The sequence below is a fragment of the Streptomyces sp. NBC_00490 genome, assembly GCF_036013645.1.
Classification (GTDB): Bacteria; Actinomycetota; Actinomycetes; order Streptomycetales; family Streptomycetaceae; genus Streptomyces; species Streptomyces canus_F.
On the sequence record NZ_CP107869.1, the window covers coordinates 3,636,510 to 3,750,213 of the forward strand.

At 70.7% G+C, this 113,704-nt stretch carries 102 protein-coding genes, 3 tRNA genes and 2 pseudogenes (2 of these 107 only partly in view); 64 read left to right on the top strand and 43 right to left on the bottom strand.

Annotated features, from left to right (window positions below; all coding sequences use genetic code 11):
• A protein-coding gene (locus OG381_RS16465; RefSeq protein ID WP_443062032.1) for an MFS transporter crosses the window boundary here: on the bottom strand, positions 1-626 show its 5' portion. The gene continues 862 nt to the left of window position 1, outside the view; only the first 626 of its 1,488 coding nucleotides appear in the window; its start codon is at positions 624-626; the stop codon falls past the left edge of the window.
• Between the two features lie 198 nt (positions 627-824).
• Here OG381_RS16465 and OG381_RS16470 point away from each other — a divergent pair, with 198 nt between their 5' ends.
• From OG381_RS16470 to OG381_RS16480, 3 genes are all read left to right on the top strand, one after another.
• Entirely contained in the window at positions 825-1,451 is a 627-nt protein-coding gene (locus OG381_RS16470) for a TetR/AcrR family transcriptional regulator (RefSeq protein ID WP_327716857.1), read from the top strand.
• Positions 1,452-1,533: 82 nt separating this feature from the next.
• On the top strand, positions 1,534-2,745 hold the full coding sequence (locus tag OG381_RS16475; RefSeq protein WP_327716858.1) for an alpha/beta hydrolase family protein: 1,212 nt from the start codon (positions 1,534-1,536) through the stop codon (positions 2,743-2,745).
• Positions 2,746-2,811: 66 nt separating this feature from the next.
• Positions 2,812-3,675: a DUF4429 domain-containing protein gene (locus tag OG381_RS16480; protein ID WP_266899661.1), complete on the top strand. Its 864-nt coding sequence runs from the start codon at positions 2,812-2,814 to the stop codon at positions 3,673-3,675.
• 11 nt (positions 3,676-3,686) lie between these two features.
• On the opposite strand, the gene OG381_RS16485 is transcribed toward OG381_RS16480, so the two are convergent.
• The 3 genes from OG381_RS16485 to OG381_RS16495 all read right to left on the bottom strand — a co-directional run bounded on the left by OG381_RS16485 (position 3,687) and on the right by OG381_RS16495 (position 6,397).
• Positions 3,687-4,703, bottom strand: a complete 1,017-nt coding sequence (locus OG381_RS16485) for an aldo/keto reductase (protein WP_327716859.1) — start codon at positions 4,701-4,703, stop codon at positions 3,687-3,689.
• Positions 4,700-5,170, bottom strand: coding sequence for a MerR family transcriptional regulator (locus OG381_RS16490; protein ID WP_307031443.1), 471 nt, complete (start codon positions 5,168-5,170; stop codon positions 4,700-4,702). The genes OG381_RS16485 and OG381_RS16490 overlap by 4 nt, the downstream gene beginning before the upstream one ends.
• 93 nt (positions 5,171-5,263) lie before the next feature.
• A complete protein-coding gene (locus OG381_RS16495; RefSeq protein ID WP_327714086.1) occupies positions 5,264-6,397 on the bottom strand; it encodes an IS630 family transposase in 1,134 nt (377 codons plus the stop codon).
• A gap of 97 nt (positions 6,398-6,494) precedes the next feature.
• Here OG381_RS16495 and OG381_RS16500 point away from each other — a divergent pair, with 97 nt between their 5' ends.
• Positions 6,495-6,965 carry a GNAT family N-acetyltransferase gene (locus tag OG381_RS16500; protein ID WP_327716860.1) on the top strand — a complete coding sequence of 157 codons (471 nt, stop codon included), beginning with the start codon at positions 6,495-6,497 and terminating at the stop codon, positions 6,963-6,965.
• A 19-nt stretch (positions 6,966-6,984) separates the two neighbouring features.
• A complete protein-coding gene (locus tag OG381_RS16505; protein WP_327716861.1) occupies positions 6,985-7,806 on the top strand; it encodes a serine hydrolase domain-containing protein in 822 nt (273 codons plus the stop codon).
• A 302-nt stretch (positions 7,807-8,108) separates the two neighbouring features.
• Here OG381_RS16505 and OG381_RS16510 read toward each other — a convergent pair whose 3' ends face one another.
• Entirely contained in the window at positions 8,109-8,756 is a 648-nt protein-coding gene (locus tag OG381_RS16510) for a pirin family protein (protein ID WP_327722473.1), read from the bottom strand.
• A 73-nt stretch (positions 8,757-8,829) separates the two neighbouring features.
• On the opposite strand from OG381_RS16510, the gene OG381_RS16515 reads away from it, so the two are divergent.
• The 5 genes from OG381_RS16515 to fabF all read left to right on the top strand — a co-directional run bounded on the left by OG381_RS16515 (position 8,830) and on the right by fabF (position 13,729).
• Entirely contained in the window at positions 8,830-10,035 is a 1,206-nt protein-coding gene (locus tag OG381_RS16515) for a PucR family transcriptional regulator (RefSeq protein WP_327716862.1), read from the top strand.
• An 89-nt stretch (positions 10,036-10,124) separates the two neighbouring features.
• Complete coding sequence (locus OG381_RS16520; RefSeq protein WP_327716863.1) at positions 10,125-11,039, top strand: ACP S-malonyltransferase; 915 nt, start codon at positions 10,125-10,127, stop codon at positions 11,037-11,039.
• Positions 11,040-11,056: 17 nt separating this feature from the next.
• Positions 11,057-12,052, top strand: coding sequence for a ketoacyl-ACP synthase III (locus OG381_RS16525; RefSeq protein ID WP_327716864.1), 996 nt, complete (start codon positions 11,057-11,059; stop codon positions 12,050-12,052).
• A gap of 79 nt (positions 12,053-12,131) precedes the next feature.
• A complete protein-coding gene (locus OG381_RS16530) occupies positions 12,132-12,380 on the top strand; it encodes an acyl carrier protein (RefSeq protein ID WP_019067091.1) in 249 nt (82 codons plus the stop codon).
• Positions 12,381-12,457: 77 nt separating this feature from the next.
• Positions 12,458-13,729 (top strand): beta-ketoacyl-ACP synthase II, encoded by a 1,272-nt coding sequence (gene fabF, locus OG381_RS16535; protein ID WP_327716865.1) that lies wholly within the window; start codon positions 12,458-12,460, stop codon positions 13,727-13,729.
• Between the two features lie 66 nt (positions 13,730-13,795).
• Here the strand turns inward: fabF and OG381_RS16540 are convergent, their stop codons facing one another.
• Positions 13,796-14,290 carry a DUF3145 domain-containing protein gene (locus OG381_RS16540; protein WP_327716866.1) on the bottom strand — a complete coding sequence of 165 codons (495 nt, stop codon included), beginning with the start codon at positions 14,288-14,290 and terminating at the stop codon, positions 13,796-13,798.
• A gap of 278 nt (positions 14,291-14,568) precedes the next feature.
• Here OG381_RS16540 and OG381_RS16545 point away from each other — a divergent pair, with 278 nt between their 5' ends.
• Both OG381_RS16545 and OG381_RS16550 read left to right on the top strand, forming a co-directional pair.
• Positions 14,569-15,471, top strand: coding sequence for an SGNH/GDSL hydrolase family protein (locus OG381_RS16545; RefSeq protein WP_327716867.1), 903 nt, complete (start codon positions 14,569-14,571; stop codon positions 15,469-15,471).
• Positions 15,472-15,486: 15 nt separating this feature from the next.
• Positions 15,487-16,458: an aldose epimerase family protein gene (locus tag OG381_RS16550; RefSeq protein ID WP_327716869.1), complete on the top strand. Its 972-nt coding sequence runs from the start codon at positions 15,487-15,489 to the stop codon at positions 16,456-16,458.
• A gap of 90 nt (positions 16,459-16,548) precedes the next feature.
• Here the strand turns inward: OG381_RS16550 and OG381_RS16555 are convergent, their stop codons facing one another.
• Complete coding sequence (locus OG381_RS16555) at positions 16,549-19,017, bottom strand: glycoside hydrolase family 3 protein (protein ID WP_327716870.1); 2,469 nt, start codon at positions 19,015-19,017, stop codon at positions 16,549-16,551.
• A gap of 102 nt (positions 19,018-19,119) precedes the next feature.
• Here OG381_RS16555 and OG381_RS16560 point away from each other — a divergent pair, with 102 nt between their 5' ends.
• Complete coding sequence (locus tag OG381_RS16560) at positions 19,120-19,719, top strand: TetR/AcrR family transcriptional regulator (protein WP_327716871.1); 600 nt, start codon at positions 19,120-19,122, stop codon at positions 19,717-19,719.
• Here the strand turns inward: OG381_RS16560 and OG381_RS16565 are convergent.
• Both OG381_RS16565 and OG381_RS16570 read right to left on the bottom strand, forming a co-directional pair.
• Entirely contained in the window at positions 19,673-20,092 is a 420-nt protein-coding gene (locus OG381_RS16565; protein ID WP_327716872.1) for a RidA family protein, read from the bottom strand. The genes OG381_RS16560 and OG381_RS16565 overlap by 47 nt on opposite strands.
• 20 nt (positions 20,093-20,112) lie before the next feature.
• Positions 20,113-20,910 (bottom strand): NAD(P)-dependent oxidoreductase, encoded by a 798-nt coding sequence (locus OG381_RS16570; protein ID WP_327716873.1) that lies wholly within the window; start codon positions 20,908-20,910, stop codon positions 20,113-20,115.
• 49 nt (positions 20,911-20,959) lie between these two features.
• Between OG381_RS16570 and OG381_RS16575 the strand changes: the two genes are divergently transcribed.
• Together OG381_RS16575 and OG381_RS16580 are read left to right on the top strand one after the other, a co-directional pair.
• Positions 20,960-21,895: a LysR family transcriptional regulator gene (locus OG381_RS16575; RefSeq protein WP_443061898.1), complete on the top strand. Its 936-nt coding sequence runs from the start codon at positions 20,960-20,962 to the stop codon at positions 21,893-21,895.
• Positions 21,896-22,071: 176 nt separating this feature from the next.
• The gene (locus OG381_RS16580; protein ID WP_327716875.1) at positions 22,072-23,310 is read left to right on the top strand and encodes a pyroglutamyl-peptidase I family protein; all 1,239 of its coding nucleotides are present in this window, start codon (positions 22,072-22,074) and stop codon (positions 23,308-23,310) included.
• Here OG381_RS16580 and OG381_RS16585 read toward each other — a convergent pair.
• The 3 genes from OG381_RS16585 to OG381_RS16595 all read right to left on the bottom strand — a co-directional run bounded on the left by OG381_RS16585 (position 23,282) and on the right by OG381_RS16595 (position 25,654).
• A complete protein-coding gene (locus OG381_RS16585) occupies positions 23,282-23,896 on the bottom strand; it encodes a LysE family translocator (protein ID WP_327716876.1) in 615 nt (204 codons plus the stop codon). The genes OG381_RS16580 and OG381_RS16585 overlap by 29 nt on opposite strands.
• Entirely contained in the window at positions 23,893-24,690 is a 798-nt protein-coding gene (locus OG381_RS16590) for an EI24 domain-containing protein (RefSeq protein WP_307031412.1), read from the bottom strand. Before OG381_RS16590 ends, OG381_RS16585 begins: the two co-directional genes overlap by 4 nt.
• Positions 24,691-24,790: 100 nt before the next feature.
• A complete protein-coding gene (locus tag OG381_RS16595; protein WP_327716877.1) occupies positions 24,791-25,654 on the bottom strand; it encodes a hypothetical protein in 864 nt (287 codons plus the stop codon).
• A gap of 202 nt (positions 25,655-25,856) precedes the next feature.
• Here OG381_RS16595 and OG381_RS16600 point away from each other — a divergent pair, with 202 nt between their 5' ends.
• Both OG381_RS16600 and OG381_RS16605 read left to right on the top strand, forming a co-directional pair.
• Entirely contained in the window at positions 25,857-28,400 is a 2,544-nt protein-coding gene (locus OG381_RS16600; RefSeq protein ID WP_327716878.1) for a M14 family zinc carboxypeptidase, read from the top strand.
• A gap of 26 nt (positions 28,401-28,426) precedes the next feature.
• Positions 28,427-29,578 (top strand): serine hydrolase domain-containing protein, encoded by a 1,152-nt coding sequence (locus tag OG381_RS16605; protein WP_327716879.1) that lies wholly within the window; start codon positions 28,427-28,429, stop codon positions 29,576-29,578.
• Between the two features lie 67 nt (positions 29,579-29,645).
• Here OG381_RS16605 and OG381_RS16610 read toward each other — a convergent pair whose 3' ends face one another.
• Positions 29,646-30,065, bottom strand: a complete 420-nt coding sequence (locus OG381_RS16610; RefSeq protein ID WP_327716880.1) for an organic hydroperoxide resistance protein — start codon at positions 30,063-30,065, stop codon at positions 29,646-29,648.
• 95 nt (positions 30,066-30,160) lie between these two features.
• Complete coding sequence (locus tag OG381_RS16615; RefSeq protein WP_327716881.1) at positions 30,161-31,159, bottom strand: NADP-dependent oxidoreductase; 999 nt, start codon at positions 31,157-31,159, stop codon at positions 30,161-30,163.
• Between the two features lie 89 nt (positions 31,160-31,248).
• Here OG381_RS16615 and OG381_RS16620 point away from each other — a divergent pair, with 89 nt between their 5' ends.
• Positions 31,249-31,686 (top strand): MarR family winged helix-turn-helix transcriptional regulator, encoded by a 438-nt coding sequence (locus OG381_RS16620; RefSeq protein ID WP_307031395.1) that lies wholly within the window; start codon positions 31,249-31,251, stop codon positions 31,684-31,686.
• 817 nt (positions 31,687-32,503) lie between these two features.
• On the opposite strand, the gene OG381_RS49650 is transcribed toward OG381_RS16620, so the two are convergent.
• The 6 genes from OG381_RS49650 to OG381_RS16655 form a co-directional block, all read right to left on the bottom strand.
• Positions 32,504-33,370: an SCO2400 family protein gene (locus OG381_RS49650; protein ID WP_443061899.1), complete on the bottom strand. Its 867-nt coding sequence runs from the start codon at positions 33,368-33,370 to the stop codon at positions 32,504-32,506.
• Positions 33,371-33,537: 167 nt separating this feature from the next.
• Positions 33,538-34,560 (bottom strand): galactofuranose ABC transporter, permease protein YjfF, encoded by a 1,023-nt coding sequence (gene yjfF, locus OG381_RS16635; RefSeq protein WP_327716884.1) that lies wholly within the window; start codon positions 34,558-34,560, stop codon positions 33,538-33,540.
• Positions 34,560-35,645 carry an ABC transporter permease gene (locus OG381_RS16640; protein WP_306981888.1) on the bottom strand — a complete coding sequence of 362 codons (1,086 nt, stop codon included), beginning with the start codon at positions 35,643-35,645 and terminating at the stop codon, positions 34,560-34,562. Before OG381_RS16640 ends, yjfF begins: the two co-directional genes overlap by 1 nt.
• The gene (locus OG381_RS16645; protein WP_327716885.1) at positions 35,642-37,180 is read right to left on the bottom strand and encodes a sugar ABC transporter ATP-binding protein; all 1,539 of its coding nucleotides are present in this window, start codon (positions 37,178-37,180) and stop codon (positions 35,642-35,644) included. The genes OG381_RS16640 and OG381_RS16645 overlap by 4 nt, the downstream gene beginning before the upstream one ends.
• Positions 37,181-38,277: 1,097 nt before the next feature.
• Positions 38,278-39,285, bottom strand: a complete 1,008-nt coding sequence (locus OG381_RS16650) for an ABC transporter substrate-binding protein (protein WP_327716886.1) — start codon at positions 39,283-39,285, stop codon at positions 38,278-38,280.
• A 143-nt stretch (positions 39,286-39,428) separates the two neighbouring features.
• A complete protein-coding gene (locus OG381_RS16655) occupies positions 39,429-40,448 on the bottom strand; it encodes a LacI family DNA-binding transcriptional regulator (RefSeq protein ID WP_327716887.1) in 1,020 nt (339 codons plus the stop codon).
• 341 nt (positions 40,449-40,789) lie between these two features.
• On the opposite strand from OG381_RS16655, the gene OG381_RS16660 reads away from it, so the two are divergent.
• The 8 genes and pseudogenes from OG381_RS16660 (at position 40,790) to OG381_RS16695 (ending at position 51,001) form a co-directional block, all read left to right on the top strand.
• The gene (locus OG381_RS16660) at positions 40,790-41,950 is read left to right on the top strand and encodes a mandelate racemase/muconate lactonizing enzyme family protein (RefSeq protein WP_327716888.1); all 1,161 of its coding nucleotides are present in this window, start codon (positions 40,790-40,792) and stop codon (positions 41,948-41,950) included.
• The gene (locus OG381_RS16665; protein ID WP_327716889.1) at positions 41,947-42,951 is read left to right on the top strand and encodes a zinc-dependent alcohol dehydrogenase; all 1,005 of its coding nucleotides are present in this window, start codon (positions 41,947-41,949) and stop codon (positions 42,949-42,951) included. The genes OG381_RS16660 and OG381_RS16665 overlap by 4 nt, the downstream gene beginning before the upstream one ends.
• A 117-nt stretch (positions 42,952-43,068) precedes the next feature.
• Positions 43,069-44,037, top strand: coding sequence for a hypothetical protein (locus tag OG381_RS16670; protein ID WP_327716890.1), 969 nt, complete (start codon positions 43,069-43,071; stop codon positions 44,035-44,037).
• Between the two features lie 142 nt (positions 44,038-44,179).
• Positions 44,180-45,286 carry a multiple monosaccharide ABC transporter substrate-binding protein gene (chvE, locus tag OG381_RS16675; RefSeq protein WP_327716891.1) on the top strand — a complete coding sequence of 369 codons (1,107 nt, stop codon included), beginning with the start codon at positions 44,180-44,182 and terminating at the stop codon, positions 45,284-45,286.
• A gap of 44 nt (positions 45,287-45,330) precedes the next feature.
• Complete coding sequence (gene mmsA / locus OG381_RS16680; protein WP_327716892.1) at positions 45,331-46,881, top strand: multiple monosaccharide ABC transporter ATP-binding protein; 1,551 nt, start codon at positions 45,331-45,333, stop codon at positions 46,879-46,881.
• Positions 46,878-48,122, top strand: a complete 1,245-nt coding sequence (gene mmsB / locus OG381_RS16685) for a multiple monosaccharide ABC transporter permease (protein WP_327716893.1) — start codon at positions 46,878-46,880, stop codon at positions 48,120-48,122. The genes mmsA and mmsB overlap by 4 nt, the downstream gene beginning before the upstream one ends.
• Before the next feature lie 60 nt (positions 48,123-48,182).
• Positions 48,183-49,235, top strand: a pseudogene (locus OG381_RS16690) (aldose epimerase family protein); the annotation flags it as partial.
• A gap of 179 nt (positions 49,236-49,414) precedes the next feature.
• Complete coding sequence (locus OG381_RS16695) at positions 49,415-51,001, top strand: pyridoxal phosphate-dependent aminotransferase (protein ID WP_327716894.1); 1,587 nt, start codon at positions 49,415-49,417, stop codon at positions 50,999-51,001.
• A 6-nt stretch (positions 51,002-51,007) separates the two neighbouring features.
• On the opposite strand, the gene OG381_RS16700 is transcribed toward OG381_RS16695, so the two are convergent.
• Positions 51,008-52,441 (bottom strand): family 43 glycosylhydrolase, encoded by a 1,434-nt coding sequence (locus tag OG381_RS16700; RefSeq protein WP_327716895.1) that lies wholly within the window; start codon positions 52,439-52,441, stop codon positions 51,008-51,010.
• Positions 52,423-53,394, bottom strand: a complete 972-nt coding sequence (locus tag OG381_RS16705) for an arabinan endo-1,5-alpha-L-arabinosidase (protein ID WP_327716896.1) — start codon at positions 53,392-53,394, stop codon at positions 52,423-52,425. The genes OG381_RS16700 and OG381_RS16705 overlap by 19 nt, the downstream gene beginning before the upstream one ends.
• 235 nt (positions 53,395-53,629) lie before the next feature.
• Here OG381_RS16705 and OG381_RS16710 point away from each other — a divergent pair, with 235 nt between their 5' ends.
• Positions 53,630-54,043, top strand: coding sequence for a hypothetical protein (locus OG381_RS16710; RefSeq protein ID WP_327716897.1), 414 nt, complete (start codon positions 53,630-53,632; stop codon positions 54,041-54,043).
• A 59-nt stretch (positions 54,044-54,102) separates the two neighbouring features.
• On the opposite strand, the gene OG381_RS16715 is transcribed toward OG381_RS16710, so the two are convergent.
• Positions 54,103-55,929 (bottom strand): DUF3500 domain-containing protein, encoded by a 1,827-nt coding sequence (locus OG381_RS16715; RefSeq protein ID WP_327716898.1) that lies wholly within the window; start codon positions 55,927-55,929, stop codon positions 54,103-54,105.
• Between the two features lie 72 nt (positions 55,930-56,001).
• Between OG381_RS16715 and OG381_RS16720 the strand changes: the two genes are divergently transcribed.
• Positions 56,002-56,769, top strand: a complete 768-nt coding sequence (locus OG381_RS16720; RefSeq protein ID WP_327716899.1) for an intradiol ring-cleavage dioxygenase — start codon at positions 56,002-56,004, stop codon at positions 56,767-56,769.
• A gap of 219 nt (positions 56,770-56,988) precedes the next feature.
• Positions 56,989-57,675: a DUF4232 domain-containing protein gene (locus OG381_RS16725; protein ID WP_327716900.1), complete on the top strand. Its 687-nt coding sequence runs from the start codon at positions 56,989-56,991 to the stop codon at positions 57,673-57,675.
• A gap of 81 nt (positions 57,676-57,756) precedes the next feature.
• On the opposite strand, the gene OG381_RS16730 is transcribed toward OG381_RS16725, so the two are convergent.
• Complete coding sequence (locus OG381_RS16730) at positions 57,757-58,407, bottom strand: DUF4360 domain-containing protein (protein WP_327716901.1); 651 nt, start codon at positions 58,405-58,407, stop codon at positions 57,757-57,759.
• Between the two features lie 245 nt (positions 58,408-58,652).
• On the opposite strand from OG381_RS16730, the gene OG381_RS16735 reads away from it, so the two are divergent.
• Positions 58,653-58,811, top strand: coding sequence for a hypothetical protein (locus tag OG381_RS16735; protein WP_327716902.1), 159 nt, complete (start codon positions 58,653-58,655; stop codon positions 58,809-58,811).
• 72 nt (positions 58,812-58,883) lie between these two features.
• Here the strand turns inward: OG381_RS16735 and OG381_RS16740 are convergent, their stop codons facing one another.
• Positions 58,884-59,342, bottom strand: coding sequence for an RrF2 family transcriptional regulator (locus OG381_RS16740; protein WP_327716903.1), 459 nt, complete (start codon positions 59,340-59,342; stop codon positions 58,884-58,886).
• Between the two features lie 93 nt (positions 59,343-59,435).
• On the opposite strand from OG381_RS16740, the gene OG381_RS16745 reads away from it, so the two are divergent.
• Together OG381_RS16745 and OG381_RS16750 are read left to right on the top strand one after the other, a co-directional pair.
• Positions 59,436-62,384, top strand: a complete 2,949-nt coding sequence (locus OG381_RS16745; protein ID WP_327716904.1) for a glycoside hydrolase family 35 protein — start codon at positions 59,436-59,438, stop codon at positions 62,382-62,384.
• A 43-nt stretch (positions 62,385-62,427) separates the two neighbouring features.
• The gene (locus OG381_RS16750; protein WP_327716905.1) at positions 62,428-63,537 is read left to right on the top strand and encodes a hypothetical protein; all 1,110 of its coding nucleotides are present in this window, start codon (positions 62,428-62,430) and stop codon (positions 63,535-63,537) included.
• Between the two features lie 4 nt (positions 63,538-63,541).
• On the opposite strand, the gene arfA is transcribed toward OG381_RS16750, so the two are convergent.
• The 5 genes from arfA to OG381_RS16775 all read right to left on the bottom strand — a co-directional run bounded on the left by arfA (position 63,542) and on the right by OG381_RS16775 (position 69,274).
• Positions 63,542-65,053 carry an arabinosylfuranosidase ArfA gene (gene arfA / locus OG381_RS16755; RefSeq protein WP_327716906.1) on the bottom strand — a complete coding sequence of 504 codons (1,512 nt, stop codon included), beginning with the start codon at positions 65,051-65,053 and terminating at the stop codon, positions 63,542-63,544.
• A 105-nt stretch (positions 65,054-65,158) separates the two neighbouring features.
• A complete protein-coding gene (locus OG381_RS16760; protein ID WP_327716907.1) occupies positions 65,159-66,130 on the bottom strand; it encodes an arabinan endo-1,5-alpha-L-arabinosidase in 972 nt (323 codons plus the stop codon).
• Positions 66,127-66,984, bottom strand: a complete 858-nt coding sequence (locus OG381_RS16765; protein WP_327716908.1) for a carbohydrate ABC transporter permease — start codon at positions 66,982-66,984, stop codon at positions 66,127-66,129. The genes OG381_RS16760 and OG381_RS16765 overlap by 4 nt, the downstream gene beginning before the upstream one ends.
• Positions 66,981-67,919 carry a carbohydrate ABC transporter permease gene (locus OG381_RS16770; protein WP_327716909.1) on the bottom strand — a complete coding sequence of 313 codons (939 nt, stop codon included), beginning with the start codon at positions 67,917-67,919 and terminating at the stop codon, positions 66,981-66,983. Before OG381_RS16770 ends, OG381_RS16765 begins: the two co-directional genes overlap by 4 nt.
• Entirely contained in the window at positions 67,916-69,274 is a 1,359-nt protein-coding gene (locus tag OG381_RS16775; RefSeq protein WP_327716910.1) for an extracellular solute-binding protein, read from the bottom strand. The genes OG381_RS16770 and OG381_RS16775 overlap by 4 nt, the downstream gene beginning before the upstream one ends.
• 235 nt (positions 69,275-69,509) lie before the next feature.
• Between OG381_RS16775 and OG381_RS16780 the strand changes: the two genes are divergently transcribed.
• The 3 genes from OG381_RS16780 to OG381_RS16790 are packed head-to-tail and all read left to right on the top strand — an operon-like array spanning position 69,510 to position 72,719.
• Entirely contained in the window at positions 69,510-70,100 is a 591-nt protein-coding gene (locus tag OG381_RS16780; RefSeq protein ID WP_327716911.1) for a toxin-antitoxin system, toxin component family protein, read from the top strand.
• Positions 70,101-70,141: 41 nt separating this feature from the next.
• A complete protein-coding gene (locus tag OG381_RS16785; protein WP_327722474.1) occupies positions 70,142-71,323 on the top strand; it encodes an MAB_1171c family putative transporter in 1,182 nt (393 codons plus the stop codon).
• Positions 71,316-72,719, top strand: coding sequence for an NAD(P)/FAD-dependent oxidoreductase (locus OG381_RS16790; protein WP_327716912.1), 1,404 nt, complete (start codon positions 71,316-71,318; stop codon positions 72,717-72,719). The genes OG381_RS16785 and OG381_RS16790 overlap by 8 nt, the downstream gene beginning before the upstream one ends.
• 63 nt (positions 72,720-72,782) lie before the next feature.
• On the opposite strand, the gene OG381_RS16795 is transcribed toward OG381_RS16790, so the two are convergent.
• Together OG381_RS16795 and OG381_RS16800 are read right to left on the bottom strand one after the other, a co-directional pair.
• A complete protein-coding gene (locus tag OG381_RS16795; RefSeq protein WP_327716913.1) occupies positions 72,783-73,640 on the bottom strand; it encodes an SMP-30/gluconolactonase/LRE family protein in 858 nt (285 codons plus the stop codon).
• Positions 73,637-74,410, bottom strand: a complete 774-nt coding sequence (locus tag OG381_RS16800; RefSeq protein WP_327716914.1) for an IclR family transcriptional regulator — start codon at positions 74,408-74,410, stop codon at positions 73,637-73,639. The genes OG381_RS16795 and OG381_RS16800 overlap by 4 nt, the downstream gene beginning before the upstream one ends.
• Positions 74,411-74,661: 251 nt before the next feature.
• On the opposite strand from OG381_RS16800, the gene OG381_RS16805 reads away from it, so the two are divergent.
• Both OG381_RS16805 and OG381_RS16810 read left to right on the top strand, forming a co-directional pair.
• Complete coding sequence (locus OG381_RS16805; RefSeq protein WP_327716915.1) at positions 74,662-76,719, top strand: TerD family protein; 2,058 nt, start codon at positions 74,662-74,664, stop codon at positions 76,717-76,719.
• A gap of 82 nt (positions 76,720-76,801) precedes the next feature.
• Positions 76,802-78,106 carry a TerD family protein gene (locus tag OG381_RS16810; protein WP_327716916.1) on the top strand — a complete coding sequence of 435 codons (1,305 nt, stop codon included), beginning with the start codon at positions 76,802-76,804 and terminating at the stop codon, positions 78,104-78,106.
• Here OG381_RS16810 and OG381_RS16815 read toward each other — a convergent pair.
• Together OG381_RS16815 and OG381_RS16820 are read right to left on the bottom strand one after the other, a co-directional pair.
• The gene (locus OG381_RS16815) at positions 78,103-79,320 is read right to left on the bottom strand and encodes a helix-turn-helix domain-containing protein (protein ID WP_327722475.1); all 1,218 of its coding nucleotides are present in this window, start codon (positions 79,318-79,320) and stop codon (positions 78,103-78,105) included. The two genes, OG381_RS16810 and OG381_RS16815, sit on opposite strands and share 4 nt — an antisense overlap.
• Positions 79,321-79,332: 12 nt before the next feature.
• Complete coding sequence (locus OG381_RS16820; RefSeq protein WP_199924585.1) at positions 79,333-79,485, bottom strand: hypothetical protein; 153 nt, start codon at positions 79,483-79,485, stop codon at positions 79,333-79,335.
• 347 nt (positions 79,486-79,832) lie between these two features.
• On the opposite strand from OG381_RS16820, the gene OG381_RS16825 reads away from it, so the two are divergent.
• The 10 genes from OG381_RS16825 (at position 79,833) to OG381_RS16870 (ending at position 91,669) form a co-directional block, all read left to right on the top strand.
• Positions 79,833-80,810 (top strand): DUF3068 domain-containing protein, encoded by a 978-nt coding sequence (locus OG381_RS16825; protein ID WP_327716917.1) that lies wholly within the window; start codon positions 79,833-79,835, stop codon positions 80,808-80,810.
• A gap of 199 nt (positions 80,811-81,009) precedes the next feature.
• Positions 81,010-82,161, top strand: a complete 1,152-nt coding sequence (locus OG381_RS16830) for a glycosyltransferase family 4 protein (RefSeq protein WP_327716918.1) — start codon at positions 81,010-81,012, stop codon at positions 82,159-82,161.
• Entirely contained in the window at positions 82,158-82,898 is a 741-nt protein-coding gene (locus OG381_RS16835; protein ID WP_327716919.1) for a class I SAM-dependent methyltransferase, read from the top strand. The genes OG381_RS16830 and OG381_RS16835 overlap by 4 nt, the downstream gene beginning before the upstream one ends.
• Positions 82,895-87,097: an alpha-(1->3)-arabinofuranosyltransferase domain-containing protein gene (locus tag OG381_RS16840; protein ID WP_327722476.1), complete on the top strand. Its 4,203-nt coding sequence runs from the start codon at positions 82,895-82,897 to the stop codon at positions 87,095-87,097. The genes OG381_RS16835 and OG381_RS16840 overlap by 4 nt, the downstream gene beginning before the upstream one ends.
• Positions 87,094-88,440 (top strand): condensation protein, encoded by a 1,347-nt coding sequence (locus OG381_RS16845; RefSeq protein ID WP_327716920.1) that lies wholly within the window; start codon positions 87,094-87,096, stop codon positions 88,438-88,440. The genes OG381_RS16840 and OG381_RS16845 overlap by 4 nt, the downstream gene beginning before the upstream one ends.
• The gene (locus tag OG381_RS16850; protein ID WP_327716921.1) at positions 88,437-89,201 is read left to right on the top strand and encodes a class I SAM-dependent methyltransferase; all 765 of its coding nucleotides are present in this window, start codon (positions 88,437-88,439) and stop codon (positions 89,199-89,201) included. The genes OG381_RS16845 and OG381_RS16850 overlap by 4 nt, the downstream gene beginning before the upstream one ends.
• Positions 89,202-89,225: 24 nt before the next feature.
• Positions 89,226-90,134 (top strand): hypothetical protein, encoded by a 909-nt coding sequence (locus OG381_RS16855; protein ID WP_327722477.1) that lies wholly within the window; start codon positions 89,226-89,228, stop codon positions 90,132-90,134.
• Entirely contained in the window at positions 90,131-90,340 is a 210-nt protein-coding gene (locus OG381_RS16860) for a Trm112 family protein (protein ID WP_327716922.1), read from the top strand. Before OG381_RS16855 ends, OG381_RS16860 begins: the two co-directional genes overlap by 4 nt.
• Positions 90,337-91,125, top strand: coding sequence for an FkbM family methyltransferase (locus tag OG381_RS16865; protein ID WP_307031300.1), 789 nt, complete (start codon positions 90,337-90,339; stop codon positions 91,123-91,125). Before OG381_RS16860 ends, OG381_RS16865 begins: the two co-directional genes overlap by 4 nt.
• Positions 91,106-91,669 carry a hypothetical protein gene (locus tag OG381_RS16870; protein ID WP_443061900.1) on the top strand — a complete coding sequence of 188 codons (564 nt, stop codon included), beginning with the start codon at positions 91,106-91,108 and terminating at the stop codon, positions 91,667-91,669. Before OG381_RS16865 ends, OG381_RS16870 begins: the two co-directional genes overlap by 20 nt.
• A gap of 5 nt (positions 91,670-91,674) precedes the next feature.
• Here OG381_RS16870 and OG381_RS16875 read toward each other — a convergent pair whose 3' ends face one another.
• A complete protein-coding gene (locus OG381_RS16875; protein WP_327716924.1) occupies positions 91,675-92,568 on the bottom strand; it encodes an ATP-grasp domain-containing protein in 894 nt (297 codons plus the stop codon).
• 134 nt (positions 92,569-92,702) lie between these two features.
• Here OG381_RS16875 and OG381_RS16880 point away from each other — a divergent pair, with 134 nt between their 5' ends.
• The 3 genes from OG381_RS16880 to OG381_RS16890 all read left to right on the top strand — a co-directional run bounded on the left by OG381_RS16880 (position 92,703) and on the right by OG381_RS16890 (position 95,837).
• A complete protein-coding gene (locus tag OG381_RS16880; protein WP_327716925.1) occupies positions 92,703-93,755 on the top strand; it encodes a MerR family transcriptional regulator in 1,053 nt (350 codons plus the stop codon).
• Between the two features lie 73 nt (positions 93,756-93,828).
• Positions 93,829-94,695 (top strand): AraC family transcriptional regulator, encoded by an 867-nt coding sequence (locus OG381_RS16885; protein WP_327716926.1) that lies wholly within the window; start codon positions 93,829-93,831, stop codon positions 94,693-94,695.
• 53 nt (positions 94,696-94,748) lie between these two features.
• Positions 94,749-95,837 (top strand): S1 RNA-binding domain-containing protein, encoded by a 1,089-nt coding sequence (locus OG381_RS16890; RefSeq protein ID WP_327716927.1) that lies wholly within the window; start codon positions 94,749-94,751, stop codon positions 95,835-95,837.
• Positions 95,838-95,852: 15 nt separating this feature from the next.
• Here the strand turns inward: OG381_RS16890 and OG381_RS16895 are convergent.
• A pseudogene (locus tag OG381_RS16895) lies at positions 95,853-95,945 on the bottom strand (GntR family transcriptional regulator); the annotation flags it as partial.
• A 560-nt stretch (positions 95,946-96,505) separates the two neighbouring features.
• Here OG381_RS16895 and OG381_RS16905 point away from each other — a divergent pair.
• The 4 genes from OG381_RS16905 (at position 96,506) to OG381_RS16920 (ending at position 102,341) form a co-directional block, all read left to right on the top strand.
• Positions 96,506-97,957 carry an acyl-CoA synthetase gene (locus OG381_RS16905; RefSeq protein ID WP_327716929.1) on the top strand — a complete coding sequence of 484 codons (1,452 nt, stop codon included), beginning with the start codon at positions 96,506-96,508 and terminating at the stop codon, positions 97,955-97,957.
• A complete protein-coding gene (locus tag OG381_RS16910) occupies positions 97,950-99,680 on the top strand; it encodes a carboxyl transferase domain-containing protein (protein WP_327716930.1) in 1,731 nt (576 codons plus the stop codon). The genes OG381_RS16905 and OG381_RS16910 overlap by 8 nt, the downstream gene beginning before the upstream one ends.
• A 169-nt stretch (positions 99,681-99,849) precedes the next feature.
• A complete protein-coding gene (locus tag OG381_RS16915; protein WP_046263702.1) occupies positions 99,850-100,893 on the top strand; it encodes a rod shape-determining protein in 1,044 nt (347 codons plus the stop codon).
• Positions 100,894-100,937: 44 nt separating this feature from the next.
• Entirely contained in the window at positions 100,938-102,341 is a 1,404-nt protein-coding gene (locus OG381_RS16920) for a sensor histidine kinase (protein WP_327716931.1), read from the top strand.
• A gap of 31 nt (positions 102,342-102,372) precedes the next feature.
• On the opposite strand, the gene OG381_RS16925 is transcribed toward OG381_RS16920, so the two are convergent.
• Both OG381_RS16925 and OG381_RS16930 read right to left on the bottom strand, forming a co-directional pair.
• On the bottom strand, positions 102,373-103,296 hold the full coding sequence (locus OG381_RS16925; RefSeq protein ID WP_327716932.1) for an anti-sigma factor RsbA family regulatory protein: 924 nt from the start codon (positions 103,294-103,296) through the stop codon (positions 102,373-102,375).
• On the bottom strand, positions 103,293-103,589 hold the full coding sequence (locus tag OG381_RS16930; RefSeq protein WP_327722478.1) for an STAS domain-containing protein: 297 nt from the start codon (positions 103,587-103,589) through the stop codon (positions 103,293-103,295). The genes OG381_RS16925 and OG381_RS16930 overlap by 4 nt, the downstream gene beginning before the upstream one ends.
• A 317-nt stretch (positions 103,590-103,906) precedes the next feature.
• Here OG381_RS16930 and OG381_RS16935 point away from each other — a divergent pair, with 317 nt between their 5' ends.
• The 3 genes from OG381_RS16935 to OG381_RS16945 all read left to right on the top strand — a co-directional run bounded on the left by OG381_RS16935 (position 103,907) and on the right by OG381_RS16945 (position 108,165).
• Positions 103,907-104,590: an ANTAR domain-containing protein gene (locus OG381_RS16935; protein ID WP_327716933.1), complete on the top strand. Its 684-nt coding sequence runs from the start codon at positions 103,907-103,909 to the stop codon at positions 104,588-104,590.
• Between the two features lie 70 nt (positions 104,591-104,660).
• Positions 104,661-105,533, top strand: coding sequence for an LLM class flavin-dependent oxidoreductase (locus OG381_RS16940; protein WP_327716934.1), 873 nt, complete (start codon positions 104,661-104,663; stop codon positions 105,531-105,533).
• Between the two features lie 238 nt (positions 105,534-105,771).
• Positions 105,772-108,165, top strand: coding sequence for a M4 family metallopeptidase (locus OG381_RS16945; RefSeq protein ID WP_327716935.1), 2,394 nt, complete (start codon positions 105,772-105,774; stop codon positions 108,163-108,165).
• Between the two features lie 56 nt (positions 108,166-108,221).
• Here OG381_RS16945 and OG381_RS16950 read toward each other — a convergent pair whose 3' ends face one another.
• A complete protein-coding gene (locus OG381_RS16950; protein ID WP_327716936.1) occupies positions 108,222-108,572 on the bottom strand; it encodes a helix-turn-helix transcriptional regulator in 351 nt (116 codons plus the stop codon).
• A 136-nt stretch (positions 108,573-108,708) separates the two neighbouring features.
• On the opposite strand from OG381_RS16950, the gene OG381_RS16955 reads away from it, so the two are divergent.
• A complete protein-coding gene (locus tag OG381_RS16955) occupies positions 108,709-109,413 on the top strand; it encodes an ANTAR domain-containing protein (protein WP_327716937.1) in 705 nt (234 codons plus the stop codon).
• A 63-nt stretch (positions 109,414-109,476) separates the two neighbouring features.
• On the opposite strand, the gene OG381_RS16960 is transcribed toward OG381_RS16955, so the two are convergent.
• A complete protein-coding gene (locus OG381_RS16960; protein WP_327716938.1) occupies positions 109,477-109,677 on the bottom strand; it encodes a hypothetical protein in 201 nt (66 codons plus the stop codon).
• A 73-nt stretch (positions 109,678-109,750) separates the two neighbouring features.
• On the opposite strand from OG381_RS16960, the gene OG381_RS16965 reads away from it, so the two are divergent.
• The 4 genes from OG381_RS16965 (at position 109,751) to OG381_RS16980 (ending at position 112,586) form a co-directional block, all read left to right on the top strand.
• Positions 109,751-109,915: a hypothetical protein gene (locus OG381_RS16965; protein ID WP_327716939.1), complete on the top strand. Its 165-nt coding sequence runs from the start codon at positions 109,751-109,753 to the stop codon at positions 109,913-109,915.
• A gap of 167 nt (positions 109,916-110,082) precedes the next feature.
• On the top strand, positions 110,083-110,988 hold the full coding sequence (locus OG381_RS16970; RefSeq protein ID WP_327716940.1) for an NADP-dependent oxidoreductase: 906 nt from the start codon (positions 110,083-110,085) through the stop codon (positions 110,986-110,988).
• 52 nt (positions 110,989-111,040) lie between these two features.
• Complete coding sequence (locus tag OG381_RS16975; protein WP_327716941.1) at positions 111,041-112,102, top strand: alkene reductase; 1,062 nt, start codon at positions 111,041-111,043, stop codon at positions 112,100-112,102.
• Between the two features lie 7 nt (positions 112,103-112,109).
• Positions 112,110-112,586 carry a MarR family winged helix-turn-helix transcriptional regulator gene (locus OG381_RS16980; RefSeq protein WP_327716942.1) on the top strand — a complete coding sequence of 159 codons (477 nt, stop codon included), beginning with the start codon at positions 112,110-112,112 and terminating at the stop codon, positions 112,584-112,586.
• A gap of 83 nt (positions 112,587-112,669) precedes the next feature.
• Here the strand turns inward: OG381_RS16980 and OG381_RS16985 are convergent.
• The 3 genes from OG381_RS16985 to OG381_RS16995 form a co-directional block, all read right to left on the bottom strand.
• A tRNA-Ile gene (locus tag OG381_RS16985) sits at positions 112,670-112,743 on the bottom strand.
• A 180-nt stretch (positions 112,744-112,923) separates the two neighbouring features.
• A tRNA-Asn gene (locus OG381_RS16990) sits at positions 112,924-112,996 on the bottom strand.
• Positions 112,997-113,002: 6 nt separating this feature from the next.
• Positions 113,003-113,075: transfer RNA gene (locus tag OG381_RS16995), tRNA-Asn, on the bottom strand.
• 134 nt (positions 113,076-113,209) lie between these two features.
• Between OG381_RS16995 and OG381_RS17000 the strand changes: the two genes are divergently transcribed.
• Both OG381_RS17000 and OG381_RS17005 read left to right on the top strand, forming a co-directional pair.
• Positions 113,210-113,515 (top strand): YtxH domain-containing protein, encoded by a 306-nt coding sequence (locus OG381_RS17000; RefSeq protein ID WP_307030964.1) that lies wholly within the window; start codon positions 113,210-113,212, stop codon positions 113,513-113,515.
• A 117-nt stretch (positions 113,516-113,632) separates the two neighbouring features.
• On the top strand, positions 113,633-113,704 hold the beginning of the coding sequence (locus OG381_RS17005) for a xylulokinase (RefSeq protein ID WP_327716943.1). The gene runs 1,368 nt beyond the window's last position; the window shows 72 of its 1,440 coding nt (coding positions 1-72); its start codon is at positions 113,633-113,635; its stop codon lies off the right edge, out of view.

Sequence of the window (113,704 nt, forward strand, 5' to 3'; positions counted from 1 at the left end):
TTTCCGTCGCCCCAGCCCCACGCCGGGGCCTTGATGAGGGCCCAGACCAGGCAGAACATCGCGGCCGACAGCAGGGCGATGCCGAGGATGTCGAAGGAGCGCGGGGCGTTCTCGGCACGGTGGTCGAGCAGGATCAGGATGCCCATGACGAGGGCGAGGACGCCGACCGGCACGTTGATGAAGAACACCGACTGCCAGTTGACGTGCTCGACGAGGACACCGCCGAGGATCGGGCCGCCCGCGGTGGAGGCGCCGATGACCATGCCCCAGATACCGATGGCCATGTTGAGCTTCTCGGCCGGGAAGGTCGCCCGCAGCAGACCGAGCGCGGCCGGCATCAGCAGGGCACCGAACACGCCCTGCAGCACCCGGAAGGTGACGACGAACGCGATGCTGTCGGACAGACCGATCGCACCGGAGGCGGCCGCGAAGCCGACCACACCTATCAGGAAGGTCTGGCGGTGGCCGAAGCGGTCACCGAGCTTGCCCGCGGTGATCAGGGAGACCGCGAGGGCGAGGAAGTAGCCGTTGGTGATCCACTGCACCTCGGCGAAGGTGGCGCCGAGGTCCTGCTGGATGGCCGGGTTGGCGATGGCCACGATGGTGCCGTCGAGGGCCACCATCATGACGCCTACGGCGACGGTGATGAGCGTGAACCAGGGGTGGCCGCGCAGCCCTGAGGCCCGCGCCCCCTCCGACGGGGCGGCCGGCCTGCCGTCCTCCGGCCCCGGCTTGTCGAGCGTGGTCTGACTAGTCATACGTCGAGGCTAATGACAGCCGCTGACAATTGACAAACCGTTTCATAAGTCGGTAACTGACACAGCATGGATACCCTGCGCCAACGCAAGAAGCAGCGCACCCGTGAGGCGCTGATTCGAGCCGCCCTCGAGTTGTTCACCACCCGGGGCTACGAGGGGACGACCGTCGACGACATCACGGACGCCGTCGAGGTCTCGCAGCGCACCTTCTTCCGCTACTTCGCCAACAAGGAGGAGGCCGCCCTCGCCGTCGTCGAGATGGCCGTCGCGCACTTCACCGAGGCGGTGCGCGAGCGGCCGCCGCACGAGGCGCCGCTGGAGGCGCTGCGCCAGGCGGTCCTGGAGGGCTGGGACTCGCTCAACGAGGTGATCGAGTCCGTCGTACCGGTGGAGCTGTATCTGCAGATGTACCGGGTGATCGAGTCGACGCCGGTGCTGCTCGCCGCCCATCTGCGGCGCTCCATGGAGGTCGAGGAGACCCTGGCGCGCGTGATCGCCGAGCGCGAGGGCCTCGACGTGACGGCCGACCCGCGGCCGCGGCTCGCGGTGGCCGTCTTCAGCGGGGTGATGCGGGTGACGGAACGGCAGTGGAGCGCGGCCGCGGACTTCAGCCTGGACGCGATGCGGACGCTCACCGTTTCGTATCTCGAACAGGTGGGTCCAGCACTGACGGAGAACTGGCGAACACACTGAGGTCATCGACACGCTCACCGAAACGTGACCTCTGTCACTCGGTTAACGCGAGACCCTCTCGTTCTCCTAGTGTGTCCTTTCAGTGACTTCCTTCGACACCTCTCCCCAACTGAACGCGTCGCGCGCACTGCTCGCGCTGGCCGTGGTGTTCGTGATGCTCGCGACCACCGGCTGGACCGCCCTGCGCAACCAGCGGACCACGACCGAGCTCCAGAGCTCGATCAGCTCCTGGGAGCACGGCCGGATAGCGGGGCACCAGCTGCCCGACCCGGACGACTCGACCTCCGCCGCGCTCTCGCGCTTCTTCGCCTCGCTGACCGCTCAGCAGCGCTCCGCCCTCGCCCGCCGCTATCCCCTCGCGGTCGGCAACATGAACGGCGCCCCCGTCGAGCTGCGCTACCGCGCCAACCGCATCGCGCTCGGCCAGGCCCGCAAGGTCGAGCTGAAACGCATGCACGACAGCCGGCTCTCGGCCGACGGGCAACGCCAGGCGGGCAACCGTATGCAGCGCTTCGAGACGCTGATGAACACCAAGCGCAAGATCCTCGCCTTCGACCCGGCGGGCTCCGGGCGGGTCGCCGAGGTCTTCGGCGATCTGGACAAGGCGCAGCGGATCTCGGTCGTCGTCCCCGGCGTCGACACCGATCTGCTCACCTTCCAGCGCACCTACCGCAAGTACTCGGCCCCGGTCGGCATGGCCAAGTCGCTGTACGCCGCGGAGAAGGCGGCGAGCCCCTCGACGCGTACGGCCGTCATCGCCTGGGCCGACTACACCGCCCCCGGCGGCCTCGGCCTCGACTCGGCGACCGCGACCCGCGCCAAGGGCGGCGCCGTCCGGCTGAACGCGCTGGTGCGCGCGCTGCCCGGCAGCACGCCCGTCTCCCTGTTCTGCCACAGCTACGGCTCGGTGGTGTGCGGTGTCGCCGCGCACACCCTGCCGGAGCGGGTGGCCGACATCGCGGTGGCCGGCAGCCCCGGGATGCGGGTCACCAACGCCGCCCAGCTGCACACCTCGGCCCAGGTGTGGGCGATGCGGGACGCCGACGACTGGATCCAGGACGTGCCGTACCTGGAGCTCGGCGGTCTGGGCCACGGTGCCGACCCGGTGTCCTCCGCGTTCGGGGCACGGGTGCTTTCGGCGGCGGACGCGAAGGGGCACAGCGGCTATTTCGAGCCGGGTACCGAGAGCCTGCTGAACTTCGCCGAGATCGGCGTCGGCGCATATCGCTCGGTGCACTGTGCCACGGACGACGAGGCCTGCCGCGCCGGTTTGTCCGGCACCGTGGCGGGCTGACGCGCGTAGAGACGCAGGAATTGCGGTCTGCGCAGGGAGGCGACGGAGGAGCTCGTGCCGCATACGATGAGCCGCATGGGTGACGTACTGGCCGGATTTCATGCCGCCTGGGAGTTCGAGTCCGACTCCGTCCTCATCCGTTACGAGCGGGGGATTCGAACACCCAAGCTCTTCCAGTCCCTGGGAGAGCGACGGATCCCCCTCTCGGCACTGTCCGGTGTGACACTCACCCCCGGCAAGCGCGGCACGGTGGTGCTGCGCGCCGAACCCCGCCCCGGCGCCGACCCGTTGATGGAGGCGGCCGCGGGACAGCTGAAGGAAGGGTGCGACCCGTACCGCCTCGTGCTGCCCGCCGAGCGGGAGGTGCTCGCCGAGTACTACGCCGACGAGTTGCGTGCCCTGCTGAAGCCGGACGACGGCGAGCCGGCCGAGCGGTTTCTCGTCCCGGCGCCCGAAGTACCGCTGTCCTTCAAGGCGTACGACGGCAAGGCGTCCTTCGACGGGAAGACCGTGCACTTCCGGTGGTTCTGGACGGGCGCGTCCTCGGCGAAGTGGAAGGCCGGCGACCAGAGTTTCCCGGTCACCGACCTCGGTGGCGTGGAGTGGCGCTCGCCCGAGGTGTTCGAGGGGCATCTGCGGCTGATCCCGCGGGACGGCGACGGGCAGCCGGTGCAGGCCGACCAGGATCCGGCCGCCGTGGTGTTCGGGCTCGGGTACGGGCCGGTGCACGAGTCGTTGCCGTTCGCCGCGGCGGTCCTGGCGGCGGTCCGGGAGCGGGGGCCCGTCGCGGCGGTGCCGGCCAGTGCGCCGAGGCGCGATCCGGCCGACATCGCCGAGCGCATTCGTCATCTCGGGGAGCTGCACCAAGCGGGGCTTGTCACGGACGAGGAGTTCTCCGTGAAGAAAGCGGAGTTGTTGGCTGAGCTCTGAGGTGCGTTGTTCTACTCACGGCCGGCAGAGGTGAACGTCATGTCCGCGTAGCGGTCGCCTGCCACCTTTGCCGCGATCGGCTCCAGCAACGCCAGCTGCTCTTCCGTGAGTTCGATCCTGGTGGCCGCTACGTTCTCTGCCACACGGCTCGCCTTCGTCGTACCCGGGATCGGAACGACTGTCAGACCATGAACGTCGGCCTGGTGCTGGACCCAGGCCAGGGCTATCTGGCCCAGGGAGGCACCGTGGGCCTCTGCCACTGTGCGGATCTGTTCCAGGAGGGCCGCGTTCGTGGCCGCGTTGTCGCCGGTGAAGCGGGGCTGGTGGCGGCGGAAGTCGTCGGCCGTCAGATCCTTGTCGGCGTCGGCGAAGGAGCCGGTCAGGAAGCCTCGGCCCAGCGGGGAGTACGGGACGAGGGCGACGCCCAGGTCGCGGGCGGCCGGGACCACGCCCGTCTCGATGTCGCGGCTGAACAGGGACCACTCCGACTGCACGGCCGCGATGGGGTGGACGGCCTGGGCCGTACGCAGCTCCGAGCCGGTGACCTCGCTCAGGCCCAGGTGCTTGACCTTGCCCTCGCGGACCAGGTCGGCCATGGTCGCGACGGTCTCCTCGATCGGCACGTTCGGATCGCGCCGGTGCATGTAGTAGAGGTCGATCGCGTCGACGTCCAGTCGCTTCAGGCTCGCCTCGACGGCCTGGCGGATGTACGGGGTGTCGTTGCGGATGACACGCCGGGTCGGCTCGTCCGGCGGGATCGACAGGGCGAACTTCGTGGCGATGACGACCTCGTCGCGGTGGGCCTTGAAGAACGGCGAGAGGAACTTCTCGTTCTCCCCCGCGCCGTAGGCGTCCGCCGTGTCGTAGAGCGTGACGCCCAGTTCCAGGGCCCGCTCCAGGGTCGCCCGGGACGCGTCCGCGTCCGTGGGGCCGTACGCGAAGCTCATGCCCATGCAGCCCAGGCCCTGCACGCCCACCTCGGGGCCGTCGGCGCCCAGTCGTGCGGTCGGGATCCTGTGGTCGGTCATCCGGCCTTCTCCGTTTCGTAGCGGTGACCGGCGTCGGCGTAGAAGCTGATCTTCCGGTCGAGCACGGCGAGCGTGTCCTGCAGTTCCGTGATCCGGGACAGGACGTCCCGGCGGGTCGACTCCAGCAGTTCGAAGCGCTCGCCGAAGGTGTGGTCGCCCTCGCGGACCAGTTCCGCGTAGCGCACCATGTCGGCGACCGGCATCCCCGTGAGCCGGAGCTTGCCGACGAAGTCGAGCCAGTCCAGGTCGCGGTTGCTGTAGCGGCGCTGGCCGGTGTGCGAGCGGTCGATGTGCGGCATCAGGCCGATGCGCTCGTACCAGCGCAGCGTGTGCGCGGTCAGCCCGGTGAAGGCGACGACCTCGCTGATCGTGTAGCTGTCCTGGCCCTGGGGGCGCCGGTGCGGGTGCGGCGGGGCGCTGCAGCTGTCGGTCCTGGTACCCGTCGTGGTGGTCTCCATCACCGTCATGACCTCAACGCTATGACCTTGGAGTGCACTCCAAGCAAGCGAATCCGGTAAGAATTCGCGGGACGCCGGCCGGGCGGGGTGGCTAGTGCCGCATCAGGCAACGTTCGCCCTGTCCACGACCTCGCGGAGTCGTTCGTCGGCGGCATGCTTGTTCCGCCAGATGATGTAGCGGCGGATCATGCTTCCCTGTTCTTTGTGGCTGGTGTGGTCGGTGCCGTCGAGTGCGAAGTAGCGCAGGGCGGTGAACTGGGCCTCGATCCGGTTGAGCCAGGAGCTGTTGGTCGGGGTGTAGGCGATCTCCACGTTGTTGGCCGCCGCCCACGTCGCGACCCGCTGGCAGCGCTTTGTCGTCAGGTGCGGTGAGTAGTTGTCGCAGATGATCGCCATGCGTATGTCCTGTGGGTGCAGGGAGCGCAGGTAGCGGCAGAACTCCAGGAACTTCGACCTGTTCTTGGTCTTCTTGATGTGCCCGTAGAGCTGGTCCTTGGCCAGGTCGTAGGCGGCGAACAGGTGGCGGACCCCGTGCGGGCGGGTGTAGGTCGCCCGGCGCCGAGGCCGGGGTTCACGGTCGGGATCCTTGTGCCGGCCGCCGCGTTCGGCCCACTGCCGTCCGGGGTGTGGCTGGAGGTTGAGCGGCCCGAACTCGTCCATGCAGAAGACGACTTCGGGCTCGCCGTCCTCGGCTATGACCTCGCCGTCGGCGATCGCGTAGAGATGCTCGACCCGGGCCTTCTTGGCCGCGTAGTCCGGGTCGCGTGAGGCCTTCCAGGTCTTCACGCGTTGAAACGAGACGCCCTCCTCGCGGAGCAGGACCCGAAGGCCCTCGTAGCTGATGTCGTCGACCACCCCCTCGGCGACCAGGAAGTCGGCCAGCTTGGCCAGGCTCCAGGTCGAGAACGGCAGGCCATGCTCGGCCGGCTTGGACTTGGCGATCTTCTTGATCTCCCGGCGCTCGGGGAGGGTGAAGGTTCTGGGCCTGCCGCCCTTGTACTTCGGATAGAGCGAGTTGAATCCGTCCGCGTTGAAGTTGTGGATCACATCCCGGACCCGGTCCTGGCTGGTGAACGTCACCTCGGCGATCTTCGCCACCGGCATGCCCTGCGCGGATAACAGCACCATCTGGGCCCGCCGCCAGGTCACCACCGAACCGGTACCCCTGCGGATGATCCGCAGCAGTCGCCTGCCCTCATCGTCATCAATCTCCCGGACCCGCACACGTTCAGCCACGTGATCATTCTGGCTGTCTGATGCCGCCCGGCGCAGCAACCCAGCGATACGTCATGACAGGGCGAACGTTGCCTGATGCGGCACTAGCGTGCGGGACATGAGTCTCGTACGACGTGCTGGAGCCGAGGACGCCCGGGAAGTGCTGCGACTTCGGCAGGTGATGATCGACTCGATGGCCGGTGCCGATCCGTCCACGCAGTGGCATGCCGGGGCGCTGCCCGTGCTGAAGGGGCGGCTGGCGGAACCGGACGGGGACTTCGCGGCGTTCGTCGTGGATCACCCCGAGCGGCCGGGGGCGTTGGCGGCACTGGCGGTCGGGACGCTGGAGTACCGGATCGGACGGGCGGACAATCCGCACGGGCGGGTCGGGTACGTCTTCAGCGTCGCGACCGACCCCGACGCCCGCCGTCGCGGTTACGCGCGGGCGTGCATGACCGAACTGCTGGTCTGGCTCCGCGAGCGGGGCGCCACCCAGGTCGATCTGAACGCCTCCGCCGACGCCGAGCCGCTCTACGCCTCCCTCGGCTTCGTCCGCAAGCCCGACCCCTCGATGCGGCTGGCACTGTGACCGGCATAGTCTCGACGGCATGTCGCTGAAGAGCCTCGCCCTGATCGAGAACTGGCCGGTTCCGACCGCCGCCGCGGCCGTCGTACGGGCGGACGGGACCCTGCTCGGTACGCACGGTCCCGTCGGGCACCGCTTCCCGCTGGCGTCGGTCACCAAGCCGCTCGCGGCGTACGCGGCGCTCGTCGCGTACGAGGAGGGCGCGATCGAGCTCGACGAGCCGGCCGGGCCCGCGGGGTCGACGGTGCGGCATCTGCTGGCGCACACGTCGGGGCTCGCGTTCGACGAGCACCGGGTCATGGCACCGGCCGGGGAGCGGCGGCTGTACTCCAACGCCGGGTTCGAGCAGTTGGGCGACCACATCGCCAAGGCGACGGACATCGCGTTCGCGGAGTATCTGCGGCAGGCGGTGCTGGAGCCGTTGGGCATGGTGTCGACCTCGCTGGAGGGGTCGCCCGCCAAGGACGGGGTCTCGACGGTCGAGGATCTGGTCCGGTTCGCCGCGGAGGTCCAGGCGCCTCGGCTGCTGGATCCCCGTACGGTCGCCGACGCGATGACCGTCCAGTACCCGGGTACCAAGGGTGTGCTGCCGGGGTACGGGCATCAGAGCCCCAACGACTGGGGGCTCGGCTTCGAGATCCGTGACTCCAAGTCCCCGCACTGGACGGGGTCTTCGTCCTCCCCCCGTACCTTCGGGCACTTCGGGCAGTCCGGTACGTTCCTGTGGATCGACCCCGTCGCGGGCGCGGCCTGCGTGGCACTGACGGACCGTGCGTTCGGTCCCTGGGCGATCGAGGCATGGCCACTGTTCACGGACGCGGTACTCACGGACCTGCGGGGCTGAGCCCGTTTCCCTCGCCCCCGCCGCCCCTACCCGTCCCATCCCTGGGGGCTGCGCCCCCAGACCCCGCTGTCGGCCCTGAACGGGCCTCGTCCTCAAACGCCGGACGGGCTGAAAAGCAAAGACACGGACCGGCGTCAGCAAATCCAGCCCCTCCGCGCTAATTCAGCCCCTCCGGCGTTTGAGGAGCGGGGGTTCAGGGGGCAGCGCCCCCTGGGGGCGGGGTTGAAGGGGCGGCATGCCCCTGGAGGATGGGAATGGGTAGGGGCGGCGGGGGCGGATCAGAGTGCCCGGGCCAGTGGGTCCTACATCTCCCAGATCAGGAGTTCCGCTGCCGTCAGAGCTGCCGTGTCCAGGGCCTCGGCGTTCGTGACGCGGGCCGCGTCGCCCGGGCGCAGGTGTTCGCCGGCCAGGTGTACTTCGCCGCGGACGACATGGACGTAGAGGTGTCGGCCGTCCGGGAGCGCCGTACGCTCGCCCGTCGCGAGGCGTCGTACGTGCAGCATCGCCGCCGCCTCCGGGACGGCGTACGGCGTCGAGTCGGCGATGCCACGGACGATCTCGTAGCACGGCTCGCCGCCGGGTTCCAGGGGGGCCAGCCACATCTGCACGAAGGTCAGCGGGGTGTCGCCGTCGTTGCGCTCCACGTGGCGGACGCCCGCGGCCGAGCTGAGGCGCTGCACGTCCCCGGGCCGCACGGTCGTCTCGTGGCCCGTCGAGTCGCGGTGGGTGAGCTCGCCCTCGACCACCCAGGTCACGATCTCGGTGTGGCTGTGCGGATGCTCGTCGAACCCGGCGCCGGGTTGGAGCCGCTCCTCGTTGCAGGCGATCACCGCGCCGAAACGGAGGTTGCCGGGGTCGTAGTGCGGACCGAAGGAGAAGGCGTGGAAGGACTCGATCCCGGTCGCCGGATCGCCCCCCGGGTAGCGCTCAGCGGCGCGCCGTACGTCCATCACGGACCCCACCGTAGCCCTCACCCGGTACCCGGCGGAGCGCACTCACGTCCGGATAAGGCAGTCTTGTCCCGTGCCCGAACCCGAAGCCAGCAACACCGAAGCCTTCGCACGTGACTCCCATCCGCACTCGGCGACCCTGAAGCGGCTGGAGAAGTCGGCCGGGTCCCTGGCGGCGCAGGCCATCGCGCGGATGGACGAGACGCTGTCGTGGTACCGGGTCATGCCCCCGGAGAACCGTTCCTGGATCGGGCTGGTCGCGCAGGCCGGTATCGCCGCGTTCACCGAGTGGTTCCGGCATCCCGACGCCCCGCAGGCGATCTCCACCGATGTGTTCGGAACCGCTCCGCGCGAGCTGACCCGGGCCATCACGCTGCGGCAGACCGTGGAGATGGTGCGCACCACCATCGAGGTCATGGAGTCCGCCATCGACGAGGTGGCCGCTCCCGGTGACGAGTCCATCCTGCGCGAGGCCCTTCTCGTCTACGCCCGCGAGATCGCCTTCGCCACCGCCCAGGTCTACGCCCAGGCCGCCGAGGCACGCGGTGCCTGGGACGCCCGGCTGGAATCGCTGGTCGTCAACGCCGTGCTCAGCGGCGAGGCCGACGAGGGGGCGGTCTCCCGGGCCGCCGCGCTCGGCTGGAACGCGCCCGAGCATGTGTGTGTCGTCCTCGGCACCGCTCCCGACGGGGACTCCGAGCTCACCGTCGAGGCCATTCGGCGGGCCGCCCGGCATGCCAAGCTCCAGGTGCTCACCGGGGTGCTCGGAGACCGGCTCGTCGTCATCGCCGGCGGCAGCGACAATCCGCTCGCCGTCGCCAAGTCGCTGATCGGGCCTTATGCGGCCGGACCCGTGGTCGCGGGGCCCGTCGTACCCGATCTGCTGGCCGCCACCCGGTCCGCGCAGGCCGCCGCGGCGGGGCTCAAAGCCGGTACTGCCTGGCAGGACGCCCCGCGCCCGGTACTGGCGGACGATCTGCTTCCGGAGCGCGCCATCGCGGGTGACCCGAGCGCGCGCGAGCAGTTGGTGGAGGAGATCTACAGACCACTGGAGGAAGCCGGTTCAGCTCTCCTGGAGACGCTCTCGGTCTATCTCGAACAGGCGAGCAGTCTCGAAGGCGCGGCCCGGATGCTCTTCGTCCATCCCAACACCGTGCGCTACCGGCTCCGACGTGTGACTGACGTCACCGGCTGGTCGCCCTCCGACGTACGTTCCGCGTTCACGCTGCGGATCGCCCTCATCCTGGGGCGTCTGGTCGACGGCGATATCCAGCTCTAGGCTTTTGTCGGGGGTCCACAAAACCCCCTCGTGTTCTTCGTCCCTGTCCCCACGGGCGGGCATGCCCGTCCACAAGAGAGAGTGTGAGAGTGCTCGTACTCGTCGCTCCCGGCCAGGGCGCCCAGACGCCCGGCTTCCTGACCCCCTGGCTCGAACTCCCCGGTGCCGCCGACCGCGTCGCCGCGTGGTCGGACGCCATCGGCCTGGACCTCGCCCACTACGGGACCCAGGCCGACGCGGACGAGATCCGTGACACCTCGGTGGCCCAGCCGCTGCTGGTCGCCGCCGGGATCCTGTCCGCCTCGGCACTCGGTGCCGTCACCCCGGGCGCCGTCGCGGGCCACAGCGTCGGTGAGTTCACCGCCGCCGCCTTCGCCGGTGTCCTCGACGACACCGCCGCGCTGACCCTCGTACGCAAGCGCGGTCTGGCCATGGCCGAGGCCGCCGCGATCACCGAGACCGGGATGTCGGCGCTGCTCGGCGGCGACCCCGAGGTGAGCGTCGCGCACCTGGAGAAGCTGGGCCTGACTCCGGCGAACGTGAACGGCGCCGGCCAGATCGTGGCCGCCGGCACCATGGAGCAGCTCGCCGCGCTGAACGAGGACAAGCCCGAGGGCGTCCGCAAGGTCGTCCCGTTGAAGGTGGCCGGCGCCTTCCACACGCACCACATGAGCCCCGCGGTCGACACGCTGGCGAAGGCCGCCGAGGCCCTTACGCCCGCCGACCCGAAGCTCCCCTACGTCTCGAACAAGGACGGGCAGACGGTCGCCACCGGCGCCGAGGTCCTCGCGCGACTGGTCGGCCAGGTCGCCAACCCGGTCCGCTGGGACCTGTGCATGGAGACCTTCAAGGAGCTCGGTGTCACGGCCCTGATCGAGGTGTGCCCCGGCGGCACCCTCACCGGTCTCGCCAAGCGCGCGCTGCCCGGCGTGAAGACGCTGGCGCTCAAGTCCCCCGCCGACCTCGACGCCGCTCGCGAGCTCATCGCAGAGCACAGCGCCTGAAAAGGAGCCAGAGAGCAATGTCGAAGATCAAGCCCAGCAAGGGCGCCCCGTACGCGCGGATCCTCGGTGTCGGTGGCTACCGGCCGACGAGGGTCGTGCCGAACGAGGTGATCCTCGAGACGATCGACTCGTCCGACGAGTGGATCCGCTCGCGCTCCGGCATCGAGACCCGGCACTGGGCGAGCGACGAGGAGACCGTCGCCGCGATGTCGATCGAGGCGTCCGGCAAGGCGATCGCCGACGCCGGGATCTCCGCCGAGCAGATCGGTGGCGTGATCGTCTCGACCGTGTCGCACTTCAAGCAGACCCCGGCCGTCGCCACCGAGATCGCCCACAAGCTCGGCACGGACAAGGCGGCCGCCTTCGACATCTCGGCCGGCTGCGCGGGCTTCGGCTACGGCCTGACCCTCGCCAAGGGCATGATCGTCGAGGGTTCGGCGGAGTACGTCCTGGTGATCGGCGTGGAGCGGCTCTCCGACCTGACCGACCTGGAGGACCGTGCCACGGCCTTCCTGTTCGGTGACGGGGCCGGCGCGGTCGTCGTGGGCCCCTCCCAGGAGCCGGCCATCGGCCCGACGGTGTGGGGCTCCGAGGGCGACAAGTCCGACACGATCAAGCAGACCGTGGCGTGGACCGAGTACGACAGCAAGGACAAGTTCCCCGCCATCACGCAGGAGGGCCAGGCGGTGTTCCGCTGGGCCGTCTTCGAGATGGCGAAGGTCGCCAAGGAGGCGCTGGACGTCGCCGGTATCACCGCGGACGAACTGGACGTCTTCATTCCGCACCAGGCCAACGAGCGGATCATCGACTCGATGGTGAAGACACTCAAGCTGCCGGAGACCGTCACGGTCGCGCGTGACGTACGCACCACCGGCAACACCTCGGCCGCCTCGATCCCGCTCGCGATGGAGCGGCTCCTGGCGACCGGCGAGGCGAAGAGCGGCGACACCGCGCTCGTCATCGGCTTCGGGGCGGGTCTCGTCTACGCCGCGACTGTCGTTACCCTCCCCTAGGCACTCCGTGCCGGATCAGCAACGATCCGGGCCGGAACGCACTGCCAACCCTCTGGACAACAACGAAGGAGCGCCTCTCATGGCCGCCACTCAGGAAGAGATCGTCGCCGGTCTCGCCGACATCGTCAACGAGATCGCCGGCATCCCGGTTGAGGACGTCCAGCTGGACAAGTCCTTCACCGACGACCTGGACGTCGACTCGCTGTCCATGGTCGAGGTCGTCGTCGCCGCCGAAGAGCGCTTCGACGTCAAGATCCCGGACGAGGACGTCAAGAACCTCAAGACGGTCGGCGACGCCACCGACTACATCCTGAAGAACCAGGGCTGATCCCCGGATCAGTCCATTGCCCCGCCACCCGGCGGTGGCGCCGCTGAATCCTCGTAATCGTTGGAGAAAGATTTCCCGTGAGCCCGACCAATCGCACCGTGGTCGTCACCGGTATCGGCGCAACCACACCGCTGGGTGGCGACGCAGCCTCTACCTGGGAGGGTCTGGTCGCCGGCAAGTCCGGCGTGAAGCCCCTGGAGCAGGAGTGGGCGGCCGACCAGGCCGTCCGTATCGCGGCGCCCGTCGCCGTGGAGCCGACCGAGGTCATCCCGCGTCCGCAGGCCCGGCGCCTGGACCGGTCGGCGCAGTTCGCGCTGGTCGCCGCCCAGGAGGCGTGGGCCGACGCGGGCTTCACCGGCAAGGCCGGTGAGGACACCGCCGTCGACGCCGACCGCCTCGGTGCGGTCATCGCCTCCGGCATCGGTGGCGTCACGACACTGCTCGACCAGTACGACGTGCTCAAGGAGAAGGGCGTCCGCCGCGTCTCCCCGCACACCGTCCCCATGCTCATGCCGAACGGCCCGTCCGCCAACGTGGGTCTCCTCGTCGGCGCCCGCGCCGGTGTGCACACCCCGGTCTCCGCGTGCGCCTCGGGCGCCGAGGCCATCGGCTACGCCATCGAGATGATCCGCACCGGCCGCGCCGACGTCGTCATCGCGGGCGGCACGGAGGCGGCGATCCACCCGCTGCCGATCGCCGCGTTCGGCAACATGATGGCGATGTCGAAGAACAACGACGACCCGCAGGGCGCCTCGCGTCCCTACGACACCGCGCGTGACGGCTTCGTGCTCGGCGAGGGCGCCGGCGTGATCGTCCTGGAGTCCGCGGAGCACGCCGCCCGGCGCGGTGCGCGCGTGTACGCCGAGGCGGTCGGCCAGGGCATCTCCGCCGACGGCCACGACATCGTGCAGCCCGAGCCGGAGGGCCGCGGTATCGCCCAGGCCTTGCAGAACCTGCTCGCCGGCTCCGACCTGAACCCGGCGGAGATCGTGCACGTCAACGCGCACGCCACCTCGACGCCGGCCGGTGACGTGGCCGAGCTGAAGGCGCTGCGCAAGGTGTTCGGCGACGAGGCCGACCACTTCGCGGTGTCCGCCACGAAGTCCATGACGGGTCACCTGCTGGGTGGCGCCGGCGGTGTGGAGTCCGTGGCGACGATCCTCGCCCTCTACAACCGTCTCGCCCCGCCGACCATCAACGTCGAGAACCTCGACCCGGAGGCGGAGGCCAACGCCGACATCGTCCGCGGTGAGGCGCGCAAGCTGCCCGTCGAGGGCCGTATCGCCGCGCTGAACGACTCGTTCGGGTTCGGCGGCCACAACGTGGTGCTGGCGTTCCGTACGGTCTGAGAGGCCTCCGTACGCAACTGAAGGGCCTCCACCGGTCGGTGGGGGCCCTTCGGCTTGTCCGGATTCCTAGACGACCTGGTGCAGCCAGCGGACCGGGGCGCCCTCTCCCGCGTATCTGAAGGGCTCCAACTCGTCGTCCCACGGCTTGCCCAGGAGCTTGGCGATCTCCGCTTCCAGGTTGGTCTCGCCGCCCTGTGAGCGGGCCAGTGCCGCTCTCAGGCGGTCCTCGGGGATCAGGATGTCGCCGTGGATGCCCGTCACCGCGTGGTAGATGCCGAGGTCGGGGGTGCAGCTGTAGCGCTCGCCCTCGGCGGTGGGGCAGGGCTCGGCCGTCACCTCGAAGCGCAACAGGTGCCAGCCGCGCAGGGCCGACGCCAGCTTCGACGCCGTGCCCGCCTCGCCCTTCCAGGAGAACTCCGAGCGCCAGGTGCCAGGGGCCGCCGGCTGCCGGATCCAGTCGAGGTTGACGCGCGTGCCGAGCACCCCGGCGACGGCCCACTCGACGTGCGGGCACAGCGCGCGCGGCGCGGAGTGCACGTACAGAACTCCACGTGTCGTCACCGGGACCTCCGGGCAGAGCGGGACCATTGTGCGAATGGGCGGAACGGTGGTGGCGGCAGCCACGTTGATGGCGAGGCTACCGTGCGGCGGCGCAAGGAGTGTGACGTACCGTCGGTCCCGGTGCCCCGAAACGCCCGCCATTCACCCAGCAGGACGCTAGTAGGGGTGTGAGCCGTTGCACGGCGACGGCTGGTGAGGGTCGGGAACTCCCGTGCGTTGGTATGGAGGGGGACGAAGTTCGCAGGGGATTGCATGTCGACCGAGGGGACCACCAGGGGATGCGCAAGCGCAGGCACCACTCGCGTGCCGTTCTCGCCGTCGTGACGGCGGCCGTCCTGGGCGCCGCCGGCTGTGACGCCGTCGGCGGCAACGAGTCGGCACCGTCCGGCACCGAGGCGCAGAGAGCGAAGCCCTCCCCCACTGCGACGACGCCCGCCTGGGACTCCAGCCCGTCCTCCCTCGCCGCCGTGGGCGACTCCATCACCCGCGGCTTCGACGCCTGTTCGCTCCTCCAGGACTGCCCGGAGGCCTCCTGGGCGACGGGCAGCCGTGCCGAGGTAGACAGTCTCGCCGTACGGCTGCTGGGGTCGGCGAAGGCGGTCTCCCACAGCTGGAACTACGCGGTCAGCGGGGCGCGGATGAGCGATCTGGCCGGGCAGATGGCGCAGGCCGCGGCGAAGAGGCCCGGGCTGGTGACGGTGATGGCGGGGGCCAATGACGCGTGCCGGGACTCCACCTCGCTGATGACGTCCGTGGCCGACTTCCGGGCACAGTTCGAGGACGCGATGAGCACCCTGCGCGACGCGGCGCCGAAGGCGCAGGTGTACGTGGCGAGCGTGCCGAACCTGAAGCGGCTGTGGTCCGAGGGGCGCGCCAACCCGATGGGCAAGCAGGTGTGGAAGCTCGGGATATGCCCGTCGATGCTGGGCGACGCGGATGCCGTGGACACGGCGGCGACCGAGCGGCGCGACACCGTGCAGGACCGGGTGGAGGCGTACAACAAGGTCCTGGAGGAGGTCTGCGCCAAGGACGAGCGGTGCCGTTTCGACGGGGGCGCGGTGTACGAGTTCCGGTTCGGCACGGAGCAGCTGAGCCATATCGACTGGTTCCACCCGAGTGTGAACGGGCAGGCCAGGCTGGCCGAGATCGCCTACCGGGAGGTCACGGCGGAGAAGGCGTGACCTAAAGTTTTGAACATGAGTGAACTCTTCGGCACACTTTCCGACGGCACCCCGGTCCACCGCTGGACGCTGGAGCGGGCCGGCGTGCGGGTCAGGGTGCTGTCGTACGGCGGGATCGTGCAGTCCGCCGAGGTCCCGGACCGGGACGGGGGCACCGGGAACGTGGTGCTGGGGTTCGCGGAGCTGGACGGATATCTCACGCACACCGGGCCCTACTTCGGTGCGCTGATCGGCCGGTACGCGAACCGGATCGCCGGCGGCCGCTTCCCGCTGGACGGTGTGACGTACGCGCTGGCGCCCAACAGCGCGCCGAACTGCCTGCACGGCGGCGGGCGCGGCTTCGACAAGCGGGTGTGGGACGTGGCGCCCGTCGAGCACGGCATCCGGCTCTCCCGGGTCAGTCCGCACGGCGAGGAGGGCTTCCCGGGCCGGCTGGAGGTCTCGGCGACGTACACGCTGGACGCGGAGGGTGCGCTGCGGATCGCGTACGAGGCGGTGACGGACGCGCCGACGGTGCTCGCCCTGACGAACCACAGCTACTTCAACCTGGCCGGCTCCGGTGACGCGTGCGGCCATGAACTGCGGATCGCCGCCTCCCGGTTCACACCGGTCGACGCGGTCGGGATCCCGACCGGGGTGCTCCAGGACGTGACCGGCGGGCGCTTCGACTTCCGGGAGAGCCGGAAGGTGGGTTCGGGGTACGACCACAACTTCGTCCTCGACAAGGGTCTGACGCGGTCGCCGGCCGAGGTCGCCGAGCTGCACGACCCCTCCACCGGGCGGGTGCTGACGGTGTCCACCACCGAGCCGGGCCTGCAGCTGTACACCGCGGACCACCTGGAGGAGCCCTTCGTGCCCTGCGAGGGTGTCGCGCTGGAGACCCAGCACTTCCCGGACTCCCCGAACCGGCCGGAGTTCCCGAGCACGGTGCTGCGGCCGGGCGAGGTGTTCCGGTCGGAGACGGTGTACGCGTTCTCCACGCGCTGAGGCCCCGCCGAGGGTTGCGGAGAACCACAAGCCCCGGCCCGGGTGTCAGGTCCCGGACCGGGGCTGCTCAGGGGGAGTCCTGCTCCCGGATCAGACGTTAATCGTGGCGGTGAGGCGACGGTCCGTGATCGAGCGGCCGATCTGGATCTCGTACGAACCCTTCACAAACGACCATGAGCCCTCCGCGCCCTCTCCCCCGGTCCATGTCTCGAAGGCGCGGCGCGGGATCTCGACGGTGACCTCCGCGCTCTCGCCGGGCGCGGCCTCGACACCGGCGAAGCCGGCCAGCAGGCGCTCGGGGCGGTCGGGGCCGGGAGCGTCGGTGGGGGCGAGGTAGACCTGGACGACCTCGCGGCCGGTGCGCCGGCCGGAGTTGCGGAGGCGGACGCGGACCGTGGTGCCCTCGACCTGGACGGACTCATACGTCCAGTCGGTGTAGCCGAGGCCGTGGCCGAAGGGGTACGAGGGGAGGCGGCCCTCCTTCGCCCAGGCGCGGTAGCCGATGAACACGTCCTCGGTGTACGGGAGTTCGCCGTCGGCGGGGATCACCCGGGTGACCGGGGCGGCCTCCAGGGAGCCCCAGGTCGTGGGCAGGCGACCGCCGGGCTCGTGGGCTCCGGTGAGGACGTCGGCCAGGGCGGCACCGCCCTCCTGGCCGGGGAACCAGCTCAGGAGGACGGCGGCGACGTCGTCGCGCCAGGGCAGTTCGACCGGGGAGCCGGAGTTGACGACGACCACGGTGTTGGGGTTGGCGGCGGCGACGGCGCGGACGAGGTCGTCCTGGCGGCCGGGCAGTTCGAGGTCCCCGCGGTCGAAGCCCTCGGACTCGACGCGGTCGGTGGTGGCGACCACGACGACGGCGGTGTCGGCGTTCCGGGCGGCCTCGACGGCCTCGGCGATCAGTTCGTCGCCGTCGCGCCGCGGCTCCTGGTGGGCGAGCGCGAAGGCGATGACCATGAACGGGATGCCCTCGGGCAGCTGGAAGACGTAGGTGAGGGAGACCTCGACCGGCTCGCCCGCGGTCAGTTCGACCTCGCCGTGCGGTACCGGGGAGCCGAAGAACGCCTCGAAGGGGTCGCTGGTGTCGGCGGGGAGCTGGAGGTCGTCGTAGTACGTCGTGCCGTCGACGGTGAGGGTGAAGGCGCCGACGCCCTTGATGCCGAAGGTGTGGGTGCCGCTCTCGCGCGGGGTGAAGGTGCCGGTCAGCTCGATGGTGTGGAGCGTGTCGTGGGTGACGCCGTCGGGGAGGTCGTTGCCCATCCACTGGATCTGGCCGTTGGGGGCGTTGCCGGTGCCGATGACGTTGCCGTCGATGTCGCGGCAGACGGCGCGCAGGGTGAAGCCCTTGTCTGCGACCGCGAGTTCGGTGTTGGGGTCGGCGCCGACGGCGTAGGTGAGGGTGCCCTCGGGGAGGGCGGCGGTGAGGCCGTCGAGCGGGGAGACGATGCGGGGCGGGAAGACGGTGGCGGAGCCGCCGCCGAGGACGCGGGCGTCGCGGGCGGCGGCGCCGATCAGCGCCACGGTGCCCTGCTTCAGCGGCAGCGCGCTGTTCCCGTCGCGTACCTCGTTACGGACCAGCACGAAGGCGCGGCGGGCGATCTCGCGGGCCAGCGCCTCGCCGTCGATCGTCTCCGGGAGCTCGGTGACGACCGGCTCGGCGTGCTCCAGGATGCCCACGCGGGCGGCGAGCCGCAGGACGTTGCGTACCGCCTCGTCGACCTTGGCCTCCTCGACCTCGCCGTCGCGGACGGCCTGGGCGAGGGCCTCGCCGTACACGGTCTGCGGGCCCGGCATGGCGACGTCGAGGCCGCCCTCGATGGCGCCCTTCGTCGAGCGGGCGGCCATCCAGTCGGAGACGTTGTAGCCGTCGAAGCCCCACTCGCCGCGCGCGATCTCGTTCACGAGGTGGTGGTGCTCGGTCATCGTCACGCCGTTGACCTGGTTGTACGCGGTCATGATGCCCCACGGGCGGGCGTTCTCGACGATGAGCTCGAAGGGCCGCAGGTAGAGCTCGCGCAGGGCGCGCTCGGAGACGACGTTGTTGACCGTGAAGCGGTCGGTCTCGGCGTCGTTGGCGACGAAGTGCTTGACGGTGGTGCCGACTCCGCCGGACTGGACGCCGTTCACATAGCCCGCGCCGATGAGTCCGGTGAGGTACGGGTCCTCGCTGTAGGCCTCGAAGTGGCGGCCGCCGAGCGGGGAGCGGTGCAGGTTGACGGTGGGGGCGAGCAGGACGTGGACGCCCTTGCGGCGGGCCTCCTGGGCGAGCAGCGCGCCGGCGCGGCGGGCGAGTTCGGGGTCCCAGGTGGCGCCGAGCGCGGTCGGGGACGGCAGCGCGATCGAGGGGTCGTCGGCGGTCCAGCGCACGCCTCGGACGCCGATCGGCCCGTCGGACATGACGAGCGACTCGAGGCCGATCTCGGGCAGGGCGGGCAGCGTCCACATGTCCTGGCCGGCCAGCAGCCGGGCCTTCGCGTCCAGGTCGAGCTTGCCGAGGGCCGCCTCGACGGCAGCCTCGCGTGCCTGGTCCGCGCGAGTGGTGGATTGGGTGCCCGCCATGGGGTCCTCCTGGTGTCGGGTCCGTGCCGTTCCCCCATCGTGCACCCGTTACCTGTAGACCGGTAGGTTTCGTTATCTGGCCGTTATATATGGCATGGGGTCATGCCGTACGGTGACCCCATGAACGCCAGGGTCAGGAGTGAGGAACGGCGCGCGGAGATCGTCCGGGCGGCCCTGGAGGTGATCGCCGAGCGCGGCTACCGCGGGGCGAGCCTGGCCGCCGTGGCGGAGCGCGTCGGGCTCACCCAGCAGGGGCTGCTGCACCACTTCCCCACCAAGGAAGCACTGCTGGTCACCGTGCTCAAGGAGCGGGACCAGTGGGACGCGGTGCCGGACACCCAGTGGCGGATCGACCTGCTCGCCTCGCTCGTCGAGTACAACGCGATGCGGCCCGGCATCATCCAGACCTTCTCGGCGCTGCTCGGCGAGAGCGTGACGGACGGGCATCCGGCGCGCGCGTACTTCACCGAGCGCTATGCGCAGGTGCGCGAGTCGATGGCGGCGGTGCTGCGTGCCGAGTACGGGGACCGGCTGCCGAACGGGCTGACGCCCGAGCGGACGGCTCCGCTGCTGGTGGCGGTCATGGACGGGCTCCAGTACCAGTGGCTCCTCGACCCCGAGTCGGTGGACATGCCGGGGGCGTTCCGGGACTTCCTCAGTCTGCTGGGCGAGAACCCCGGGACCCCTGAGAACCCGGCCTGACCGCGGCGACCACCTCCACCTCGATCTGCGCCTCCGGCCGGAACAGCTTCGGCACCTCGAAGGTCATGCTGGTGGGCGGGGTCCCGGTGAGGAACTCCCTGCGCACGGCGCCGTATTCCTGGAGCCTGTCGATGTCGGTGAGGTAGGTGCGGATGTTGATGATGTCCGCGAGGGTGCCGCCGTGGGCCTTCAGCAGGGCCTCGATCGTCTCGAAGACGCCCCGGCTCTGCTCGGCCAGGGTCTCCCCCTCGGCGATCTGTCCGGAGACGAACAACAGGGCGCTGCCGTCGGCCTGTTCGACTCGGGCGACCTGGGAGTAGTAGGGGCTCAGGGGCTGGGGCGCGGAGGCGGGGTTGTCGAGGGTGACCTTCATGGATTCCCTTGTCTGCGAGGTCAGGCGGTGCGGATGCGGGCCGCGGCCCGGGAGATGTCCTCGCCGGGTTCGGCGACCCGGCGGTAGTGCTCCGACGCGGCCTCGATGACGGGCAGTCGTGCCGTCTTCGTGGCCAGGTCGAGGTCCTTCAGCGCGAGCGTGGCGTCGAAGTGCACGCCCTCGGCGTGGGCGCGGGCGACGACTCCGGAGAGGGGGCCGTTCGCGAGGGCGGTGCGGGCCGTGTCGCCGTCCAGGCCGAGGGCGTCGGCGAGCCGCAGGGCTTCGGCGACCACCGCGATCCCGCTGATGACGGCCGAGTTGAGGACGAGCTTGAGGGCGGCGCCGGAGCCGAGGGTTCCCGTGCGGGTGACGTTGCCGAGGTGGGCGAGGAGGTGCTCGACGCCGGCCGTGTCACCGCCGGCGAGGATGCCGAGAGCGCCCGCGGCCGCCTTGTCGGTGCTGCCCATGACGGGGGCGTCGACGAGGGTGACGCCTTCGGGCAGTCGGGCCGCGAGGCGGTGTACGGCTTCCGGGCCGACGGTCGACATCTCGATCCAGTGGACGCCCGGCCGCAGGGCTGCCGCGGCGGCCCCCGCCACCCCCTCCAGCGCGTCCGGGCCGGCGAGCATGGTGATGACGACGTCGGCGTCCCGGACCGCGTCGGCCGGGGAGGCGGCGAGTCCGGCCCCCTCCGCGACGAGCGGTACGGCCTTCTCGGCGGTGCGGTTCCAGACGGTCAACGGGTGGCCCGCGGCGAGGAGTCGGCGGGCCATGGGGGCGCCCATGTGCCCCAGGCCGAGGAATGCGATGTGCTCCATGGCGCCGACGCTATGTCCGCCCCTGTGATGCGACAAGCGAATGTCTAGCATGGCTCCCATGCCGTCTCCGCATGAGCTGCCCGATCTCTCCACCGTCTGGCTGCGCGCCTTCCTGGAAGTCGCCCGCCGGGGTTCCTTCACGGGCGCCGCCCGGAGCCTCGGCTGGACCCAGTCCGCGGTGTCCCGGCAGATCTCCTCGCTGGAGTCGGCGCTGGGCGGGGGCCCGCTCTTCGACCGGCTGCCGCGGGGCGTACGGCTCACCGAGGCGGGCCGGGTGCTCGTGCCGCACGCGGAGGCCGTCGTCGAGGCGCTGCACGGGGCCGGGCGCGAGCTGGCGGCGCTGCGCGAAGTGGCGGGCGGGAGGCTGCGGTTCGGGGCGTTCGCCACGGCCGACGCGGCGCTGGTGCCGCGTGCGCTGGGTGCCTTCCGCGAGCGGCATCCGCGCGTGCGGGTCTCCCGCGAGGAGGGGTTCACCCCCGCGCTCCTGGAACGGCTCGCCGCCGGGCATCTGGACCTGGCGGTGGTGTCCACGACGGGCGGCGCGCCGCTGGAGCCGTACACCCTCCACCACCTCCTCGACGAGTCCCTGTACGTCGCCGTCCCGGCCGCGCATCCGCTGGCGGACGGCGGTCCGGTCCGCCTCGGCCGACTCGCCGACGCCGACTGGATCTCCGGCAGCGCACGCCCGGAGGGCACGCTCCTGGACGCGGCCCTGCGCCAGGGCTTCCGGCCGCGCGTCGCCCACGTCGTCGCCGAGTGGACCGCCAAGCAGGGCTACGTCGCCGCGGGCCTCGGCGTGACCCTGGTCCCGGCGCTGGCGGCGGAGTCGGTTCGGCCGGACGTCGCCCTGCTGCCGGTCCTGGACGAGAGGGCACCGGCGCGGGCGGTGTACGCGGCGACCGTGCGGGGACGGACGCCGGCGCCCGCGGTGGAGGCGTTCGTGGGGGCGCTGCGGGAGGCCGTGCGGCGCATCCCGGGTTGCTGAGCGGTGTGCCAAGTGCGGTCGTCCGCGGCGCCATCGTGGCTGGTCGACTACGGCACGGACGAACGCCGAGGAACCCTCTTCCTGAGTCACACCCCATGGCGTAGACCACTTCCGTCACGCATACTGCCGCCGTCGGCACCACCACGCTCCCCACGGCGACGGAAGGCTGAACTCCCTTGAATTCCCTACGTGTTCGAGTCGGTGTGATCGGGTTCGCCCTGATGGCCGGGCTCGCGATACCCCAGGCCGCCGAGGCGGCTCCCACCGCCACCGTCGAGGAACAGCGGCTCGACAAGGCCGTTCCGCAGGAGATTCTGCGGCGGTCCGGATTCGACTCCGTGGCACCGGAGTTCGCGCGGGAGCTCGGCTCGGCGCGCAGTTATGCGCAGGCCCGCCGGATCGTCGTACGCGAAGGATCCGCGCTGTGGAAGCGGGCCGTCGACCGGGCGCAGGGGCGGGGGCCGGCCGGGGGTGATCTGAGCCGGGACGACGACCGGCCGCTGTACTGGGCGCGGTTGGGGATGACGCGGGAGGTGCGGACCTGGGAGCCGGGGTTCGGGCTGGGCGACGGGCAACGGGCCGCGCTGCTGGACGAGTTGGAGCGGACCTCGCGGGGGCAGACCGCCATCCGGTATCCGTCCGGGAAGGGGATCAAGCGAATCCTCGTCACCGGGTTCGATCCGTTCACGCTGGACCGGGACGTCCGGATCTCCAATCCGTCCGGGGCGACCGCGCTCGCGCTCGACGGCACGGTGATCGAGACGGCGCAGGGGCCGGCACGGGTGGAGACGGCCGTGTTCCCCGTGCGCTGGCGGGACTTCGCGGAGGGGACGGTCGAGCGGACGTTGCGGCCGTATCTGCGCAAGGCCGACCTCTTCACCACGGTCAGCCAGGGGCGGGTCGGTCGGTTCGACGTCGAGCGGACCAACGGGGCCTGGCGGGGCGGGTTCCCGGACAACGAGAACATCTCCCGGACGGAGACCGTCCCCGTCACCGATCCGGCCTCGCAACCGCAGTGGACGACGACGACCCTGCCGTACAAGGACATGGTGGCGGCGAGCACCGGGCGCTTCCCCGTGTACGACAACACGAGCGTGACCGAGATCCCGGCGGGAGCGACGGAACCCGTCGTACGGGCCGACGGGCCGACGGCGGGGTCGACGGCCCGGGCCGGGGGCGGCGGGGACTATCTGTCGAACGAGATCGCCTACCGGGCCACGCTGTTGCGGGACCGGCTGGGGCTGCACGACAAGCTGCCGGGTGGGCATGTGCACACGCCCGTGCTCCAGTTCGCCACCGGCAACACCACCGAGGTCACCGACCCCGAGTTCGTGCGGAACCGGCTGGACATCATCGCCCAGGTGCGGTCGCTCGTGACCGTGGCGGTCAATGAGACGGGGCGAACGCGAGACTGACGCCGAGGCCGGCCAGGACCGAGCCGATCACCTTGTTGAGGATCTTCTGGCCGCGGAGCATCAGGGTGCGCATGCGGTCGTGCGAGAAGAAGACCGCGACGACGCCGAACCACAGCAGGTGGGCCAGCGACATGAACAGGCCGTAGCCCACCTGCTGGTGGACGGGGGTGCCGGGGCTGACGACCTGGGCGAAGGTCGAGACGACGAACAGGGTCGTCTTCGGGTTGAGGACGTTGGTGAGGAAGCCGGAGCGCAGGGCCTTCAGCGGGGTCAGGTCCGACGTGGTCTCCAGGTCGACCCGGACCTCGCTACGGGTGCGGAAGGTGCGGACGCCGATGTAGACGAGGTAGGCCGCGCCGACCAGCTTGATCACCGTGAACAGGAAGGTGGAGGAGGCGATCAGCAGGCCCACGCCGAGCATCGTGTAGGTGACGTGCACGAGGACGCCGACGGCGACGCCGAGCGCGGCGAGCAGGCCGGTGCGGCGGCCGTGGAGGTAGCTGTTGCGGACGACCATGGCGAAGTCGGCGCCGGGGGCGATGACGGCCAGGACGGTGATGACGGCGACGGCGAGTATCTCGGTCACGAGGTGATCCCCTCCGTGTCGTTGTCGTTGTCGTCGGAGTCCTCGCGGGTCTCCTCCCCGAGCAGTTCCCTGGCCATCAAAGTGGCGCCCGCGACCGCGCCCGGCATCAGGAACACCGCGACGAACGGCACCAGAAACGCCACGGCGAGGGGGGTGCCGAAGCCCCAGATCAGGGTCTTGCGGGAGCGGAACAGGGCGAGGCGGTCGCGGAGTTCGACGCCGCGGCGCTGGAGGGCCACGGCGGCGAGTTCCTCGGTGAGGAAGAAGCCGGTGACGAAGAAGCCGATCACCGGGACGACGGTCTGTCCGACGAACGGGATGAAGCCGAGGGCGAAGAGCAGGACCGCCCACAGCAGGGCACGGACCACGATCCGCAGGCTGTCGCGGCCCGAGATCCACAGCTCGCGCCACAGGGGCAGGCCGGACTCGGGGGCGGTGCCGTCCGGGGACACATCGCGGTCGACCTTCTCCGAGAGGCTCTCGTAGAAGGGCTGGCCTATCAGGAGCGTGACCGCGGTGAAGGTCAGGACCGCGAGGAGGAGGGCGAGGGCCCACAGCACGACGGTGAGGAAACCGCGGAAGAGGCCGAGCCAGGGGCTGGACCAGTCGTCGGCGAAGGGGGTGGCCCAGCCGATGAAGTCCTCGCCCCAGACCGCGAGCGAGACGAGCGCCGCCGCGTAGAGAACGAGGGTGATCAGGCCAGGGATCAGCCCGAAGCCGTACTGCTTGCCGTGCCGGGCCACCCAACGCTGGCCCTTCAGCAGATAGGTGAAGCCCACCCCAAGATCGCGCATGGGGGAACTCTATCGGGCGCCGGGGACAGGGTTCCCGGCCGTGCACGGCCCTGAATTACGCCCCCGTTCCGGTGGCTCGGCTCAGCGGGGCCCCTCCTGATCACCCCGGGACCACCGCCACCACCACCCCCCGCTCATCCGCCGGACTCACCGCCGCCTGCACCCGTACCGCCGCCGCCCGGGCCACCCGGCCCGCACGCGACGCCCCGGCCAGCAGCACCGGCTGGAGCTGCTCGAGGCCCGCCACCAGCAGCTCCTCCCCGGCGATCAGTACCGGGCGGGCCGCCTTCGTGGTCGCCGCCGCCGCTTCCGTGAGGTCGGCGAGGGGCTGGAGGGAGGCACGGACCACGCCCGCGCCCGCGGCGGCCGCACGTTCCGCCAGGGCGAGCTGGAGCGGCATCAGAGGGGCCAGCGCCGCGGTCAAAGCGTCCGCGATGCGGCGGAGTTCGGGGGAGGAGTCGCGGAGGATCTCCGCCGCCGTACGGATCACCGGGGTCAGCGCGAGCAGGGTGCCCGCCGCCAGCCCGGCCGCCGCGGGCAGCAGCGGGGACATCGCCTCCACCAGGTCGCCCAGCGCGGTCGCGAACTCCTCCACCGCCGGCTCCACCGCGTCCAGCACCGGCAGCAGGCTGTCGCCCAGCGCCGTCAGCAGGGCCTGGGCCGGTTCGCTGACCGGGTGGACGGCCAGGGGAGCGCCGCTCGTGCCGAGCCGGGTCAGGGTGTCCACGATCCGGTAGAACGCCTCCTGCGCCTGCGGCGACGCGCTCGCCTCCGCCAGCTCCGCCGTCGTCTCGCGCAAAACCCGCAGCACCTCCTGGCCGGAACCGTCCCTGGGGTCGAAGGTGTTGATCGCGATCTTCGTGATGTTCCCGGCCGTGTCCAGGAGTTGGCCGGTGATGTCGCTGGTGCTGCGGGCCATGCGCAGCACTTCTTCCCTGCTGGGGAAAGGGGGGATCGATGCCATGAGGAGCTCTCCTCGTGTTGCCGGACAAGCCGCCGTTGCCGGGTCCGTCGCCGGGTGTCCCGAGCTCAGCATGCCCCGTCCGGGCCCCCCGGGATGCGCCATCCGGGGCATCCGTGACACGAACTCCCTCTTGTTCCGGTTGAGTCGAACAGGTACATGTCGCCGTACCGATCTCAGGAAGCTCCCGGAGGAGGTACGACGCGTGCGCACCACGAGAACCGCACCCGCGAGACCCGTACTGATCGCCGCCCTCGCCCTCACCGCGGCAGGCTCACTGCTGCTCACCCCGCACACGGCCGGCGCGGAACCCGCGCCGCCCGTCACCCGGGACGGGGCCCCGCTCGACCAGCGGGCCGCACAGGCCCCCGCGAGCGCCGCCAGGAGGGCCCTCGCCGACGAACAGACGGCCGGTGGCGCGGTCCTCGGCTACCCCCGCGAGCGGCTCCTCTCCCCCGACCCGGAGAACCCCGCCGACAAGTCCATCAAGCTCGGCCTCACCCCGTACCACGCGATCGCCCCGAAGCTGAACGCCGTCCAGGCCCTCGGCGACCGCGTCAGCGTCGAGGTCGCCGGACGGTCGGCCGGCGGGCACCGGCTCTACCTCGTGACCGTCACCGCACCCGAGACGGTCCGCCAGGCCCGCGCCCAGGAGCGGATGCGCGACCTCATCGAGAACTCCCCCGCGCAGGCCGCCAAGTCGCCCGAGATCAAGGCCGGTTACAAGGCGCCCGTCTTCTTCAACAACAACATCCACGGCAACGAGTGGGAGGGCACCGACGCCTCCCTGAAGCTCATCGAGCAGCTCGCCACCGCCACGGACGCCAGGACCCGGGACCTGCTCGCCCACTCCCGGCTCTACTTCAACATCACCGCCAACCCGGACGGCCGGATCGCCGGCACCCGCGCGAACGCCAACGGCTTCGACATGAACCGGGACTTCGTCACCGCCTCGCAGCCCGAGGTGCGGGCGATGCGGCAGATCGAGATCGACAAGCAGCCCGCCGTCATGCTCGACCTGCACGGCTACGTCAACGGCACCCTCATCGAGCCCACCACTCCCCCGCACGGCGAGAACTACGAGTACGACCTCTTCCTGAAGAACACCTACGCCAACGCCCTCGGCATGGAGGCCGCCGTCAACGGCCTCGGCTACACGCCCGCGAAGGACGGGGTGCAACCCGCGCAGATCCCCTTCCGGGACCAGGAGGAGGGCTGGGACGACTGGCCGCCGATCTTCACCCCGCAGTACGCGGCCTTCCACGGCACGGTCGCCGCGCACACGGTCGAGATCCCGCTGCAGGTGAACAACGCGGCCTACGACAGCCTGCCGGTGGCGGAGCTGCGGCGCCGTTCGGCCGTCAACGTGGACGTCGCCGGGGCCGCCATCCGCGCCACGCTCGACTTCGTCCGGGCCCACCGCACCGCGCTGGTGAACGACCAGATCGAGGTGTTCCGCCGCGGGGCCACGGGCGCCGCACAGGTCCCCGTCTCCTCCGAGACGGTCCCCGGAGTCCCCGGCATCGGCCCCGAGGACGTCTACACGACCGTCTTCCCGCGCGCCTACGTCCTGCCCGGCGGCCCGAAGGCCACCGCCACCGCCCGCCTGGTCGACCACCTCCTCGCCAACGACGTCCGCGTCACCCGCGCGAGCCACGCCTTCCGGCTCGGCGGAAAGACGTACGCGAAGGGCTCGTACGTCGTCGACATGCACCAGCCCAAGCGGGGCCTCGCCAATGTGCTGCTCGCCGACGGACGGGACATCAGCGACAAGGTCTCGGTGATGTACGACATCTCGGGCTGGAGCCTGGGCCGGCTGTGGGGCGCCACGGTGGAGCCGGTGCCGACCGGGACCCTCAAGGGCCTTCCGCTGCGGTCGGTCAGCGAGGCCGCGGCCGTCGGCCATGTCGCCCCGCGCGGCACCCTGCGCCTCCGCCTGGACGACCCGCAGGCGATCGCCGCCGTCAACTCCCTTCTCCAGCAGGGTGTTCCGGTACGGCGGACAGCCGACGGCGGCAGCGCGATCGTCCCGGCGTCGGCGCGGCAGAAGGCGGCCGAACTGGCCCGGACGTACGACGTGGCCTTCGACGCGACGACCCTCACCGGCACCCAGCCCCTCCACCGCACCCGGGTCGCCGCCGCCGTGACCTCCGGTGAGCTCTTCGCGCTGCGTGAGATGAACTTCGAGGTCACCCCGGTCTCGACGGCCGTCGCCAACGCGGGCTTCGACTGGTCGTCGGCGGACGTCCTGTTCGTGTCCACGGGGCTGGAGTACGGCGGTCTCACCCCGTCCGCCCGTACGGCCCTGGACGCCTTCCTCGACGCTGGTCACGGTCTCGTCGGGCGCGGGGTCACCGGAGCCGAACTCGCCACCGCCACCGGCCTGCTGGCCGCGAAGCCGGTCGAGGGCAACGGGGACGCCAACGGTGTGGTGCGGGTGGTGAACTCGGGGCCGGTGACCGCCGGCGCTCCCGGGCACGGTTTCGTGTACGCGCCCGTCTGGTTCACGGACCTCGGCCCGCAGGTCCGCGTGGAGCAGTCGTACGCGACCGGGAACCCCCTCGTCTCCGGGCACTGGCGCCCGTCGGCGGACGGCGGTGGCGGACCCCTGGCCGCAGCCGGACAGCCCTCGGTCGTCAGCGGTCCGCAGTCGGTCCTGTTCGGCACCGAGCCCCTCTTCCGGGATCATCCGAAGGGAGAATTCCCGCAGGTCGCAGGGGCGTTGTTCCGCATGGCCGACGCCGGCTAGCGGTGTGGATCAGTCAAGGAGAGCGGATGACACAGGAGATACACGGCACCGTCGCCGACGGCTTCGAGGCGGTGCGCGAGGAGTTCGCCGCGGTCGTGGCCGGTGAACGCCCCGACTACGAGGGCCAGTTGTGCGCGTACGTCCATGGCCGCAGGGTCGTGGACCTGTGGACGGGCGACGGCAACGACGCCGACTCCCTGCACGCGGTGTTCTCGTCGACGAAGGGTGCCGCGTATCTCGTGGCCGCTCTCCTCGTCCAGGACGGCACGCTCGAACTGGACCGCAAGGTGACGTACTACTGGCCGGAGTTCGCGGCCGAGGGCAAGGGCGCGCTGACCCTGCGCGAGCTGATCACGCACCGGGCCGGGCTGGTCGGTCTGGACGCCGGGTTCAGCCGGGAGGAGCTGGCCGACGACCGGGCGATCGCCGAACGCCTCGCCGACCAGCGGCCGTTCTGGCGCCCGGGCACCGCCTTCGGCTACCACGCCTTGGTGATCGGCGCGCTCACCGGCGAGGTCGTACGCCGGGCGACGGGCCGTTCGATCCAGGAGCTGTGGGAGGAGCGGATCCGGGCCCCGTACGGCCTGGACTTCCACCTGGGCCTGCCCGCGGCCCTGGAACCGCGCTACCGCTCCGCGCAGCCGATGATCCCCACGCCCGTCCAGCAGGCCGAGATCGATGCCACCCCCACCGGCCCGCACACCCTGGCGTCGATCGCGTTCAACACCCACGTGCCGGACCCGGGTGACCTGCTGGAGTACATCAACTCCCGTACCGTGCGGGCCAAGGGCCCGGCGTCGGCGGGCGGGGTGGCGGCCGCGCGCGGGCTCGCCGGAATGTACGCGGCGGCGATCAGCGAGGTGGGCGACCGGCCACCCCTCCTCAAGCCGGACACGATCGCCGAGGTCGGCCAGATCCACTCCACCGGCTACGACCTGGTGGCCCGCCAGCACCGCTCCTTCGGCCTGGGCTTCCAGGCGATCGCCGACAGCCGTCACCCGTTCCTGGGCGCCGGCACCTTCGGGCACAGCGGCGCGGGCGGCTCCCAGGCCTTCGCCGACCCGTGGAGCGGCCTCGCCTACGGCTACACCCGGCGCCGGCTCGCCTTCCCGGGCGGGGCGGCTCCGGAGAACGACCGGCTGGTGAGGGCGGTGCACACCGCGGCGCTGGCGAGCTGACGGACGCCAACAGCGAAGGCCGCACCCCACGTCCAGGGGTGCGGCCTCCTTCATGTCGCCGATCGGATCAGACCAGCGTCACGCTGATGTTGCCGCGGGTCGCCTTGGAGTACGGGCAGACCTGGTGGGCCTTCTCAAGGAGCTCCCTGGCGGTCCCGGCGTCGACGTTCGGGATCCGGGCCGAGATCTCGACGATGATCCCGAAGCCGTCGTCGTTCTTGCCGATGCCGACCTTCGCGGTGACCGTCGAGCCGGAGATGTCGGCCTTCTCCAGACGGGCGACGACGCCGAGGGCGCCCTGGAAGCAGGCGCTGTAGCCGGCGGCGAACAGCTGCTCGGGGTTGGTGCCCTCGCCGCTGCCGCCCATCTCCTTGGGCGGGTTCACGACGACGTCGAGCCTGCCGTCCTCGGTGACCACCCGGCCGTCGCGACCGTTCTCGGCGGTGGCGACGGCGGTGTAGAGGACGTCGGTCTGCTGGATGGACATGCGGTGTCTTCCTCCTAGGTCCGCCGCGCTCGCGCCCACGATCGACGACGGGTTTCGGAAAGAAGTTACCGCATGCCGGAAACCGACAGAAGATGTCAGACCTTGACGATCATCTTCCCGGTGTTGTCGCCGCGCAGGACGCCGAGGAAGGCCTCCAGGTTGTTCTCGATGCCCTCGACGACGGTCTCGCGGTACTTCAGCGCGCCCGAGGCGACCCAGGGGCCGACCTCCTGGACGAACTGGGACTGGAGGTCGTAGTGGTCGCTGACCAGGAAGCCCTCGATGCGGCCGCGGGTCGCGATGAGCCGGGCGAGGTTCTTCGGGCCGGGGGCGGGCTCGGTGCTGTTGTAGACGGAGATCATGCCGCAGACGGCGATGCGGCCACCCTCGTTGAGGGAGCCGATCGCGGCCTCCAGGTGGTCACCGCCGACGTTGTCGAAGTAGACGTCGACACCGTCGGGAGCGGCGGCGCGCAGCTGCTCGCTCACCGGGCCGCTCTTGTAGTTGAAGGCGGCGTCGAAGCCGTACTCCTCGACGAGGAGCTTGACCTTGTCGTCGGACCCGGCCGAGCCGATGACCCGCGAGGCGCCCTTGAGCTTGGCGATCTGACCGACCTGGCTGCCGACGGCACCGGCCGCGCCGGACACGAAGACGCTGTCGCCCTCCTTGAAGACGGCGGTGCGCAGCAGGCCGGCGTAGGCGGTGAGGCCGGTCATGCCGAGGACACCGAGGTACGTCGACAGGGGCGCGGCCTCCGGGTCGACCTTCACGGCCTGCGCGGCGTCGAACGTGGCGTACTCGCGCCAGCCGCCGAAGTGCAGGACATGGTCCCCGACGGCTATGCCCTCCGCCTCGGAGGCGACGACCTCGCCGACGGCGCCGCCCTGCATCACCTTGCCGAGCTCGAAGGGGGCGACGTAGGACTTCGCGGCGCTCATACGGCCGCGCATGTACGGATCGACGGACAGGTACTTGTTCCGTACGAGCACCTGACCCTCGGCGGGCTGCCGGACCTCCGCCTCGACCAGGGCGAAGTCCTCGGGCTTGGGCCAGCCGACAGGGCGGGAGAGGAGGTGCCACTCGCGGTTGATCATGACGGAACCTTTCAGATTTACTTCAGTACCTTAAACAACCATGCTCCTGAATATTTCAGGTTGTCAAGTAATGGGGGTACGCTGGGGCCATGGCCACACCACAGAAGACCGCTCGTCCCGACGCGCTGACCCTCGAGGTCGTCGAGCTGATCGGGGACGTCGTGGCCCGTTTCTACGCGGATTTCGAGGACGCTGCGGCGGAGCATGCGCTGACCGGGGCGCAGGCTCGGCTGGTGAGTCTGCTGGCGCTGGAGCCGTTGCCGATGCGGAAGCTGGCGCACAAGCTGCGGTGTGAGCCGTCCAATGTCACCGGGATCGTGGATCGGCTGGAGTCTCGCGGGCTGGTGGAGCGGCGGCCGGATCCTGCGGATCGGCGGGTGAAGCTGGCGGCGGTGACGGAGGAGGGGCGGGCGGTGGCTCGCAGCCTTCGGGAGTCGTTGCGGTTCGCTCGGGAGCCGTTGGCGGGGTTGTCCGATGCGGAGCGGACGGTTTTCCGGGATCTGTTGCGGCGGATGCTGGGGGTTTGAGCCGGGGGGTTCCTCGCCCCCGCCGCCCCTACCCGTCCCATCCTCCAGGGGCGCTGCCCCTTCGACCCCGGTCCCTGGGGGCTCCGCCCCCAGACCCCCGTCGGCCCTGAAGGGGCCTCGTCCTCAAACGCCGGACGGGCTGAAAGACATGGGTGGGTGGGGGATCGGGACGGCAGACCGTCATCCTCAGAGGCCGGACGGGTTGAAATGCCTGGGCCAGCGTCGCGGGGCACAGACGCCTGCGGGTGGGTGGGAATCGGGACGGCAGGGCCTCGTCCTCGGACGCCGGGCGGGTTGAAAGACACGGGTGGGTGGGGGATCGGGACGGCAGATCCCCGTTCCCGGGCGCCGGGCGGGCTGAAAGACACGGGTGGATGGGGGATCGGGACGGCGAGGCCCTCGTCCTCGGGCGCCGGGCGGGTTGAAATGCCTGGGCCGGCGTCGAGAGGCGGAGCTCTCTCCGCACTCGCCCTCGGATGCCGACCGGGCCGGAAAGTGCGGGGCAGCGCCGACAGGCGCGGGACGATGGCAGACCCTCGTCCCCGGACGCCGGGCCGGCCGCCACCGTAGGGCCGTCGCCGTCTCCTGGGACCCCCGACGGGGCACCACCCGCGCCTGCGCAACGGCCAGAAGGGGACGTACCGGGGGGTGTCCGCCCGCAGCGTCGGGCGACCAACCAAGAGCACATCCCCAACCCACAGCACCGCCCGACCGAGGACGGACACCCCCCGGTGCGGCACCGACCCACAACCGGACCGGCATGCGCGACGCACGCCCCCACCGAAGCCGCCACGGGCCGCCGCAGGCATCCACCCGGCTAGGTGCACCACCACAGGAAGCGTTCGCAGGTCTGGGTCGGGGACGGGGCTGGGGTCGGGACCGATGTCGTGGGGGCCGACGTGGGGGTCGCGGAGGACGCCGGGGTCGTTGCCGCCGGGGCGGATGTGGCGAGGTTCGGGGCGGAGGCTCCCGCGGACTGGGTGCCCTTGTCGGGGTCCTCGGACTCCGAGGCCGAGGCCGAGGCCGACGGGGACTTCGAGGCGTCCGGTGATGCCGAGGGCGGCGGGACCGTTCCGTTCTCGTCCGTCCGTGGCTCGGTCGGCTTGCTCGCCTCCGCCTCGGCCGCACCCTCCGCCGACTCGCCCCCCGCCGCGGCAGGCGTCGACGACGAGCCAGGAGCGTCCATGCCGAGCTCCGCCAGACTCAGACCACCGGCGGCAAGCAGAAAGCCCGCCGCGATGAGCAACGTCCGCCGGCGCCGACGCCGATGCGCCGCCGCTTTGCGGTCACGGCGACTCGTACCACCGGCGGCATCGCCCTCGGCGTCGTCCTCGAACTCGTCGGAGTCGGAGTCGTCGTAGCCCTCGGGCTCCTCATCGACCTCGACCGCTCTGCCACCCCTGCCCCGCGCACGTCTTCGCGCCGCCCGACCACCACCCGCGGGCACATCCAGGGCCTCGGCCTCGGTCCGGTCGCCGCTCTCCGCACTCTCCGAGGCACCACCGCTCTCGGACCCGTCGCCGTACGCCTCATAGGCGTAACCATCCACCCCCGCACCCGACTGCTGCTGGGCAGCGGCATACGGCTGGGCCGCGTACGCGTGGAGTTGTTGAGCTGAGGTGCCGCAGCCCGGGCAGGCGAGGGCTCCGTTGAGGTGCCTTCGGCACGGGAGGCAGTAGTCCATGACGCGGGAAGATTAAGTTCCTGAGCGGCGACGTTCCTAGAGATTGCTGTGAAGGTTGTGTGGGGAACCGGCCGTTCCGGCGCGGCGAGTTGAGGATCTTCTGCCCTCAAGCCACCTCATCGCATCGAAAGCGACATCGCGCCGGAGCGGACCGGCTTCCCCTCCGCTCACGTTTCCTTACGGGTCGTCATGACGCGCTGGATCAGGATGAACGCACACAGCAGCACACCCGTGGCGATCTTCGTCCACCAGGAGCTGAGCGTGCCCTCGAACTGGATGATGCTCTTGATCAGCCCGAGGACGAGGACGCCGAACAGCGTGCCCACGACATAACCCGAGCCACCCGTCAGCAGCGTGCCGCCGATGACCACCGCGGCGATCGCGTCGAGCTCCATCCCCACGGCGTGCAGCGGGTCGCCGGACTGGATGTAGAGCATGAAGAGCAGGCCGGCGAGGGCCGAGCAGAAGCCGCTCATCGTGTAGACCGCGATCTTCGTGCCGCCCAGCGGCAGACCCATCAGCAGGGCCGACTGCTCGTTGCCGCCGATGGCGTAGATCCGGCGTCCGAAGCGGGTGTAGTGGAGGAGGTAGAACGCCGCGGCAAGGACGAGCAGCGCCACGACGGCACCGATCGACAGGTCCCCCACGCCCAGCGACACCCGCGTCTCGGCCAGACTGCTCACGGCCGAGTCGGTGATGGCGATCGACTCCTTGCTGATGACCAGGCACAGGCCCCGGAAGAGGAAGAGGCCCGCCAGCGTCACGATGAACGGCTGGATCTCGAAGTTGTGGATCACATAGCCCATGAGGAAGCCGCCGAACGCGCCCACGCCCAGGGATATGGGGATGACGACCAGCAGCGGCAGGCCCACGTCCTGCACCAGCCACGCCGTGAGCATCGTCGTGAAGCCGATCACCGAGCCCACGGACAGGTCGATGCCGCCGGACATGATGACGAAGGTGGCTCCGACGGCGGCGACCAGGAGATAGCTGTTGTCGATGAACAGGTTGAGGAACACCTGCGAGTCGCCGAAGCCGTAGTTCACATAGCGGCTCAGTCCGCCGATGTACATCGCGAGGAACAACGCCGCCGTGACCAGGACGGGCAGCCGCCGGTCACCGAGCAGGCGCGAGGCCTTGGACGGCGTACGGGTCTGCGGCGTCGTGGGGGTCTTGGTGGTCGTACTCATCACGACACCTCCATCTTGGGAGCGGAGTCGGCGGGCTCGGCGACCGCGGCGGGCGCCGCCGGGGCGGCGGTCTTCGCACGGGCGCCGAAGACCTTGGCGCGGAACTTCGGGGACTGGAGGAGGCAGACGACGATGACGACGGCGGCCTTGAAGACCAGGTTGGTCTGGGTCGGGACGCCGATCGTGTAGATCGTGGTGGTCAGGGTCTGGATGACCAGGGCTCCGACCACCGTGCCGCCGATCGAGAACCGGCCGCCGAGCAGCGAGGTGCCGCCGATCACGACGGCGAGGATCGCGTCGAGCTCGATCCACAGGCCGGCGTTGTTGCCGTCCGCGGCCGAGGTGTTGGAGCTGATCATCAGGCCCGCGATGCCCGCGCACAGGGCGCAGAAGACGTACACCATGATCTTGATACGGCGGGAGCGGATGCCGACCAGACGGCTGGCCTCGGCGTTGCCGCCGACGGACTCGACGAGCAGGCCGAGGGCCGTACGGCGGGTCAGCGCCACCGTGACGGCGACCACCGCGGCCACCACGAAGATGGAGAAGGGCAGGGTCAGCCAGTAGCCGCCGCCGATCAGCTTGTACGGCTCGCTGTTGATGGTGATGATCTGGCCGTCGGTGATCAGCTGGGCCACGCCGCGGCCGGCGACCATGATGATCAGCGTCGCGATGATCGGCTGGATGCCCATACGGGCGACGAGGAAGCCGTTCCAGAGGCCGCAGACGACGGCCGCGATCAGGCCCACGCCCATCGCCAGCAGCACTCCGGCCAGGGCGTCCTGGTCGGACTGGTCGCTGATGTAGGAGCACGTCAGGGCGCCCGTGATGGCGACGACCGCGCCGACCGAGAGGTCGATGCCGCCGGTCGCGATGACGAGGGTCATGCCGACGGCCACCAGGATGAGGGGCGAGCCGAACAGCACGATCGAGACGAGGCTGCCGTAGAGGTGGCCGTCCGTCATGCGGATGGCGAAGAAGTCGGGTGTGAAGGGGACGTTGACGAGCAGCAGGGCCACCAGGACCACGATCGGCCAGAAGAGGTTGTGGCGCGTCAGTGCTCGCCAGCGGGAGGTGGTGGTCACTGCTGTTCTCCGCTCGCGATGGTCTCGAGGATCTTGCTGGTGGTGATCTCGGGCCCGTTGGTGAGCTGCGCGACCAGCTTGCGGTCGCGCAGGACGCCGATGGTGTGGCTGAGGCGGAGGACCTCCTCCAGCTCGGCCGCGATGTAGAGCACGGACATGCCGTCCTCGGAGAGGGAGACCACCAGCTTCTGGATCTCCGTCTTGGCGCCGATGTCGATGCCGCGCGTCGGCTCGTCGAGGATCAGCAGCTTCGGCTGGGTGATCAGCCAGCGGGCGAGGAGCACCTTCTGCTGGTTGCCGCCGCTCAACTGGCCCACGCGAGCCTCCGGGTTGGCGGGGCGGATGTCCAGCGCCTTGATGTACTTGGCGACCAGTTCGTCGCGCTGGGCGGTGGGGATGGGGCGGGTCCAGCCGCGGGACGCCTGGAGGGCGAGGATGATGTTCTCGCGGACCGTCAGGTCCGGGACCAGGCCCTCGGCCTTGCGGTTCTCCGAGCAGAACGCGACCCCGGCGCCGATGGCGTCGTTCGGGGCGCTCATCGCCACCTGCTTGCCGGCGATGGTGACCTTGCCGCTGTCGGGCTGGTCGGCGCCGAAGAGGAGCCGGGCCAGTTCGGTGCGGCCGGAGCCCAGCAGGCCCGCGAGGCCCACGACTTCGCCCTTCTTGATGTCCAGGTCGAAGGGGGCGATGCCGCCGCTCCGGCCGAGGCCTTCCGCCTTCAGCAGCGACTCGCCGACGTCCGCGTGGAGTTGGTGGTCGTGGAGCTCCTCCAGCTGGTCCAGGGCCTTGCCGATCATCAGCTCGATCAGCCCGACCTGGTCGAGGTCGCGCACCAGGTGCTCGCCGACGAGTGTGCCGTTGCGCAGGACGGTCATGCGGTCGCAGATCTCGTAGATCTGGTCGAGGAAGTGCGACACGAAGAGGATCGCGACGCCCTCGTCCCGCAACTGCCGCATCAGACGGAACAGTTCGAGGACCTCGTCGCGGTCGAGGCTGGAGGTCGGTTCGTCCAGGACCAGCACCTTGGTGCCGGAGCCCGAGCCGTCGCTGTCGCCGGTGCCCACCGACCGTACGATCGCGACCAGTTGCTGGACCGCGAGGGGGTACGAGGACAGGGGCGCGGTGACGTCGATGTCGAGGCCGAGGCGGTCGACGAGCTCCGCGGCCTCCTTGCGCATGCGCTTCCACTGGATGCGGCCGGCGCGGGTGGGTTCACGGCCGATGAAGATGTTCTCCGCCACCGACAGGTTGGGGCAGAGGTTGACCTCCTGGTAGACCGTGCTGATCCCGGCCTGCTGCGCCTGCAGCGGGCTGCCGATCCGTACGGTCTTGCCGTCGAGGGTGATGGTGCCGCCGTCCAGGGAGTAGACCCCCGTCAGCACCTTGATCAGGGTGGACTTCCCGGCCCCGTTCTCGCCCATCAGGGCGTGGATCTCGCCGGGGAAGAGCCGGAAGTCGACGCCCGACAGAGCCCTTACCCCCGGAAACTCCTTGACTATGCCCGTCATCTCCAGGACGGGCTGCGGCTCTGCCATGGCAGCGCTCCTCTTGAACTCGTGCAATCGGTTCAGGCCCGCGGGGAGCCTCCGTGCCCCGAACCGAGCGGAACTCGGTCCGGCGGGAGGCTCCCTGCCGGTGGTGCGGTCGGTCTCACCGCGCTCGGCCACTACGGCGGCCGCCCACTCACTACAGCGATCAGTTCGGCACCGCGACCAGTCAGCACCGCCGCCCGGTCAACGCCCCCAATCGGCAGGCACCACCAGTCGACAGTCGCCCCCAATCGGTCGGCGCCCCGGCGGCTCAGCACCGCCGGTCGGCAGACACCGCCGCTCGATCGGCACCCCCGGTCGGTCGGCACCGCCACTCGGTCAGTACCGCCGCTCGGCAAGCACCGCCAGTCGGTCGGCACCCCCAATCGGCAAGCACCGCCGCTCGGTCAGCACCACCAGTCGGCAAGCACCGCCGCTCGGTCAGCACCCCCGGTCGGTCAGCACCGCCAGTCGGCAAGCACCGCCAGTCGGTCGGCACCCCCGGTCGACGGACACCGCCGCTCGGCAGGCACCGCCGCTCGGCAGGCACCGCCGGTCGGTCGGCACCCCCAGTCGATCGGCACCCCCGGTCGACGGACACCGCCGCTCGGCAAGCACCGCCGCTCGGCAGGCACCCCCGCTCGGCCAGCACCGCCAGTCGGCAAGCACCCCCGGTCGGTCGGCACCCCCGGTCGACGGACACCGCCGCTCGGCAAGCACCGCCGCTCGGCAGGCACCCCCAATCTGTCGGCACCGCCAATCGGCAAGCACCCCCGGTCGGTCAGCACCCCCGGTCGGTCGGCACCGCCGGTCGGCAGGCACCCCCGCTCGGCCAGCACCGCCAGTCGGCAAGCACCCCCGGTCGGTCAGCACCCCCGGTCGGTCGGCACCGCCACTCGGTCAGTACCGCCACTCGGCAGGCACCCCCGGTGGTCGGCGCCACCAATCGGCAAGCACCGCCGCTCGGTCGGCACCGCCGCTCGGCAGGCGCCCCCAATCTGTCGGCACCGCCAATCGGCAAGCACCGCCGCTCGGCAAGCACCGCCGGTCGGGCAGTGTCCCCGCTCGGCAGGCGCCGCCAGTCGGCAGGCGCCCCCGGTCGGTCAGTACTTGCGGTTGGGGAGGGCGGCCTTGGCCTGGTCCTGCATGAAGTCGCTTTCCTTGGTCTTGATCCAGCGCTCGACCGAGCCGCCTTCGTGGACCGTCTTGACGACCTCCATCAGCTGGGGGCCGAGCAGCGGGTTGCACTCGACGATGGCGTTGATCTTGCCCTCGGACATGGCGATGAAGCCGTCCTTCACGCCGTCGACCGTGACGATGAGGATGTCCTTGCCGGGCTTCTTGCCGGCCGCCTCGATGGCCTGGATGGCACCGATGCCCATGTCGTCGTTGTGGGCGTAGAGGACGTTGATGTCCGGGTTGGACTGCAGGAAGGCCGCCATGACCTGCTTGCCGCCGGCGCGGGTGAAGTCACCGGTCTGGCTGACGACGATCTTCCAGTCGTCCTTGTGGTCGGCGTCCATGACTTCCTTGAAGCCCTTGGCGCGCTCGATGGCGGGGGCGGCACCGGTGGTGCCCTCCAGCTGGGCGATCTTCACAGGGCCCTTGTGTCCGGCCTTCTCCAGGACCTTCTCCAGGATCTTGGCGGCGCGGCGGCCCTCGTCGGTGAAGTCGGAGCCGACCAGGGTGACGTACAGGGACTCGTCGGAGGTCTCGACCGAGCGGTCGGTGAGGACCACCGGGATCTTCGCGGCCTTGGCCTCCTTGAGCACCGCGTCCCAGCCGGTGACGACCACCGGGGAGAAGGCGATGACGTCGACCTTCTGCGAGATGTAGCTGCGGATGGCGGAGATCTGGTTCTCCTGCTTCTGCTGGGCGTCGGAGAACTGCAGCTTGTAGCCCGCCTCCTTGGCCGCGGACTTCACCGAGTCGCTGTTGGCCGTGCGCCAGCCGCTCTCGGAGCCGACCTGGGAGAAGCCGAGGGTGATCGTCTTGCTGCCGCCGCTGCCGGTGGAGTCGCCGGAGCCTTCGTCCTCCTTGGCGCAGGCGGCCAGGGTGCCTGCCGCCGCGACGCCGATGGCCGCGGTGAGGAAGTTCCTTCTGTTGAGCATGTTCTTCTCCTTTGAAGAGCCGGTCCGGGGAGGACCGTTGTTACTCGCGAGGACCGACTCACTGCGTCCAGCCTGTCGATCATTATTCGAAATATCGGTCACACTGGTGTACGAATTGTGACCGTTGGTTCCGTGTTGCCGTGTCAGTCGGGAGCGGTGCTGGCCCGGACGACGAGGTGGGGTTCGATGGCGACTCCGGGCGCCCCGGAGGGAGCCCGCCCCTCGATGAGGTCCAGCAGCAGGGCGATGCTGTGCTTGCCCACCGTCGCGAAGTCCTGCCGGACGGTGGTGAGCGGTGGAGCGAAGAACTCCGATTCCGGGATGTCGTCGAAGCCGACCACCGCGACGTCCTGGGGAGTGCGCACGCCCGCCTCACGCAGCGCCCGCAACGCCCCCAGTGCCATCTGGTCGTTGGCGACGAAGACGGCGGTGAGTCCACGGCCCACCCAGCCGGCCAGTTCCTGGCCCGCACGGTAGCCCGAAAGCGGACTCCAGTCCCCCCGCAGCGGCGTCGGCGGCTCGATGCCCGCCGCTTCGAGGGTCGCCCGCCAGCCGGTCTCCCGGTCGGCGGCCTCCTGCCAGTCCCCGGGCCCGGCGAGATGCCAGACCGTGCGGTGGCCGGCGGCCAGCAGATGGCCGGTGGCCAGGCGTGCGCCCAGCTGCTGGTCCACGTTGACGCTGGGGATCTCCGCACCGGACCCGGTCCCCACCGCCACCACCGGGAAGGGGTGGCGGAGTTCGGCGAGGGCCTCGACCGCGGAGCGCTGTGGAGCGAGGGCGATGACCCCCTCCACCCCGCCCTCGCTGAGATGGTCCAGGGCCTCGGAGAGCGTCTCCACCGCCAGTCTGCGCAGACTGACCGTCGAGACGGTGTACCCGGCGGCCCGCGCCGCGTCCTCCAGTGCGAACAGGGTGCTGGCCGGTCCGTAGAGCGTGGTGTTGGAGGCGACCACGCCCAGGGTCCGGGTCCGCCGGGTGACCAGCGCCCGGGCGGAGGAGTTGCGGCGGTAGCCCATCTCCTCGATCGCCCGCAGCACTCTGGCCCGTGTCTCGTCCCGGACGTTGGGGTGGTCCCCCAGCACCCGGGACACGGTCTGGTGGGACACGCCGGCGAGGCGTGCCACGTCGGCCATGGTGGGCGGCCGGAGCTGCACATGGTTCACGGTCGCACCCCCCTGGCGATCACTGATGAAAGCACCACCGACACGATGCTCGTACCTCCTCGGATGCCGGCCGGCATCGATCGGTGAATGCGGAGGTCATTGTGAGCGCTAACAATTCATGGCGGTCAAGAGGGCTGCAGCAGGGAAGGTGTCACGGTTGAATAACGCGCCTGGCTGGGAGAGTTGAGATGCCGGACGGTTGTGCACGTCACCAAAACCGTTACGCCGTTCGACCACCCGACCCATTGACACCCCCACCACGTCGTCCTTACGGTCGGGCCAGCATTTCGAACGTGAGCCGAAATTTCGAACAAGCTGGAAAGTACTAGGGAGTAGCTGACGTGCGCATCACGGGAATCAGCACGCACGTGGTCGGGACGCCATGGCGCAACCTGACCTACGTCCAGGTGCACACCGACGAGGGACTCACCGGAGTCGGCGAGACCCGCATGCTGGGCCACACCGACGCCTTGCTCGGCTATCTGCACGAGGCGAAGACCAACCACATTCTCGGGTCGGACCCGTTCGCTGTCGAGGACCTCGTCAAGCGGATGAAGTACGGCGACTACGGCCGGGCCGGCGAGATCGTGATGTCCGGTATCGCCGTGATCGAGATGGCCTGCTGGGACATCAAGGGCAAGGCCCTGGGCGTGCCGGTCTGGCAGTTGCTCGGCGGCAAGGTCACCGACAAGGTCAAGGCGTACGCCAACGGCTGGTACACCACCGAGCGCACCCCGGAGGCCTACCACAAGGCCGCCCAGGGGGTCATGGAGCGCGGGTACAAGGCGCTCAAGATCGACCCCTTCGGCACCGGGCACTTCGAGCTGGACCACGAGCAGAGCATGTACGCCGTCTCCCTCATCGAGGCCGTCCGGGACGCCATCGGCCCGGACGCCGAGCTGATGCTGGAGATGCACGGCCGGTTCTCCCCGGCCACCGCCGTGCGCCTGGCCCGGGACCTCGCCCCCTTCAAGCCCGCGTGGCTGGAGGAGCCGGTGCCGCCGGAGAACCTGAAGGCGCTGGAGAAGGTCGCCGCCAAGGTCGAGATGCCGGTCGCCACCGGTGAGCGGATCCACGACCGCATCGAGTTCCGCGAGCTCTTCGAGAGCCAGGCCGTGGACATCATCCAGCCCGACGTCGGCCACATCGGCGGCATCTGGGAGACCCGGAAGCTGGCCGCGACCGCCGAGACCCACTACATGCTGGTCGCGCCCCACAACGTGGGTGGACCGGTGCTGACCGCCGCCTCGCTCCAGGTCGGCTTCACCGCGCCGAACTTCAAGATCCTCGAGCACTTCAACGATTTCGCCGACGCGGACATCAAGAAGGTCGTCAAGGGCGCCCCGCAGGTCGTGGACGGCTACTTCCACCTCTCCGACGCCCCCGGGCTCGGAGTCGAGCTGGATGTCGACGCCGCCGCGGAGTTCCCGCAGCAGCAGGCCCGCTTCGACCTGTGGGCCGACGGCTGGGAGCAGCGCAAGCCGAAGGGCACCGAGCAGTGAGCACCGCCGTCGTCGTCGCGGCGCCCGGCGAGCACGAGCTCGTCGTACACACCCCTCGCGAGCCCGCGGCCGGGGAGGCCCTGGTCCGCGTCCACGCGGTCGGCATCTGCGGCAGCGACCGCGAGGTGTACCAGGGCAACCGGCCCGAGGGGTACGTCCGTTACCCGCTCACCCCCGGCCACGAGTGGTCCGGCACGGTCGAGGCGGTGGGGTCCGGGGTTCCGGCCTCGCTGGTCGGCCGCAAGGTGGTGGGCGAGGGCTTTCGCAACTGCCAGGTCTGCGACCGCTGCCACGCGGGTGAGACCACGCTGTGCACGGCGGGCTACGAGGAGACCGGGTTCACCCAGCCCGGCGCCATGGCCACCACGCTCACGCTGCCGGCCCGGCTGCTGCACGCCCTCCCGGACGACGCCGACCTGACGGCGGCGGCGCTGCTGGAGCCCGCCGCGTGCATCGCGGCCGCCGCGCTGAAGGCGAACGCGCGGCCCGGTGAGCGGGTCGCCGTGGTGGGCACGGGCACGCTCGGGATGTTCGCCGTGCAGTTCCTGAAGGCGGGCTCGCCCTCGGAGCTGCTGGTGGTCGGTACCCGCCCGGACCGTGCGGAGCTGTCGAAGAGGTTCGGCGCCACCGACTTCCGCACCCGGGACCAGGAGCTGCCCGACGACTTCGACGTCGTCATCGAGACCGCCGGGTCGGCGTCCGCCGCGAACACCGCGGCCGCGCTGCTCAGGCGCGGTGGCCGGCTCGTCCTCACGGGTATCCCGGCACCGGGTGCCGACGGCCTCGACCCGACCGATCTCGTCGTACGGCAGCTGGAGGTGCACACCGTCTTCGGGGCGCCGCCGGACGCCTGGGCGCACACCGTGCGGGTCTTCGGGGCCGGGCTGCTCGATCCGCTGCCGCTCGTCACGCACGAGCTGCCGCTGGATGAGTTTGCGCAGGCCATCGACTTGGTGGGGTCCGGCGACCCGAAGGTCGGAAAGGTCCTCCTGCGGCCGTGACACACCTCTGAGCCGTACGCCGGTGCGGGGTACCTGACGACTTCGTACCGGCGTACACCCAAGGCCTTCCCCAGAGCCGCGACCCTCGTCCGAAATATCGAACCTGAAGGACAGCTTGTGACCGAGACCACCGCCAGCGCGGCCCGACGACCCGGTGAGCAGGCGCTCGCTGCGCTCGGCCTGAACGCCCCCGCGCACGATCCCGCCGACGCCTCCCCGCACTCCTTCCCCGGAGGCGGCCGCTGGCGCACCGAAGTGCCCTCCGTGGAAGGCCCCGAGGCCCTCGCCGTGGTCCTCAAGGAGACCTCGCGGCTCGATGTGCCGGTGCACCGGGTCAGCCAGGGCAGCGGCGTGTGGATGCTCACCGACGCCGAGATCACCGAGATGGTGGAGGCGACCGCCGAGCGCGACATCGAGCTCTGCCTGTTCACCGGTCCCCGCGGCACCTGGGACATCGGCGGCTCGACCCGGACCGACTCCCGGGGCGGCGGGCTGCGCGCCCGGGGGCACGACGCGGTCGCCGGGTGCGTCGAGGACGCCGTCCGCGCCACCGAGCTGGGTGTGAAGTGCCTCCTCGTCGCCGACGAGGGCGTGCTGTGGGCGCTGCACCGGGCGCGGGTCGCCGGGATCATCCCGGCCGACACGACCCTGAAGGTGTCGGCGCTGATCGGACCGGTGAACCCGGCCGCGTACGCCGTCTACGAGAACCTCGGCGGCGACTCGATCAACGTACCCAGCGACCTGACACTGGATCACCTCACCGAGATCCGCCGGGTGTCGGGCGCTCCCATGGACATGTACATCGAGGCCCCCGACGACCTCGGCGGCTATGTGCGGATGTACGAGGTCGCCGAGCTGATCCGGCGCGGCGCCCCGCTCTATCTGAAGTTCGGCCTGTCGAAGGCTCCGGGGATCTACCCCTACGGGCATCACATGCGCGAGCTCACGCTGTCCACCGCCAAGGAAAGAGTGCGGCGCGGACGGCTCGCCCTGGACCTGCTCGCACGGCACGGAGCGGACGGCGACATGGCGCCGCTCGGCTCGCGACTGCCCGGCGCGCTCAAGCGATTCGAAACGCCTGCATAACGTTCCGGACAACGCCCCTTCACAGAAGTCCACGGAGTCACACAGACTCCGACACAACTTCTCTCGGTCGACCCCGCACCACCGACAGGCGCCCGCACCGCCGGATCGCCCCATGGCCTCTAGAACATCAAGGAAGATGATCATGCTGAACCGCAGAGCCGCCCTCTCCGCCATAGCCACCTCGGCCGTCCTCGCTCTCACCCTGTCCGCCTGCGGCCAGGACAGCGAAGGAGGCAGTGCGGAGGAATCGGGCAGCGCCAAGGGCGGCACCATCGGCATCTCGATGCCGACCAAGTCCTCCGAGCGCTGGATCGCCGACGGCAAGAACGTCGTGGCGGACCTGGAGGCCAAGGGCTACAAGACCAGCCTGGTCTACGGCGAGGACGACCCGGAGAACCAGGTCTCGCAGATCGAGAACCTGATCACCAAGGGCGTCAAGGCGATCATCGTCGCGGCGATCGACAACAAGTCCCTCAACGGTGTGCTCCAGCAGGCCAAGGACGCGAACATCCCGGTCATCGCGTACGACCGCCTCATCCTCGGCACGGCCAACGTCGACTACTACGCCTCCTTCGACAACACCAAGGTCGGCGAGCTCCAGGCCAACTACATCGTCGAGAAGCTCGGTCTGAAGGAGGGCAAGGGCCCCTTCAACATCGAGCTGTTCGCCGGCTCCAACGACGACAACAACACGAAGTACTTCTTCGGCGGCGCGATGAGCGTCCTGAAGCCGTACATCGACAGCAAGAAGCTGGTCGTCCAGTCCGGCCAGACGGGCCTCACCCAGGTCACCACGCTGCGCTGGGACGGCGCCACGGCGCAGAAGCGCATGGACGACATCCTCACCAAGTCGTACTCCAGCAAGAAGGTCGACGCGGTCCTCTCGCCGTACGACGGCATCTCGATCGGCATCCTGTCGGCGCTGAAGTCCGACGGCTACGGCACCAAGGCCAAGCCGCTCCCGGTCCTCACCGGCCAGGACGCCGAGCTCGCCTCGGTGAAGTCGATCATCGCGGGCCAGCAGACGCAGACCGTCTACAAGGACACCCGTGAGCTCGCCAAGGTCGCCGGCAGCATGGTCGACGCGGTCCTGAACGGCAAGAAGCCGGAGACCAACGACACCAAGACCTACGACAACGGCTCCAAGGTCGTCCCCGCCTTCCTGCTGAAGCCGGTGAGCGTCGACAAGAGCAACTACAAGCAGGTCCTGGTCGACGGCGGCTACTACACCGAGGGCGACCTCAAGTAGTCCTGCACCGCCTGTAGACAGAACAGAGATTGGAAGGCACGACCATGGCGGGACCCGTCCTGGAAATGCGCTCGATCGTCAAGACCTTTCCCGGTGTCAAAGCGCTCTCGGACGTCACACTGACCGTCCGGCAGGGCGAGGTCCACGCCATCTGCGGTGAGAACGGCGCCGGCAAGTCCACCTTGATGAAGGTGCTCTCCGGCGTCCATCCGCACGGCACGTACGAGGGCGAGATCCTCTTCGAGTCAGAGAGCTGCGCGTTCAAGGACATCCGCGCGAGCGAGGATCGCGGCATCGTGATCATCCACCAGGAACTCGCGCTGGTGCCCTACCTCTCCCTCGCGGAGAACATCTTCCTCGGCAACGAGCACGCCAAGGGCGGGCTCATCGACTGGCGCGAGACCCTGCGGCACGCCAGTGAGCTGCTGCGCCGGGTCGGTCTGAGCGACCACCCGGAGACCCGCGTCGCCGACATCGGCGTGGGCAAGCAGCAGCTCGTGGAGATCGCCAAGGCGCTCTCGAAGAAGGTGAAGCTGCTCATCCTCGACGAGCCGACCGCGGCTCTCAACGACGAGGACAGCGGCAAACTCCTGGATCTCATCCTGGAGTTGAAGAAGCAGGGCATCACCTCGATCATCATCTCCCACAAGCTCAACGAGATCCGCAAGGTCGCCGACTCGGTGACCATCCTGCGCGACGGGCAGACGATCGAGACGCTCGACGTGAAGGCCGAGGGGACCAGCGAGGACCGGATCATCTCCGGCATGGTCGGCCGCGACCTCGACCACCGCTTCCCCGAACGCACCGCGTACAAGGGCGAGTCGGAGGAGGCTCCGGCGCTCGAGATCCGGGACTGGACCGTGCACCACCCGATCGACCAGGCGCGCAAGGTGGTCGACGACGTGTCGATCAACGTCAAGCGCGGGGAGATCGTCGGCATCGCGGGCCTGATGGGTGCGGGACGTACCGAACTCGCCATGAGCGTCTTCGGCCGCTCCTACGGCCGGCACGCGGGCGGCACCGTCCTCAAGGACGGCAGGGAGATCCGTACCAAGACCGTGTCCGAGGCGGTCGGACACGGCATCGCGTACGTCACCGAGGACCGCAAGCACTACGGCCTCAACCTCATCGACACCATCAACCGCAACATCTCGCTCAGCGCGCTGGGCAAGGTGGCCAAGCGGGGGATCGTCGACGAGCACGAGGAGCGGAAGGTCGCCGAGGGCTTCCGCAAGACCATGAACATCAAGGCGCCGACCGTCTTCGAGCCGGTGGGCAAGCTGTCCGGCGGCAACCAGCAGAAGGTCGTCCTCAGCAAGTGGATCTTCGCGGGTCCCGATGTGCTGATCCTGGACGAGCCCACGCGGGGCATCGACGTGGGCGCCAAGTTCGAGATCTACACCGTCATCGACCAGCTGGCCGCCCAGGGCAAGGCGGTCGTCTTCATCTCGTCCGAGCTGCCGGAACTGCTCGGCATGTGCGACCGCATCTACACGATGGCCGCCGGCCGGCTGACCGGCGAGTTCTCTCGGGAAGAGGCCTCGCAGGAATCGTTGATGCGCCAGATGACCAAGGACAAAGAGGTAACCCGATGAGCACCGACGTGACCAAGAGCCCGGCGGTGGTCCCGCCCGGCAAGAGCGGAGGACCGTCCTCCGACAGCGGGTTGCTGCAGCTGATGCTGGACGGCCTGCGCCGCAACATGCGCCAGTACGGCATGCTGATCGCCCTCGGCCTGATCGTCGCCCTCTTCGCCGTCTGGACCGACGGCGTCCTGCTGGAGCCGCGCAACGTCTCCAACCTGGTCCTCCAGAACGCCTACGTCCTGATCCTCGCGATCGGCATGATGCTGGTCATCATCTCGGGCCACATCGACCTGTCGGTCGGCTCGTTGACGGCGTTCGTGGGCGCGTTCGCGGCCGTGCTGACCGTGCAGCACAACGTGTCCTGGCCGGTCGCGGTGGCGCTGAGCCTGGTGGTCGGCGCGGTGGCGGGCGGCATCCAGGGGTTCTTCATCGCGTATCTCGGCATACCGTCGTTCATCGTGACCCTCGCCGGCATGCTGATCTTCCGTGGCTTCACGGAGATCCTGCTGGAGGGCCAGACCCTCAGCCCGTTCCCGAGCGGCCTGGAGAAGATGGGCAACGGCTTCCTGCCGGAGACGGGCCCGGACACCAACTACCACAACATCACGCTGCTGCTCGGCCTGGTCCTGATCGTCTTCGTGGTCCTCCAGGAGATCCGGGACCGCAAGCGCCAGCAGGAGTTCGCCCTGGACGTGGTGCCGCGCAACCTCTTCCTGCTGAAGCTCGTCTCGATCGTCGCCGCGGTCCTCGTCGTCACGATGCTGCTCGCCAGCTACAAGGGCGCGCCGATCATCCTCCTCATCCTGGGCGGACTGGTCGTCGGCTACGGCTACCTCATGCGCAACGCCGTCTTCGGCCGTCACATCTACGCGATCGGCGGCAACCTGCCGGCGGCGAAGCTGTCCGGTGTGAAGGACAAGAAGGTCGTCTTCCTCGTCTTCCTGAACATGGGCGCGCTCGCCGCCCTGGCGGGTCTGGCGATCGCCGCGCGACTGAACGCGGCCTCCCCGAAGGCGGGTCTGAACTACGAACTCGAGGCCATCGCCTCGGCGTTCATCGGCGGCGCGTCCATGAGCGGCGGTGTCGGCACCGTCCTCGGCGCGATCATCGGCGGTCTCGTCCTCGGCGTCCTGAACAACGGCATGAACCTCCTCAGCGTCGGCTCCGACTGGCAGCAGGTCATCAAGGGCATGGCCCTGCTGGCCGCGGTCGGCTTCGACGTCTGGAACAAGCGCAAGTCCGGTTCGTAGACCGGATCGACCGGATCGGGCCCCGTCGCAAGGCGGGGCCCTTCCCATGGGAGGAGAGCAGAACCGGTGAAGGAACTCTTCGGCGAGCTCGCCGACGGCACCGAGATCCACCGCTGGTCGCTGGAGAACGGCGGCACCCGTCTGAAGGTCCTGTCCTACGGCGGGATCGTGCAGTCCCTGGAGGTCCCCGACCGGCACGGCCGGTACGCCGACGTCTGCCTCGGCTTCGCCCGGATCGAGGAGTACGTCGCCGCCAGCCCGTACTTCGGGGCGCTGATCGGCCGCTACGGCAACCGCATCGGCAAGGGCCGCTACACCCTGGACGGCGAGACGTACCAACTCTCCGTCGACGACGGCGAGAACAGCCTGCACGGCGGCGCCGAGGGCTTCGACCGGCGGGTGTGGGACATCGAGCCGTTCACCGACGGCACCGACGTCGGACTGCGCCTGTCCTACACCTCCGCCGACGGCGAGATGGGCCACCCCGGCACGCTCCGCACGAAGGTGACGTACACCCTCACCGAGCAGGGCGACTGGCGCATCGACTACGAGGCCACCACCGACAGGGCCACCGTCGTCAACCTCACCAGCCACGTCTACTGGAACCTCGCCGGGGCGGGCAGCGGCACGATCGAGGGCCACGAGCTCCAGCTCGCCGCGTCCCGCTACACCCCCACCGACCCGGGTCTGATCCCGACCGGCGAAGTGGCACCGGTCGAGGGCACCCCCTTCGACTTCCGCGCGGCCAAGCCGATCGGCCGGGACCTGCGCGCCGGGCACCCGCAGCTGCTCGCCGCCAAGGGCTACGACCACAACTGGGTGCTGGACAAGGGCGTCACGGCCGAACCGGAGCCCGTCGCGACCCTCCACGACCCGTCCTCCGGCCGCACGTTGAGGATCGCCACCAGCGAGCCCGGCCTGCAGTTCTACTCGGGCAACTTCCTCGACGGCACCCTGGTCGGACCGGGCGGACGCAGCTACCGCCAGGGCGACGCGCTGTGCCTGGAGACTCAGCACTATCCTGACTCCCCGAACCATCCGTCGTTCCCCTCGACCGTGCTGCGACCGGGCGAGACGTACCGCACGACGACGATTCACTCGTTCCACGCGTGACGCCGCGTCACCTGTGAAACTTCTTCACAGGTAACGCACAATTTCTTACCCGTTTCTCAGCGGTTGAACAGTGCCACCGCAGCCTTCGTATGTAGGGGCGGCCCGTGCTCCCCCGCGCGGGCCACCTAAAGACGACGGTCCCGGTCGTCCCCACCGGGTCCGCCCCATACGGAGGTTCCATGGCCGAGAACGTCACCTCGCTGTTCCGAGCCACCGCGGCACACAGCCCGTCGATGGCGGCGCTGACGCGGGCGGCCGGCGACGGTGCGGGACCGATCGACTTCTGCATTCCGGTCAATCCGTATTTCCCCACACCGGGGATGTGGGACGAGATGTCCAGCCGCCTCCGGGACATCATCACGTACTACCCGAGCAGCGCCGACACCATCACCTCCGAGCTCTGCAATCTGCTCCAACTGCCGCCGCAGGCCGTCGCGATGGGCAACGGCTCGACCGAACTCATCACCTGGATCGACCACCTGCTGGTCCGTGAGTCCCTCGCCATCCCCGTCCCCACCTTCGGCCGCTGGACCGACCAGCCGATGGAGACCGGCAAGCGCGTCGACATGTTCCCGCTCCAGGAATCCAGCGGCTTCGCCCTGGACCTCGCCCAGTACGCCGAGTTCATCCGGGCCAGGGGGACCCGGGCGGCCGTCATCTGCAACCCGAACAACCCCGACGGCGGCTTCCTGCACAAGCACGCGATCGTGCAGTTCATGGACGCGATGGCGGATCTGGACCTGATCGTCATCGACGAGAGCTTCCTGGAGTTCGCCGACGCGGAGGCGGAGCCCTCGGTGGTGCAGGAGGCCATGCTGCGCCCGAACGTCATCGTCCTGCGCTCGCTCGGCAAGAACTTCGGTCTGCACGGCATCCGCTTCGGCTACATGGTCGCCAACCCGTCGCTCGCCGGCCGGGTCCGCTCGATGCTCCCGAAGTGGAACCTCAACGCCTTCGCCGAGTACGTGGTGTTCATGCTCAAGGAGCACGGCGCCGAGTACGCGCAGAGCCTCCAGCAGGTGTACCGGGACCGGCTGGACATGTCGAGCCAGCTCGCCTCGCTGCCCGGTCTCACCGTCTACCCCTCGCAGGGAAACTTCCTCTTCGTGCGCCTCCCCGTGGGCGCCGAAGGCACCGTGGTCCGGGACCGACTGCTCACCGAGCACCGGATCCTGGTCCGCGAGTGCGGCAACAAGATCGGCTCGTCCAGCCGCTTCCTGAGACTCGTGGTGCGCCCCCAGGTGGACGTCCGTCGCCTGGTGTCCGGCCTGGAACAGGTGCTCTACGGGACCAGGAGGGGAGCCGCCGTGCCCGAGCTGGCCAACGGGACCAACTACAGCTCGGGTACGGCGGCCGTGGACCGGCTGGTCGGCTCCACGAACGGCGCGGGGGCGCCGCTCGCTCCGCAGGTCCAGCCGATGCCGGTCGCCGCGCCGATGCCGGCGGCCGCCGCCGCGTCCTACGACCAGTCGAACGGGTACGGCACGCCGATGCCCGCGCCCACCCCCATGCCGATGCCCACGCCCATGCCGGCGCCCATGCCGGCCGCCGCGCAGATGCCGGTCGCACCGGCGGCCGCGGCCGCCGGCCCGTCGCCGTTCGCCGCGCCGCAGGGGCCCACCCCGCCCGGGGTTCCGGCACGGGGCGGGCTCACCGCGGCTCAGGTGCGGGGGACGAACGGGCTGACGCCCGCCCCCGCGTCGGGGTGGCCCAACCCTCAGGCTCAGAGTTGGCCCAACGCGGCGGGGATGGGGCAGACCGGCTGAGCCCCGTTAGACCGGGTTCAGTTTCCACTGCTGGCAGGTGTTGTTCAGCCACGTCCACTGGCGTACGTCCGCCGCGTCCGCCGTGGAGCAGTTCGCCACGTCCGCCACCTTGCCGGTGGCCTGGTTGACGATTCTCACCCAGTTGTTGTCCGTGACCACGAAGCGGAAGCGCTGGCAGGTGTTGTTCAGCCAGGACCACTGGCGCAGGTCGGCGCCGTCGGCGCTGGAGCAGTCGGCGGTGTCCAGGACCTTGCCGGTGGCCACGTTGACGAGGCGGCTGGTGTCGTCGCCCTGGTCCTCGATGCGCCACTTCTGGTTGTTGCCGCCACCGCAGGCGTACTGCTGGACGTTGGCGCCGTCGGCCGCCGAACTCCCGGCGACGTCAAGGCACTTGCCGCTGTTGCGGTTGGTGATGGTGTACGTCGTGGAGGTGGCCGAGGGCTCTCCCGAGGGGCCGGCCAGGCCGGCCCCCAGCGCGACCGGCGTGCCGAGGTTGGGCGTGCCGTCGGAGTTCCAGGTGAACTTCTGCGCGCGGGTCGTACGGCCGTTGTCGCAGCCGTCGGAGGCGGAGTCGTTCGCGTGGTAGACGATCCAGTTCTCGGTGCCGTCGGGAGAGGTGAAGAAGCCGTTGTGGCCCGGGCCGTAGACGCCCGCCGAGTCGTTGCGCTGGAAGACCGGGGTGGACTTCTTCGTCCAGGAGGAGGCCGCCAGCGGATCGGAGCCCGTCAAGGTCAGCTGGCCGAGCTTGTAGTCGGGGGTCCAGCAGCCGCTGCCGGAGTAGACGAGGAAGGTCCGGCCGTTGCGCTGGAGGATCTCGGGACCCTCGTTGACCGTGCCGTTGCGCTCCCAGTCGTACGTCGGCGTCGAGACGGTGGAGAAGCCGGTGGCCAGGGTGTACGGGTTGGACATCCGCGCCGCGACGATGTTCTGCGTGCCGCCGCCGCTCGCGCTGCCGAACAGATACAGCTGGCCGTTGATGGTCGCGACCGTGGGGTCCAGCATCCAGGCCGAGTTGAGCTGGCTCTTGTAGGTGTACGGGCCCGTCGGGTCCGACCCGGCGCTCTCCAGGACGTGGGTGCGCTGGGTGGGGTTGTAGTCGGAGACGTTCTGCCCGGCGACGTAGTACAGGTACCACTTGCCGTTGATGAAGTGCATTTCGGGCGCCCAGATGTTGCAGCAGCGCGAGGCGGCGTCGCCCGTCCACACCTGGAGGTTGGGCGCCGTGGCGAGCCCGGCCAGGGTGGCGGACTTGCGCATGGTGATGACGTTGGTCCAACTCGTCGTCAGCAGGTAGTAGTTGCCGTCGTGGTACGAGATCCAGGGGTCGGCGCCCTTCTGCGTCTTGACCGGGTTGGCGAACGAGGCCGCGCTCGCGGAGGACTGCCCGAGCGAGAGGGCGAGGACCAGCGCGGCCAGCAGGGTCAGTAGGCGACGGGCCATCCGCTGCTCCAGTTCAGAAGGTTGATGCCGAGTTTGGGGGTGCCGTTGTCGTTGCCGTCGTAGTAGTGGTAGACGATCAGGTCGCCGTCGGAGTCGCTCATGATCGACTGTCCGCCGGGGCCGATATAGCGCCCGTGGGACTCCAGGACGGGCGTCCCGCCGTTGTTCATCATCGAGACGCCGTTCTTGTCGTAGTACGGCCCGGTGACGCTGGTGGCGCGGCCGACCTTGACCTTGTACGTGGAGCTGGTGCCGGCGCAGCAGGTGTCGTACGAGGCGAAGAGGTAGTAGTAGCCGTTGCGCTTGACGATGTACGGCGCTTCGACGGCCTTGGTCCCGGTGGGGCGGGACGCGAGGGAGTACCGGGTGGTGTTGGAGGAGAGCTGCTTCCCGGTGCCGGGGTCGATCTGGATCATCTTCAGCCCGGTCCACCAACTGCCGAACGACAGCCACCACTTGCCGTCGCCGTCGACGAACAGATTCGGGTCGATGGCGTTGTAGTCGCTCGACGTGGTGGAGGTGTGGACCGTGCCGCGGTCGGTCCAGGAGCCGGGCAGTCCGGTGGTCGAAGTGGCGAGCCCGATGGCCGACTTGTTGGACCCGAAGGTCGAGACGGCGTAGTACATCAGGTACGTGCCGCCGTGGTACGAGATGTCGGGCGCCCACGCCTCCGTGGCGTACGACGACCACCAACCGGGTTTGGCCGTGAAGGCGTCGCTCCCGGCCGAGAAGGCGATCCGGTCGGTCGAGGTCTTGTAGCCGAGCCCGCCGCCGGTGCCGTAGAGCAGGTAGCGGCCCGCCGATGTGCGGATCATCGTCGGGTCGTGGACGACCGTGGAGCCGGTGACCGTCCCGGGGTTGGGGTACGCGGAGGCGCTGCTGGGGATCAGGGCCAGCAGAAGGGCTGCGGGGAGGGCGAGGAGGGTGGTTCGGACGCGCGAGGTGCGGCTCACACGGGCCTCCTTGACGGAAAGGGGAGGTCGTCCGAAATACCGGACGACGATCGTCAATTCGGACGGACCGTAGAATCGAATCCCTTGCGCGTCAATGGCCCTGACAGTCACAGGAGTTCGCAACCTGATAGATCTTGTCCAGAGATCAAATATTGGGCATAGTCCGTTCACCACGTGGATATCGCGTGAACACTCCCCACGCTCACCACCCTTTGCCCTGCAAGGAGACACCGGCATGCCCAAGCTCAGACGCCTCGCCATACCCGCCCTCGCCGCGGCGGCCCTCGTGATCGGGACGGCGGGTTCGTCGTACGCCCAGACCTACACGGCCGCGTCCAGCAACTCCTGTGGGGCCGCGTACTTCTACGACGTGGGCGACACCTTCAAGATCATCGACGTCTGTACGGACGGCAAGGGCGTGCGCCTCCAGTACACGAACCCCACGACGGGCAATCCGTCCACCGGCGACACGAAGATCAACGTGGACTACACCGGCGGCTACACCGGTTGGAACCTGGACAACGCCTACGTCTACGACACCGACATGAACGAGAACGCCTGCTTCTACTTCCGCGTCGGTCACGTGGACGACGGTGCCTACGTCAGCGGCTCCTACGGCGGCTGGCACCTGGCCTGCGCCGCGAACTGAGGCACACGCCTGTGCCCCCGAGCCCGGGACCGGGCCGGGGGCACAGCCCTGAGTGGCCGTCAGTGGTCGTTCGCCAGATGCAACTTCAGCAGGTCCACGCCGTAGTCACCGCCGTTGGGCGTACGGACGATGGTGTGGATGTGCTCCTGGGACGGCGTACCGCCGCCCATGCCCATGCCGCCGCCGTCGGAGCTCGCGGAGGAGCTGGGGCTCGTGGACGCGGTGTCCCCCTTGTAGAAGAGCGGGGCCTGGGCGTCGTACTCGATGAGGACGACCGGACTGTGCACCCGGTAGTAGAACGCGGAGTCGTCCTCCGTCTCGCCCATCCAGTAGAAGTACGTGTCGTCCAGATGCTCCTCCACCTCGGACATCTTCACCTCGGCGTGGCCCTCGTCGAGGTAGCCGACGTACACGCGGACCAGGTCCAGCAGCTTCTCGCGCTGCGCGGAGCCGAGGCCGGAGCCGGGGACACCCTCGTAGGCGAGCTTGAGGTTGTCCTGGCCCGCACCGGCCTTCATGTCCTCGTTGCCGTTCGACTGCGAGGAGACGGCCTTGGCGCGCTGTGCGGAGGTGAGGGAGCGCACCATGGCCAGGCCTGCCTTGGTCTCCGGCCGGAAGAGGGTGATTTTCTCGCCCTTGTACGTGGCCGTCGTCGGCTCCGAGCCCATGAAGGTGGGCGTCATCACGACCTGGTCGCCCAGGACGAAGTAGTTGATGGCGACGTGGTGACCCTCGTACTGGAAGCCCCAGGGCTTGGTGGTCGACGGGGTGCCCATGAAGGTGAAGAAGTAGTGGCCCTCGGTGAGCGTCTTCTGATTGCCGCCGTTGGAGTCGCCCAGGAACGCGTTGAGCTTCATGATGCCGCGCGTCCGGGCCAGGCCGTCGGCGGACAGTGCCCTGCCGAGCAGCGCGTAGCCGAGGGCGCGCTGCTTCTCGGTCAGGTCGCCCATGCGGACGCCCTTGCGGTCGTAGCCGTCGACATTGCTCCACGCCGTCCATTCGTCGGCGTCGATGTCGAACGTGCAGGATGTGCGCTCCTTCGTGGAGAGGCCGTCCAGGAACGCCTGCGCCGCCTTGACCAGCGCGTCCGTGGACACGTCCGTGGAGTGGATCGCGTACAGGTCCTCGACGACCTCGCCGTCGGTGGTGACGCCCACGACGTCCGCGTACTTGGTCTGGGAGACGCCGGGGCCCATGCCGCCGCCCCCTCCCCCGGGTCCGCCGGAGGGCATGCCGCCGGGGGCGGCGGAGGAACCGGAGCTCGCGGTGCCGGAGGAGCTCGAGGAACATCCGGTCATGGTCGCCATCGCGGCGACTCCGCCGGCGAGCAGCGCCTTGTTCATGAACCAGCGGCGGCTGCGTTCGGTTTCGGGAGTGCGGGGTCGGTGTCCGTGCATGAGCCCAAACTCGGTGACCGACCTGAAGCGCCGGTGGGAGAAGCCTGTGAGTTCCCCGTGGGCGCCCTCGTCAGGCCCGGCAGCGCAGCATCTCCAGACGAACGAGACCGGCGGGTCCAGCAGTGCCGTGATCCTTACGCGCGGTCCGGTCTCTGCCTCCTCGCCGGTCGACTCGCAGCGGAAGCCGTACTCGGACAGGGCCGGGTCGTCCATGCCGTAGTCCGGGTTCTGGGCGAGCACGACGGCGTAGTTGAGCAGCTGGACCCCCGTGGCGATGTCGAAGCGCCGCTCGCGGGGACGGAGTTCGGCCAGATCGCCGACCTCGTACCGCACCCCCAGCGGCTCGCGCTCCTCGAACCGCCGGGCCGCGGCGAGCATCTCACCGGAGATGTCGATACCGCGCACGTCCCCGACCAGTCCCAGAATGCTCGGCACCTCCCCGTACCGCGCCAGCGGCAGGGACTTGAACCCAAAGCCCTTGACTGACAAGGAACTTGACGTTTCGTCACTTTGCCGAACTGACAGCCCACGGACAGCATCCCTTCCTATGGTGCCGTGTTCATGACAGACACTTCGGAAGCAACCCCCACCCCGATCGGGCGCCGCACCGTACTGATCGCCACCGGAGCCACGGCAGCCGCTCTCGCCGTGACCGCCGCCGCGCCCGAAGCCCCCACAGCCGACGCGGCCGACACCGCCCCCGTCGCCGCCGCGGCCGTCTGCACCCTCACGAAGGAGATGACCGAAGGCCCCTACTACCTGGACGGCGCACTCGTCCGCGCCGACATCCGCGAGGACAAGACCGGCTTCCGGCTCAACCTCGCCCTCACCGTCGTCGACGACGACACCTGCGCCGTGATCCCCAACGCCCTCGTGGAGATCTGGCACTGCGACGCCCTCGGCGAGTACTCCGGCTACGTCGGCAACAACGGCCACAACGAGCCCGACAACGGCACCTTCCTGCGCGGCGGCGTCCTCACCGACTCCAGCGGCGTCGCCACCATCACGACCGTCTACCCGGGTTGGTACCGCGGCCGGTGCGTCCACATCCACGTCAAGGTGCACACCGGCGTCACGCTCACCTCCGACGGCTCCTTCACCGGCGGCACCGAACTCCACACCGGACAGCTCTTCTTCAACGAGACGATCACCGCGAGAGTCGGCGCGCTCTCGCCGTACTCGACCAACACGGTCACCCGCACCACCCTCGCCCAGGACTCCATCTACGACGAAGGAGGCGCCGCCTCCGGCCTCCTGACCCTCACCGCACTGGGGACGTCACCCTCGGCCGGCTACACCGGGACCCTGACCCTCGGCATCGAGCGCTGACCCTGTAGGTGCGTGACGCGGCGGCCGTTCCCCGTACATGCGAAGGGGACGGCCGCCGTGTCATGCCTCCCCGTCCCGGCCGCGACGGAACGGCCCCTTCCGTGTACCTGATCGGCAACAGACGTGCGCGACACGCGAGGTCAGCGTGGTTCGCGAGGCACACTCTGATGGCCATCGCCAGTCGGCAGTGGCCGATCACAGCGCATCACGGGGGACACCATGAGCATGCCTGCCCGCAAGAACCGTACGAGCCGCAGAGCCTGGATGCCCTACGCCCTCGGCGTCGCGGCGGTGGCCGCGCTGCTGACGACCACGGCGTGCGAGCCGGGCACGACGGACGCGGCCGGGTCCTCGAACTCGCCGAGCGCGACGAGTTCGGCGAGTCCCGCGAGTTCGGCGGCGTCGGGTTCGACCGCCTCGGCGGATACGGGCGGCGGCGGCGCCCAGCAGAGCGAGGACAGCTCCGAGACCCCTCTGTGCGCCATCGAGGACCTCAAGGTCTCCGCCACGAACCAGCCCGGCGAAGGCGAGGACGCCCGGTACATCCTCCTCACCGTCACCAACGCCGGCAAAGGCAAGTGCGACGTCCAGGGCGCCCCCGTGGTCACGCTCGGCGATGCGCAGGGACCGGCCCCCGTGAAGGAGGAGACCGACTCCGGGGAGCCCGTCACGCTCGCTCCCGGCGGCAAGGCCTATGCCGGACTGCTGGCGACCGGCGGCCACAGGGACACCTACGACGTGACGTTCATGAAACTCGGTCTCGGGAGCCCCGGCGGCGAGAGCGAGGCCGGCCCCGAGGTCGACGTCCCCATGCCCGTCGACTCGTTCCCCGCCGACGACGGTCAGTGGGTGAGCTACTGGCAGGGCACCGAGGGCCTCGCCATGCGCCCGGTAACGCAGTCCTGACGCCCGTGAACTGACTCCCTGTGTCCCGCCACCGACGACGGGACACAGGGAGAGTCTTTCCGCTACAGCCCTACGACTGCCTCACGACTCCGGACACTCCTTCCACGCCATGTGGTACACCGTGCTGATGTCCCCGTCCGTCGAGTCCATCGTCATGAAGCTGACCTTGCTCGCGGAGCTCGTGCCCGCGTTGACCCGGAGCTCCGTGTTGATGTTGAAGTTGCGCTGAACTCCGCAGGGCGCCCAGACCAGTTGGGCCCAGTCGGTGGTGTCGGTCGCCTGCCAGTTGTCGTTGTAGGGGCCGCTGAAGGGGTGTGTCCGGGACGCCGTGTTCGGTGAGCCCTGGAAGTAGTACGACGCTCTCTGCGTGGCGTTCGCCCCCGACTGGAGGGCGGCGAAGCCGCGGTAGTCGGCGCTGGCGATGGCGTACGTGAAGCCCTGTGGGACATGGACGATCAGGTTGAGCTGACAGTTCTTGCGGAAGGCCGTCGGGTCCGAGTTGCCGCCCGCCTGGGCGAGGTAGTCGCTGTACGTCACCGTGAACGCCGTGTTGTCCTCGGAGACGGCGACCGCGGTCGTACCGGCCGGACAGCCGGAGCCGTTGACCGTGGCGACCTTGATGACGATCTTGTCCGGCGGCGGGTCCTCGAACCCGTCGGACGGGCCCTGTGCGGGCAGTGCGGTGGTGAGCAGAGCGGCGAGCGCGCCGCCCAGCAGGAGTCCACCAGCCATGGTCTCTCCCTGAAGGGTTGGGGGGTGGTTGGTTGCACCCCGGACCGTAGGGAGGGACACACCTCGCGGTCAGCTATAACTCCAGCCATTCACAGGTGCGCTTTTCACAGTTTCTTCACAGTATCCGAACTCTGCGGAAATAACGGGCCGTTGACGAATCCGCCCCCAACTTGTTCACATCCGCACATCACGGAATTCTCCATCCGGGGCACCGCGCCTCGCGCGCCGCGCACGTCCATGTGCGGGTGCACACGGACGGCCCGCCCACCGAGGTCCAGGCGCCCTCGCCGTACACCGTGAACACCATCCGGGCGACCCTCACCGTGGGCGTCGACAGCGACCGGCGATCCGTCGCCGAGGGTCGGGCGCGGACGGCCGGAAGCCGACCCTCCGGCGCCGGATGAACGGGGCGCGACGGCAGGGCGTCAACCGAGGACGGTCTTGGACCCGGATGAGCGCACTCACGGACAGGGGCCCTACGGGTTCTCCCAGGCCGCCGGCTCCGCCGCCAGCGCCTGCACCGGTCCCGGCAGGGCGTCCGCGGCGATGTCGGCGATGGTGACGCCCTCCAGGATGCGGCGCACATTGGCCCGCAGCGCGATCCACAGGGGCAGCAGCGGCTGGGCGGAACCGGTGTAGGCGAGCTCGGTGGGGCGTTCACCTCGGACGGAGACGATGGGGCCGTCCACGGTCCGGATCACGTCCGCGACCGTGATCTTCGCCGCGTCACGGGCCAGCCGGTAACCGCCGTTGCCCCCGCGCCGGCTGTCGACGACACCACCGCGTCGCAGGTCACCGAGGATGCCCTCCAGGAATTTGTGCGGAATGTCCTGCGTGACGGCGATGGCCTCCGCCTTCACCGGACCCTCGCCCTGTCGTACGGCGAGTTCGAGTACCGCTCGTACCGCGTAGTCCGCCCGTGCCGAGATCCTCATGAGGGCCATTGTGAGGCGTGCCGCGCCGGGCATGGAGAATGGTCCCTCCCTCGCGTCCCGGGAAACGCAGGCACAACAGGAGGCGACGCTCGCGTGGAGCTCAGCAGACGAACCTTCAGCGCACTGGCCGGCACGACCGCGCTCGGCCTGGCGCTGACCGGCAGTGGCGGCGCGCTGCCGTCCTCCGCCCTGCCCGGACTCGCGCCCACGGGCCCGCCACCGAGCCCGCCCAGCGCCGACGGCAGCGCGCACACCGTCGGCTTCGACCGCTACTCGCTGCTGGTCGACGGGCGGCGGCTGGTCCTGTGGTCGGGCGAGATGCATCCGTTCCGGCTGCCGAGCCCGTCGCTGTGGCGGGACGTGCTGCAGAAGATGCGCGCGCACGGCTACAACGCGGTGAGCGTCTACGTCGCCTGGAACGTCCACTCCCCCGCGCCCGGTGAGTACGACTTCACGGGCGTCCGCGACCTGGACCTGTTCCTGCGCACGGCCGCCGAGACCGGCCTGTACGTGATCCTGCGCCCGGGCCCGTACATCAACGCCGAGGTCGACGCGGGCGGCTTCCCGGGCTGGCTGACGGCGACCGCGGGCAGGGCCCGGACCGCCGACCCCACCTATCTGTCGTACGCCGACGAGTGGTTGACGCGGGTGAACGCGATCGCCGCCCGGCACCTCTACACCAGGGGCAAGGGCACGGTCCTGCTCTACCAGATCGAGAACGCGTACGACGTCACCGGCGCGGACGGCCGCGCGTACATGTCCCACCTGTACAAGAAGGTGCGGGCGGACGGGATCGACGTACCCCTCTTCCACAACGACAAGACCCGCGAGGGGCGTTGGGTGCCCGGGTCGTTCGACACCGGTGGGGAGAAGGGCAGCTGGCTGTACGGCTTCGACGGGTATCCGGAGCCCGATGAGGTTCCGCAGGACTGGGGGCGCTTCGCCGCGCAGCCGGCGCGGGCCGCGAAGGCCAGCCCGAAGACCCCGGGTTTCCTCCCGGAGTTCGGCGGCGGCCGGCCCGATCCGTGGGGCGGGACGGCGTTCGGCGGCAAGGGGTACGAGGAGGCGCGGCGGACCCGGGACGCGGCGTACGAGCGGCGCTTCCATCTCACCAACCTCGCCAACGGGATCACGCTGCACAACGTCTACATGACCTTCGGCGGCACCTCGTGGGGCTGGCTGCCCGCGCCGCAGGTCTACACGTCGTACGACTACGGGGCGGTCCTCGACGAGGGGCGCCGGCAGACGGCGAAGCTCGCCCCGATGCACCAGCTCGGCCACCTGCTGCGGCAGATCCCGGACTTCGCGAAACTGGACCGGGCGAAGGGCGTGCCGTCCCCCGACGACCGGCTGAAGGTGTACCACCTGACCAACCGCGACACGGGCTCCCATGTCTACGTCGTGCGCAACGACTCCGCCGAGGACGTCTCCGTACCCCTGCCGGACGCCGGCATCGAGGTGCCGATGACCGTCCCGGCCCATGACGCCCGGCTGATCACCACCGACCTGAAGCTCGGACGGCGGACGTTGAGGTACGCCACCGCCCAGCTCGCGATGTTCGTCGCCGCCGGGCGGCAGGACATCGCCGTCTTCTCCGGCCGGCACGGCGACATGGCCCAGGTCGTCCTGGAGTGCCCGGACGAGCCGACGGCGACCCGCCTGGACGCGGAACCGGCGTGGATCTACGACCGCGGTCTGCTGCGGGTGACCGCCCCGCTCGGCGTCGGGCTGCTGGCCCGCGTGAAGGTGGAGAACGGCGGCTCCGGGCGCCCGCTGGTGATCTTCTTCGCCGACGACGAGACCGCGCTGCGGCTGTGGCCGTACGAGACCCCGTCCGGGACGGTGCTGGTGTACGGCCCGTCGCTGGTGCGGTCCGTCACCCTGGAGGGCTCCACCGTGCACCTCACCGGTGACACGACCGCGGTGACCGGCCTGGAGGTGTGGGGGCCGCGCGGGATCGGCCAGGTCACCTGGAACGGGCAGCCGGTACCGACCCGGGTCAGCGCCACCAACAGCCTCATCGCCCTGAAGCCCCTGCCGGGCGTGGGCGCGGTGTCGCTGCCCGCGCTGGACAAGGGCTGGCGGCGGCGCACCGAGAACCCCGAGTCCGCGCCGGACTTCGACGACTCGGCGTGGCGACGGGCCGACAAGGAGAGCTCGTTCAGCACCACGCCGGTGCCCGAGGGGCAGCCCGTGCTCTTCGCGGACGACTACGGCTTCCACTACGGCGACGTCTGGTACCGCGGCCGCGTCACCGGCGCCGAGGGTGCGAAGTCGGTTTCCCTCGCCTACAGCACCGGCACCCAGGGTCTCCTGATGGCCTGGCTGGACGGGGAGCCGCTGGGCACCCACCGGATGCCGGTACCGGACGAGAAGACGGCCCGGAAGGGCACGTGGACGGAGACGGCGGACTTCGCGGTGCCCGAGGAGCTGAGGGAGCGGGACGAGCATGTGCTGTCGGTCCTCGTGCGGCGGATGCAGCACGACATGGACGGCGAGTCCCTCGACACGCACAAGGCGGCCCGGGGACTGACAGCCGTACGGTTCAAGGGCGCCTCGCCGAAGGTGAGTTGGCGGCTCCAGGGCGCGGCCGCGGCCGATCCGGTGCGTGGGCCGCTGAACAACGGCGGCCTGTACGGGGAGCGCGAGGGCTGGCATCTGCCCGGCCACGACGACGGCGGCTGGAGGCCGGTGCGGCTGCCGCGCGCGGAACGGCGGCAGGGCGTCACCTGGTACCGCACGTCCTTCCGGCTGTCCGTCGACCCCGGCATCGACGCCTCGATCGCCCTCACCCTCGACGACGACCGGAAGCGTGCCTACCGGGTGCAAATCTTCCTCAACGGCTGGAACATGGGCCAGTACATCAACGACGTCGGCCCCCAGCACACCTTCGTCCTGCCGAACGGCGTCCTGCGCACCAGGGGCGCCAACACCCTTGCCCTGGCGGTCATTTCGGACGGTACGACGGAGGCGGGACCCAAGGACGTACGGCTGACACTGCTGGGCGCGACGGCGGGCGGAGTGACAGTGGAGAACGTCTGAGGAGGAGAACCTCGTGCGAAGACGGCGATTCATCAGCGGGTTAGTGGGGGCGGGGGCCGGGATCGGGCTGGTCTCGTCGAGCGGCGGCACAGCCACCGGGACCACCGGGGCCACCAGGGCCGCCGCACCCCGGGTCCTCGGCCCGCACGACTGGCAGACCGTGCCGGCCCCCGCCTGCACCCCGGCCGCCCAGCTCCTCGGCGTGGCGGCCGCGGGACCCGACCTCGCGTGGGCCGTGGGCGAGGAGGGCCGCAACGGCGGCACCCGCGGGGTGCCGCTCGCCCTGGTGTGGGACGGCGGCGCGTGGACCCGCCTCGACCTCAGCCACCTCGGCCTCACCGGCGGGTATCTGAGCTCGGTCGCCGCTTCGGCGGGCGCCGCCTGGGCTGTTGGCACCGACAGGGGCGGCGTCGCCCGGCTGCTGCGCTGGGACGGGTCGACCTGGCAGGAGTCCCTCTTCGCCGGACGACTGGCGTACGGGACGAGCCTGACCGGGGTGGCGCTGGACGCGAAGGACCGCGTCTGGCTCTCCGGCCGCAACAGCGACGGCTGCGTACTGCTGCGCGGCGACGGCGGGGACGACGGCTGGACCTGGGTGACCCCGCCCCCGACTCCGCCCAGGAGCGCCCCGGCCGGCGTCCGCGTGGCGCCCGACGGCGGCGTCTGGGTGTACGACGCCGCACTCGTCGCCCGCTGGGACGGCGAGACCTGGACCGAACTGCCCGCCCCGGCCGGACTGCGCCCCACCGTCACCGGACTGCTCCCGGTCGCCGCCGACGACGTCTGGCTCACCGGCTACGACTACGGCGTCGGCGGCCCGCCCGGCAAGCCGCCGTCCGTCACCCTGCGCCACTGGGACGGCAACGCGTGGACCTACGCCACCACCCCGTTCACCGTCGGCATGCTCACCGCGATCGTCGCTGACGACCGGGGCGGCCCCGACCGCATCGCGGGCTGGGACTTCTGGGACCAGACCCGCGCGCACTACCTCCGGTGGGAGAACGGCGCGTGGGTGAGCGAGCGGGGCCCGCTGTCCACGGCCCCCGTCCTGCTCAGCGGACTCGCGCCGGTGCCCGGTACGGGCGGGTACTGGTCCGTCGGCACGAACTCCGCCTCGCCGTATCCGCCCGCGCAGGTGTATGTCGAGCGATGAGTCCCTAGGCCAGCCGGATCACGTTCCACGACAGCGGTTCGAGTACGGCGGTCAGGGTGCCGTCGGTCAGCGCGGTGCCCTCGACCGTGTGCGGGGCGACCCGCTCGGGCTCGGCGAGGGTGTTCCTGGCGTCCGGGTCGGCGTCGGCGAGGGCGCTGTGCTCGACCACGGACGACAGGTCCAGTGCGGCGAGGGCGACTTCGAGGGGAAGCGCCTCGGTCCGGCTGCGGTTGACCGCGAAGACGGTGACCGAGCCGTCCTCGCCGCGCACGGCGGTGGCGTGCAGCAGGTCGGTCTCGCCGTACTTCTTCGTCTCGTACGTCGGTGAGTCGACCCGCACGTCCAGGACCTCGCCGCGCCCGTACCGGGCGGCCTGGGCGAACGGGAAGAACGTCGTCTGGCGCCAGGCCGGGCCGCCCGGCTCGGTCATGATCGGCGCGATGACGTTGACCAGCTGGGCGAGGCAGGCCACGGTGACGCGGTCGGCGTGCCGGAGCAGGGCGATGAGGAGGGAGCCGAAGACGACGGCGTCGGTGACGCTGTAGTTGTCCTCCAGGAGGCGGGGGGCCTCCGCCCAGTCCCGCGCGCCGGAGTTCTCGATCTCGTGCCACTCCGAGATGTACCAGACGTTCCACTCGTCGAAGGAGAGGTTGATCTTCTTCTCGGACTTCAGCCGGGCGCCCACGTGATCACAGGTGGCGACCACGTTCTCGATGAAGGACTCCATGTCGACGGCGGAGGCCAGGAAGGAGTCGATGTCACCGTCCTCGGGCTGGTAGTAGGCGTGCAGGGAGATGTAGTCGACGAGGTCGTACGTCTCCGCCAGGACCGTCGCCTCCCACTCGGCGAACGTCGGCATGGACTGGCTGGAGGAGCCGCAGGCGACGAGTTCGATGCCCGGGTCGATCTGGCGCATCGCGCGGGCGGTCTCGGCGGCGATCCGGCCGTACTCCTGGGCGGTCTTGTGGCCGGTCTGCCAGGGGCCGTCCATCTCGTTGCCGAGGCACCAGAGGTTGATGCCGAAGGAGTCCTTGTCGCCGTGCGCGGCACGGAGGTCGGACAGGGCCGTGCCGGCGGGGTGGTTGGCGTACTCCTGGAGTTCGAGGGCCTCGGCGACGCCCCGGGTGCCGAGGTTGAGGGCCATCATGGGTTCGGCCTGGGGGCCGATCTTCTTCAGGAAGGCGATGTACTCGGAGAGGCCGAAGCGGTTGGTCTCGGTGGAGCGCCAGGCCAGGTCGAGGCGGCGGGGGCGGTCCTCGGCGGGGCCGACGCTGTCCTCCCACTTGTAGCCGGACACGAAGTTGCCGCCGGGGTAGCGGATGGTGGTCACGCCCAGTTCGCGAACGAGTTCAAGGACGTCCGTGCGGATACCGTCCTCGTCCGCCGTGGGGTGGTCGGGCTCGAAAATGCCGGTGTAGACGCAGCGGCCGAGGTGTTCCACGAAGGAGCCGAAGAGGCGGGGGTTGACCTGGCCTACGGTGAAGGCCGGGTCGAGGGTGAAGCGGGCAGTGCTCATTTTTGCCTTCCCAAGAGGGTGGTTCTGAATCGTTGGCGGCTGCGGGCTCGTTGTGGCTGGTCGCGTCCACGCGGCGGAGCCGCATATGGACACAGCCCCGCGCCCCTAAGCCGCGCTCGGCCAGCCGTTCTTTTTCCAGCTCAGCCTGTTGAGGCCCAGCTTTGGCGTGCCTTCGTCCTCTGCGTCGTAGTAGTGGTACGCCAGCCAATCTTGGCCCCTGTCCCGGAAGACCGACTGGCCGCCCGTGCCGACATACCTGCCGTGACCCTCCAGCAAGAGGTCGCCGCCGCCCTCCAGCATCGGTTTGCCCGTGCTGTCGGTGTAGGGGCCTGTCACCGACGTGGACCTACCCACCTTGATCTTGTACGTGGAGTTCACGCCGGAGCAGCACGCGTCGTAGGAGGCGAAGAGGTAGTAGTAGCGGCCGTGCTTGACGATGTAGGGACCCTCGACCGCGTAGGGGGCGTCCGGGCGGGTGGCCAGGTGGTGGACGGTCGTGCCCGCCGCGGCCTTGCCCGTCCTCGGGTTCAGCTCGACCATGCGGATGCCCGTCCAGTACGAGCCGAACGACATCCACAGTCGGCCGTCGGCCTTGATCAGGGCGGGGTCGATGGCGTTCCAGGTGTCCGTGCGCTCGGAGGAGAAGACCTTGCCGTGGTCGGTCCAGGTGCCGGGGAGACCGGACGGGGAGGTGGCGACGCCGATCGCGGAGTGGTTGGTGCCCCAGGACGAGACGGCGTAGTACAGCCAGTACTTGCCGGACCGGTAGGAGATGTCCGGGGCCCACGGGTCGCCGGTGTCGTTGTACTCGTACCACCAACTCGGCGGCTCCGCGAAGGCGTTGCCGGAGTCGGCCCAGTGCTTGCGGTCCTTGGACAGGCGGGCGCCGATGACGCCGCCCGTCGAATAGGCGACGTAGCCTCCGGACTTGAGGCGGATGACGGTGGGGTCGTGGATGATCTGCTGGCCGGTGACGGGCTGCGGGTCCGGGTAGACCGGCTGTGCGTACGCCGTGTGGGGCAGGAGCGCCAAAAACAGCGTGGCGATCAGGGCCGTCAACGCTCTGGGTGCTCTCACTGTCCCGCCAATCCCGTGTGGGCGACGCCCGTCACGATCTGCCGCTGGAAGAAGACGAAGACGACGATCAGGGGCAGGCCCGCCATCAGACCGCCGGCCATGAGCTGGGCCCACTGGATGCCGTAGGAGTTCATGACGGTCGCGATGCCGTTCGGCATGGTCATCAGGTCGGGGTTGTTGGTGACCATGTACGGCCACAGGAAGTTGTTCCAGGAGGCGATGAAGGTGAAGATGCCCACCGCCGCCAGGGAGGGCCGCGCGAGCGGGACGACGATGGTGAAGAAGACGCGCCAGCGGCCGGCGCCGTCGATGAACGCGGCCTCCTCCAGTTCGCGCGGGATGCCCTGGAAGAACTTGTAGAGGATGTAGACCATCGCGGCGGGCGCGCACTGCGGCAGGATCATGCCCCAGTAGGTGTCGACCATCCCCATCTGCTGGACCGTGGTGAACAGCGGCACGCCGAGGACCGCGGGAGAGACCATCAGGCCCGCCATCACCACGCCCATCAGGACGTTCTTGCCGCGGAACTCGGTGCGGGCGAAGCCGTATCCGGCCAGCGCGCTCACCGCCAGCACGATGGTCGTCACGCACACCGAGACGACCAGGGAGTTGATGAACCAGTTGCCGATGTTGCCGGTCTCCCAGAGGGACTTCCAGGCCTGGACCGTCCACACCTCGGGCAGCCAGTGCGGCGGGATCTCGGCCGCCTCCGCCTCGGACTTGAGCGAGGTGAACAGGGCGGCGGCGATGGGGGCCACGAAGACGGCGGCAACGGCGACGCCGGTCAGTGTGAGGACGATCTGGCTGGGCGTCCAGGGCTTGCGGGACTTGAGCCGGGGCTGGGTGGTGCTCATCGGGTGCCCTCCTCACGGTTGCGCAGCAGTGCCATCCGTCCGAGGGCGACGGCCGCGATGATCACGAAGAAGATGATGGACATCGCGGAGGCGTAGCCCACGCGGTAGCTGGTGAAGCCCTGTTCGAGGGTGTACTGGACGAAGGAGCGGGTGCTGAGCTCGGGCCCGGGACTGAAGTCCATCATCACGACGGCCTGGTCGAAGAGCTGGAGCGAGGCGAGGATCTGGAGCGCGATCACCAGACCGGTGATGTGGCGCAGCATCGGCAGGGTGATGTGGACCATGCGGTGCCAGGCGTTGGCGCCGTCCAGCTTGGCGGCCTCGTAGAGGTGGCCGGGGATGCCCTGGAGCGCGGCGAGGTACAGCAGGAAGCTGAAGCCGACCGTCCACCACAGGGTCTGGATGACGATGGCGAGCATCGCGTACGACTTGTCGGTCAGCCAGGGGGTGTCGAGGCCGAAGGTCTCGTTGAACAGTCCGATGCCCTGCGTGAAGAGCCACTGCCACAGGTTGGCGGCGACCGTCGAGGGCAGCAGGAAGGGGACGAAGAAGCACAGCCGCCACAGCCATGTGCCGCGCTCGATGTGGTGGGCGAGCATCGCGAGCAGGAACGCCAGGATCGTGATGCACGGGACGACGAGGAGGGTGAACCAGGCGCTGTGGCCGAGCGCGTCCCACATGGCCTGGTCGTTCAGGGCTTCGCGGTAGTTGTCGAGGCCGACGAAGCTCGCGCCCTCGCCGGAGATGTTGGCGTCCGTGAAGCTGAGGTAGAGGCCACGCAGCAGCGGCCAGACGACGAAGAGCGCGAACAGTGCCAGGAACGGGGCGATGAACCAGCCCCCGTGCTGGAAGCCCTGCTTGCGGCGGACGGTCGCGGTGGCGGTGGCGGTCTTCGCCCGTGCCGGTGCGACGACGGTCTGGGCGCTGGTCGTCATGCGGCCGTACCTCCCTGCGCGGCGGTCCTGCCGTCCATCGGGTTCTTCGAGGCGAGGAGCGTGGTGAGCCGGGACTTCATCCGCTGTGCGACGGCGGCCGGCTTGGCGGAGCCCATGGTCGAGGAGACGACGACGGGGCCGAGGTCCTGGGCGAGGACGCCGGTGGAGCCGGCGAACCACACCTTGGGCTCGGTGGCCTGGTGGTCCATGGCGCTCACGTACTCGTTCTGCGGTTCGAGCTTCTGGTACGCGGCCGTGGACAGCGTCGGCGTGTAGGCGGGGATGTGGCCGCCGGCCGCCCACTGCTGGGCGTGGGTGACGACGTACGCGGCGAGTTCGTGCGCGGCCTCGTTGGTGGCGCCGCCGCGGCCCGACTGGTGGGGCAGGACGAACGCGTGCGACTCGGCGTGGGTGGCCGGCTTGCCGAAGACGGGTGGCAACGGGGTCGCGCCGTAGTCCAGCTTGGCGCCGGAGAAGACCGGCACCGACCAGTTGCCCTCCCAGGTGAAGGGGGCGCCGTTGATGAACTGCTCGCCGGTGGGTGCGCCGGGGATGACGTAGCCGTCGGTGACGTGTTGCCGGAGGAACTCCAGGACCTGGGTGGCCTTGTCGGCGTCGAAGAGGACTTCCGTATTGGCGGGGGTGCCGTCGTCGAACCAGCGGCCGCCGAGCTGGGTGTAGAAGGCGACGAAGAACCACCACTGGAAGTTCTGGTCGTTGGTCCACAGGCCGATGGTCTGCAGGCCCTTCTTCTGGACCTGCTTGGCCTTCTTGAGGACGTCGAACCACTCGCCGGTGGAGCCGACCGGGATCATCCGGCCGTCGTCGCCGAGCAGGTCCGCCTTCTTCAGGACGTCCTTGCGGTAGAAGCAGAGCTGGACGTGGATGTCGAGGGGGAGGGCGTAGAGCTTGCCGTCGATGACACCGCGGTTCCACAGCGCCGGGTTGAAGTCCGCCTTGCGCACGCCGTACCGGGCCAGGAGTGCCTCGTCCCACGGGTCCAGGAGCCGTCCCGGCGAGAAGCCCGCGACGCGGCCCACGTGCATGACGCCGAGTTCGGGGGCGCGGTTGCCCGCGGCGGCCATGGCGAGCTTGGTGTAGAAGGGGTTGCCCCACTGGAGGGTGGAGTCCTTGACGGCGATGCCGGGGTGTTCCTTCCGGAAGGAGTCCAGCATCGCGATCATGTTGGCGCCGTCGCCGCCGCTGAAGAGGTTCCAGTAGCGCACCCGGGTGTCCGCGTCGGAGGCGAGCGCGTCGGCGCCGGTGCCGAGCGCGGCGAAGCCGAAGCTGCCGGCCACGGCCAACCCGCCTGCGGCGGCGAGCAGTTGCCTGCGGTTCAGGTCAGGTCGTCCCATTGCCTGCCCTTACAGTCGGAGAGGAGATCCGGTCGGTTCGATATCTCGTTAGATGCTCGTAACTTCGAACGGACCGTAGATAGGAAGCGCTTTCTAGTCAATGGTCCGGACAGGATTTTCAGAACCGCGAGCGGTTGTTCTCACTTGTACGAACGGTCCCCGGATCGCATGACGTGGACAGTTCGGGCCGCGTACGCTCGGACGGGCTGCCGGACAGCGGTGAGAAGGGGGATCGATGGACATCGCGCGCACGAGGGCGGGGCGGGTCGCCGCGGCGCTGCGGCGCGCGAGAACCGCGCCCGCGATGCGCCGGCTCGCCGTCGAACTCGACGCCGCGCTGCGGGCCAGACCCACTCCCCCGGCCGGCGTGCGCGAGGTGTGCCGGGCGTTGTGCGAGGAGATGAGCGCGCGCCGCGGCGGGCGGCCCGTCGAGCTGCGCTTCGAACGGTTCCCCGACGAGATCGAAGTGACCGGCCTGTGCGTGGAGTTCCAGGACTTCGACCTGGTCATCGTCGAGGAGCGGGCCGAGGCCGTGCAGCAACTGGTCATCCTCGGCCATGAGTTGTGGCACCTGGACGCCGGGCACCGGCACGGGGTGGGCCCGGCCGCCGCCCGCGCGCTGGCCGGCGGCCCCGACTGGAAGGACGCCCTGGCCATCGCCGCACGCGACGGCTCCCGGCAGACCGACGAGGCGGAGGCGGACGACTTCGGCCACCGGCTGGCGGCGGCGTTCCGGTCCTATCTGTCGGGCCACGGCGGCAGGGCCTCCCTCACCGGCATGGAGCGGTCCATGGGGTACCGCGGGCGCAGAGGCACGGAGCGGTGACACATGCCGGTCCGCTCGCCCAGGGCAACCTCCTCAGCGGGATGTACGTCTCCTTCTGGCTCCCCACCGTGGTGCTGACCGCGGCCCTGGTGATCAAACTGCCCAGCATCCTGAAGCTCTGGCGGGACCCGCTGCTGCGGGCCGTCGGCGGACTGCTGCTGTTCGCCTGCGCGGTGTTCGTCTTCGCCGCCCCCAGCACCATCGCCTGGACCAACCGGGTCACCGGCGTGCCCAACATCGCGGCGCCCTGGGTCTACTCGCTGCTCACCGCGCTCTGCGCGTCATGGCTGCTGCTGGTCGTCCACTGGCGCAACGGCCGCACCGAGCGCCACGCCCACACCCGCCGCGCGACCCGGTGGGTGGTCGCCGTCTACGCGGGTGTCGTGGCCGCCCTGTGGGTGCTGTTCGCCCTCGCCGACGTGCCCGTGGAACAGATCCGGGACCTGGACACCTACTACGCCGGCACGCCGTTCATGCGGGAGGCGATCCTCCTCTACCTGTCCGCGCACATGGTGGCCAGCCTCATCACGTCCCGGCTCGTGTGGAACTGGATCCGCACCGCGGGCCTCGACGGCTGGCTGCGCTGGGGACTGAGGTTCCTGGGGGTCGGCTTCGCGACGAACCTGCTCTTCAGCGTCGCCAAGCTCACGGCCGTCGTCGCCCGCTGGACCGGACACGACCTGGACTGGCTGAACACCAACATCGCCCCGTCGGCCGCGTGCATCGCGGCGACCCTGGTCGCGATCGGCTTCATCGTGCCGCACGCCGGCCAGTACCTCCAGGAGCGGTGGCGGCTCCGCCGCCGGTACCGCGGCCTCAAGCCCCTGGCCCGGCTGATGCGGAGCGTCGCGGGCAGCCGTGAGCCCTTCGCGCTGCGGGCGACCCTCGAGATGCGGCTGATCCGCCGCGAGACGCTCATCCGTGACGCGCTCCTGCACCTCGCCCGCCACCTCGACGACGAGCTGCGCGCCCGGGCCTACGACGCCGCCCTGGCCCTCGGTCTCGAACGCGGCCGGGCCCAGGCACTGGCGGCGGCCGTGACGATCCTGGACGCCATGGATCGCGAGCCGGGCCCCCCGGACGCCGACGCGAGCGCCCCCGACACCACCTATCTGCTGCAGGAGATCCAGGCCGTGTCCGAGGCCCTGCGCAGCCCCGACGAGATCAAGGCGGTACGCGTCCGCGCGGCCGTCCCGGCAGAGAGCATGTCCGCGCATGAGTGAGAGTCCCTCCCCCGCCAGAACCGCCGTGGTCCTGGGGGGATCCCATACCGGCATGCTCGCGGCACGGGCGCTCGCCGCCTTCGCCGACCGCGTCCTGGTCGTCGAGCGGGACGTGCTGCCCGAGGGCTCCGAGCCGCGCAAGGGGCTGCCGCAGGCCCGGCACGCCCACATGCTCTGGTCGGGCGGGGTGCGGGCCATGGAGGAGCTGCTGCCGGGCATCTCCGAGACGCTCCGGGAGGCGGGGGCGCGGCGGGCGCCGGTCACCACGGACATCGTCGGCTACTCGGCGCAGGGCTGGTTCCGGCGCTGGCCCGAGTCCCACCATGTGATCCTGGCCGGACGGGACCTGCTGGACGCGACGGTCCGCGCACAGGTCCTGGCCGACGGTCGGGTGGAAGTGCTCGGCGGCACCGAGGTGCTGGGCCTCGCGGGCACACCGGAGGCGGTCACCGGGGTACGGGTGCGGGAGCGCGACGGCCGTGAACGGACCATCGGGGCGGGCATGGTGGTCGACGCCACCGGCCGGGGCTCCGGGGCGGCCCGCTGGCTGGCGGAACTCGGACTGCCCGCGCCGCGGGAGCGCAAGGTCGACTCCGGCCTCGCGTACGCCAGTCGGCTCTACCTCGCGCCCGAGCAGGCCCGCGGCGGCTTCCCCGTCATCCATGTGCAGCCCGACCCGCACGCCGGCGTCCCGGGCCGGGCGGGCTTTCTGCTGCCCATCGAGAACGGCCGCTGGATCGTCACGGTCAACGGCACCCGGGGCGGCGAACCCTCCGGCGCCGACGACGACTTCGTCCGTTTCGCCCGCGAGGAGCTGCGGCACCCCCTCATCGGCGACCTGCTGCGACAGGCCGAGCCGCTGTCCGAGGTGGCGGTCACCCGCGCCACGGTCAACCGCCGGTACTTCTACGAGCGGATGCCGGCCTGGCCCGACAACTTCACCGTGCTGGGCGACGCGTTGGCCGCGTACAACCCGGTGTACGGCCACGGGCTGGCGGTCGGTGCGCAAAGTGCGCTGCTCCTGCGGAAGCTGACCGCGCGTCATGGGTGGGGTGCGGCCGGACTGTCCCGCCGGGTCCAGAAGGCCGTTGCCCGTCCGGTGGGGGCGGCGTGGGATCTGGCGACGGGGCAGGACGTGTTCTATCCGGGGGCGACGGAGGGCGGGCCGACGCTGCGGGACCGGTTGCTCGCCGGGTATGTGGACCGGCTGATGCGCACGGCCACGGGGAACGGACGGATCGCCCGCCGCGTGACGGATGTGACGTCGTTGGAGCGGCGGGCGGAGGTGTTGCTGAGTCCGTCGGTGTTGTTGGCGGCGGTGGTGGGGCCGTTGAAACCTGCGCTCACGGCTCCGCCTTTGACTGCTGAGGAGTTGAAGAGGGTGGGTTTGCAGTAGTTCGTCGGGGGCGGGCCCGGTGGGGCTTCTCGCGCAGTTCCCCGCGCCCCTGACGGCATCCGCTCACCCGGCGAACAGCGGTTGCGGCAAACCCTTTCCCGCGCCAGGCACCACCAGCAGCGAGCCCGCCACCGGGTGCGGGTCTTCCAGACCCACCGTCGCCGTCGTGATGTAGAGGTCGGTCAGGTCGGCGCCGCCGAAGGCACACGCTGTCACCCTCGGGGTGGGGAGGGTGATCACGCGGTCCAGCGTGCCCTCCGGTGTGTAACGGCGTACCGCTCCGCCGTCCCACAGGGCCACCCACACACAGCCGTCGGCGTCGACGGTGAGGCCGTCGGGGAAGCCGGCGCCCTCCTCGATCTCCACGAGGGGACGGCGGTTCACGGGGCGGCCGGCCTCGAAGTCGAAGACGTCGAGGCGGCGGGTCGGTGAGTCGATGTAGTACATCCGGCGGCCGTCGGGGCTCCAGCCGGTGCCGTTGCTGACCGCGACGTCGTCGAGGACGGTCTCGAAGGAGCCGTCGCCGGTGAGCCGGGACAGGGTGCCGCCGCCCGGTGCCTCGTCGTAGCGCATGGTGCCCGCCCACAGCGAACCGTCGGGGGCGACGGCGGCGTCGTTGGCGCGACGGCCGGGGACCGGCTCGTGGTGCAGCCAGCGGAAGGAGTCGTCCGGGTCCAGGAGGGCGACGCCGTCCCGCAGGTTGAGGACGAGTCCGCCGCCGGTGCGTGGCTTGGCGGCGCCGATGTGCTGGTCGGTGACGCGGACCGTGCGGTGGCCGGAGACGGGGTCGTAGGTGTTGATCCGGGCGCCGAGGATGTCGAGCCAGATCAGGCGGTTGTGCGCCGGGTCCCAGGTGGGGCCCTCGCCGAGTATCGCCTCGGCGCGGACGGCCACCTCGTAGTCGTACGTCTTCGAGGTCATCCCACGCTCCGGTGACCGAGGCGCTCGGACAGCTCGGCGGCACCCTTCGCGGCGAGCTGCTCCAGCTCGTCGCGGCGCTCGTCGCTCCAGCGGATCATGGGCACGGAGATGGACAGCGCGGCCACCACCCGGCCGGTGCGGTCGCGGACCGGGGCGGCCACGCAGGAGACGTCCGGGTTGGACTCACGGTTCTCCACGGCGACGCCGCGCTCGCGGATGTGGGTGAGGGCCTCGCGCAGGGCGCCCGGTTCGGTGATGCTGTTCGGAGTCATCCGGACCAGCTCGACGGAGTCCGGGATGCGGGAGCTCAGCTCCGACTCGGGGAGCGAGGCGAGCAGCATCTTGCCGACGGAGGTGCAATGGGCGGGAAGCCGGCGCCCGGCGGCGGACACCATCCGCACCGCGTGCGTCGAGTCCACCTTGGCGATGTAGATGACGTCGGTGCCCTCCAGGATCGCCACGTGCACCGTCTCGTCACAGGTCTCGGCGACGGACCGGGCGACCTGCTGCCCCTCGGCGGCGAGGTCGAGCTGCTCGGCGTAGCGGCTGCCGAGCTGGTACGGCCGCACCCCGAGGCGGTAACGTCCCGGCTGACCCGGCACCGGGACGATGTACGACCGCGCGGCGAGCGTGGTCACCAGCTCGTGCACGGTGGTGCGCGGCAACTGGAGCCTGCGCACTATGTCGGGGGCGGAGAGCGTGCCGTCCCCGTCGAGGAAGAGCTCGAGAATGTCGAGAGCCCGGGTCACGGCAGGTACAAGACGTCCCACGTCCAGCCCCCTCCCTTTCCATCTTAGGCATCTGTTCGAAATTTCAACAGACGATCGGCATGACGAACACAGGCTAGCCATACCGCGTTTCCCCGGGCAATGGGCCTGCAGACTACGTCCCGCGCGACCGTCCCGTTTCGGCAGGAAGCGTACGGGTGCGGGACACCGGCACTACTGTGTTCGTGTGTGACACGTCACACTGCGTGGCGTGTCTTGGGGGATGCGGTTCCTGGGGGGATCTCGTGCGTGAAATGACCAAAGGGTCGAACACTGCCCTGTCGGCCCTGAGTGAGAACACCGGCTCGGTGATCGTCGGCCTGGGCTGGAGCAGCCCGGGCGGGGACGGCGACGCGGACGTGTCCGTCCTGCTGCTGGGCCCGGACGGCAAGGTCCGCAGCGACGCCGACTTCTACTTCTACAACAACCCGGTGGCCGCCGACGGAAGCGTGCACCTGCTGGACAAGACGCCCACCGAGGAGGGCAACGAGGACCGGATCAGCTTCGACCTGACCGTGGTGGCGCCCGAGGTCGACCGTGTCGTCGTGGCCGCGAGCCGCTACGGCGGCGCCCACTTCGGGGAACTGGACGACCTCCGCGTGACCCTGTCCGACGCGGTGGGCGAGAGCCTCCTCCGCTTCACCATCGGCGATCCCGGCCAGGTGAGCGCGATCATCTTCGGCGAGCTGTACCGCCGCGAGGGGGACTGGAAGTTCCGGGCCGTCGGACAGGGCTACGACTCGGGGCTGGCCGGGCTGGCCACGGACTTCGGGGTCGACATCGACGACGAGGCGGAGCCCGCCGACGAAGACGGGGACGGGGACGGGGACGGTACGACGCCCACGGCGACGCCGGAACCGGCCGGGAACGCCGAGCCGGCCCTGTCGCCGGACCCGGCCCCCGGACCGGAACCGGCGGCCGCGCTGGACGCCGTACCGGCGCCCCGCCGTTCCGTCGACGAGACCAGGCCGCGCAAACCGGCCGCCCGGCCCCGCACCGCCAAGAAGAGGGCCGCCCCGCCCAGCGCGCCGCAGAAGTCCCTTGCGGAGAACGACTCCTGGCGGCCCGCCCGGCTCTTCCCGCTCTCCGCGCTGAAGAGCGACCGGGACCGGGAGATGCGCGCCACCTCGGTGCTGCTGTCGGTGATGACCCAGGTACCGCGGTTCGGCAGACGGCTCACCGCCGCGTTCGGCGCGCCCTCCGGCCGTATGGAGACCTTCACCGAGGTCTCCCTGCCGCACGGCGAGACTCCCCGGCGGCCCGACGGGGTCATCCGCATCGAGCGGGCCGGCAAGCTGTGGACGGCGCTCGTCGAGACCAAGACCAACGGCAACCCCCTCAAGGCCGACCAGGTGCAGGCCTACATGGACATCGCCGCCCGGCGCGGCTACGAGGCCGTGATCACGGTGTCGAACGACGTCGCGCTGGAGGGCAGTCCCCTGGTCGACGTCAGGATCGACCGCCGGCGCAAGCACCAGGTGGCGCTCTGGCATCTGTCCTGGGCCGAGGTGGCCCATCAGGCCCAGCTGCTGATCCGGCACGAGGGGGTCGGCAACGCGGCCCGCACCTGGCTGCTCCAGGAGCTGCTGCACTACCTCCAGCACGAGAACTCCGGCTGTCACGGCTTCCAGAACATGGGCTCCGCCTGGGTGCCGGTACGCAACGGCATCAACGACGAGACCCTCTGCCAGGGCGATCCGCGGGCCCTCGAAGTGGTCGAGAGCTGGGAGCGGCTCATCCGCCAGGTGTGCCTCCGGCTCGGCGGCGAACTCGGGCAGAAGGTGCTGCCCGCCCAGCGCGTCCGACGCGGCACCGACCACGGGACCCGCCGGATCCAGCTGGCCGACCGGCTGTGCCTGGAAGGCCGGCTCCACGCGGAGCTCCGCGTCGAACAGGCCCCCGGCCTGCTCACCATCGGCGCGGATCTGCGCACCGGCAGGCTGCGCACCTCCGTCGAGGTTCCCGCGCCGGAGCAGGGCTACCCCCTGACCTGGGCCAAGCGACTGATGCGCCGCCTCGGCGAGGCCCCGGCCGACCTGCACGTGGAGACCCTGGTCGAGGGCGACGCCGTCGGCCCGCGCGGCACCCTGGAACGGCTGCGACCTGAACCCGCGGACCTGCTTCCGAAGAACGGCACACAGATCACCGGCTTCCGGCTGTCCCTGCTCAAGGGCATGGGCAGCACCCGGGGCAACACCGAGTCCGGCTTCATCCGCAGCGTCGACGACGCCGTGCACCGCTTCTGCACGACGGTGGTGGTCCACCTGGACCAGCCGCTGCCCAGACGTGCAGCGCAGAAGGAACCCGTCTGACCGACGAGCCCCCGACACCCCCTCCTCCCTTCCCGATCCGGTGTGGCAGGGTGACGTCACGTCGAAGGGTGGAGGAGTCGCTGTGCCTGAGCTTCTCAAGGGCGGGAACACCGTGGTGGGCTCCGGACCGCTGACCGCCGAACTGCACACCGTGGGCGATCCGGTGGACCTGAGTGCGCTGCTCGTGGGAGCGGACGGGCGGGTGCGGTCCGACGGGGATCTGGTGTTCTACAACCAACCCTCGGGTGAGGACGGGGCCGTGCGGCATGTCGGTGCCGATGGTTCGGGGCCCGAGCGGGTCGTCGTGGATCCGGCCGGGCTGCCCGCGGACGTGGACCGGGTCGTGCTGGTCGGCAGCTGTGATCCCGACAACGCCGCCCGTACCTTCCGCGAGGTCCAGGAGGTCACCGTCCGGGCGCATCAGGCCGCGGGGGAGCCCGTCGTCTTCCGTGCGCCCGCGCTGACCGACGGCGAGCGCGCGGTGCTGCTCGTGGAGCTGTACCGGCGGGGCGACGGCTGGAAGCTGCGGGCCATCGGGCAGGGGTACGCCGAGGGGCTGGCGGGGCTGGCCACGGACTTCGGCATCGACGTGTCCCAGCCGGAGGCCGAGACGCCTCCCTCTCCCGCGCAGTCACCGGCCCCCGCACAAGCTCCGGCTCCGGCTCCGGCTCCGGCTCCGGCTCCGGCTCCGGCTCCGGCTCCGGCTCCGGCCAGTCTCGTCAAGCCGCCGCTCGGCAAGGTCAGCCTGGACAAGGGCGGCCAGGTTTCGATCAGTCTGGACAAGTCGGACCGCCAACTGGTCGTCACGGTGGCCCTGGAATGGGACGGCGGCAGCGACAAGCGCCGACGCCAGGGCGCCGACCTGGACCTGTACGCCCTGTTCGTGCCCGCCTCGAAGGCCCAGCGCGGACCGCGGGAGCCGGGCACCTTCATCAAGAAGGGTCCCGTCACCAAGGACTCGGACGTCGTCTACTACAAGAACCTCGGCTCCCTGAAGGAGCCGCCCTACATCCAGCTCGACGGTGACTCCCGTACCCCCGGCCGCGAGACGGTCCGCATCGTCCGGCCCGACGAGCAGGGGTACGTCCTGCTGTGCGCCTACTCCGCCGTCAGCAACGGCTTCGGTTCCTTCAAGAGCTTCGGCGCCAAGGTCGTCGTGGACGACGGCCGCGGATCCAACGTCACCGTGCCGCTCTACGAGAACACCTCGACCCGTTTCTGGGTGGCCATCGCCCTCGTCGACTTCACCGCTCCCGACGGTGCGGCGATCCGCCATGTCGAGGCGTACAGCAGCCGTATGACCGAACGCCGTCCGTTCCTGCACCCGGACGGCACGATCCAGATGAACGCGGGCCCGGTGGAGTTCAAGCGACGGTCGGACTCCTAGCCGGGCGGCTCCCCCAGCACTCCCCTCAACCGCTGCGCCCTGAGCACCAGTTCCAGCTCGAAGCGCCGGTCCGGGTCGTCGATCTCCGCGCCCCAGAGCTCACGGATCTGACGCAGGCGGTAGCGGACCGTCTGGGGGTGGACGCCCAGCCGGGCGGCCACCTCCGGGGCGCCGCCCCGGGTCTCCAGCCAGGCCAGTAACGTCTCGGCGAGCCGGCGGCCGTGGGTGGGGCCGCAGTGGGCCAGGGGGGCCAGGCAGCGCAGCGCGAGGTCGTCGATCAGTTCCTCCGGCTGGAGGAGGACCAGCGCCTCCGTGTGCTCCGTGCAGTGCAGGACCTCGCCCGACGGCAGCAGGCCGCGTTCCATGAGGCGTACGGCGGCCTCGGCCCAGCGCAGCGACTTCGCCGCGTCGGCCAGCGGGACGGGGGGTCCTATCGCGCCGGACCAGCCGGTCAGGGCGCGGTGGAGGAGTTCGGGGCGGCCCGCCGCGTCCGGTTCGGGGACGACCATGCGGGGCAGTTCGTACTCCATGTCCAGGAGCACTCCCTGGCCGACCGCGGGCGGTACCGCCTCCCGTGCCGGGCGCAGCAGGACGCCGACGGCGACTCTCTCGGGCAGCGGCCAGCCGATGCGGGCGGCGCGTTCCGTGAGGGCCTCGGCGGGGTCGCCGTGCCGGTGGCGTTCGACCAACAGGAGTTCCATCAGGCGGCGTTGGAGCCGGAGCCGTTCGCCCGCCTGGCGGGCCGCCGCCTCGGCGTAGCCGCGGACCGACTGGTCGACGAGGCCGTCGAGGTACTCGTAGCCCGCGTCGACGAGTTCGTACATCGCCGGCGGCGGGATCTCGACGCGCTGGCCGATCTCGGCGAAACGGCGCCAGGCCAGGCGTACGCCCATGCGGTAGATGGCCTGGAGCGAGTCCAGGCTGCGGCCGTTCAGCCCCTCGCCCCGGCCGAACTCCTGGAAGACGCCCGGGGGGACCGTCGGGCGGCCCTCCGCGGTCTCCAGGTGCTGGACGAAGACCTCGATGGCGCGGCGGATGCCGACGAGGGCCATCGGCTCGCCCGACTCGTCGAGGACGACGGGCAGATGGGGGTACTCGCGGCGGATCTCGCGCAGGATCTCCTCGGCGAGCGCCGGCGCCTCCGCCATCGCGATCTCCGCGAAGCGGCGCACCTGGAGCCGGGGTACGTCGAGCCAGGCCGACCGTGAAGTCACCGCCGTCACGGCTCAACTCCCCTGACCTGCTTGCTCGTACGTGATCAAGGGCGTGTTCGGCTGGTCGGGCGTCGCTTCGAGCAGCGCGACAATGCCGAACGCGGCCCCCACGGCGAGGGCGGCGGCTGCCACGACGGTCAGTGCGGCGGCGAGCAGTCTGGACATCGCAGGGTCAGCCTTTCAGTGGCTCTTTCCGGCGGTTGTCCCCACCCCGGCGTTCCACCCTGTCTGTCCGCCCCAGTGTCGACAAGACATTGACACTCCGTCAAGGGCGGCCTACGGTTCCCGGCCCAAGGGCCCTGTCGTCACACTCCCGCCTGCCCCGCGACGCCTGGCACGCGCACCTGCGGCGTTGTCGTCGGTCGCCGACGCTCCGCGTCGACTCCCTCCTCCGCCTTGCAGCTGCACGCACCAGACGCCGCGGGGCCCGCCCTACGGGCGAACGACGGGAGTGTGACGACAGGGCCCAGAGCGGCCCGAACTCCGTACCCTCACGCCCCAGGAGTGCCCGGATGCGCCGTACAGCCTCTCCCTTCTCTCTGATTCTGCTGGGACTCGGCACGTTTTTGCTGGTCCTGGCGCCCATGCTGGCGTGGTACGTGACCCCACGGGCCGCAGTGAACCCGATCGACATCGACCAGACCGCCGTCTACAAAGGCACCGGCAGCGTCTTCGACACCGACAAGGTCGAGACCGTGGACGGCCAGACGATCACCGTCACCCAGCGGGTGCGCGGCAACGTCGAGGACAGTGAGCGCAGCGGTGACACGGTCTGGGACGTGACGACCACGGTCGACACCGACAAGACCCTTCCCGCCTCGGATCCGCACGACGCGCTGGACTTCGTACCGCACCGCTGGGTCATGGACCGCAGGACCACCAAGCCCGTCCACTGCTGCGGCGAGAAGCCGTACATCGAGGGCGAGGCCTATCTGAAGTTCCCCTTCGACGTGCAGAAACGCTCCTACCAGTGGTGGGACAACACCCTTGGCAACACCATCGTGCTGACCTACCGGGATACCAAGAAGGTCCAGGGGTACACGGGTTACCGGTTCACCGGCACGGTCGCCCCGACGAAGGTCGGCACCCGGATGGTGCCGGGCAGCCTCGTCGGCCGGCCGGACAGCCCGCAGGTGCTGGCCGAGGAGTGGTACTCCAACCACGGTTTCGAGCTGGTCGTCGACCAGCGCACCGGCCGCGTGATCTACGCGCAGACCGGCCCGAAGCGGACCCTGCGGGCGCCGGGCACCAAGAAGGACGCGGTGGTGCTGCTGGACAGCGAGAAGATCGCCTTCACGACCGCGACGCAGAAGGACGCGGTGAAGAAGGCCGAGCAGGACAGCGGTCAGCTGAAGGCGATCGGCGAGACGGTGCCGATCGGTGCGGCTGTGCTGGGGTTCGTCCTGGTGGTGGCCGGTTCCGTTTTGGTGGTACGCGGGAGGCGGCATCCCGGTTCATCCGATACGCCCGATTCCCCGCTCACGATGTGACTGGACGTCAGCTCTAATAAGGCCGGAAATTGTCACTCAGGTGAGTAGCCACGGCGAACGGGTGGGCGAAAACTGTCCACCCCCACCCGAGCACAGTCCACCCACACGACCCTCGCAGCAAGCACTCAAACCCCCCACAGGAACGCATAGCTCACCCCCACGCTCAAAGTTCCGCACCCTGAGACGAGTTGGAGCGCACATGCCCCAGCACGTGCCACCCGCGCTGCACGCCGCATCGCCCCGGGCGTCGCAGCACCCCTCGGCGCTCCCCCCACCTCCGCGCCGAATCGTTTTCCTCGCCCATCGTGATCTGGGCAATCCGGCCGCCGGGGGCTCCGAGCTCCTGGTCGACCGCCTCGCCGACGGTCTCACCGGCCTCGGCCACCAGGTCACCCTGCTGTGCGGCGGTCCCGCGTCGTACCGCGACTACCGGGTCGTCTCCGCGGGCGGCGAACTCGGTCACTTCCTCCGTGCCCGTTCAGCCTTCTCCCGCCAGGTCGGCGACTGCGACCTGCTGGTCGAGGTCTGCAACGGGATGCCGTACTTCGCGCCCGTCTGGCACCGCGGCCCCACGCTGTGCCTGGTCAACCATGTGCACACCGATCTGTGGAAGATGCGGTTCGGCGGGCCTATGGCCCCCGCCGCGCGCCTCGGCCGAAGACTCGAGCACTGGGCGCTGACCGGTGCGCAGCACCGGAGCCTGCTGGTGGCCGTGTCCCCCTCGACGGCCCACGCACTGCGCGGGATCGGCGTCGAACGGGACCGTATCCGTGTCGTGCACAACGGAGTGGAGGAGCCGGGGCCGCGCGCGGACCGCTCCCCCGAGCCGCTGTTCGTGGCGGTCGGCCGGCTCGTCGAGTACAAGCGCATCGACCTGCTGCTGCGGCTGTGGGAGCGGGTACGGCCCGTGACCGGCGGCCGGCTGCTGATCGTCGGCGACGGTCCCGAACGGGAGCGTCTCGAGCAACTCGCCGGTCCCGGCGTGGAGTTCACCGGCCATGTGTCCGAGGCGGAGAAGCACCGGCTGCTCTGTGCGGCGTGGCTGCTGCTGCATCCGTCGGCGGTCGAGGGCTGGGGTCTTGTCGTCACGGAGGCCGCGGCTCGTGAGACGCCGACGATCGCCTTCGACGTGCCCGGTCTGCGGGATTCCGTCGTGGACGGGGAGACGGGTGTGCTGGCGCACGGCGAGTCCTCGTTCGCGGCGGCGTGGTGCACGCTCACCCTCTCCGGGGAGCGCCGGGAACTGATGGGCAAGGCGGCACGGGAGCAGGCGGCCCGCTACCGCTGGGACCGGACGGTCAGACAGTTCCGCGCGGTCGCCGCCGAGGCGGTGAGGAGCTGGGCGCCATGAGGGCCACCGGCCTCAAGGACCCCTCGATACGCAGGTCGGTCGCCCTCTTCCGGGCCTTCCTCCACGAGCAGGACGACCCCGACGCCTGCTACTCCCTCCTCGCCCGCGACTCCGTCGACCAGGTCGAGGCCTACGACGGTCCGGTCAGCGGACGCGTCGTCGTGGACGTCGGTGGGGGCAGTGGGTGCTTCACCGAGGAGTTCCGCAGACGGGGTGCGCAGGCGTATCTCTTCGAACCCGACGTACAGGAGCTCGGCCCCAAGCCGACCGGCGGGGCCGTGATCGCCGACGGCTACCTGCTGCCGTTGTACGACGGGGTCGCGGACGTCACCTTCTCCTCCAACGTCCTGGAGCATGTCGCCGATCCGCAGACCTTCGTCAGTGAGCTCGTCCGGGTCACACGGCCCGGCGGGCTGATCTATCTGTCGTTCACCAACTGGCTGTCCCCGTGGGGCGGCCACGAGTGGGCGCCCTGGCACTACCTGGGTGCCGAGCGGGCGCGGGCCCGCTACCGGCGCCGTACCGGAAAGGCCGCCAAGCACACCCTCGGCGAGAACCTGTTCGCCGTGCACATCGGCCCGACCCTGCGGCAGGTGCGCGCCCGCGACGATGTGCGGGTGGTCTCGGCGCGCTCCCGCTACTGGCCGTTCCTCGCGGAGACCGTCGTCAAGGCGCCGGGTATCCGCGAGGTCGCCACCTGGAACCTCCTCCTCATCCTCCGGCGGTGTCCACGATGACGACGTCCACGGTCCAGGCCCCTCCCCCGGCGGCCGTACCCTCCACCGCGCGCATGTCGGGCCCGCCGGAGGGCCCGCGGTCGCGGAGCTGGCTGCTGGGGTTCTGGGCCGTGGTGTTCGTGCTGTTCCTGGTAGTGCACCCGGGGCGGCAGACCTTCGACACCAAGCTCGGGGTCACCGTCGACCCGGGCCGGTTCTTCTCCGACCTGGGCCAGCTGTGGCAGGACCAGGGCGGTTTCGGCGGAATCTCCGACCAGTACACCGGCTATCTGTGGCCGATGCTGCCGTTCTACTGGCTGGCCGACGCCGTACACCTGCCGGTGTGGCTGGCCGAACGGCTGTGGATGTCGCTCATCGTGTCGGTCGCCTTCTGGGGCGCCCTGCGGCTGGCCGAGCGGCTGCGCATCGGCAGCGGCGCGTCACGGCTGCTCGCCGCCGTCGCCTACGCGCTGTGGCCGGTGTTCACCATCGTCATCGGGTCGACGTCGGCGGCCGCGCTGCCCGGCGCGGTCCTGCCGTGGGTGCTGCTGCCGCTGGTCGACGAGCGGTACAGCGCCCGGGTCGCCGCCCTGCGCTCGGCGGTGATCATCCCGTTCATGGGCGGGGTGAACGCGGCCTCGACCCTCGCGTCCCTGCTCCCGGTCGGGCTGTATCTGCTGTCCCGTCCGCCCGGGCCACGGCAGCGCAAGCTGATCGCCTGGTGGGTGCCGGGCCTGGTGCTGGCGACGGCCTGGTGGTGGATCCCGCTGCTGCTGCTCGGCTTCTACGGCGAGAACTTCCTTCCGTACGTGGAGAGTTCACAGACCACGACGGAGACCATGGCGGCGACCGAGGCACTGCGCGGCGCCGGGAACTGGGTCGCGTATCTGCACTTCGGCGAGGCCTGGCTGCCGGCCGGCTGGACCGTGGCGGCCTCGGTGGTCGTCATCGTCTGCTCGGCCCTCGCGGCCGGTCTCGGCCTCGCGGGGCTGGCCCGGCGGGACATGCCGGAGCGGCGCTGGCTGACGCTCACCGTGATCGTGATCGCGCCGATCCTGCTCGCCGGGTACGGCGGCGCGTTCGGGGCGCCCTTCGACGGGGTGGTGCAGGACTGGCTGAACGGCGGGCTCGTCCCGTTCCGGAACATCTACAAGTTCCAGACGGGGCTGGCCCTGGCGCTGGTGCTGGGCCTCGCCCACCTGGTCGGGGTCGCGGCCGAGACGCGGGGCGCCAGACCGGTAAGGGGGCGCCGGTTCGCGCCGCTGATCGCGGCCGTGCTGATCCTGCCCGGTCTGATGTGGCCGTACCTCAACGGCTCGATCCTCAACCCGGGTTCCTTCCAGGAGATCCCCAAGTACTGGAAGGCCACGGCCGCCTGGCTGAAGGACGCCTCGCCCGACTCCCGCGCCCTGGTCGTCCCGGCGACCGCGCACGGCATCTACACCTGGGGCTCGACCATCGACCAGCCGCTCGACGTGGTCGCCGAGTCCCGCTGGGCGCAGCGCGACTACGTCCCCTTCGGCACCGCCGGCAACCGGCGCGCGATGGACGCCGTCGAGCAGGCCCTGATGTCCGGTGGCGAAGTCCCGGGCCTGGCCGACTACTTGAGCCGCTCCGGCATCTACTACGTCGTCGTCCGCAACGACCTCGACCCGGACCAGATCGGCTATGTGCCGACGACGACGGTGAAGCGGACCCTGGAGGAGTCCGGCTACCGGCGTATGAAGGGGCTCGGCCCGGTCATGACCGGCGGCCGGATCATCCAGGACGCCCCGCTCGCGATCGAGGGCCTGTATCCGCGGCAGCGGGCGGTGGAGATCTACGCTCCCGCCGAGGCCGCGCCGCGTCCCGGGCACGCCGGGCTGCTGCCGGTCGCCGACACCGCCGTCGTCTCCGGCGGACCGGAGTCCCTGCTGCCGCTCGCCACCGAGCTGCGCGGCCGGCCGACCGTGCTGACCGGCGACAACCACCCCGGCGTCGGGACCCCGCCGCTCCAGGTGGTCGGCGACGGACTGCGCCGCGCGGACACCCGGTTCGGCCTGGTCAACGCCAACACCTCGTACACGTACACCAGCGACGAACGCAACGCACCCGACGCGGCGGAGGACCCGGGCGAGAAACCGCACCAGATCCTGCCCGCGAAGGGCCTCGACCATCAGACGGTGGCCCAACTGCGGGGCGCCCGCTCGGTGTCGGCGTCCTCGTACGGCAACTGGCTGTTCCATCTCCCGCAGTACGACCCGGTCAACGCCTTCGACGGCAACCCGGACACCGCCTGGGCGGAGGGTGCGCTGGGCTCGGCGGACGGGCAGTGGCTGCGGATCGCGTTCTCGGACGACGCGTACGACATGCCGTCGTCGTTCAAGGTGACGCCGCTGCCGCAGGACAGTGTGCGGTCGGCGGCGACGAAGGTGCGGGTGGAGACCGAGAAGGGGTCCAGGACCACGGTCCTGCGCTCCGACGGCAGCACCCAGGCCGTCAAGTCGCCTCCCGGAGCGACGGTTTGGATGAAGCTGACGATCCTCGACCCGGTGGAACGCCGCACCGGGCTGCTGGGCGCCGGCTTCTCCGAGATCGCCCTGCCGGACGTCCAGGTGACCCGGCTGCTGCGGCTGCCGACCGACGCCGAGGACACGAGCGCCGGCGCCGAGCTGATCTCCCTGCACCGCTCGGCCAACCCGACGGGCCTGTCCGCCACGGGTATGGAGGCGGGCCTGCACCGGCGCTTCTCCACGGCCACCGGAGGGACGTACGCGATCCGGGCGAGCGCGGTCCCGGTGCCGGGCGAGCAACTCGACCGGCTGCTCTACAAGATCGCGCCCGAAGACCAGGACCGGCGCGTGATCGCCACCGCCGACTCCACGGCGGCCCTCGGCGTCGGCCTGTCCGCGCGCAACCTCACCGACGGTGACCTCACGACGGCGTGGATCGCGGGCGACCGGCCGACCCTCCATCTGCGCTGGGACGGCAAACAGCCCGTCAGCGAACTGGTGCTGGCCCCCGCGGGCGGTCTGTCCACACGCCCGACCGAGGTGAACATCAGCTCCCCGGACGGCGCGACCATCGCGGGTGTCGACGAGAACGGCTGGGTCCGCTTCCCGGCGATCACCACCGACCGCCTCGACATCACGATCACCCAGACGGCACCGCTGACCCTCTACAACCCGATGGTCGACGAGGATCTGCGGCTGCCGGTGGGCCTGACCGAGGCGTACATCCCGTCACTGGAGACGCCCCAGGGCTCCGCCCGCACGCCCCAGCCGGACAGCGACCGGAAGTTCTCGCTGCCGTGCGGCGAGGGGCCGGTGGTGTCGGTGGACCGCGAGCTCTACCAGACCGGCGTGAAGGGGACGGTGGGCGACCTCACCCAGCGCCGCCCCGTCGAGGTGACTGTCTGCCAGGAGGGCCGTACTGGCGCCGAGTTGGACCTCGGATCCGGTACGCACCAGGTCGAGGCGGGCGACGCCGGGCCCCTGACGCTGACCGACGTCACCCTGACCCGCGGGACGGTCGCCGAACCCACCGCCGCCGGACGTGACCTCCGGATCCGGGACTGGCTGGGCGACCGCCGCGAGGTGAGCGTCGGCTCCGGTGCGGCCATGTATCTGACGACGTACGAGAACTACAACGACGGCTGGAAGGCCACGCTGGGCGGCAAGGAACTGTCGTCCGTACGGCTCGACGGCTGGCAGCAGGCCTGGCGGGTCCCGGCCGGGGCGGGCGGCGACGTCAAACTGTCGTACGAACCGGCGACGACCTACGACGGCGCGCTGATCGGCAGCGGGGTGGCACTGCTGGCCCTGGTGGGCCTGGTGCTGTGGCGCCGACGCTCGCCCAACCCCGACGAGCCGCAGGTCCTTCCGCCGCCGCCGGGTCTCTGGCTGGGCACGGTCGCGCTCACCGTGGTGGGGGTGCTGATCGCCGGATGGTTCGCCCTGCTGGTGCCGGCGCTGGCGCTGCTGGCGTACCGGCGGCACGAGTGGCTCGTACCGATCGCGTTCGCGGCGCTGGCCGGGGCGGGCATCGCGGCCGCGACCGGGGCGGGCGAACCGGTCGCGGCGGAGCACGGGGCCTTCGGTCATACGGCCCAACTGCTGGCGCTGATCGGCTTGTTCGCGGCGGTGGTGAGCGTCCGGGAACCCGAGGCGGAGAGAACGCCCCCCGGCTCGGAGGCGCCGACGCGACAGCTGCCCAAAGTCGAAGGGGGCGAACCCGCATGACCACCGCACCCGCGCGCATCCCGTTCCCGGTGGTGGACGAGGTCTCCCGGCACTGCCTCCAGGAGGAGGAGCCGGAGACGGTCCACATCGAGGTCCATCTGCCCGGGCGTCTCGACCCGACGGGGCTGCGGAAGGCGTTCCACGAGGCGCTGCTGCGGCATCCGCGGATCCTGATGCGGGAGGCGCGCGGGGCGTGGTACCGGCGCCGGTACGAGTGGGAGCTGACCGAGCGCCCGGACGTGGAGGTGGTCACCTTCCCCGCTCCGGGGAAGGACGCGTTGCGGGACGCGCGGACCCGGGCGCTGACGACGGCACCGCCGCTGACGGACTCGCCGCCGATCCGGCTGGAGGTGGTGGAGGGGGCGGGACGGGCGGAGGGAAGCGAGGCGACGGACGTCGTGGGATGGGGCAGGGCGGCGGACGGGCGGCCGGGTTCCCGGCTGAGCGACTCCACCGTCCTCTTCCTCACCATCAACCACACCGCCCTGGACGGCCCCGCCTGCCTCCGCGTCCTCGCCACCGCCGCCGAGCTCTACGGCGGCCGCGACAACAGCCCCGCCGCGCCTCCCGTCCGCCCCGCCGAGATCCCCCAGGACCTCGCGGAGAGCCCCTCCAACTGGTCTCCGCCCGCACGTGTGGCGCCCGGGGCCCCCGAGAACTCCCCCGGCAACGGCATGCTCGTCACCGAACTCCCCCTCCCGCACCGCCCCAAGGGCGCCCCCTACACCGTGAACGACCAGCTCATGATCGCCACGGCCCTCACCATCGCCCACTGGAACCGCGAACACGGCGCCCCACCCCGGCCCTTACGCATCACCATGCCGGTGGACGACCGTCCCCGCGACGCGAGCATGCCGATCGGCAACGGCACCCGGCTCGTCGAAGTCCCCTTCTCGCCGGAGGAGTTGACGACCACAGACCTGCCCGGCCTGCTGGAGCGCACGGCGACCCGCACCCGTGCCCTCAAGTCCCTCCCGCGCCCCCAACTCGGCCGCGGCGCCGGCTTGCTGACCGCCCCGGTCACCCCGGTGGCCTGGCGGGCCGCCCTGACCCGGGGTCTGCGCAGAGCGGCCGGGCCGTGGACGTCCACCACGCTCCTCAGCAACATCGGCCGCATCCCGTACCCGCTGGACTTCGGCGAGGAGGCGGGCCGGGCGCACGCCGTGTGGTTCTCGGCGCCCGCCCGGATGCCCCGCGGCCTCACGGTCACGACCGCCTCGACGGCCGGCCGCCTCCACCTCGCCCTGCGCTGGTCGCGCGCCCTGCTCAGCCACGGCGACGGCGCCCATCTGCGGGACCTGTTCGAGCACTATCTGCACACGACGGACATGGACCAGCGATGACGACCGCCCGGACCTCCCAGGCTTCCCAGACCTCCCCGGCCGCCCCCGCCAGGCCGCCCGAGCTGCGCGACTTCTACGAGGACCCCGCCGTCCCCGTCGCCTCCGGCACCCCGCGCAGCCTCCGCCAGGCCCGCATGCTGGCCCAGGCCCTGACGGCGGAGCGCGCGCACACCATCCTCGACATCGGCTGCGGCGACGGCACCGCCGCCGCGGTCGCCGCCCCGCTTCTCCCGGGCCACCGCCTCGTCGGCGTCGACTGGTCCCAGGACGCCCTGCGCCGCGCCCGCACCCGGCTGCCGTACACGGTCCGCGGTGAACTCGGCGACGGCGGGCTGCCGTTCGGCACCGAGTCCGTCGACGCCGTGCTGTTCAGCGAGGTGATCGAGCATCTCGTCGACCCGGATGCGGCGCTGGACGAGATCCGGCGGGTCCTGCGCCCGGGAGGCCATCTCATGCTGTCCACCCCGAACCTGGCCGCCTGGTACAACCGTGCCCTGCTGCTGGCCGGGGTGCAGCCGGTGTTCTCCGAGGTCAGCCTGCGGGCCATCCACGGCCGCCCGGGCCGGGAGGTGGTGGGGCATCTGCGGCTCTACACCGCCCGTGCGCTGCGGGAGTTCGTCGCCGCGGCCGGCTTCACGGTCGTACGGCTGGAAGGGGCGCCCTTCCACGGCGTACCGCGGCCCATGCGGCCGCTCGACCGGCTGGCGTGCCGCAGACCCTCCCTCGCCTCGATCCTGCTGTTGCACGCGCGGAAGACCTAGGGGGGCCTGGCCATGTGGTGGGGAGTGGCGGCGGCTCTGTTGGCGAACACCCTGTACAGCATCGGTTTCGTCCTGGAGAAACGGGCGCTCAGCTCCCTGCCCGAGGTGTCGATCCGGCAACCCGCCCGGCTGCTGCGGCTGGTGCTCGGCAGCCCGCTGTGGATCGGCGGGTCGCTCGCGCTGTTCGCCGGGTTCGGCGCCCAGCTGATCGTCTACCGCACCCTGCCGATCGCCGCCGCGCAGGGCATCTTCGTCTCCGGTCTGGTGCTGCTGGTCCTGCTGTCGGCGCGGCTGCTGGGCGAGGAGACGACCGGGCGGGAGCGGTACGCCCTCGGGGCGATCCTCGCCGCACTGCTGATGGTCGTCCTGTCGCTGGACGAGCGCGCGGACACCGTCAGCCAGGCCGCCCCGTACCCGCTGATCCTGCTGGTGTGCGTGCCGTCGCTGGCGGCGGGCGTGTGGCTGTACGGGTCCGCCGAGCGCCGCGCCCGCCACCGCCACCGGATGCCGACGACCGGCGTCGAGTACGGCGTGGCCGTGGGTCTTCTGTACGGCGTGAGCTCCCTCGCGATCAAGGGCGTGTCGAGCTATCTGACCTCGAGCGGCCTCGGAGGAGCCGTCGTCGACCTCCTGCGCTCCCCCTATCCGTATCTCCTCCTCTTCACCGGCGCGTTCGGGCTCGTCATGTCACAGGCCGCGCTGCAACGCTGCCGGGCCTCACTGATCGTCCCCGTGTGCACGACGGTGACCTGTCTGTTCACGGCGGTGCTCGGCACGCTGTCGTTCGGCGAGGCGCTGCCGCACGACCCGCTGCGGCTCTCGCTGCGGCTGGCCGGCACCGCACTCGCCGTCTCCGTCCTGCTGTCCATGCCCAAACACGACCAGAGCGCCGCCCAACCCACCGTCGGCGCCAAGGAGTTGACACCCCCATGAAACCCGACGACCCGCTGCTCCAGATACTGGCGTGCCCGCTCGACAAGGGCCCGCTGCACCTCGTCGAACCGGACGAGATCCTCTACAACCCGCGCCTGCACCGCCGTTACCCCGTGGTGGACGGCATCCCGCAGCTGCTGCCGTCCTCCGGGGAACAGGTCTCGGACGACGAACACGAGGACCTGCTCAAGCGGATGAGCCCATGACCCTGGCCGCGCGCATCGCCCCGCTGCTGCCCACCCGGCTCGTCGCCGCCGTCGCCCGGGCCGTGTACCCGCGCTTCGAACCGGAGTTGGCGCGCCTCGGCGAGCTGTGCCCCGCGGGCTGCGGCACCGCCGTGGACGTCGGCGGCTGGTACGGCCCCTGGACACGCCGGCTGTCGAGACGGGCGCGCCGGGTGGTGACCGTGGAGCCGGTCCCCCACCTGGCCCGGCTTCTCGCGGCGACCGCCCCGCCCAACGTCCGGGTCGTCCAGGCCGCCGCGGCCGAACGCCCCGGCCAGGCCCGCCTGTGGCTGCCGGCCCGCGACGCGGGCGACCGGGGCGTCTCCTCCCTGGTCCGGCGCGACATCCACGCCCAGGCCCTCTCGGTCGGCTGCGTCACCCTCGACGAACTCGGCCTGAAGGACGTCGGTTTCGTCAAGGTCGACGTCGACGGCAGCGAGCTCGCGGTCCTCCGCGGCGCGACCGGCATCCTGACGCGCGACCGTCCGGCCCTCTTCATCGAGCTGGAGTCCCGTATCCAGCCGATCGCCCCGGTGGTGACGTATCTGTCCCTGCTCGGCTACGAGGGCTGGGTGCTGCCGGGCCGCGACTGGGTGCGGTTGAGCACCTTCCCGCTGGAGGCGCACCAGGCGGAGGCCTCCTACGTCGTCAGCCACGGCCTGCTCCGCCGCGTGCTGCCCCTGCGGGGTCCCCGGTACGTCAATTCGGTGCTCTTCCTGCCCGACGCCCGCCGCCCGGTGGGCCACGATGGATCACATGTCCCTTGATTTCCAGCTGGTGCTGCTCCGTCGCATGGCCGACCACAACCCGGACCTCGTCGAGGACGCCCGTCGCGAGCTGGGCGCCTCCCTGGCCGACATGCGCGAGGCGAACAAGCGCTGGCAGGCGATGATCCGCTCCCCCCGCGCACGTGCCGCCGCGTCCCGCTACCGCTCGGTGCTGGGCACCCCGGAGACGGTCCTCACCCGCAAGGTCGGCGACCTGGACTGCGAGGCCTGGCTGTGGCCCCTGCCCCTGTGGCCGGACCTGCGCTTCGAGGTACTGCTGGCACCGAACGGCGCGGTGTGGAACGAGTGGCTGGTCCGGGCGCCGGGGGCTGCCGCACCGGAGCTACGGACCCTGGAGGACCTCACCCCTTGGTCCTGCACGGTCGACGAGGCGGCACGTGCCTTCGCCCCGGCCCGCCCACTGGAGGGCACGGCCCCGACCCGCTGGGGTCTGGCATTCACCGCCCCGGACCGGGAGGGCGTACGACGTGAGTGCGCGGCGGAGTTCACCTGGGGCCTGCTGCAACGGCTGGCGGTGCGCTGACCCTTTCAGGGGTGAGCGGGTGCGCCCGGCCCCTGGGCCGCCTTCAGGATCGCCGACACGACGAGCGGCAGGGACCGTGGATGCAGGTCGAGGAAGAGATTCGGTTCGACGAGCTCCAGCTCCATCACCCACGGCCGGGCGTCGTCCCCGTCGACGAGGTCCACGCGCGCGTACAGCAGCTCCGGAGCATCCGGTACGGCGGCCAGGGCGCGCTCGGCGACGGCGAGTTCGGCCGGGGTCGCCGTCCACGGCTCCAGGCCCGGGTGGGCGACCTTGGCCGCGTCGAAGGCCGTACCGGGCGCGAGGACCGCCCGCTTGCGGCTGGCGTGCAGGAACCGGCCCCCGAAGAACAGCAGCGCCCGCTCACCGCCGGCGTCGATGCCCTTCAGGTACGGCTGCACCATCGCGGTGAGCCCCTCCTCGTGCATCCGCGCGAGCTGCCGTACGGCAATCCCGTGCTGCTCCGGCGTGTACCGGGCGGCATAGCGGGCGCCCGCTCCGGAGGCCGGCTTGACGACGTACTCCCGGTCGTCCGGGAGGTCGACGGCGTCACCGGGCGCGAGATACCGCGTGGGCACGGTGGGTACCCCCGCCGCCGCCAGCTCCCCCAGGTACCGCTTGTCGGTGTTCCACCGCACGACCTCGGCCGGGTTCGCGAGCCGGGTGGCCCCGGCGCACCGCTCGGCCCACGCCACGAACTCCGCCACCCGCCAGCTGTAGTCCCAGGTCGACCGGATGAGCGCGAGGTCGTAACCGCCCCAGTCGACCTCGGCGTCGTCCCAGAACACGGCGTCCGCCTCTGCCCCGGCCGCGCGCAGGGCGTCCAGGAGCACGGGCAGATCGCGGTCGTGGCTCGGCTCCGGCCGGGGGTCGTAGGTGACGAGGGCGACTCGGGGCACGACGGGGGTCCCTTCTCGTACGACAGGTACACCGGCAGGCTAGGCACGGCCCCCGCAACCGCGCCAACCCGTTTGACCTTCCCCCTCGGTGAAGCCCCAGCATCGGAGGCAGGACCCGGACGGGGAGGACGTACATGCTGACGATCGGTGCCTTCGCGAAGGCGTGCCGGCTGTCGCCCAAGGCCCTGCGGCTCTACGACGAGCTGGACCTGCTGCGTCCCGCGAAGGTCGACCCGGACACCGGATACCGGTACTACGCGGTCGAGCAGCTGGAGCGGGCACGGCTGGTGGCGTGGCTGCGGCGGATCGGGATGCCGCTGGCCCGGATCCGCGAGGTGTGCGCCCTCGATGCCGCGGCGGCGGCCCGGGAGGTCCGTGCCTACTGGGCACGGGTCGAGGCGGAGACCGCCCAGCGGCGTGACCTGGCCGGGTTCCTGGTCGACCACCTGACGTCCGTCGCGCGAAGGGACCCGCCCGTGCTGGAACTCCGCTACGCCGCCCGCTCGGACCCCGGCCGGGTCCGCCCCGCCAACCAGGACACCGCCTACGCGGGCACCCGGCTGCTCGCGGTCGCCGACGGCTACGGCCCGGCGGGCCTGCCGGCGAGCAGCGCGGCCGTGGAGGCACTGAAGTGCCTGGACGCCGAGGACGTGTCGGCGGGCGACGTGCTCAATCTGCTGGAGGAGGCGGTGCGGGGCGCGACGGAGGCCGTCGCGGAGGCGGCCGAGTCGGGCACGACCCTGACGGCGCTGCTGTGGACGGGATCCCGGCTGGCCTTGGTGCACATCGGTGACTCCCGCGCCTATCTGCTCCGCGAGGGCGGTCTGTTCCGCATCACCCACGACCACACGCTCGTCCAGTCGCTGATCGACGAGGGCCGTCTGACATCGGAGGAGGCGAGGTCCCACCCGCAGCGCGCCCTGCTCCTCAAAGCCCTCGGCACCACGGCCCCCGACCTCCGCCTCCACGAGGCCCGCCCCGGCGACCGCTACCTCCTGTGCTCCGACGGCCTGTCCTCGGTCGTGCCGGAGGACGACATCCGCCGCACGCTCGCCTCGGCCGCCGGCCCGGAGGCGGCCGTGCACACCCTGATCGCCGCGGCGAACACCGCGGGCGGCCCGGACAACGTCAGCTGCGCGGTCGCGGACCTGGTGACGGCGGACGGCCGCCCGCCGCACCCGACCTGATCGGGCACAGGATGTCGGGTCGGGCAGGGTGGGTCCTTCCTAACGTGGGTGATCACAAGGGAAGGAGGCCGGGGTGCTGGACCGGCTCAACCAGGCCATGGAGTACATCGAGGACCGCCTCGATCAGCGGATCGAGGCGGCCGACGTGGCACGGACCGCGCTGACCTCGGAGTACCACCTGCGGCGGCTGTTCTCCGCGCTCGCGGGGATGCCGCTGTCGGAGTACATCCGGCGCAGACGGCTCACCATCGCCGGCGCCGAGGTGCTGGCCCGGGACCGGACGCTGCTGGAGATCGCGGTGCGCTACGGCTACACCTCGGGAGAGGCGTTCGCGCGCGCGTTCCGCGCCATGCACGGCGTCGGTCCCGGCGAGGCCAGGCGGACCGGCGCGGCTCTGGAGTCCCAGCCACGGCTGTCCTTCCGTCTCACCGTCGAAGGGAGCGGCAGTATGCGATACCGGATCGTGGAGAAGGACGAGTTCAGGGTGGTCGGCAGGAAGGTGCGGGTCCCCCTCGTGCACGAGGGGATGAACCCGGCCATCGCCGACTTCATCCGCGGCCTCGGAAAGGAGACACTGCGGCGCATCGAGGAGCTGTCCGACCAGGAACCGCAGGGGATCCTGGGCGTGAGCGACAACCTGGACCCGAGCCGGGCGGAGGGCACCCAACTCGACTACTACCACGGGGTGGTGAGCGGGGCGCCCGTGCCCGACGACATGGAGGCGCTCACCGTACCGGCCGGGACCTGGGCCGTCTTCGAGAACTCCGGACCCTTCCCGCAGGCCCTGCAATACCTGTGGCGGGACGTGTTCACCCAGTGGTTCCCGTCCAACCCGTACCGCAGCCGTCCGGGCCCCGAGCTGCTGCGGACCCGGCTGACACCGGACGCGGCACAGGCGGACGCGGAGCTGTGGATCCCGGTGGAGCGGGACCCCGCCTGAGCACCGCGGGAAAGCAGGGGCGCCGGGCGGGAGCGCCCCTGCACAATCACCGCATGTCGATCTCCGGAACGGACGCCTACGCCACGGAAACCCACCTCCCCCCGCTGGTCGAGCGCGCCCTCGCCGCCGCCCGCGCCCACGCCTTCCCGCACTCCGTCCGCCCCGAGCAGGGCCGTCTGCTGCACGCCCTGGCAGGGGGCGCGGCGGGTGCCGTCGGGGAGACGGGCGCGGGCTGCGGGGTGGGCCTGGCGTGGCTGGCCTCGGGGGCCCGGGAGGGCGTACGGATCGTCGGCGTGGAGCGCGACCCGGAGCGCGCCCGCGTCTGCGCCGAGGTCTTCGCCGACCGGCCCGAGGTGGAGATCCTCCACGGGGACTGGCGGCGGATCGGGGAGCGGGGGCCGTACGACCTCCTCGTCCTCGACGGCGGCGGCACCGGCAAGTCCGCGGACGACGACCCCGCCGACCCGGCCCGGCTGCTCACCCCGGACGGCACGGTCGTGATCGACGACTTCACCCCGGCGACCGACGATCCACCCCTGCACGACGGGAAGGTGGACCGCCCCCGGCTGTTCTGGCTGCGCCACCCCGCCCTCAACACCCTCGAACTCCCCCTGGCACCCGACCTGGCCACCCTCGTCGGGACCCGGCGCCGGCTCGCCGGGACGGAGACGACGTGGCGGGGCTTCGCGTACGGGCAGATCGTGCGGGGCGTCGTCACCCGCATCGAGCGCTTCGGCGTGTTCGTGGACCTCGACGGCAGCGAGGGCTTCATCACCGCCCCCGAGCTCACCCGGCGTCACTTCGACTCCTACGACGAGGTCGTCCACGTCGGCCAGGAGGTGACCGCGGAGGTCCTCGCCTTCGAGCTGTTCCGGCCGCAGGTCAGGATCTCGACGGCGGCCCTGGAACCCGACCCGCTGGGCGAGTTCGCCCGGAACGCGTTCGGCCGCCCCCTGGTGGGGCCGGTCACCCAGGTCGTCCCGTTCGGGGTGTTCGTCCAAGTCGCCGAGGGCATCGAGGGCCTCGTGCACCGCGACGACCTCGCGGGCCCGGCCCTTCCGGACGTCGGTACCGAGCTGACGGTCGAGGTCACCGACATCAATCTCGTCCTGCGCCGGGTCCGTCTGCGTCCGGCGCGCTGACCGCTGGCGGTCGTCGTCGTCCTCCGGCTCCCAGTCCAGCAACCGCACCTTGGCGACCGTACGGACATGGCGGCGCATCGCCGTGGCCGACTGGCGCGGGTTCTGGGCCGTTGATCGCGCCGAGGATGACATCTCGCCAGCCACGCACGGTCAACTCCTTGGCAGTGGTGGATGTGAGCCCGTTCTCGACGCAGGGTGCGTCGGTCCTGGCGGTGGCACCAGCTGTGAACCGCGAGGGCTTCTTCAAACCGCTACTTATGGTCTACGGCGGGATCTTGACATCCTCCCCCTCTCAAAAGAGGGGGATTCCAACCCAGGCGGGTTGAGGTTCACGGGCGCTCGAACGGCCGATGGCCGCTGTCACCCCTCCGTCACCGGCTGTTCGCCGGAGGCGGGGAAACCCGCCCCGTCCTGCCGCGACATTGGTTGCTGCGTTCTCATCGGCATTGCAGGTGAACCCACAGGACACGCAGACGAAGTCGGCTTGAGACTGTTCCTGCTCTGCTCCGCAGCGACTGGCTTTACCCTCAGCCCGAAGAGCGGGGCAATCTGCGTGGAAACAAGTGGTGGCAGTGGTCCCCGCGATGGAGTGATTGGTGCTGGTCGTGCTCGGCATCGGTTAGCGTCACCGCCACGGAAGGCCCGGCAACAGCTAAGGAGTACGACGCGTGACCCCTCTCTTCCCGGCCCTGACGGACGCCTCGGCGGACCGCCCCGCCCTGCGGTTCGGCGACCGGTCCCTGACGTACGCGGAACTCGCCACCGCGACCGGTCTGCTGGCCGGCAGCCTCCGGGACGCCGACCGCGTCGCCGTATGGGGGACCCCGACGCTGGAGACCGCCGTCGCCGTCGTGGCGGCGCTGCGGGCCGGTGTGCCCGTGGTGCCGCTGAACCCGAAGTCCGGGGAGAAGGAGCTCGGGCACATCCTGTCGGACAGTGCGCCGTCGCTGGTCCTGGCGGCACCGGGAGATGAACTACCGGCCGCCATAAGGGACTTGCCACGCATCGACGTGACCCCCGACACGACCACCGCGACCACCCCCACCGAGGAGACGGCCACCGACGACGACCCCGCCCTCGTCGTCTACACCTCCGGCACCACCGGCCCCCCGAAGGGCGCCGTCATCCCCCGCCGGGCGATCGCCTCGACCCTGGACGCGCTGGCCGACGCCTGGCAGTGGACCGGCGAGGACGTGCTGGTGCACGGTCTGCCCTTGTTCCATGTGCACGGCCTGGTCCTGGGCATCCTCGGACCGCTGCGGCGCGGCGGATCGGTGCGCCATCTGGGCCGGTTCTCGACGCAGGGCGTCACACGGGAGCTGTCCGAGGGCGCGACGATGCTGTTCGGGGTGCCCACGATGTACCACCGGATCGCCCAGTCCCTGCCCGGGGAACCGGAGTTGGCGAAGGCGCTGGGGCGGGCGCGGCTGCTCGTCTCCGGGTCGGCCGCGCTGCCGGTGCACGACCACGAGCGGATCACGGCGGCGACAGGGCGGCGGGTGATCGAGCGGTACGGCATGACGGAGACGCTGATGAACACCAGCGTCCGCGCGGACGGCGAGGCCCGGGCGGGGACGGTGGGGGTGCCGCTGCCGGGGGTGGAGCTGCGGCTGGTGGAGGAGGACGGGGCGCCGATCACCTCGTACGACGGGGAGACGGTGGGCGAGATCCAGGTGCGCGGCCCGAACCTGTTCACCGAGTACCTCAACCGTCCCGACGCGACGGCGGCCGCGTTCACCTCGGACGGCTGGTTCCGTACGGGGGACATGGCGGTGCGCGAGTCCGACGGCTACGTCCGGATCGTGGGCCGCAAGGCCACCGACCTGATCAAGAGCGGGGGGTACAAGATCGGGGCGGGCGAGATCGAGAACGCGCTCCTGGAACACCCGGGGGTGCGGGAGGCGGCGGTCACCGGGGAGCCGGACGCCGATCTGGGCGAACGGATCGTCGCCTGGATCGTGCCGGCGGACCCCGAGTCCCCGCCCGCCACTGAGGAGTTGGCCGATCATGTGGCCCGCCGCCTCGCCCCGCACAAGCGCCCCCGCGTCGTCCACCACCTGGACGCCCTCCCCCGCAACGACATGGGGAAGATCATGAAGCGGTCGCTGGCCCATGACTGACCGTCTCTCCGCCCGTGAGTTCCTCGCCCTCGTCACGGACGACTTCACCGAACTCCTCGCCCCCGCACGGGAGTCGCTGCCCGACGGCCCCCTTGCCTGGCAGGGCTACGACGCCGCACGCGCCCGCGCGACCGAGCGAACCGGCGAGGACGAGTCCGTCATCTGCGGAACAGGGAGGGTCGAGGAAACCCAAGCAGTGCTGCTCGCCTTCGAGTTCGGCTACCTCGGCGGCTCCCTGGGCGTACGCACCGGCGACCGGCTGGAGGCAGCGTACGCCTACGCCCGCGCCCACCGTCTCCCGGTCGTCCCCCTGGTCGCCACGGGCGGCAGCCGTATGCAGGAGGGCATGCTCGCCCTGACCCAACTCCAGCGCGTGGCGCGCCAGTCGGCCCTCACCCGCGAGGCGGGCCTGCCCCAGATCGCGGTGCTGCGGGACCCGACCACAGGCGGCGGCTGGGCCACCCTGGGCGCGGGCTCCGACATCGTCCTCGCCCTCCCCGGCGCCCAGATCGGCTTCGCGGGCTCCCGGGTCCGCCCGCCGGACGCGGATCCGAGGGCATACACGGCCGAGGCGCAGGTGGCGGCGGGCGCGGTGGACGCGGTCGTACGCCCGGAGGAGCTGAGGGAGACACTGGGCCGCTGGCTGCGGCTGCTGACGGACTCGTCGACGCGGGCGGCCCCGGTGCCACGGACGTTGGCGCCGGGCCACTCGCCCGTGGACGACACGGCCGGCCCCCCGACGACCGACGCCGCACCGGGAACACCCGCCTCCGACGACACCGCCACCCGCCCCGACGCCCCCGCGGCCGCCGACGACGCCAGAGAAACCCACAGCCCCGGCGCACCCGCCCCCGGCGACACCGCCCCACACCCCGGCCTCCCCCCGGACACCGACGACACCAGAGAAACCCACAGCCCCCGCGCACCCGCCCCCGACGACACCACCCCACACCCCGGCCTCTCCGCGGACACCGACGACACCGGAGCAGCCGACAACCCCGGCGCACCCGCCCCCGACGACACCCCCGCACGCCAAGGCCTCCCCGCAGACGCCGAGTCGGCCGAAGACGCCGGGGAAGCCCACGACCCTGCCCCCGCCCCGCACCTCCCGCGCACCGGCTGGGAAGCCGTCCAGCGTGCCCGCTCTCCCCGACGCCCGCGCGCCGACCGCTACTTGGACGACTACTTCACCCACCGCGTCACCGTCTCCGGCGACCGCTGCGGCGGCACCGACCCGGGCATGCTGTGCGGCTTCGGTGAGCACGCGGGACGGACGGTCGCGTACGCCGCGCAGACCGGCACCGCCACCCGCCCCGCCGGCTATCGCACCGCCGCCCGGCTGATCCGGCTCGCGGACCGGCTCGGTATCCCGGTGCTGACGCTGGTGGACACCCCGGGCGCCGCCAACGACGCGGAGGCGGAGCGACAGGGGGCGGGGGCGGCGATCGCGGAGGTGTTCGGCGCGGTGGCGTCCGCCCGGACCCCGGTGACCACCCTCCTCATCGGCGAGGGCGGCTCCGGCGGCGCCCTGGCCCTGGCCTCGCCCGGCAACACCTGGGCCACCCCGGACAGCTACTTCTCCGTCATCGCCCCGGAGTCGGCGGCGGCCATCCTCAAGCGGCCCCCGCAGGAGACGGAGGCGACGGCGGACCAACTCCGCATCCGGCCGCAGGACCTGGTGGAGCTGGGGGTGGTCCGGGCAGGGGGCCCGTTGCCCTCGTGAAGCGAGACTTTACATTTTCCATACATCGGACATAAGCCTCAAAACCCCCCATTCAGCCTCCCCCCACCCGGCCCCTCACAAAAGGCGCCCCACCCCCGTCCCCCACACGATGCCAATGAGGCCCGCCACCCGGCGCGGCCACGGTCTGTGTTCTCGGGAGGACCTGCCCATGACCGCCACCGCCAGTCTGGAGCAGCTGCGTCGCTGCCACTTCGCCGTCGACCTGGGTGCGGCGAGGACGCGGGTGTACGTGAAGGGCGCCGGGCTCGTCGTCGACCAGCCGTCCGTCGCCGCCGTGAACACCCGGACCGGCGCGCTGATCGCGGTGGGCGAGTTCGCGGAGAAGATGACGGGCCGCACCCCCGACTACATCCGTGTCGTCCGTCCGGTCTCCGGCGGCACGGTCGTCGACATCGAGATGGCCCAGCGCATGCTGCGGCACCTGCTCGGCGACAAGATCCGCCGCTCGCTGCGCCGCAAGCCGATCCTGCGCGCCGCCGCCTGCACCCCGCACGACGCGGACCCCCTCGCCCAGCGCGCCTGCATCGAGACCATGGTCGGGCTGGGGGCCCGCCGCGTCGAACTCGTGGACACGCTCATCGCCGCCGCCGTCGGCTGCGGACTGCCGGTGGAGCGGCCCGAGGCGACGATGGTGCTGGTGTGCGGGGCCGCGGCCACCCAGGTCGCCGTTCTCTCCCTCGGCTCGATCGTCAACGCCGTACGCATCCCCGTCGGCGGCGAGGCCGTGGACCACGCGATCGTGCAGCACCTGCGCCACCAGCACGAGCTGATGCTGCCGAGCCAGTCCGTACGACCGCTCCAGCTCGCCCTGTCCGGCAACGGCCTCACCGCCTCGGGCCCCGCCTCCACCGAGATCCACGGACGCGACGTCGCCACCGGCCTCGCCCGCTCCGTCCAGGTCGACACCGCCGCCGTCCGCGACGCGATCCAGACCCCGCTCACGGCCGTGCTCGACGGCATCGGCAAGGTGCTGCGGGACTGCCCGCCCGACCTGGTGGCCGACCTCGCCGACCGCGGGATCATGATGGTCGGCGGCAGCGCGCTGCTCCCCGGTTTCGACCAGATGCTGCGGCACGCGACCGGCATGCCGGTGCACATCGCCGAACGCCCCGAGGTGTGCGCGGTGGAGGGTCTCGGCGCGATGCTGGAGGGCCGTATCGAGCCGCTGGCGCTGGACCCGCTGGCCGACTGACGCCGGCGCCGAGACGGACACCGACACCGGTATTCATCGACCGTATGGCCGACGATCCCCTTCCCCCGCTCCTGGAAGCCGTCCTCAGTGTCGGCACCGATCTCGAACTGCGCACCACCCTCCAGCACATCGTGGACGCCGCCGCCGACCTCACCGGCGCCCGGTACGCCGCGCTGGGGACGGCCGACCCGGGTCAGGACGGGCTCATCGAGCTGCGCACCCCGGGCACCGCCCCGCGCACGGCGGTCTCGCTCACCGTGCCGATCCGGGTGCAGGACGAGGAGTTCGGCACGCTGCACCTCGCGGACAAGGGCAAGGAGCCCTTCACCGCCGAGGACGAGCAGCTCCTGCACGTCCTCGCCGCCCAGGCCGGTATCGCCATCGGGAACGCCCGGCTGTACGAGGCGGCCCGGCAGCGTGAGCGCTGGATCGAGGGCGCGGCGGCCGTGACGACCGCGCTGCTCGGCGAGGGGTCCGCGGCCGACGCGCTCACGACGGTCGCCGAACGCGCCCGCCTGCTCGCCGACGCCTCCGCGGGTGTCATCCTCCAGCCCACCGCGGAGGGCGGCATGGAGATCGTGACCGCCTCGACGTACGACGATCCGGGCGACATCGTCGGCACTACGATCGCCCCCGGCAGTCCGGTGCTGGAGCAACTCCTCGGCGGTGAACCGGTGTTCGTCGACGACTCGGCGACCGACCCGCGGATGACGACGCCGGTACGGCACCGGTTCGGGCCCAGCATGATGCTGCCGCTCCAGGCCGGCGGTCGGCTGATCGGGACCCTCGCCCTGCCCCGTCGGCGCGGCGACCGCCCGTACACCTCCGTGGAGCGCCTGCTCGCGGTCCAGTTCGCCTCGCAGGCCGCGCTCGCCCTGGTCCTCGCCGACGCCCAGCACAGCCGCGAGCTCCTCGCCGTCTTCGAGGACCGCGACCGTATCGCCCGGGATCTGCACGACCTCGTCGTCCAGCGGCTGTTCGCCACCGGGCTGATGCTGGAGTCCATCCAGCGCCGCGGCGGGGCGGACGACGTGCGCGAGACGCTGGGGAAAGCGGTCGACGAGCTCCAGTCGACCGTCCAGGAGGTCCGTACGACGATCTTCGCGCTGCAGCAGCCGCCCGCGGACGCCCCGACGACGTTCCGGGGCAGGGTGCTCCGGGAGACGGCGGGGGCGGCGGCCCTGCTGGGATTCGCGCCGTCCGCGCAGTTCACCGGCGCGGTCGAGAACCGTGTCCCCGAGCAGACGGCCGGCCATCTCCTCACCGCCCTGCGCCGCGCCCTCGCCACCGCGTCCCGCCGCTCCGGCGTCTCGCGCATCGAGGTCAGGGTCGACGCGACGGCGGCCCTGCCGGACGGCCGGGAGGGCGTACGACTGACGGTGTGCGACGACGGGACGGCCGACGACGGGGGCGCGGGGACGACCGTGACCTGGCAGGCGCCGCTGTGAGGTCAGGAGGTCGAGGGGGCTGGACGCGGTGTCAGCACGCGAACCAGCAGCGCACCGTCGTCCCCTCCTCGCCGGTGTGGGTGCGGACGAGGTCGGCGATCAGGTTGACCAGCAGCAGGCCCCGCCCGCCGCGCTGGTCGCGGGCCGCGGGCCGCCGTCCCGCCAGGGGATCGGCGAGCCGTCCCTTGTCCCGCACCTCGCACACCGCGTACCCGTCCTCGCCCCACACCCGCAGCGTCCCCGAACCGCCGCCGTGCACCACGCTGTTGGTGGTCAGCTCGGCCGCGGCCAGGGTGAGGTTCTCCAGTGCGATCCCGGTCAGTCCGAGCCGGGCGCCCTCGACGGTCGCGAGATGGCGGACCTCGGGCAGCGATCCGGCGTCGAAGGAGAGGGCGAGCACGTCCGCGACGACGGGCAGCGGCTCGTTGTAGCGGGCCACGACGTCGTCGGGGGCGTATCGGACGCTGTCCTGTTCCGGTCCGCCGCCGGACGGGATGACCGTGGGGTGGGTGGCGTAGGCGTCGGCGAGCACCCGGTCGTCGAGGCGCCGGACGTCGTAGGGGCACAGGATGGTCGCGAACCGGCCCGCGAAGGCCGCGTTGATCAGTGCCTCGTGCTGGACGCACGCGGGGTACTCGCCGGCCGTGCGGCCGGCCCAGATCGGTTCGCCGATGATCCGCACCCGGCGGCCGTCCGGCTGGGCGTCGGCGAAGGCGCGCAGCACGCCGGGGATGATCCGGCCGGGGTTGCGGCCGGCCTCCCGCATGTCCAGGAGCCGTACGGTGTCGGCGGCGTCGCCGAGGGCGTCGCGGATCAGCCGGAGGTTGTCGCCCGGCACGGCGACGGCGACCGGTTCGCCCGCGTCGAGGCCCTCGCGGACGAAGGGGATCGTGCCGGCGAGGTAGTCCTCGTCGTCCTGGTAGAAGAGGGCGGGGTGCAGGAAGGCGGCGGTCACGGCTGCGTCACCTCGATTCCCGACAGGCCCGGCCAGAACATGTCCAGCGTCCGGCTCAGGGTGGGCGGCGGGCGGTGCAGCTGCAGCAGCCGGCCCTCCTCCAGTCGCCGCGCGGCGGACGCGAGGGCATCGGCACCCGCGACATCGACGAAGGTCACCTCCGACATCTCCAGCCGGTACACGTTCGTACGCGCGCCCAACGCCTGCTCCAATGCGCGCTCCCAGATCTCGTGCGTGCCGTGGCCCACCTCACCCACGGCGCGTAGACCGCTGCGCCCGCGCAACGCGGACACCATAAGGCGCGGTGCCGCGCCGGCGGACCGCTGAGGTGGTCGCTCGTGAAGATGCACGCCCTCTCCCACTGCCCGTGCGCGTTCTCCGCTCTTCGTGTGGGCATTCTCCCGCTCTTCGCGGACGAAACGCGCTTACCCCGGCGGGGGCTTGTCAATCCCCGCCTCGTGGGTGTAGCCCGCCACCGGTCGGGCAGGCGCACGATCAGTGCCGCCGGGCCCCCGCGGAGCCGGCTGTCCGGCTCCGCCCGGATTCCGGTGGGCGACGAAGGAGGCACATCAGGGCGACGACGGTCGGGGACCGACGAGGCGGAGACACGATGTCAGCGGCACACACATCTCTCACGGGGCGGCTGAACACCCTGGTCATCGACGGCAGTACGGAAGCGGGCCGGGCGGAGCTGCGGCCGCGCGGCGAGCTCGTGCACGGTTGTGCGAAGGTCCTGGACGAGACCCTGACGGCGCTGCCGGACGGGGTCAGCAGGGTCGAACTGGACATGTCCGCCGTGGTGTTCATGGACACCGCCGGGCTCCAGTTCCTGGAAGTCCTCGACAGCTACAGCCGTCGGCGGCGCGTCCCGGTGTCCGCCACCGGCTGGACCGGGCAGCCGCGCCGGATCCTGGAGCTCGCCGGCCTGGACACCGCCGACCCGCTGCGGGCGGCCCCGCGCCCGGCCGGCCCCGAGCCCGCTCCCCCGGCCCCCTCCGCGGTGGCCCTGGAGCGCGCGGAGCAGCTCTGTCTGCTGCGCGAGGAGGTCGAGCAGCTCCGCCAGGCGATCGCCTCCCGGCCCGTGATCGACCAGGCCCGCGGCATCCTCATGGCCGCCCACTCCTGTACGTCCGAAGAAGCCTGGACCGTCCTGCGCACGACCTCCCAGCTCTCCAACACCAAGCTGCGCACGATAGCCGAGGCCCTCACGGCCGGCACCGGATCCGATGGCCCGCCGCCGCCCGAGGAGGTGCGCACGGCGTTGCGTACGGCGGTCAGGGTCTGTCTGAACTGACGCGGTCCTGGTGGATCTTGGCGCCGAAGCCCGTTGATCGATTCCTCGGCCGGACCGTAGGTTCCGTCGTATGACGAATCTCCGGATCGGTGTGATGTACGACCGCGACTGGGCCCCCGAGGGGCTGCCCGACTTCGCGCGGCGGGCCGAGGCGCTCGGCGCGGACGACCTGTGGGTGGTGGAGGACCTCGGCTGGAACGGCGGGGTCTCGGCGGCGGCCGTGGCGCTGGGCGCGACGGGGCGGTTGCGGGTGGGCATCGGGATCGCACCGGCGCCGTTGCGCAGTCCGGCGCTGCTGGCGATGGAACTGGCCACGCTGGCAAGGGTGTTCCCGGGCCGGCTGGTGGCCGGGATCGGTCATGGCGTACGGGAGTGGATGGAGCAGGTCGGTGTCGCGCCGCGTTCTCCGCTGGCCCTGCTGGAGGAGACGATCACCTCCGTGCGGGCGCTGCTCCACGGGGAGCGGGTCAGCTTGGAGGGCCGGGAGGTGCGGATGGACGACATCCGGCTCGTCCATCCGCCCGCCGAGCCGCCGCCGTTGGTCGCCGGTGTGGTGCGGCCCCGTTCCCTGGAGCTGTCGGGGCGGGTCGCGGACGGCACCCTGATCGCCGAGGGGCACGGTCCGCGGGACCTGGAGAACATCCGGGCGCTGCTCGCGAAGGGCGGGGCGGGCGAGGACCACACGCTCAGTGTCTTCGCGTTCTGCAAGGTGGGTGACGACCCCGAGGAGGTGGCCCGGACCCTGCACCCGCACACCGAGGGCCACGGTGCCTGGCTGGGGCGCCCGCAGGAGGAGGTCTTCACGGTCTCCGGCAGCGCGGCACAGGCCGCCGAAAACATCGGTGCGCTGCGGGCGTCCGGCGCCGACACCGTCGTCCTCCGCTTCGTCGGCCCTGAGCCGCTCCGGCAGTTGGAAGCCGTCCTGGAGGCCGCCGAGCGCTGAGCCGTCCCACAGCAAACGCACAGGTCAGGGGGGCCGTAGAGGGATAACCCTCGAATGACCCCCGACCCAATGACATGCCACGGTCAAATCTGCCACTCTTCCTCCACCCCGCGCACCGGCCGCACACGCCGAGCGCGGAGGCTCCCGCACGGCCCTGCTCAGCTCGACCCGGACAGCACACCCGTCTGCCCGGTCTGTCACCGGCCGTCGACGCGCGGCCGTCGCAGTAGGAGCAAGAGTGAGACGTACCCCCCGCCCGGCGACCGCAGCCGGAGCCCTGGCCGCCACCGCCGCACTGCTGGCCCTCGGCATACAGACGGTCCCCGCGGCCGCCGAGACCTCCCCCCACCCGAGTCCCCTGCGCACCGGCGGCCTCCAGGCCGAACTCACCCCGGCCCAGCACGCGGCGCTGCTGAAGAAGGCATCGAAGCAGACCGCGGCGACGGCCGGCACGCTCGGCCTGGGCGCGAAGGAGAAACTGGTCGTCAAGGACGTCGTCAAGGACAACGACGGCACCCTGCACACCCGTTACGAGCGCGCCTACGCCGGTCTGCCGGTCCTCGGCGGCGACCTGGTCGTGCACACCCCGCCGGCCGCCGAGGCCACCGGCACGGTGAGCACCACCTTCAACACCAAGCGGACCATCAAGGTCGCCTCCACCACCGCCGCGTTCGCCAAGTCCGCCGCCGAGACCAAGGCACTCAAGGCCGCCAAGGCCCTCGACGCCGTCAAGCCCACCACCGACAGCGCCCGCAAGGTGATCTGGGCGGGCGGCGGCACGCCGAAGCTCGCCTGGGAGACGGTGGTCGGCGGCCTCCAGGACGACGGCACACCCAGCCAGCTGCATGTCGTCACCGACGCGAGCACGGGCGCGGAGCTGTACCGGTACCAGGCCGTCAAGACCGGCACGGGCAACAGCCAGTACAGCGGCACCGTCACCATCGGCACCACGCTGTCCGGTTCGACGTACCAGCTGAACGACACCACGCGCGGCACCCACAAGACGTACAGCCTCAACAACGGCACGTCCGGCACGGGCACGTTGATGACCGACGCGGACGACGTGTGGGGCACCGGCTCCGGCTCCAACACGCAGACCGCCGGGGTGGACGCCCACTACGGCGCCCAGACCACCTGGGACTTCTACAAGAACACCTTCGGCCGCAGCGGCATCAAGAACGACGGCGTGGCCGCCTACTCGCGCGTCCACTACAGCACGGCGTACGTCAACGCCTTCTGGGACGACGACTGCTTCTGCATGACCTACGGCGACGGCACCAGCAGCACCCACGCGCTGACCTCGCTCGACGTCGCCGGCCACGAGATGACCCACGGCGTCACCTCCAACACCGCGAACCTCAACTACACCGGCGAATCGGGCGGGTTGAACGAGGCGACGTCCGATATCTTCGGCACCGGCGTGGAGTTCTACGCGGCCAACTCGACCGACGTGGGCGACTACCTCATCGGCGAGAAGATCGACATCAACGGCGACGGCACGCCCCTGCGTTACATGGACGAGCCCGACAAGGACGGCGGCTCCGCGGACAGTTGGTACTCCGGCGTCGGCAACCTCGACGTCCACTACTCCTCGGGCCCGGCGAACCACATGTTCTACCTGCTCTCCGAGGGCAGCGGCACCAAGACCGTCAACGGCGTCACCTACAACAGCCCGACCTCCGACGGCGTCGCGGTCACCGGCATCGGCAGGGCCGCGGCCCTGCAGATCTGGTACCGGGCGCTGACGACGTACATGACGTCCAGCACCTCGTACGCGGGCGCCCGCACCGCCGCCCTGAGCGCGGCCGCCGACCTCTACGGCACCAGCTCCACCCAGTACGCCGGGGTCGGCAACGCCTTCGCCGGCATCAACGTCGGCAGCCACATCACGGTCCCGACGACCGGCGTCACGGTCACCAACCCGGGCAGCCAGTCCTCGACCGTCGGCACCGCGGTGAGCCTCCAGATCAGCGCGAGCAGCACCAACAGCGGCTCACTGACCTACGCGGCGAGCGGCCTGCCGACCGGCCTGTCGATCAACGGCTCCACGGGCGCCGTCTCCGGCACCCCGACGACCGCGGGCACATACAGCACGACGGTCACGGTGACCGACAGCACGGGCGCGACCGGCACCGCCTCCTTCACCTGGACGGTCAGCTCCAGCGGCAGCGGCACCTGCACCTCGGCCCAGCTCCTGGGCAACCAGGGCTTCGAGTCGGGCAACACCACCTGGACCGCCAGCAGCGGCGTCATCACCAGCTCCAGCAGCCAGGCGGCCCGCACCGGCTCCTACAAGGCCTGGCTGGACGGCTACGGCTCCACCCACACCGACACGCTCTCCCAGTCGGTGACCGTCCCGAGCGGCTGCACGGGCACCACGTTCACCTTCTACCTGCACATCGACACGGCCGAGACCACCACCAGCACCCAGTACGACAAGCTGACGGTCACCGCCGGATCGACCACCCTGGCCACCTACTCCAACCTGAACGCGGCCAGCGGCTACGTCCAGAAGTCCTTCAGCCTGTCCGCCTTCGCGGGAACCACCGTCACGCTGAAGTTCTCCGGCGTCGAGGACTCCTCGCTCCAGACCAGCTTCGTGGTGGACGACACGGCCGTGACGACCGGCTGACACTCCCCGCACACAGCGACGCGGGTCCCGTCCGGGGCCCGCGTCGCCGCGCGTGCTCACACCTCTTCGACCGCCACCGCACCGGCGCGGGGCGCGTCCTGCCGGTGCCCGTCCACCTGGACGAGCAGCCCGAGCAGCGAGGCGACGGTGAGCCCGGCCTCGGCGGGGTGGCGCAGGATCTTGCCCTGCGCGATCCGGTAGGTGTTGCTGCGCCCCTCCCGTGTGTGGGACAGGTATCCGCTCTGCTCCAGATCGGAAATGATCTTCTGGACAGCGCGCTCCGTGAGTCGGCAATGGGCGGCGATGTCGCGCACCCGAGCGCTCTGATTCTCGGCAATGGCCGCCAGTACCCGCGCATGGTTGGTGATGAACGTCCACCCCGCGTGCGGCTCCGTCGCTCCACTCATGAAGGCATCGTACGCCTAGGGATTCCGGTAAGAAAATACACGAAGCGAATTTCATGTATCCCTTGACGTGAGTTAGCGTTCGGGTGAACCTGGTGACGTCGGAACGGTGGGTGTTCCCAGCCCTGGGGAGAGGACCATGTCCAAGTCGGCACCCTGCTGCGCCGGGCCGGTCAACGAATGCACGAGGCTTGCCGGCCACGGCGCTGAGACACGGCTGACGGTCTGCGCCCGGCCCGACGGCGACCGGACGACGGTCACCGTGCGCGGCGACCTCGACCTCGCCGCCGACCAGGAGCTTCAGCAAGCCCTGCGCTCGGCGCTCACGGACTCCGGCAAGGGCATCGACCTGGACCTCGCCGGCGTCGAGTTCTGCGACTGCTCCGGACTCAACACCCTGCTGGGAATCCGGCAGCAGGCCCTCGACCAGTGCAAGACGGTCACGATCCACGCCATCAGCCCGGCCGCCGAACGAGTGTTCGCCCTCACCAATACCCTGCCCCTGTTCACCTCGGAGGGTCAGATGGTCCAGGAGGACGACGCCTCGCACGCCGCGACGGACCCGCGGGTCGAGGTCGTACAGCTGCGGCGGGCGATGCAGACCCGGGGGCTCATCGATCTGGCCCGCGGCATCCTCATGGCCACCTTCTCGCTCAGCGCGGAGGAGGCCTGGAGCGTCCTGGTGATGACCTCGCAGAACACCAACACCAAGCTCCATCGCGCGGCACAGCAACTGGTGGACTCCGTCCGGGGCGAACCCCCGCCCGAGGAGGCCCGCAAACAGCTGACCGCCGCCGTAACCCACGTCACCGCCGTACGCGAGAGGGCGCAGGGGGCGGAGTAAGGAACACACGCGGGACGGCGGCAGCCGCTCGTCGGATCCGGAGCCCCACCATGCGGTCGCGGCTCAGCCGCGCGGTCCCGCGCCGTGCAGGAGCGTGTCGATGACGAGCGTGGCCTGCGCGTCCGGGTCCTGATCCGCGCCGGGCCTGTTGAGGGCTTCACCGAGAAGGGCGTAGTACACCTGCCGCGTCCACTCCAGGTCCGCGTCCGGGGCGAGGAGCCCCTTCGTCGCCGGGTCGGCCTGGACCCGGTGAACCGGGAGCACTTCCGCCGCGTCCTGGTCCGGTTCGTCGCCCCCGCCCCGCCCGGGCGCAGATCAACGGTCGACCCTGCCGCCGGTGGCCGACCTGCGCGCGTCCTGGGCGGAGTTCGCGGAGTCCGTCACCTGGCCCGGATTCCAGGCCCGCGTCCCGCGCCTCGGGAAGGCCATCGCCGAGATCGGCCTCGACGAGATCGAGCGGAACCTCGGTCACTACGCCGGCCTCATCAACCAGCAGGCCTAGGCATCCCACGCCCTTGTCGCCGGCCGGCAGCCGATCTGCCGGCCGGCGTGACGACGTCCCGAGCGCCCTCCCAGCGCGACAGCGAATACTTGGCTAGCCACACTTTTGCTGTTACGTTAGTTATGTGTCCAGCCACCTAAATGGGTGGCGGCACGGGAGGAGTCGTCATGAAAGCCATCCTGTTCGACCGTTTCGGAGGCACGGACGTGCTGCACGAGGCGGACATCGAGGTCCCGCAGCCCGGTCCCGGCCAGATCCGCGTCCGCGTCCGGGCGGCCGGACTGAACGCGCTGGACGGCAAGATCCGCTCCGGCGCCATGGAGGCCGCGTTCCCCACGCCGCTCCCCGCCGTCCCCGGTGCCGAGCTCGCCGGCGTGGTGGACGCCCTGGGTGAGGGTGTGCGGGACGTGCGGGTGGGCGACGAGGTGCTGGGCTGGTCGGACACCGGCTCGTACGCCCAGTACGCCCTGGCCACCACCGTGGCCCCCAAGCCCGCCGGCCTCGACTGGCGGCACGCGGTCGCGCTGCCGGTCGCGGGCGAGACGGCCGAGCGGGTCCTGAACCTGCTGGGCGTCGCCGCCGGGGAGACCGTACTGATGCACGGCGCGGCCGGAGCGGTCGGCACCCTGGCGGTCCAGCTCGCCACGGCCCGCGGAGCGCGTGTCATCGCCACCGCCGGCCCCGCCAACCAGGACTACCTCACCTCGCTCGGCGCCACCGCCACCCTCTACGGCGAGGGCCTGGTCGAGCGGGTCAGGGCACTGGCCCCCGACGGCGTGGACGCGGTCTTCGACCTGGCCGGCAAGGGAGCCCTCGAGGACTCCATCACCCTGCGCGGCGGCACCGAGCGCATCGTCACCATCTCCGACTTCCGCGCGCACCAGCTCGGCGTCACCTTCTCCAGCGGCGGCCAGGAGCGCTCGGCCACCCGTCTGGCCGAGCTGGCGCAGGACGCCGCGACCGGCAAGCTCGTCACCACCGTCAACGCCTTCCCGCTCGACCGGGCCGCCGAAGCCCAGCAGGTCAGCGACGCCGGGCACGTGCGGGGCAAGCTCGTCCTCACCGTCGACTGAGCACGCCCACCCTTCCCCCTGTCACGACCATCTCCGCACCGAAGGACCCCTCATGCTGAACGCCCTGTGGACACCGACCACCATCGGCGAGATCCCCCTCCCCCACCGCCTGGTCATGGCCCCCATGACCCGCGACCGCTCCACGCCCGAAGGCGTCCCCACCGAGCTGAACGCCGAGTACTACGCCCAGCGGGCCTCGCACGCGCTCATCATCACCGAGGGCACCCAGCCCTCCCCCGACGGCCAGGGCTACCTCCTCACCCCCGGCATCCACAATGACGAGCAGATCGCCGGGTGGCGCAAGGTCACCGACGCCGTGCACGAGGCCGACGGCCGGATCGTCATCCAGCTCATGCACACCGGACGTATCGCCCACCCCGACAACACCCCGCACGGCCGTCAGCCCGTCGCCCCTTCGGCGGTCCAGCCGCAGGGCGTCATGTTCACCGCGTCCGGGCCCCAGGAGATGCCGGTGCCCCGCCCTCTGTCGACGCAGGAGGTGGCGGCGACCGTCGACGACTTCCGCCGCGCCGCTGCGGCCGCCATCGCGGCAGGCGCCGACGGCGTGGAGATCCACGGCGCGAACGGCTACCTGGTGCACCAGTTCCTCGCCGACAACACCAACCAGCGCACCGACCGTTACGGCGGTTCCCTCGACAACCGCATCCGCTTCGCCGTCGAGGTGGCCGCCGCCGTGGCCGACGAGATCGGCGCCGACCGCACCGGCCTGCGCATCTCCCCCGGCAACCCCTACAACGACATCGCCGAGTCCGACACCGCCGAGCTGTATCCGGCGCTCCTGCGCGCCCTGAGCCCGCTCGGCCTCGCCTACCTCCACGTGATGCACGCGGGCGACGAGGAGCTGCTGGGCACCCTGCGCGCGCTGTGGCCGACCACGTTGGTCCTGAACCGGGCCGGCACCGACATCGTCACCCGCGCCAAGGACGTCGACAACGGCACGGCCGACCTCGTCTCGGTCGGCGCCCTGGCCCTCGCCAACCCGGACCTGGTCGAGCGGCTACGCTCTGACGCGCCACTGAACACCCCCGACCCGACGACCTTCTACGGCGGCGGAGTGGCCGGCTACACCGACTACCCCACCCACACCGTCTGAGGAACCGATGCCCGGCACACACCGCACCCCGTCCACGGCCAGCGAGGGGCCGATGAGCTACGCGATCTTCCAGCTCGCCCGCGCTCATCGCGCCCGCGCCGGCGTCATGCTCCGTGAGATGGATCTGCACCCCGGACAGGAACTGCTGCTGATGCAGCTCCTCGACCGCGACGGCCAGACCCAGTCCGAACTGCTCGAAAGCGTCGGCCTGGACCACTCCACCGTCTCCAAGTCGCTGCGCCGCATGCAGGAGGCGGGCCTGCTGGTGCGCGAGCCGGCCGCGCACGACCGGCGGGTCATGGTCGTCCACCTCACGGACAAGGGCCGGGCGATGCGCGAGCCCATCGCGGCCATGTGGCGGGCCCTGGAGGAGACCTCCGCGCTGAACCTGTCGCAGCAGCAGGCGGAGTCCTTCGTCAGCACCGCCTACGCCATCGCCGACGCGATCAACAGCCGCGCTGTCCCGCAGGGCGATTCCGAGTGACTCCCGGACGCGGTCCGTTCAGGCAGAGTTGACGCCCCGCCACCCGAAAAATGAACGTTTCCGCAGGTCAGGACCTGCGCAGGTGGGGCGGGTGGGACTCGAACCCACGGCCGACGGATTATGAGTCCGCTGCTCTAACCGGCTGAGCTACCGCCCCATAGCGGCGTGTCGCGTACATGTGTGCGCGCCGTCTGCCGCAGCATAGCCGCTCATACGATCTCCTGCTTCGTATGGTCGACTTCGCATGCCCTGAAGGACTCCGCTGTGACCTGCACGGTTCCCGGGGCAAGGGTGATCACATGAAAAAGGACCCCTTCGGGGGTCCTTTTTCAACGTGCTCTCCCGACTGGACTCGAACCAGTAACCTGCCGGTTAACAGCCGGCTGCTCTGCCAATTGAGCTACGGAAGATCGAAGCTCCCCCGACTGGACTCGAACCAGTAACCTGCCGGTTAACAGCCGGCTGCTCTGCCAATTGAGCTACGGAGGAATGCCTCGTTGCATCGAACGTAGCTCCCTGGGTAGTCGCCAGGGGGCGGGCGTTCGCTGCGACACATACATTAGCGCAAGCAGGGGGGTGCTCCGCCAATCGGTACTTCTGCACGACGGAAGGGTGGCTCCGCCATGCGCTACAAGCTCACGTTCGTCACCGGGCTGGCACTGGGTTATGTGCTGGGCACCCGGGCCGGACGGGAACGTTACGAACAGCTGAAGAAGTCGGCACGTCAGGTGTCCCAGAACCCCGCGGTCCGCAACACCGCCGAGTCGGCCGCCCAGCAGGGCCGCCAGTTCGCGGGCAAGGCGTACCACGTGGTCAGCGAGAAGGTGGGCGAGCGGGTTCCCGAGTCGGTGACTCAGCGGGTGCGCTCCCTGCGGGACAGGAACACGAACGGTGCGGCACAGGACGACTGGGGCACCAGCAACACATAGCCCGGCGTCGCCGGAGACAGACCTGGGGGCGCGGGGAACGGCGCGAACGACCGCGTCGTACCCGCGCCCGACAGCGCCCGCGCACCTCCACGGCGCGTGGCCCATAGAATTTCCGCCATGGGGATAGTCGCCGGGCTGGACAGTTCGCCCGATTTCACTCGCATCGTCGTCTGCGACGCGGACACCGGT

What these genes read in the sequence shown, in the direction of transcription:
- OG381_RS16470 (WP_327716857.1), top strand. Translation starts at nt 825, where the DNA reads ATGGATACCCTGCGCCAACGCAAGAAGCAGCGCACCCGTGAGGCGCTG.
- OG381_RS16480 (WP_266899661.1), top strand. Translation starts at nt 2,812, where the DNA reads ATGAGCCGCATGGGTGACGTACTGGCCGGATTTCATGCCGCCTGGGAG.
- OG381_RS16485 (WP_327716859.1), bottom strand. Translation starts at nt 4,703, where the DNA reads ATGACCGACCACAGGATCCCGACCGCACGACTGGGCGCCGACGGCCCC.
- OG381_RS16490 (WP_307031443.1), bottom strand. Translation starts at nt 5,170, where the DNA reads ATGACGGTGATGGAGACCACCACGACGGGTACCAGGACCGACAGCTGC.
- OG381_RS16500 (WP_327716860.1), top strand. Translation starts at nt 6,495, where the DNA reads ATGAGTCTCGTACGACGTGCTGGAGCCGAGGACGCCCGGGAAGTGCTG.
- OG381_RS16505 (WP_327716861.1), top strand. Translation starts at nt 6,985, where the DNA reads ATGTCGCTGAAGAGCCTCGCCCTGATCGAGAACTGGCCGGTTCCGACC.
- OG381_RS16510 (WP_327722473.1), bottom strand. Translation starts at nt 8,756, where the DNA reads ATGGACGTACGGCGCGCCGCTGAGCGCTACCCGGGGGGCGATCCGGCG.
- OG381_RS16525 (WP_327716864.1), top strand. Translation starts at nt 11,057, where the DNA reads ATGTCGAAGATCAAGCCCAGCAAGGGCGCCCCGTACGCGCGGATCCTC.
- OG381_RS16530 (WP_019067091.1), top strand. Translation starts at nt 12,132, where the DNA reads ATGGCCGCCACTCAGGAAGAGATCGTCGCCGGTCTCGCCGACATCGTC.
- OG381_RS16545 (WP_327716867.1), top strand. Translation starts at nt 14,569, where the DNA reads ATGCGCAAGCGCAGGCACCACTCGCGTGCCGTTCTCGCCGTCGTGACG.
- OG381_RS16550 (WP_327716869.1), top strand. Translation starts at nt 15,487, where the DNA reads ATGAGTGAACTCTTCGGCACACTTTCCGACGGCACCCCGGTCCACCGC.
- OG381_RS16555 (WP_327716870.1), bottom strand. Translation starts at nt 19,017, where the DNA reads ATGGCGGGCACCCAATCCACCACTCGCGCGGACCAGGCACGCGAGGCT.
- OG381_RS16560 (WP_327716871.1), top strand. Translation starts at nt 19,120, where the DNA reads ATGCCGTACGGTGACCCCATGAACGCCAGGGTCAGGAGTGAGGAACGG.
- OG381_RS16565 (WP_327716872.1), bottom strand. Translation starts at nt 20,092, where the DNA reads ATGAAGGTCACCCTCGACAACCCCGCCTCCGCGCCCCAGCCCCTGAGC.
- OG381_RS16570 (WP_327716873.1), bottom strand. Translation starts at nt 20,910, where the DNA reads ATGGAGCACATCGCATTCCTCGGCCTGGGGCACATGGGCGCCCCCATG.
- OG381_RS16575 (WP_443061898.1), top strand. Translation starts at nt 20,960, where the DNA reads ATGGCTCCCATGCCGTCTCCGCATGAGCTGCCCGATCTCTCCACCGTC.
- OG381_RS16590 (WP_307031412.1), bottom strand. Translation starts at nt 24,690, where the DNA reads ATGCGCGATCTTGGGGTGGGCTTCACCTATCTGCTGAAGGGCCAGCGT.
- OG381_RS16595 (WP_327716877.1), bottom strand. Translation starts at nt 25,654, where the DNA reads ATGGCATCGATCCCCCCTTTCCCCAGCAGGGAAGAAGTGCTGCGCATG.
- OG381_RS16605 (WP_327716879.1), top strand. Translation starts at nt 28,427, where the DNA reads ATGACACAGGAGATACACGGCACCGTCGCCGACGGCTTCGAGGCGGTG.
- OG381_RS16610 (WP_327716880.1), bottom strand. Translation starts at nt 30,065, where the DNA reads ATGTCCATCCAGCAGACCGACGTCCTCTACACCGCCGTCGCCACCGCC.
- OG381_RS16615 (WP_327716881.1), bottom strand. Translation starts at nt 31,159, where the DNA reads ATGATCAACCGCGAGTGGCACCTCCTCTCCCGCCCTGTCGGCTGGCCC.
- OG381_RS16620 (WP_307031395.1), top strand. Translation starts at nt 31,249, where the DNA reads ATGGCCACACCACAGAAGACCGCTCGTCCCGACGCGCTGACCCTCGAG.
- OG381_RS49650 (WP_443061899.1), bottom strand. Translation starts at nt 33,370, where the DNA reads ATGGACTACTGCCTCCCGTGCCGAAGGCACCTCAACGGAGCCCTCGCC.
- yjfF (WP_327716884.1), bottom strand. Translation starts at nt 34,560, where the DNA reads ATGAGTACGACCACCAAGACCCCCACGACGCCGCAGACCCGTACGCCG.
- OG381_RS16645 (WP_327716885.1), bottom strand. Translation starts at nt 37,180, where the DNA reads ATGGCAGAGCCGCAGCCCGTCCTGGAGATGACGGGCATAGTCAAGGAG.
- OG381_RS16650 (WP_327716886.1), bottom strand. Translation starts at nt 39,285, where the DNA reads ATGCTCAACAGAAGGAACTTCCTCACCGCGGCCATCGGCGTCGCGGCG.
- chvE (WP_327716891.1), top strand. Translation starts at nt 44,180, where the DNA reads ATGCTGAACCGCAGAGCCGCCCTCTCCGCCATAGCCACCTCGGCCGTC.
- mmsA (WP_327716892.1), top strand. Translation starts at nt 45,331, where the DNA reads ATGGCGGGACCCGTCCTGGAAATGCGCTCGATCGTCAAGACCTTTCCC.
- mmsB (WP_327716893.1), top strand. Translation starts at nt 46,878, where the DNA reads ATGAGCACCGACGTGACCAAGAGCCCGGCGGTGGTCCCGCCCGGCAAG.
- OG381_RS16695 (WP_327716894.1), top strand. Translation starts at nt 49,415, where the DNA reads ATGGCCGAGAACGTCACCTCGCTGTTCCGAGCCACCGCGGCACACAGC.
- OG381_RS16700 (WP_327716895.1), bottom strand. Translation starts at nt 52,441, where the DNA reads ATGGCCCGTCGCCTACTGACCCTGCTGGCCGCGCTGGTCCTCGCCCTC.
- OG381_RS16710 (WP_327716897.1), top strand. Translation starts at nt 53,630, where the DNA reads ATGCCCAAGCTCAGACGCCTCGCCATACCCGCCCTCGCCGCGGCGGCC.
- OG381_RS16720 (WP_327716899.1), top strand. Translation starts at nt 56,002, where the DNA reads ATGACAGACACTTCGGAAGCAACCCCCACCCCGATCGGGCGCCGCACC.
- OG381_RS16725 (WP_327716900.1), top strand. Translation starts at nt 56,989, where the DNA reads ATGAGCATGCCTGCCCGCAAGAACCGTACGAGCCGCAGAGCCTGGATG.
- OG381_RS16730 (WP_327716901.1), bottom strand. Translation starts at nt 58,407, where the DNA reads ATGGCTGGTGGACTCCTGCTGGGCGGCGCGCTCGCCGCTCTGCTCACC.
- OG381_RS16740 (WP_327716903.1), bottom strand. Translation starts at nt 59,342, where the DNA reads ATGAGGATCTCGGCACGGGCGGACTACGCGGTACGAGCGGTACTCGAA.
- arfA (WP_327716906.1), bottom strand. Translation starts at nt 65,053, where the DNA reads ATGAGCACTGCCCGCTTCACCCTCGACCCGGCCTTCACCGTAGGCCAG.
- OG381_RS16765 (WP_327716908.1), bottom strand. Translation starts at nt 66,984, where the DNA reads ATGAGCACCACCCAGCCCCGGCTCAAGTCCCGCAAGCCCTGGACGCCC.
- OG381_RS16770 (WP_327716909.1), bottom strand. Translation starts at nt 67,919, where the DNA reads ATGACGACCAGCGCCCAGACCGTCGTCGCACCGGCACGGGCGAAGACC.
- OG381_RS16775 (WP_327716910.1), bottom strand. Translation starts at nt 69,274, where the DNA reads ATGGGACGACCTGACCTGAACCGCAGGCAACTGCTCGCCGCCGCAGGC.
- OG381_RS16780 (WP_327716911.1), top strand. Translation starts at nt 69,510, where the DNA reads ATGGACATCGCGCGCACGAGGGCGGGGCGGGTCGCCGCGGCGCTGCGG.
- OG381_RS16785 (WP_327722474.1), top strand. Translation starts at nt 70,142, where the DNA reads ATGTACGTCTCCTTCTGGCTCCCCACCGTGGTGCTGACCGCGGCCCTG.
- OG381_RS16790 (WP_327716912.1), top strand. Translation starts at nt 71,316, where the DNA reads ATGAGTGAGAGTCCCTCCCCCGCCAGAACCGCCGTGGTCCTGGGGGGA.
- OG381_RS16795 (WP_327716913.1), bottom strand. Translation starts at nt 73,640, where the DNA reads ATGACCTCGAAGACGTACGACTACGAGGTGGCCGTCCGCGCCGAGGCG.
- OG381_RS16805 (WP_327716915.1), top strand. Translation starts at nt 74,662, where the DNA reads ATGACCAAAGGGTCGAACACTGCCCTGTCGGCCCTGAGTGAGAACACC.
- OG381_RS16820 (WP_199924585.1), bottom strand. Translation starts at nt 79,485, where the DNA reads ATGTCCAGACTGCTCGCCGCCGCACTGACCGTCGTGGCAGCCGCCGCC.
- OG381_RS16825 (WP_327716917.1), top strand. Translation starts at nt 79,833, where the DNA reads ATGCGCCGTACAGCCTCTCCCTTCTCTCTGATTCTGCTGGGACTCGGC.
- OG381_RS16830 (WP_327716918.1), top strand. Translation starts at nt 81,010, where the DNA reads ATGCCCCAGCACGTGCCACCCGCGCTGCACGCCGCATCGCCCCGGGCG.
- OG381_RS16835 (WP_327716919.1), top strand. Translation starts at nt 82,158, where the DNA reads ATGAGGGCCACCGGCCTCAAGGACCCCTCGATACGCAGGTCGGTCGCC.
- OG381_RS16840 (WP_327722476.1), top strand. Translation starts at nt 82,895, where the DNA reads ATGACGACGTCCACGGTCCAGGCCCCTCCCCCGGCGGCCGTACCCTCC.
- OG381_RS16845 (WP_327716920.1), top strand. Translation starts at nt 87,094, where the DNA reads ATGACCACCGCACCCGCGCGCATCCCGTTCCCGGTGGTGGACGAGGTC.
- OG381_RS16850 (WP_327716921.1), top strand. Translation starts at nt 88,437, where the DNA reads ATGACGACCGCCCGGACCTCCCAGGCTTCCCAGACCTCCCCGGCCGCC.
- OG381_RS16860 (WP_327716922.1), top strand. Translation starts at nt 90,131, where the DNA reads ATGAAACCCGACGACCCGCTGCTCCAGATACTGGCGTGCCCGCTCGAC.
- OG381_RS16865 (WP_307031300.1), top strand. Translation starts at nt 90,337, where the DNA reads ATGACCCTGGCCGCGCGCATCGCCCCGCTGCTGCCCACCCGGCTCGTC.
- OG381_RS16870 (WP_443061900.1), top strand. Translation starts at nt 91,106, where the DNA reads ATGGATCACATGTCCCTTGATTTCCAGCTGGTGCTGCTCCGTCGCATG.
- OG381_RS16880 (WP_327716925.1), top strand. Translation starts at nt 92,703, where the DNA reads ATGCTGACGATCGGTGCCTTCGCGAAGGCGTGCCGGCTGTCGCCCAAG.
- OG381_RS16890 (WP_327716927.1), top strand. Translation starts at nt 94,749, where the DNA reads ATGTCGATCTCCGGAACGGACGCCTACGCCACGGAAACCCACCTCCCC.
- OG381_RS16910 (WP_327716930.1), top strand. Translation starts at nt 97,950, where the DNA reads ATGACTGACCGTCTCTCCGCCCGTGAGTTCCTCGCCCTCGTCACGGAC.
- OG381_RS16915 (WP_046263702.1), top strand. Translation starts at nt 99,850, where the DNA reads ATGACCGCCACCGCCAGTCTGGAGCAGCTGCGTCGCTGCCACTTCGCC.
- OG381_RS16920 (WP_327716931.1), top strand. Translation starts at nt 100,938, where the DNA reads ATGGCCGACGATCCCCTTCCCCCGCTCCTGGAAGCCGTCCTCAGTGTC.
- OG381_RS16935 (WP_327716933.1), top strand. Translation starts at nt 103,907, where the DNA reads ATGTCAGCGGCACACACATCTCTCACGGGGCGGCTGAACACCCTGGTC.
- OG381_RS16940 (WP_327716934.1), top strand. Translation starts at nt 104,661, where the DNA reads ATGACGAATCTCCGGATCGGTGTGATGTACGACCGCGACTGGGCCCCC.
- OG381_RS16950 (WP_327716936.1), bottom strand. Translation starts at nt 108,572, where the DNA reads ATGAGTGGAGCGACGGAGCCGCACGCGGGGTGGACGTTCATCACCAAC.
- OG381_RS16955 (WP_327716937.1), top strand. Translation starts at nt 108,709, where the DNA reads ATGTCCAAGTCGGCACCCTGCTGCGCCGGGCCGGTCAACGAATGCACG.
- OG381_RS16970 (WP_327716940.1), top strand. Translation starts at nt 110,083, where the DNA reads ATGAAAGCCATCCTGTTCGACCGTTTCGGAGGCACGGACGTGCTGCAC.
- OG381_RS16975 (WP_327716941.1), top strand. Translation starts at nt 111,041, where the DNA reads ATGCTGAACGCCCTGTGGACACCGACCACCATCGGCGAGATCCCCCTC.
- OG381_RS16980 (WP_327716942.1), top strand. Translation starts at nt 112,110, where the DNA reads ATGCCCGGCACACACCGCACCCCGTCCACGGCCAGCGAGGGGCCGATG.
- OG381_RS17000 (WP_307030964.1), top strand. Translation starts at nt 113,210, where the DNA reads ATGCGCTACAAGCTCACGTTCGTCACCGGGCTGGCACTGGGTTATGTG.